This is a genomic window from Bradyrhizobium sp. CCBAU 21365, assembly GCF_015291305.1.
In the GTDB taxonomy this organism is placed as follows: Bacteria; Pseudomonadota; Alphaproteobacteria; order Rhizobiales; family Xanthobacteraceae; genus Bradyrhizobium; species Bradyrhizobium elkanii.
Genome location: NZ_CP030036.1, coordinates 2,850,369 through 2,961,158, shown reverse-complemented (window position 1 = coordinate 2,961,158; position 110,790 = coordinate 2,850,369). Strand labels below are relative to the sequence as shown.

The 110,790-nt window shown below is 62.8% G+C and carries 115 protein-coding genes, 1 tRNA gene and 1 pseudogene (2 of these 117 running past the window's edge); 50 read left to right on the top strand and 67 right to left on the bottom strand.

All coding sequences use genetic code 11. The features are described from left to right. The 3 genes in view from XI02_RS13655 to XI02_RS13645 are tightly spaced (each overlapping or abutting the next) and all read left to right on the top strand, a layout consistent with a single transcriptional unit that may run on beyond the window. Nucleotides 1-151, top strand: the 3' end of a protein-coding gene (locus XI02_RS13655) for a class I SAM-dependent DNA methyltransferase (RefSeq protein WP_172648371.1). Its footprint begins 1,304 nt before the window's first position; 151 of the gene's 1,455 nt are visible here — the last part of the coding sequence; the start codon falls outside the window, past its left edge; its stop codon occupies nucleotides 149-151. After that, nucleotides 148-1,794, top strand: a complete 1,647-nt coding sequence (locus XI02_RS13650; RefSeq protein ID WP_172648372.1) for a restriction endonuclease subunit S — start codon at nucleotides 148-150, stop codon at nucleotides 1,792-1,794. Before XI02_RS13655 ends, XI02_RS13650 begins: the two co-directional genes overlap by 4 nt. Further along, nucleotides 1,791-1,973 carry a hypothetical protein gene (locus XI02_RS13645; RefSeq protein ID WP_172648373.1) on the top strand — a complete coding sequence of 61 codons (183 nt, stop codon included), beginning with the start codon at nucleotides 1,791-1,793 and terminating at the stop codon, nucleotides 1,971-1,973. The genes XI02_RS13650 and XI02_RS13645 overlap by 4 nt, the downstream gene beginning before the upstream one ends. Nucleotides 1,974-2,810: 837 nt before the next feature. On the opposite strand, the gene XI02_RS13640 is transcribed toward XI02_RS13645, so the two are convergent. The 4 genes from XI02_RS13640 to XI02_RS13625 form a co-directional block, all read right to left on the bottom strand. Then, nucleotides 2,811-3,158 (bottom strand): ABC transporter substrate binding protein, encoded by a 348-nt coding sequence (locus XI02_RS13640; RefSeq protein ID WP_194483451.1) that lies wholly within the window; start codon nucleotides 3,156-3,158, stop codon nucleotides 2,811-2,813. Nucleotides 3,159-3,350: 192 nt separating this feature from the next. Further along, nucleotides 3,351-4,160, bottom strand: coding sequence for an IS21-like element ISBj11 family helper ATPase IstB (istB, locus tag XI02_RS13635; protein ID WP_016842034.1), 810 nt, complete (start codon nucleotides 4,158-4,160; stop codon nucleotides 3,351-3,353). Further along, entirely contained in the window at nucleotides 4,157-5,707 is a 1,551-nt protein-coding gene (gene istA / locus XI02_RS13630; protein ID WP_080586188.1) for an IS21-like element ISBj11 family transposase, read from the bottom strand. The genes istB and istA overlap by 4 nt, the downstream gene beginning before the upstream one ends. A 118-nt stretch (nucleotides 5,708-5,825) precedes the next feature. After that, a complete protein-coding gene (locus tag XI02_RS13625) occupies nucleotides 5,826-6,437 on the bottom strand; it encodes an ABC transporter substrate binding protein (RefSeq protein WP_194483450.1) in 612 nt (203 codons plus the stop codon). A 167-nt stretch (nucleotides 6,438-6,604) separates the two neighbouring features. On the opposite strand from XI02_RS13625, the gene XI02_RS13620 reads away from it, so the two are divergent. Continuing rightward, nucleotides 6,605-8,347, top strand: coding sequence for an adenylate/guanylate cyclase domain-containing protein (locus XI02_RS13620; RefSeq protein WP_311990051.1), 1,743 nt, complete (start codon nucleotides 6,605-6,607; stop codon nucleotides 8,345-8,347). A gap of 777 nt (nucleotides 8,348-9,124) precedes the next feature. Next, the gene (locus XI02_RS13615) at nucleotides 9,125-9,586 is read left to right on the top strand and encodes a hypothetical protein (protein ID WP_194483449.1); all 462 of its coding nucleotides are present in this window, start codon (nucleotides 9,125-9,127) and stop codon (nucleotides 9,584-9,586) included. Nucleotides 9,587-9,679: 93 nt separating this feature from the next. Here XI02_RS13615 and XI02_RS13610 read toward each other — a convergent pair whose 3' ends face one another. From XI02_RS13610 to XI02_RS13600, 3 genes are all read right to left on the bottom strand, one after another. After that, entirely contained in the window at nucleotides 9,680-11,248 is a 1,569-nt protein-coding gene (locus XI02_RS13610; RefSeq protein ID WP_194483448.1) for a hypothetical protein, read from the bottom strand. A gap of 429 nt (nucleotides 11,249-11,677) precedes the next feature. Beyond that, nucleotides 11,678-12,019 (bottom strand): hypothetical protein, encoded by a 342-nt coding sequence (locus tag XI02_RS13605; protein WP_194483447.1) that lies wholly within the window; start codon nucleotides 12,017-12,019, stop codon nucleotides 11,678-11,680. Nucleotides 12,020-12,080: 61 nt separating this feature from the next. Then, a complete protein-coding gene (locus XI02_RS13600; protein ID WP_194483446.1) occupies nucleotides 12,081-12,722 on the bottom strand; it encodes a DUF433 domain-containing protein in 642 nt (213 codons plus the stop codon). 710 nt (nucleotides 12,723-13,432) lie between these two features. Between XI02_RS13600 and XI02_RS13595 the strand changes: the two genes are divergently transcribed. Together XI02_RS13595 and XI02_RS13590 are read left to right on the top strand one after the other, a co-directional pair. Next, nucleotides 13,433-13,696: a hypothetical protein gene (locus tag XI02_RS13595; protein ID WP_194483445.1), complete on the top strand. Its 264-nt coding sequence runs from the start codon at nucleotides 13,433-13,435 to the stop codon at nucleotides 13,694-13,696. A gap of 831 nt (nucleotides 13,697-14,527) precedes the next feature. Next, the gene (locus XI02_RS13590; RefSeq protein WP_194483444.1) at nucleotides 14,528-14,755 is read left to right on the top strand and encodes a hypothetical protein; all 228 of its coding nucleotides are present in this window, start codon (nucleotides 14,528-14,530) and stop codon (nucleotides 14,753-14,755) included. Between the two features lie 261 nt (nucleotides 14,756-15,016). On the opposite strand, the gene XI02_RS13585 is transcribed toward XI02_RS13590, so the two are convergent. From XI02_RS13585 to XI02_RS13570, 4 genes are read right to left on the bottom strand one after another with little or no spacing between them, the layout of a single operon-like run. After that, nucleotides 15,017-15,397 (bottom strand): hypothetical protein, encoded by a 381-nt coding sequence (locus XI02_RS13585; protein ID WP_194483443.1) that lies wholly within the window; start codon nucleotides 15,395-15,397, stop codon nucleotides 15,017-15,019. Between the two features lie 18 nt (nucleotides 15,398-15,415). Further along, nucleotides 15,416-15,814, bottom strand: a complete 399-nt coding sequence (locus tag XI02_RS13580; protein ID WP_194483442.1) for a hypothetical protein — start codon at nucleotides 15,812-15,814, stop codon at nucleotides 15,416-15,418. 3 nt (nucleotides 15,815-15,817) lie between these two features. Then, complete coding sequence (locus tag XI02_RS13575; RefSeq protein ID WP_194483441.1) at nucleotides 15,818-16,180, bottom strand: hypothetical protein; 363 nt, start codon at nucleotides 16,178-16,180, stop codon at nucleotides 15,818-15,820. Continuing rightward, nucleotides 16,177-16,839: a hypothetical protein gene (locus tag XI02_RS13570; protein WP_194483440.1), complete on the bottom strand. Its 663-nt coding sequence runs from the start codon at nucleotides 16,837-16,839 to the stop codon at nucleotides 16,177-16,179. The genes XI02_RS13575 and XI02_RS13570 overlap by 4 nt, the downstream gene beginning before the upstream one ends. Before the next feature lie 300 nt (nucleotides 16,840-17,139). Here XI02_RS13570 and XI02_RS13565 point away from each other — a divergent pair, with 300 nt between their 5' ends. After that, nucleotides 17,140-17,526, top strand: a complete 387-nt coding sequence (locus XI02_RS13565; protein WP_194483439.1) for a hypothetical protein — start codon at nucleotides 17,140-17,142, stop codon at nucleotides 17,524-17,526. A 151-nt stretch (nucleotides 17,527-17,677) separates the two neighbouring features. Continuing rightward, nucleotides 17,678-19,648 (top strand): acyltransferase family protein, encoded by a 1,971-nt coding sequence (locus XI02_RS13560; protein WP_246783620.1) that lies wholly within the window; start codon nucleotides 17,678-17,680, stop codon nucleotides 19,646-19,648. Here XI02_RS13560 and XI02_RS13555 read toward each other — a convergent pair. From XI02_RS13555 to XI02_RS13475, 17 genes are all read right to left on the bottom strand, one after another. Beyond that, the gene (locus tag XI02_RS13555) at nucleotides 19,645-21,924 is read right to left on the bottom strand and encodes a hypothetical protein (protein WP_194483438.1); all 2,280 of its coding nucleotides are present in this window, start codon (nucleotides 21,922-21,924) and stop codon (nucleotides 19,645-19,647) included. The two genes, XI02_RS13560 and XI02_RS13555, sit on opposite strands and share 4 nt — an antisense overlap. Further along, complete coding sequence (locus XI02_RS13550; RefSeq protein WP_194483437.1) at nucleotides 21,921-22,856, bottom strand: hypothetical protein; 936 nt, start codon at nucleotides 22,854-22,856, stop codon at nucleotides 21,921-21,923. Before XI02_RS13550 ends, XI02_RS13555 begins: the two co-directional genes overlap by 4 nt. 220 nt (nucleotides 22,857-23,076) lie before the next feature. Next, complete coding sequence (locus tag XI02_RS13545; RefSeq protein ID WP_194483436.1) at nucleotides 23,077-25,239, bottom strand: hypothetical protein; 2,163 nt, start codon at nucleotides 25,237-25,239, stop codon at nucleotides 23,077-23,079. After that, nucleotides 25,240-27,123: a M15 family metallopeptidase gene (locus tag XI02_RS13540; protein ID WP_194483435.1), complete on the bottom strand. Its 1,884-nt coding sequence runs from the start codon at nucleotides 27,121-27,123 to the stop codon at nucleotides 25,240-25,242. It abuts the gene before it with no gap. Next, nucleotides 27,123-28,112 carry a tail fiber domain-containing protein gene (locus XI02_RS13535; protein WP_194483434.1) on the bottom strand — a complete coding sequence of 330 codons (990 nt, stop codon included), beginning with the start codon at nucleotides 28,110-28,112 and terminating at the stop codon, nucleotides 27,123-27,125. Before XI02_RS13535 ends, XI02_RS13540 begins: the two co-directional genes overlap by 1 nt. Before the next feature lies 1 nt (nucleotide 28,113). After that, entirely contained in the window at nucleotides 28,114-28,503 is a 390-nt protein-coding gene (locus XI02_RS13530) for a GNAT family N-acetyltransferase (RefSeq protein WP_194483433.1), read from the bottom strand. Between the two features lie 5 nt (nucleotides 28,504-28,508). Next, nucleotides 28,509-30,056 (bottom strand): hypothetical protein, encoded by a 1,548-nt coding sequence (locus XI02_RS13525; RefSeq protein WP_194483432.1) that lies wholly within the window; start codon nucleotides 30,054-30,056, stop codon nucleotides 28,509-28,511. After that, nucleotides 30,053-30,760 (bottom strand): hypothetical protein, encoded by a 708-nt coding sequence (locus XI02_RS13520; RefSeq protein ID WP_194483431.1) that lies wholly within the window; start codon nucleotides 30,758-30,760, stop codon nucleotides 30,053-30,055. Before XI02_RS13520 ends, XI02_RS13525 begins: the two co-directional genes overlap by 4 nt. Beyond that, a complete protein-coding gene (locus XI02_RS13515; RefSeq protein ID WP_194483430.1) occupies nucleotides 30,760-31,362 on the bottom strand; it encodes a hypothetical protein in 603 nt (200 codons plus the stop codon). The genes XI02_RS13520 and XI02_RS13515 overlap by 1 nt, the downstream gene beginning before the upstream one ends. 65 nt (nucleotides 31,363-31,427) lie before the next feature. Further along, nucleotides 31,428-32,210 (bottom strand): hypothetical protein, encoded by a 783-nt coding sequence (locus XI02_RS13510; protein WP_194483429.1) that lies wholly within the window; start codon nucleotides 32,208-32,210, stop codon nucleotides 31,428-31,430. 12 nt (nucleotides 32,211-32,222) lie between these two features. Next, nucleotides 32,223-33,227, bottom strand: a complete 1,005-nt coding sequence (locus XI02_RS13505; RefSeq protein ID WP_194483428.1) for a phage major capsid protein — start codon at nucleotides 33,225-33,227, stop codon at nucleotides 32,223-32,225. 15 nt (nucleotides 33,228-33,242) lie between these two features. After that, a complete protein-coding gene (locus tag XI02_RS13500) occupies nucleotides 33,243-34,346 on the bottom strand; it encodes a hypothetical protein (protein WP_194483427.1) in 1,104 nt (367 codons plus the stop codon). A 19-nt stretch (nucleotides 34,347-34,365) separates the two neighbouring features. Further along, entirely contained in the window at nucleotides 34,366-34,632 is a 267-nt protein-coding gene (locus XI02_RS13495) for a hypothetical protein (protein WP_194483426.1), read from the bottom strand. Between the two features lie 113 nt (nucleotides 34,633-34,745). Beyond that, nucleotides 34,746-35,438 (bottom strand): hypothetical protein, encoded by a 693-nt coding sequence (locus tag XI02_RS13490; protein ID WP_194483425.1) that lies wholly within the window; start codon nucleotides 35,436-35,438, stop codon nucleotides 34,746-34,748. 139 nt (nucleotides 35,439-35,577) lie between these two features. Further along, nucleotides 35,578-37,173: a hypothetical protein gene (locus tag XI02_RS13485; RefSeq protein ID WP_194483424.1), complete on the bottom strand. Its 1,596-nt coding sequence runs from the start codon at nucleotides 37,171-37,173 to the stop codon at nucleotides 35,578-35,580. A 9-nt stretch (nucleotides 37,174-37,182) separates the two neighbouring features. Continuing rightward, the gene (locus XI02_RS45355) at nucleotides 37,183-38,418 is read right to left on the bottom strand and encodes a hypothetical protein (protein WP_194483423.1); all 1,236 of its coding nucleotides are present in this window, start codon (nucleotides 38,416-38,418) and stop codon (nucleotides 37,183-37,185) included. 121 nt (nucleotides 38,419-38,539) lie between these two features. Beyond that, the gene (locus tag XI02_RS13475) at nucleotides 38,540-39,094 is read right to left on the bottom strand and encodes a hypothetical protein (RefSeq protein ID WP_194483422.1); all 555 of its coding nucleotides are present in this window, start codon (nucleotides 39,092-39,094) and stop codon (nucleotides 38,540-38,542) included. A gap of 133 nt (nucleotides 39,095-39,227) precedes the next feature. On the opposite strand from XI02_RS13475, the gene XI02_RS13470 reads away from it, so the two are divergent. Further along, nucleotides 39,228-39,623, top strand: a complete 396-nt coding sequence (locus tag XI02_RS13470) for a hypothetical protein (protein ID WP_194483421.1) — start codon at nucleotides 39,228-39,230, stop codon at nucleotides 39,621-39,623. 8 nt (nucleotides 39,624-39,631) lie between these two features. Here the strand turns inward: XI02_RS13470 and XI02_RS13465 are convergent, their stop codons facing one another. From XI02_RS13465 to XI02_RS13430, 8 genes are all read right to left on the bottom strand, one after another. After that, nucleotides 39,632-39,886, bottom strand: coding sequence for a hypothetical protein (locus XI02_RS13465; RefSeq protein WP_194483420.1), 255 nt, complete (start codon nucleotides 39,884-39,886; stop codon nucleotides 39,632-39,634). Then, entirely contained in the window at nucleotides 39,873-40,307 is a 435-nt protein-coding gene (locus XI02_RS13460) for a hypothetical protein (protein WP_194483419.1), read from the bottom strand. Before XI02_RS13460 ends, XI02_RS13465 begins: the two co-directional genes overlap by 14 nt. After that, a complete protein-coding gene (locus XI02_RS13455) occupies nucleotides 40,297-40,548 on the bottom strand; it encodes a hypothetical protein (protein WP_194483418.1) in 252 nt (83 codons plus the stop codon). The genes XI02_RS13460 and XI02_RS13455 overlap by 11 nt, the downstream gene beginning before the upstream one ends. Beyond that, nucleotides 40,545-41,132 (bottom strand): DUF6362 family protein, encoded by a 588-nt coding sequence (locus XI02_RS13450; RefSeq protein ID WP_210339755.1) that lies wholly within the window; start codon nucleotides 41,130-41,132, stop codon nucleotides 40,545-40,547. The genes XI02_RS13455 and XI02_RS13450 overlap by 4 nt, the downstream gene beginning before the upstream one ends. A 300-nt stretch (nucleotides 41,133-41,432) precedes the next feature. Beyond that, nucleotides 41,433-42,359, bottom strand: coding sequence for a hypothetical protein (locus tag XI02_RS13445; protein ID WP_194483416.1), 927 nt, complete (start codon nucleotides 42,357-42,359; stop codon nucleotides 41,433-41,435). After that, nucleotides 42,359-43,804, bottom strand: coding sequence for a DnaB-like helicase C-terminal domain-containing protein (locus tag XI02_RS13440; RefSeq protein ID WP_194483415.1), 1,446 nt, complete (start codon nucleotides 43,802-43,804; stop codon nucleotides 42,359-42,361). The genes XI02_RS13445 and XI02_RS13440 overlap by 1 nt, the downstream gene beginning before the upstream one ends. Continuing rightward, entirely contained in the window at nucleotides 43,804-44,007 is a 204-nt protein-coding gene (locus tag XI02_RS13435) for a hypothetical protein (RefSeq protein WP_194483414.1), read from the bottom strand. Before XI02_RS13435 ends, XI02_RS13440 begins: the two co-directional genes overlap by 1 nt. A gap of 90 nt (nucleotides 44,008-44,097) precedes the next feature. Beyond that, on the bottom strand, nucleotides 44,098-44,448 hold the full coding sequence (locus XI02_RS13430; protein WP_194483413.1) for a hypothetical protein: 351 nt from the start codon (nucleotides 44,446-44,448) through the stop codon (nucleotides 44,098-44,100). A gap of 585 nt (nucleotides 44,449-45,033) precedes the next feature. Between XI02_RS13430 and XI02_RS13425 the strand changes: the two genes are divergently transcribed. The 7 genes from XI02_RS13425 (at nucleotide 45,034) to XI02_RS13395 (ending at nucleotide 49,679) form a co-directional block, all read left to right on the top strand. Continuing rightward, complete coding sequence (locus XI02_RS13425; RefSeq protein ID WP_194483412.1) at nucleotides 45,034-45,873, top strand: helix-turn-helix transcriptional regulator; 840 nt, start codon at nucleotides 45,034-45,036, stop codon at nucleotides 45,871-45,873. Nucleotides 45,874-45,949: 76 nt separating this feature from the next. Further along, nucleotides 45,950-46,294, top strand: a complete 345-nt coding sequence (locus tag XI02_RS13420) for a hypothetical protein (protein WP_194483411.1) — start codon at nucleotides 45,950-45,952, stop codon at nucleotides 46,292-46,294. After that, nucleotides 46,291-46,512, top strand: coding sequence for a hypothetical protein (locus XI02_RS13415; RefSeq protein ID WP_194483410.1), 222 nt, complete (start codon nucleotides 46,291-46,293; stop codon nucleotides 46,510-46,512). The genes XI02_RS13420 and XI02_RS13415 overlap by 4 nt, the downstream gene beginning before the upstream one ends. A 100-nt stretch (nucleotides 46,513-46,612) precedes the next feature. Beyond that, the gene (locus XI02_RS13410) at nucleotides 46,613-47,086 is read left to right on the top strand and encodes a hypothetical protein (protein ID WP_194483409.1); all 474 of its coding nucleotides are present in this window, start codon (nucleotides 46,613-46,615) and stop codon (nucleotides 47,084-47,086) included. 13 nt (nucleotides 47,087-47,099) lie between these two features. Next, nucleotides 47,100-47,885, top strand: a complete 786-nt coding sequence (locus XI02_RS13405; RefSeq protein WP_194483408.1) for a hypothetical protein — start codon at nucleotides 47,100-47,102, stop codon at nucleotides 47,883-47,885. After that, nucleotides 47,882-48,136 (top strand): hypothetical protein, encoded by a 255-nt coding sequence (locus XI02_RS13400; RefSeq protein ID WP_194483407.1) that lies wholly within the window; start codon nucleotides 47,882-47,884, stop codon nucleotides 48,134-48,136. Before XI02_RS13405 ends, XI02_RS13400 begins: the two co-directional genes overlap by 4 nt. 238 nt (nucleotides 48,137-48,374) lie before the next feature. Continuing rightward, a complete protein-coding gene (locus XI02_RS13395) occupies nucleotides 48,375-49,679 on the top strand; it encodes a hypothetical protein (RefSeq protein WP_194483406.1) in 1,305 nt (434 codons plus the stop codon). 18 nt (nucleotides 49,680-49,697) lie between these two features. Here the strand turns inward: XI02_RS13395 and XI02_RS13390 are convergent. Then, nucleotides 49,698-49,772 (bottom strand) — tRNA-Gln (locus XI02_RS13390). Nucleotides 49,773-49,992: 220 nt separating this feature from the next. Here XI02_RS13390 and XI02_RS13385 point away from each other — a divergent pair. After that, entirely contained in the window at nucleotides 49,993-51,771 is a 1,779-nt protein-coding gene (locus XI02_RS13385) for an acyl-CoA dehydrogenase (RefSeq protein ID WP_172648375.1), read from the top strand. 269 nt (nucleotides 51,772-52,040) lie between these two features. On the opposite strand, the gene XI02_RS13380 is transcribed toward XI02_RS13385, so the two are convergent. After that, nucleotides 52,041-52,292 carry a hypothetical protein gene (locus XI02_RS13380; RefSeq protein WP_141713520.1) on the bottom strand — a complete coding sequence of 84 codons (252 nt, stop codon included), beginning with the start codon at nucleotides 52,290-52,292 and terminating at the stop codon, nucleotides 52,041-52,043. A gap of 33 nt (nucleotides 52,293-52,325) precedes the next feature. Beyond that, nucleotides 52,326-52,631, bottom strand: coding sequence for a 30S ribosomal protein S21 (gene rpsU / locus XI02_RS13375; protein ID WP_075968627.1), 306 nt, complete (start codon nucleotides 52,629-52,631; stop codon nucleotides 52,326-52,328). Here rpsU and XI02_RS13370 point away from each other — a divergent pair. Together XI02_RS13370 and XI02_RS13365 are read left to right on the top strand one after the other, a co-directional pair. Continuing rightward, nucleotides 52,626-53,075: a hypothetical protein gene (locus XI02_RS13370; RefSeq protein ID WP_157183439.1), complete on the top strand. Its 450-nt coding sequence runs from the start codon at nucleotides 52,626-52,628 to the stop codon at nucleotides 53,073-53,075. The genes rpsU and XI02_RS13370 overlap by 6 nt on opposite strands. 51 nt (nucleotides 53,076-53,126) lie before the next feature. Then, on the top strand, nucleotides 53,127-53,360 hold the full coding sequence (locus tag XI02_RS13365) for a hypothetical protein (protein ID WP_057015230.1): 234 nt from the start codon (nucleotides 53,127-53,129) through the stop codon (nucleotides 53,358-53,360). Between the two features lie 22 nt (nucleotides 53,361-53,382). On the opposite strand, the gene XI02_RS13360 is transcribed toward XI02_RS13365, so the two are convergent. Beyond that, a complete protein-coding gene (locus XI02_RS13360) occupies nucleotides 53,383-53,625 on the bottom strand; it encodes a hypothetical protein (protein ID WP_311990059.1) in 243 nt (80 codons plus the stop codon). Nucleotides 53,626-53,714: 89 nt separating this feature from the next. Between XI02_RS13360 and XI02_RS13355 the strand changes: the two genes are divergently transcribed. Further along, the gene (locus XI02_RS13355) at nucleotides 53,715-53,957 is read left to right on the top strand and encodes a hypothetical protein (protein WP_057015229.1); all 243 of its coding nucleotides are present in this window, start codon (nucleotides 53,715-53,717) and stop codon (nucleotides 53,955-53,957) included. A gap of 114 nt (nucleotides 53,958-54,071) precedes the next feature. Here the strand turns inward: XI02_RS13355 and XI02_RS13350 are convergent, their stop codons facing one another. The 3 genes from XI02_RS13350 to XI02_RS13340 all read right to left on the bottom strand — a co-directional run bounded on the left by XI02_RS13350 (nucleotide 54,072) and on the right by XI02_RS13340 (nucleotide 55,925). Further along, nucleotides 54,072-54,329, bottom strand: a complete 258-nt coding sequence (locus XI02_RS13350) for a hypothetical protein (protein WP_172648376.1) — start codon at nucleotides 54,327-54,329, stop codon at nucleotides 54,072-54,074. Between the two features lie 104 nt (nucleotides 54,330-54,433). After that, on the bottom strand, nucleotides 54,434-54,643 hold the full coding sequence (locus XI02_RS13345; protein ID WP_016844538.1) for a cold-shock protein: 210 nt from the start codon (nucleotides 54,641-54,643) through the stop codon (nucleotides 54,434-54,436). 289 nt (nucleotides 54,644-54,932) lie between these two features. Continuing rightward, complete coding sequence (locus XI02_RS13340; RefSeq protein WP_172648377.1) at nucleotides 54,933-55,925, bottom strand: LysR family transcriptional regulator; 993 nt, start codon at nucleotides 55,923-55,925, stop codon at nucleotides 54,933-54,935. A 114-nt stretch (nucleotides 55,926-56,039) separates the two neighbouring features. On the opposite strand from XI02_RS13340, the gene XI02_RS13335 reads away from it, so the two are divergent. After that, nucleotides 56,040-56,444, top strand: coding sequence for a DUF1330 domain-containing protein (locus tag XI02_RS13335; protein WP_244980730.1), 405 nt, complete (start codon nucleotides 56,040-56,042; stop codon nucleotides 56,442-56,444). A 44-nt stretch (nucleotides 56,445-56,488) separates the two neighbouring features. Here the strand turns inward: XI02_RS13335 and XI02_RS13330 are convergent, their stop codons facing one another. Both XI02_RS13330 and XI02_RS13325 read right to left on the bottom strand, forming a co-directional pair. Beyond that, complete coding sequence (locus tag XI02_RS13330) at nucleotides 56,489-57,556, bottom strand: lytic transglycosylase domain-containing protein (RefSeq protein ID WP_172648378.1); 1,068 nt, start codon at nucleotides 57,554-57,556, stop codon at nucleotides 56,489-56,491. A gap of 75 nt (nucleotides 57,557-57,631) precedes the next feature. Beyond that, nucleotides 57,632-58,324 (bottom strand): VOC family protein, encoded by a 693-nt coding sequence (locus XI02_RS13325; RefSeq protein WP_172648379.1) that lies wholly within the window; start codon nucleotides 58,322-58,324, stop codon nucleotides 57,632-57,634. Between the two features lie 144 nt (nucleotides 58,325-58,468). Here XI02_RS13325 and XI02_RS13320 point away from each other — a divergent pair, with 144 nt between their 5' ends. Together XI02_RS13320 and XI02_RS13315 are read left to right on the top strand one after the other, a co-directional pair. Continuing rightward, entirely contained in the window at nucleotides 58,469-59,032 is a 564-nt protein-coding gene (locus XI02_RS13320; RefSeq protein WP_069278642.1) for a DinB family protein, read from the top strand. A 114-nt stretch (nucleotides 59,033-59,146) separates the two neighbouring features. Further along, nucleotides 59,147-59,875 (top strand): alpha/beta fold hydrolase, encoded by a 729-nt coding sequence (locus XI02_RS13315; RefSeq protein ID WP_016844544.1) that lies wholly within the window; start codon nucleotides 59,147-59,149, stop codon nucleotides 59,873-59,875. Nucleotides 59,876-59,943: 68 nt separating this feature from the next. Here XI02_RS13315 and paoC read toward each other — a convergent pair whose 3' ends face one another. Genes paoC through paoA form a run of 3 tightly spaced genes read right to left on the bottom strand, consistent with a single transcriptional unit; the run spans nucleotide 59,944 to nucleotide 63,764 of the window. Further along, nucleotides 59,944-62,145: an aldehyde oxidoreductase molybdenum-binding subunit PaoC gene (gene paoC / locus XI02_RS13310; protein ID WP_172648380.1), complete on the bottom strand. Its 2,202-nt coding sequence runs from the start codon at nucleotides 62,143-62,145 to the stop codon at nucleotides 59,944-59,946. 30 nt (nucleotides 62,146-62,175) lie between these two features. Next, the gene (locus XI02_RS13305; RefSeq protein ID WP_172648381.1) at nucleotides 62,176-63,126 is read right to left on the bottom strand and encodes a xanthine dehydrogenase family protein subunit M; all 951 of its coding nucleotides are present in this window, start codon (nucleotides 63,124-63,126) and stop codon (nucleotides 62,176-62,178) included. Continuing rightward, the gene (gene paoA / locus XI02_RS13300) at nucleotides 63,123-63,764 is read right to left on the bottom strand and encodes an aldehyde dehydrogenase iron-sulfur subunit PaoA (RefSeq protein WP_016844561.1); all 642 of its coding nucleotides are present in this window, start codon (nucleotides 63,762-63,764) and stop codon (nucleotides 63,123-63,125) included. Before paoA ends, XI02_RS13305 begins: the two co-directional genes overlap by 4 nt. Before the next feature lie 411 nt (nucleotides 63,765-64,175). On the opposite strand from paoA, the gene XI02_RS13295 reads away from it, so the two are divergent. From XI02_RS13295 to XI02_RS45345, 10 genes are all read left to right on the top strand, one after another. Beyond that, entirely contained in the window at nucleotides 64,176-64,937 is a 762-nt protein-coding gene (locus XI02_RS13295; protein WP_069278638.1) for a crotonase/enoyl-CoA hydratase family protein, read from the top strand. 61 nt (nucleotides 64,938-64,998) lie between these two features. After that, nucleotides 64,999-66,669 (top strand): bifunctional UDP-sugar hydrolase/5'-nucleotidase, encoded by a 1,671-nt coding sequence (locus XI02_RS13290; protein ID WP_172648382.1) that lies wholly within the window; start codon nucleotides 64,999-65,001, stop codon nucleotides 66,667-66,669. A gap of 158 nt (nucleotides 66,670-66,827) precedes the next feature. Then, nucleotides 66,828-67,754 carry a histone deacetylase family protein gene (locus XI02_RS13285; protein WP_172648383.1) on the top strand — a complete coding sequence of 309 codons (927 nt, stop codon included), beginning with the start codon at nucleotides 66,828-66,830 and terminating at the stop codon, nucleotides 67,752-67,754. 128 nt (nucleotides 67,755-67,882) lie between these two features. Next, a complete protein-coding gene (locus XI02_RS13280) occupies nucleotides 67,883-68,134 on the top strand; it encodes an exodeoxyribonuclease VII small subunit (RefSeq protein ID WP_016844565.1) in 252 nt (83 codons plus the stop codon). A gap of 583 nt (nucleotides 68,135-68,717) precedes the next feature. Beyond that, nucleotides 68,718-70,646: a 1-deoxy-D-xylulose-5-phosphate synthase gene (gene dxs, locus XI02_RS13275; protein ID WP_018270362.1), complete on the top strand. Its 1,929-nt coding sequence runs from the start codon at nucleotides 68,718-68,720 to the stop codon at nucleotides 70,644-70,646. A 99-nt stretch (nucleotides 70,647-70,745) separates the two neighbouring features. Next, on the top strand, nucleotides 70,746-71,309 hold the full coding sequence (locus tag XI02_RS13270) for a nucleoside 2-deoxyribosyltransferase (protein ID WP_172648384.1): 564 nt from the start codon (nucleotides 70,746-70,748) through the stop codon (nucleotides 71,307-71,309). Further along, on the top strand, nucleotides 71,306-72,067 hold the full coding sequence (locus XI02_RS13265; RefSeq protein ID WP_018270361.1) for a TlyA family RNA methyltransferase: 762 nt from the start codon (nucleotides 71,306-71,308) through the stop codon (nucleotides 72,065-72,067). Before XI02_RS13270 ends, XI02_RS13265 begins: the two co-directional genes overlap by 4 nt. Beyond that, complete coding sequence (locus tag XI02_RS13260) at nucleotides 72,060-73,301, top strand: class I SAM-dependent RNA methyltransferase (RefSeq protein WP_172648385.1); 1,242 nt, start codon at nucleotides 72,060-72,062, stop codon at nucleotides 73,299-73,301. Before XI02_RS13265 ends, XI02_RS13260 begins: the two co-directional genes overlap by 8 nt. Before the next feature lie 54 nt (nucleotides 73,302-73,355). Beyond that, nucleotides 73,356-73,619 (top strand): nucleotidyltransferase domain-containing protein, encoded by a 264-nt coding sequence (locus XI02_RS45350; RefSeq protein WP_244980731.1) that lies wholly within the window; start codon nucleotides 73,356-73,358, stop codon nucleotides 73,617-73,619. A gap of 93 nt (nucleotides 73,620-73,712) precedes the next feature. Continuing rightward, nucleotides 73,713-74,189, top strand: a complete 477-nt coding sequence (locus XI02_RS45345; protein ID WP_244980732.1) for a hypothetical protein — start codon at nucleotides 73,713-73,715, stop codon at nucleotides 74,187-74,189. Between the two features lie 26 nt (nucleotides 74,190-74,215). On the opposite strand, the gene XI02_RS13250 is transcribed toward XI02_RS45345, so the two are convergent. Continuing rightward, complete coding sequence (locus tag XI02_RS13250) at nucleotides 74,216-75,067, bottom strand: DUF1194 domain-containing protein (RefSeq protein WP_016844572.1); 852 nt, start codon at nucleotides 75,065-75,067, stop codon at nucleotides 74,216-74,218. A 233-nt stretch (nucleotides 75,068-75,300) separates the two neighbouring features. Here XI02_RS13250 and clpS point away from each other — a divergent pair, with 233 nt between their 5' ends. Together clpS and XI02_RS13240 are read left to right on the top strand one after the other, a co-directional pair. Then, complete coding sequence (gene clpS, locus XI02_RS13245; RefSeq protein ID WP_172648386.1) at nucleotides 75,301-75,606, top strand: ATP-dependent Clp protease adapter ClpS; 306 nt, start codon at nucleotides 75,301-75,303, stop codon at nucleotides 75,604-75,606. Nucleotides 75,607-75,794: 188 nt separating this feature from the next. Further along, on the top strand, nucleotides 75,795-76,460 hold the full coding sequence (locus XI02_RS13240; protein ID WP_069278632.1) for a hypothetical protein: 666 nt from the start codon (nucleotides 75,795-75,797) through the stop codon (nucleotides 76,458-76,460). Here XI02_RS13240 and XI02_RS13235 read toward each other — a convergent pair. The 3 genes from XI02_RS13235 to XI02_RS13225 all read right to left on the bottom strand — a co-directional run bounded on the left by XI02_RS13235 (nucleotide 76,457) and on the right by XI02_RS13225 (nucleotide 79,458). Further along, the gene (locus XI02_RS13235; protein ID WP_069278631.1) at nucleotides 76,457-77,650 is read right to left on the bottom strand and encodes an adenylate/guanylate cyclase domain-containing protein; all 1,194 of its coding nucleotides are present in this window, start codon (nucleotides 77,648-77,650) and stop codon (nucleotides 76,457-76,459) included. The genes XI02_RS13240 and XI02_RS13235 overlap by 4 nt on opposite strands. A 44-nt stretch (nucleotides 77,651-77,694) precedes the next feature. Beyond that, nucleotides 77,695-78,783, bottom strand: coding sequence for a chorismate synthase (aroC, locus tag XI02_RS13230; RefSeq protein ID WP_172648387.1), 1,089 nt, complete (start codon nucleotides 78,781-78,783; stop codon nucleotides 77,695-77,697). Between the two features lie 75 nt (nucleotides 78,784-78,858). Further along, entirely contained in the window at nucleotides 78,859-79,458 is a 600-nt protein-coding gene (locus tag XI02_RS13225) for a histidine phosphatase family protein (protein WP_018270358.1), read from the bottom strand. Nucleotides 79,459-79,685: 227 nt separating this feature from the next. On the opposite strand from XI02_RS13225, the gene XI02_RS13220 reads away from it, so the two are divergent. Further along, the gene (locus XI02_RS13220) at nucleotides 79,686-80,174 is read left to right on the top strand and encodes a sigma-70 family RNA polymerase sigma factor (protein ID WP_016844579.1); all 489 of its coding nucleotides are present in this window, start codon (nucleotides 79,686-79,688) and stop codon (nucleotides 80,172-80,174) included. A 67-nt stretch (nucleotides 80,175-80,241) separates the two neighbouring features. Further along, nucleotides 80,242-81,006, top strand: coding sequence for an anti-sigma factor (locus tag XI02_RS13215; RefSeq protein WP_172648388.1), 765 nt, complete (start codon nucleotides 80,242-80,244; stop codon nucleotides 81,004-81,006). Nucleotides 81,007-81,391: 385 nt separating this feature from the next. Here the strand turns inward: XI02_RS13215 and XI02_RS13210 are convergent, their stop codons facing one another. Beyond that, the gene (locus XI02_RS13210; protein ID WP_069278629.1) at nucleotides 81,392-82,351 is read right to left on the bottom strand and encodes a DnaJ C-terminal domain-containing protein; all 960 of its coding nucleotides are present in this window, start codon (nucleotides 82,349-82,351) and stop codon (nucleotides 81,392-81,394) included. A 118-nt stretch (nucleotides 82,352-82,469) separates the two neighbouring features. Next, complete coding sequence (locus tag XI02_RS13205) at nucleotides 82,470-82,877, bottom strand: RT0821/Lpp0805 family surface protein (RefSeq protein WP_026192440.1); 408 nt, start codon at nucleotides 82,875-82,877, stop codon at nucleotides 82,470-82,472. 108 nt (nucleotides 82,878-82,985) lie between these two features. Between XI02_RS13205 and pdxH the strand changes: the two genes are divergently transcribed. Continuing rightward, entirely contained in the window at nucleotides 82,986-83,627 is a 642-nt protein-coding gene (gene pdxH / locus XI02_RS13200) for a pyridoxamine 5'-phosphate oxidase (RefSeq protein ID WP_018270355.1), read from the top strand. 156 nt (nucleotides 83,628-83,783) lie between these two features. After that, nucleotides 83,784-84,536 (top strand): SDR family NAD(P)-dependent oxidoreductase, encoded by a 753-nt coding sequence (locus tag XI02_RS13195; protein ID WP_018270354.1) that lies wholly within the window; start codon nucleotides 83,784-83,786, stop codon nucleotides 84,534-84,536. Between the two features lie 133 nt (nucleotides 84,537-84,669). Here XI02_RS13195 and XI02_RS13190 read toward each other — a convergent pair whose 3' ends face one another. Beyond that, complete coding sequence (locus XI02_RS13190) at nucleotides 84,670-84,891, bottom strand: hypothetical protein (protein ID WP_063709281.1); 222 nt, start codon at nucleotides 84,889-84,891, stop codon at nucleotides 84,670-84,672. Nucleotides 84,892-85,021: 130 nt separating this feature from the next. Beyond that, a complete protein-coding gene (locus tag XI02_RS13185; protein WP_026192439.1) occupies nucleotides 85,022-85,999 on the bottom strand; it encodes a magnesium transporter CorA family protein in 978 nt (325 codons plus the stop codon). A 337-nt stretch (nucleotides 86,000-86,336) separates the two neighbouring features. Here XI02_RS13185 and XI02_RS13180 point away from each other — a divergent pair, with 337 nt between their 5' ends. Next, nucleotides 86,337-87,014, top strand: a complete 678-nt coding sequence (locus XI02_RS13180; protein WP_018270352.1) for a L,D-transpeptidase — start codon at nucleotides 86,337-86,339, stop codon at nucleotides 87,012-87,014. Nucleotides 87,015-87,031: 17 nt separating this feature from the next. On the opposite strand, the gene XI02_RS13175 is transcribed toward XI02_RS13180, so the two are convergent. Then, entirely contained in the window at nucleotides 87,032-88,198 is a 1,167-nt protein-coding gene (locus XI02_RS13175; RefSeq protein WP_026192438.1) for an extensin family protein, read from the bottom strand. A 76-nt stretch (nucleotides 88,199-88,274) separates the two neighbouring features. On the opposite strand from XI02_RS13175, the gene XI02_RS13170 reads away from it, so the two are divergent. Both XI02_RS13170 and XI02_RS13165 read left to right on the top strand, forming a co-directional pair. Then, nucleotides 88,275-89,903: a fatty-acid--CoA ligase gene (locus XI02_RS13170; RefSeq protein ID WP_172648389.1), complete on the top strand. Its 1,629-nt coding sequence runs from the start codon at nucleotides 88,275-88,277 to the stop codon at nucleotides 89,901-89,903. Nucleotides 89,904-90,177: 274 nt separating this feature from the next. Continuing rightward, nucleotides 90,178-91,035 (top strand): DUF1499 domain-containing protein, encoded by an 858-nt coding sequence (locus tag XI02_RS13165; RefSeq protein WP_018270349.1) that lies wholly within the window; start codon nucleotides 90,178-90,180, stop codon nucleotides 91,033-91,035. Nucleotides 91,036-91,039: 4 nt separating this feature from the next. Here the strand turns inward: XI02_RS13165 and XI02_RS13160 are convergent, their stop codons facing one another. The 4 genes from XI02_RS13160 to XI02_RS13145 form a co-directional block, all read right to left on the bottom strand. Next, complete coding sequence (locus XI02_RS13160) at nucleotides 91,040-91,957, bottom strand: MBL fold metallo-hydrolase (RefSeq protein ID WP_069278626.1); 918 nt, start codon at nucleotides 91,955-91,957, stop codon at nucleotides 91,040-91,042. Nucleotides 91,958-92,098: 141 nt separating this feature from the next. After that, nucleotides 92,099-93,313, bottom strand: coding sequence for an acyl-CoA dehydrogenase (locus tag XI02_RS13155; RefSeq protein WP_024580633.1), 1,215 nt, complete (start codon nucleotides 93,311-93,313; stop codon nucleotides 92,099-92,101). Nucleotides 93,314-93,503: 190 nt separating this feature from the next. Further along, on the bottom strand, nucleotides 93,504-94,580 hold the full coding sequence (ribB, locus tag XI02_RS13150) for a 3,4-dihydroxy-2-butanone-4-phosphate synthase (RefSeq protein ID WP_016845057.1): 1,077 nt from the start codon (nucleotides 94,578-94,580) through the stop codon (nucleotides 93,504-93,506). Nucleotides 94,581-94,771: 191 nt separating this feature from the next. Continuing rightward, entirely contained in the window at nucleotides 94,772-96,505 is a 1,734-nt protein-coding gene (locus tag XI02_RS13145) for a cation:proton antiporter (protein WP_016845056.1), read from the bottom strand. A gap of 59 nt (nucleotides 96,506-96,564) precedes the next feature. On the opposite strand from XI02_RS13145, the gene XI02_RS13140 reads away from it, so the two are divergent. Further along, entirely contained in the window at nucleotides 96,565-97,107 is a 543-nt protein-coding gene (locus tag XI02_RS13140) for a DUF3124 domain-containing protein (RefSeq protein WP_370143831.1), read from the top strand. A 60-nt stretch (nucleotides 97,108-97,167) separates the two neighbouring features. Beyond that, a complete protein-coding gene (locus XI02_RS13135; RefSeq protein WP_172648390.1) occupies nucleotides 97,168-98,406 on the top strand; it encodes a PLP-dependent aminotransferase family protein in 1,239 nt (412 codons plus the stop codon). A gap of 146 nt (nucleotides 98,407-98,552) precedes the next feature. On the opposite strand, the gene XI02_RS13130 is transcribed toward XI02_RS13135, so the two are convergent. Next, nucleotides 98,553-99,833, bottom strand: coding sequence for an amidohydrolase family protein (locus XI02_RS13130; RefSeq protein WP_069278624.1), 1,281 nt, complete (start codon nucleotides 99,831-99,833; stop codon nucleotides 98,553-98,555). Nucleotides 99,834-100,023: 190 nt separating this feature from the next. Between XI02_RS13130 and XI02_RS13125 the strand changes: the two genes are divergently transcribed. After that, the gene (locus XI02_RS13125) at nucleotides 100,024-100,296 is read left to right on the top strand and encodes a hypothetical protein (RefSeq protein WP_370143832.1); all 273 of its coding nucleotides are present in this window, start codon (nucleotides 100,024-100,026) and stop codon (nucleotides 100,294-100,296) included. Between the two features lie 69 nt (nucleotides 100,297-100,365). On the opposite strand, the pseudogene XI02_RS13120 reads toward XI02_RS13125, so the two are convergent. The 4 genes and pseudogenes from XI02_RS13120 to XI02_RS13105 form a co-directional block, all read right to left on the bottom strand. Next, nucleotides 100,366-101,183, bottom strand: a pseudogene (locus XI02_RS13120) (aldo/keto reductase). 166 nt (nucleotides 101,184-101,349) lie between these two features. Next, nucleotides 101,350-102,930, bottom strand: a complete 1,581-nt coding sequence (locus XI02_RS13115; protein ID WP_172648391.1) for an alkaline phosphatase — start codon at nucleotides 102,928-102,930, stop codon at nucleotides 101,350-101,352. A gap of 317 nt (nucleotides 102,931-103,247) precedes the next feature. Beyond that, nucleotides 103,248-103,679, bottom strand: a complete 432-nt coding sequence (locus XI02_RS13110; protein WP_026192436.1) for a hypothetical protein — start codon at nucleotides 103,677-103,679, stop codon at nucleotides 103,248-103,250. Nucleotides 103,680-103,809: 130 nt separating this feature from the next. After that, nucleotides 103,810-107,283 (bottom strand): indolepyruvate ferredoxin oxidoreductase family protein, encoded by a 3,474-nt coding sequence (locus XI02_RS13105; protein WP_172648392.1) that lies wholly within the window; start codon nucleotides 107,281-107,283, stop codon nucleotides 103,810-103,812. A 216-nt stretch (nucleotides 107,284-107,499) separates the two neighbouring features. Here XI02_RS13105 and XI02_RS13100 point away from each other — a divergent pair, with 216 nt between their 5' ends. The 4 genes from XI02_RS13100 to XI02_RS13085 all read left to right on the top strand — a co-directional run bounded on the left by XI02_RS13100 (nucleotide 107,500) and on the right by XI02_RS13085 (nucleotide 110,356). Continuing rightward, nucleotides 107,500-108,450, top strand: a complete 951-nt coding sequence (locus tag XI02_RS13100; protein WP_172648393.1) for a hypothetical protein — start codon at nucleotides 107,500-107,502, stop codon at nucleotides 108,448-108,450. Between the two features lie 48 nt (nucleotides 108,451-108,498). Beyond that, entirely contained in the window at nucleotides 108,499-109,053 is a 555-nt protein-coding gene (locus XI02_RS13095; protein WP_172648394.1) for a carboxymuconolactone decarboxylase family protein, read from the top strand. A 1-nt stretch (nucleotide 109,054) separates the two neighbouring features. Further along, nucleotides 109,055-109,855: an SDR family NAD(P)-dependent oxidoreductase gene (locus XI02_RS13090; RefSeq protein WP_172648395.1), complete on the top strand. Its 801-nt coding sequence runs from the start codon at nucleotides 109,055-109,057 to the stop codon at nucleotides 109,853-109,855. A gap of 282 nt (nucleotides 109,856-110,137) precedes the next feature. Beyond that, nucleotides 110,138-110,356, top strand: a complete 219-nt coding sequence (locus XI02_RS13085) for a hypothetical protein (RefSeq protein ID WP_016845043.1) — start codon at nucleotides 110,138-110,140, stop codon at nucleotides 110,354-110,356. 36 nt (nucleotides 110,357-110,392) lie between these two features. Here XI02_RS13085 and XI02_RS13080 read toward each other — a convergent pair whose 3' ends face one another. Further along, nucleotides 110,393-110,790, bottom strand: the 3' end of a protein-coding gene (locus XI02_RS13080; RefSeq protein ID WP_172648396.1) for an efflux RND transporter permease subunit. Its footprint extends 2,785 nt past the window's final position; 398 of the gene's 3,183 nt are visible here — the last part of the coding sequence; its start codon lies off the right edge, out of view; its stop codon occupies nucleotides 110,393-110,395.

Sequence of the window (110,790 nt, the reverse complement as noted above, 5' to 3'; positions counted from 1 at the left end):
CTACAATCTCGACATCAAAAACCCGCACGCCGTGGCGGACGATCACGGCGATCCGGACACGCTGTTGGCCGACCTTGCCGCCGCCGAAGCCGCGACGCGTGCATTGCGCGACCAATTGAAGGCGACCCTCACCGAGGCGCTCGCCCGATGAACGCCGAGCGCCTGTTAGAGGCTTTCAATCGCCTTGGTGATGAGCCGGAGACGGTTCAGCAATTTCGAAAGCTCGTCGTTGGCTTTGCTGCGTCAGGCAAATTGGTTGCGCCAGACGAAGCGGCGATCGACCCCGTGAGCTTGTTCAAACAGATTGAAGCAAAGAAGGTTCTCCTCATTCAGCAAGGTGTCCTTCGGAAGTCCCCCGCATTGGCGGCCTTGTCTCACGAAGATCTGCCTCAAGGTTTCAGCAACCCGGCGAATTTCGTCCGTGTGGGCAGTATTGCTCGGATAGAAAAAGGGCTTACCGGTATTATGAAGGCCGAGGCCGGCCCCTATCCTCTCGTGGTTACGGCTGAAGACCGCGCGAGCTGCGATCATTTCGATTTTGATGGTGCGGCAGCAATCGTCCCTCTTGTTTCATCGGCCGGACATGGCAAGGCGAGCTTGCAGAGGCTCCACTATCAGGAAGGCAGGTTCGCGCTCGGTAGTATCTTGGCTGCGATTTTCCCACACGCGCCTGAACTTATCTCGGCGCGTTTCCTTTTCGAGTATCTGACTGCTTTCAAGGATGAATTGCTTGTGTCCAAGATGATCGGGACGGCAAACGTAACCCTGAGCGTTGGCAAAATTTCAGACGTCCCTGTGCCACTTGTTTCGCCATCCGTCCAACGCAAGGTCGATGAGTTTATGGGTTTGTGCGACCGGCTGGAGGCGGCGCGGGGAAACCGCGAGGCATTGCGCGACCGGCTGGCGGCGGCGAGCCTCGCCCGCCTCAACGCGCCCGATCCCGAAACCTTCCAGGCGGACGCCCGTTTCGTGTTCGACGCGCTGCCGGCCCTCACCACGCGGCCCGATCAGATCAATACCCTCCGCCACACCATCCTCAACCTCGCGGTGCACGGCAAACTCGTACCGCAGGACCCGAACGATGAACCGGCGTCTGAGTTGCTCAAGCGAATTGGGGCGGGTTCAACGAGCGCAGATCGTGAGGCGGCTTATCGCACTGCGAGCGGATGGGAATGGGCATTGATTGAGGATTGCTTTACCGTTTCTGGGGGAATGCAAAAAACGCCTGCCAGAGCCCCAAAGGCAAATGCATTCCCATATCTAGGCGTTGGCAACGTCTACCGAGGCCGCTTGGAACTTGCGAAGGTCAAGAAATTTGAACTCGCAGAAGGCGAACTCGAAAGATTTCGCCTTGAACCGGAAGACATCCTCGTCGTCGAAGGAAACGGAAGCGCGACCGAGATTGGTCGCTGCGCCGTTTGGCACGGCGAGATTGAGAATTGTGTTCACCAGAACCATCTCATTCGATGCCGACCAAAGGAATTGCAGCTAACCCCATATGCGGCGCTGTACATGAACTCCCCCGACGGCATGGCCGAGATGAAGCGCCTCGCCATAACCTCGGCAGGCTTGTTTAGCTTGAGCGTTGGGAAGATCAGGAAAATCTCCTTTCCCGTTCCACCTTTGGCTGAACAACACCGCATCGTCGCCAAGGTCGATGCGCTGATGGCGCTGTGCGACCGGCTGGAAGCGAGCCTCACCTCCACCGCCGACACGCGCCGCTGCCTGCTCGACGCGCTGCTGGCCGAAGCCCTGACGCCGGCCGAAGATCGCGAGCTGGAGGCGGCGGAATGAGCGACTACATCCATTCGCCCAACCATCCCGGCCGAGACGTCTTCACCTTCGGCTTTTCCAGCTTCACCGGCTGCGGCCCCGGGATCGGCGGCAAATCAGGCTTGAAGTCGAGCCGCTTGGGCTGGAACGGCGCCGGAGAAGTGCCCAGCGGTCGCGGCGGAGCTCGGTTGCCGGCCTGAGCACGTTCAGCTCCGCGTCGAACTACGCGTGCGGGTATTGAGCACTGGGCTACGTGATTGAATTGTAGGCGACATGCCCGAAGCGGGGCCGGCGGGGCTGCAGCCGCCAGATCTACGGCCGCAGATCAGGGCAAGCTCATGCCACCCCAGCGTGCAGTGGTTTTATTCTCCAGACTCTGGCGCCAGTCTCCAGAAAACGGGAATTTCTAGTATTTTCATGGAGACTTTTGAGGATTTCTGGACCAAAAAAATTCGATCATCGGTCTCCAGAGACTATTTGCGAGCAAAAAACCCCGCATTTTGAGGGGCTTTTCCTCAAAGAGAAGAAAATCCTCCAAATTCGACTATGGATGGCTGGAGACGAAGGGATCGAAATCACGCATTCCTGCTCGAACCGGCCTCTGCCTACGAGCACGTCAAAATGGGAACTTCCGCGAGCCCGGCCGCGAACTGCATGAGAACACTCTGCCGTCCCATCAACCAGTGCAAATCGAGATTCGTCTCCGCCAAAGGTCTCCCGAAAGCGGGAATGTCCGGGAGTGTGGCCGGAGACTTTCAAGAGATTCTCGCCAAGGTTGTCGCTTTCTGGAGTCTGCAGACTGAACAAGAGGATACGAAATACCCTACATTTGCAGCATATTCGCGCAAATCGCGCAAACTATCTTAGGTTGAGTAACTGAATGGCTGCAGACGAGAGGATCGAACTCGGGCATTCCCGCTCGAACCCTTTCAAGTGGGAATATCGCAGGCGAGTGAGTCGAGTATGGCGGCGTGTTCCCGAAGGCCCGGCAGGCGACGCACTACCAAGGCTTCGGCAGAGCCAAGGGCCGGATCTTCCTACTCAATAACACGATCGGCACTCGCCAAGAGGAACGGCGAGATCGTGATGTCCAAGGCCTTCGCCGTGCGCATGTTGATGACGAATTCGAAGGTTGTTGGCTGTTCGATCGGCAGATCGGCCGGTCGCGCGCCCTTGAAAACACGATCGGCAAAATAGGCAAGACGCCGGTAGGAATCGGCGACCTTCGGTCCATAGGTAAAAAGCGCGCCACTCTGAGCGAAAATCGGCCATCCCGATATAGCTGGGATATGCTCACTCATCGCGAAATCAATGATCGTCTGCCGGTTTTGAATCGCAAAGCCATCGGCGAGAATGGAGACCGCCTGCGGAGGATCGTCGGCCATCGCCGCCAGCGCGGCCGTGAGCCTGTCTCCCGTTTCAGTGGGGAAGTAGTCGATCCTGAGTATAGCGCGACGATCTGGGTCGGAAGAGCGCGGCGATCAGGATGGCGAGTCAGTGTCGCGGCGCGATGATGATCGCCGCGATGATTGTCGCGCGCAAGAGTTTTGTTTGCTTTGATTGTCGCGGAGCGTCAATCAAGCGAGCGTTTTTTGTGTCGCGTGCTCCGGTGGCCGCCCTGGACCACGCTTTCGCTCGAGGGCAGTCCGCCTGCGATAGCTCTCGACGTTCATCTCGACGATGGTGGCGTGGTGAACAAGGCGATCGATCGCCGCGAGGGTCATAGCTGGGTCCGGAAAGACCTTGTTCCATTCTCCAAAGGGCTGATTGGCGGTGATCAGCAAAGAGCGTCGCTCGTAGCGTGCGCTGATGAGCTCGAACAGCACACTGGTCTCGGCCTGGTCCTTGGTGACATAGGCAAGATCGTCAAGGATAACGAGATCGAAGCGATCGAGGCGGTTGATGGCACCCTCGAGGTTGAGTTCGCGGCGCGCCACCTGGAGCTTCTGCACGAGATCGGTGGTGCGGGTGAAGAGGACGCGCCATCCGTTCTCGATGAGAGCCAAGCCGATTGCTGCTGCCAAGTGACTCTTGCCGCCACCGGGCGGACCAAACAGCAGCAGATTGGCGCCCTTGTTCAACCAGCCGTCGCCGGCGGCGAGCGCGGTCATTTGCGCCTTGGAGATCATCGGTACGGCTTCGAAGTCGAAGCTGTCAAAGGTCTTTCCGGTGGGCAGCCGCGCCTCGACGAGATGGCGCTCGATGCGGCGACGGCTGCGTTCAGCGATCTCGTGCTCTGCAATGGTGGCGAGGAAGCGCGCCGCCGGCCAGCCTTCCTTATCGGACTGCTCGGCAAATTGCGGCCACAGCACCTTGATGGCGGGCAGCCGCAGCTCGTTGAGCAACAGATTGAGGCGCGCGGTGTCGACTACGTTGGTTGTGCTCATGCGGCACCTCCGATCTCGGCAGTACCGATGAGGCATTCATAGGTGGCGAGCGGTGCGAGGCGCACCACGACGTTCGGCATCTGGGCGGGATCCGGGGCGAAGTGAGTACGTAGCCGGTTGAGGTCGGGCAGCCGGCCGTCGTTCAGGTCGGCCGTGAGCTGATCGGCGAGTTCGGCCTCGCAACCGCGCTCATGGGCGAGTGCGAGGAGATCGACCATGATCCGGCAGGCCTTCTTGTCCGGTAAGCGTTTGCGCAAGACGTCGAAGGCTCGGCGGTAAGCTTCCCGGGGGAACAGCTGGTCGCGGTAGACCAGGTTGAGGAGCGCCATCGGCTTGCGCCGCAAGGAATGGATCACGTGCCGATAATCGACGACCTGATCGTGCTTGCCATTGGGATGCGGCCGCCCGCGCGGCAAGGTGAGGAGATGCGTGCCGCCGACAAACACGTCGAGGTGATCGTCATACAGGCGCACCCGCAGCCGATGGCCGATCAAGCGCGACGGCACCGTGTAGAACACCTTGCGCAAGGTGAAGCCGCCGGACGATGTCACGTGGACGATCACCTCTTCATAGTCCGACGTGCGGCGGTCCGGCAGATCCTGAAGTGCGGTACGTTCGCTGTCGATCCGCTTGGCGTTGCGGGCATTGCGGCGGCTGACGATCTCATCGATGAAGCCACGATAGGCAGCGAGATCGTCGAAGTCGGCGGTGCCACGCAGCAACAGCGCGTCGCCGACCGCCCGCTTGAGATGGCCATGCGAACTCTCGATCGCCCCGTTCTCGTGGGCGATGCCACGATTGTTGCGGGAGGGGCGCATGCCGTAATGGGCACAGAGGTCTTCGTATCGCCGCGTCAGATCGTCTTTGGCGTCGCGGTCGAGATTGCAAAAGGCGGCCGACAGGCTGTCGGTGCGATGCTCCCGTGGCGCTCCACCGAGTGACCACAAGGCATTCTGCAGGCCTTCGGCCAGAGCGATGAAGCTCTCACCGCCGAGCACGACATGGGCGTGCTCAAACCCGGAATAGGCCAGCCGGAAGTGATAGAGACGATGGTCGAGCGGCACGCCCGCGATCGTGACACCCAATTCGCCCATGTCGGTGAAGTCGGACAGGCCGCGCTGACCGGGTTCGTGGGTCTGCCGGAAGATGACCTCCTGCTCCTCGCCGTGGATCGCCCGCCAGGCCCGGATCCGGCGCTCCAGCGTGCGACGGATGCCGGCGCCGAGCTCAGGATGGCGTCGGAGCAACTCCTCGAAGATCGTGACCGGCCGCACACCGGGGGCGGCCTTCAGCATCGGCACGATCTCTGTCTCAAATACGCGGGCCAAGGGATCTGGCCGGCGACGGCCGCGAGGAGCCTTCTTCTGCGACGGAAGGCGTCGATCCTGCTCGATCCGGTAAGCGGTCGAGGTGCTGAACGACGCCTTGGCGGCGGCCACGGGCGGGCTATCGGTCTGACGGTACTTCATGTAGAGCCTCATTTGGTGATCGGTAATGTGTCGGCCTGGCACGCGAGTGATTCCTCTTGGCGGAAGAACCACTTGCATAACCAGCCGGCCGCGATCACCAGTCGGCGCGGTCCGCTGTGGATCGCGCCGACGCCGGGCTCGTAACTCCGGTCGGGCTACGCCCTCCCTGCGTCACGAGCCCGGCGTAGCCCTCTCATCATGGTCGACGCTCCACTTCCATCCTGTTCGCCGCGCGGCACCTGAGTCCGAGCTGACGTCCTGTCGCCTCGGAAAAGCCGCGCTCGAGATGAGCGCCGGGATGCTCGGGGTTGCCAATAACCGCGACGCGGCGGAGCTTCGGGATGATGTCCCGGAGCAGGTCGAGGCGTTTCCCGTTGAGTTCGACTGCCATCAGAGTGAGGCCGGATTTGTTGCCGCGAGGCTTCGCGAGACTATCCGCAAAGCCGGAAGAAACGGGATCCGCGCTGATCACGAAGACAACGGGGAGATCGAGCGGAGGAAGCTCGAAGGCCGCCGCCCCCTGAGCCACGATCAGGTCGACCGGCAGCTGCACCAGCTCGCGGACGAGGTCCGGAACACGGCCGTCGATCCCCTCGCCGTAACGGTATTCGATCGCAAGGTTTCGGCCTTCGCTATAGCCATGCTCGGTAAGACCCTTGCGGAACGCCTCGATATAGGGCGCAAGACTCGCCGCCGTTTGCGCGGTCACCCAGCCGATGCGACGGACCTTCTCGGTGGATTGCGCTGCCAGCGAGTGCGGCACGAGCGCCGCGGCGAGTGTCGAAGCAAGGAATGCGCGTCGATGCATGTCACGCCTCCCCCCAAACGGACGGGCGATACCAATCTGTCTCGGTGCGCCCTAAAAGGGTTCACCCGACCTAGGGCCAGAGGCGCCCGCTGTATTGCGTGAACCTGCCCTGGCCTCGATGGCATGATAGTATCGGGCGAAAGTGGCGCTTTCAAAAGGTACTCCACGTGCCGAAGCCGCACCGTACGCTTTTTTTCAAATATTTCTTCACGCTATTCATTGCCGTGGTTATGCCCTTGGCATTGGGAGCGATGGGGGAAACCTGGTTTGGCTATCGCGAGCAACGCGTTCATCTCACCGAACTCCTCAGGTCCGAATCCCGATCGGCTGCCGATCGGATCCATACCTTTACCGACGGCATTCGCGACCAGCTCGGATGGCTCGTGCAGTTTCCCTGGACGGTTGGCCAGGACGAGCAGCACAAGGTCGATGCGCGGCGCCTGCTGCGGCAGGTGCCGGCCATCTCCTCGGTTTCGCTGTTCGATGGAGCAGGCGTCCAGCACGCGATGGTATCCCGGCTGGCAATAAACCGCGCTGGTGAAGACACGAACGCTCCGGCCGACCCGGCCGTGGCCGAACTGCGCGAAGGCGCCTCCAAGGTATGGTATGGCCCCGTCAGATATCAGCGCGGCTCGGAGCCGCACATGACGATCGCAGTGAGCGGAAACCGGGACGCGACCGGGTTCGCAATTGCGGATGTCAACCTGAAGCTGATCTGGGAGGTGGTCACGGCCATCAAGATCGGCGAGACCGGAGAAGCGTTCGTCATTGATGACATCGGCCGGCTGGTAGCTCACCCCGACATAAGCCTTGTCCTGCGCGGTGACGCGACGGCAGACGCGTTCAATCGTCTCCGGCGCGATATTGCCAAATCCAGCGACTCGGCCACCGAAACGGAAGATATCGCGGGTCGCCCCGTCGTTGCCCTGGCGGCGGAAATCCCGAGCCTCAAGTGGACCGTGGTCGTCCAGCAACCGGCCGCGGAAGCATTTGCTTCTATCCGCGCCTCGCTGTGGCGCTCGCTGCTGCTGGTAGCGATCGGCACCTTGCTTGCCGTGGTCCTGGCCTATTGGCTCGCAGGACGAATGTCGGGCCCTATTCGGGTGCTCGAAGATGGCGCGCAGCGGGTCGGTGCAGGTCAATTCGATCACCGAGTGGCGATCTCGACGGGCGATGAGCTCGAGCGGTTGGCAACTCGCTTCAACGAGATGGCAAAGGAGCTCGGTCTCTCGAAGGAGAAATCGGATCGCATCAATCGGTTGAAGCGCTTCCTCGCCCCACAGATTGCCGAGCTGGTCGAGAGTGCCGGCGACGACGCCGTGCTCGAGGGGCAGCGGCGGGAGGTGGTCGCCGTTTTCGTCGACCTGCGTGATTTCACATCGTTTTCGAATCGCAACGAGCCCGAGGTCGTGATGAGCGTCCTCGACGAATATCACGCAGCCGTCGGAACCATCATCGTCCGATACGGGGCGACATTGACCAATTTTGCCGGCGACGGCCTGATGCTGCTGATTAACGCTCCGGTGAGTTGCCCGAATCCCGCGCTTGCGGCGCTCAACCTCACGATCGACATGCGATCGGCGGCGCAGAGCCTCGCGGCCGGCTGGCGCGAACGCAGCTACGGGATTGGCCTGGGAATTGGACTCGCCATGGGCCCGGCGACCGTCGGGCGTATTGGATACGAAGGTCAGTTTGCCTACACGGCAATCGGAAACGCCGTCAACCTGGCGGCTCGACTGTGCGCTGCCGCAATCGATGGCCAGATACTCGTCGATCAGGCTGTTGCTTCAGCGGTCGATGGACACATCTCGCTAATGGCCCTTGGGACCATCGCGATCAAGGGCTACGATCAACAAGTACCCGTTTTTGCTGTTCCCCCCGACGCTGTCGCCACATCAGCACGACCTTAAGCCGCACGCTAATTTAAACTCTTGTGCCTACCGCCTCGGTCCTCTTCTGCCACTGAAAATGCAAGATCGCCGCGCATCGCAAGCTGGATTCTCCGCCTTTGTATACGCTGCCGCTGGAAGCGGAGGTTGACCTAGCTTCTCGATCGGCACTGAGCGGTTTCCTAAGACGAGATCGCAGTCCACTATCTCTCTTCCCTCCGCTGCGACCAGGATGGTCGCGCCAGAATTCGCGACCAAAGCGTTTAGCCCGCAACCCATTCCGAAGGAGCGCCCTCGTGCGCGGATGGCCACGAAACGACGTGCCGGTTATCGAGCACTGGGCTAGGTAATTGAATAGCAGGCGACATGCCCGAAGCGGGGACCGGCGGGCTGCAGCCGCCAATCCTACGGCCGCAGATCAGTGCAAGCTCATGCCACCCCCAGCACGCAGTGGTTTTATTCTCCGGTCTCTGGCGCCAGTCTCCAGAAAACGGGAATTTTCTAGTATTTTCATGGAGACTTTTGAGGATTTCTGGACCAAAAAATTCGATCGTCGGTCTCCAGAGACTATTCGCGAGCAGAAAAAACCCGAATTTTGCAGGGCTTTTCCTCAAAGAGAATAAAATTCTCCAAAATCGACTATGGATGGCTGGGGCGGGAGGGATCGAACCTCCGAATGGCGGAATCAAAATCAGGCGGGATACCCAGAGATATCAACGACAATTCTGAATTTCGCGCAGTCTTCGCTTTCAATCAGATCAATAGGTTACAAGTCAATTCAGAATGGCGGGAGGGATGATGACGAGATTTGATGATCGGCCCAAATGGTACTGGGCCGCTGGGGGCACCAAGCCGCGCTCGAACGGTGAAACCGAAACCACCGATGCCGGCGATCGGTTCGTCGTCGCCTGCGGGCAGCGCGAGTTATGGGAACGGGTCCGAGCAGAAGTTTCCAGTACCGAGCAATGCGCTTGGAACAGCTTCGGCCCCGCAGATGGAAGAGCGACCTTGGCCGACTGTCTCTTCGTGATGGTCGAGGGCCGGGAGATGTACGGGGCCAATTTCAACAAGGTCGTGACCGAACTCGCCCAGGTCCCGGCATTCGCCAAGGCCATCGTCGCGTCCGGCGTCGACCTATGCAATTGGGTTTCAAACCCGACGCTTCACACTCCACTGCCGCGGCCGAAGTACGATCCTAAGGCAGAGGAGCGACTTCGTTCCGTGCTCGAGGCAACATTGGGCCAGACTGTAGAACAATGACCGGCCGGCTTCATCGCCGCGGCCGCTTCACAGCCATATGCATGGGCGTGTGCCTGATGGCGGCGCTGGCGATCGTCCTGCTTCGATAGCGCTTCAATTCCGCTGCCGTCGTGGCCCAATCCGACGCCCTGTGGACGCCAGCATACTTAGATCCCACCCGGCATAATTCTCGCTGGAGAGACCATCGAGCAAGGTGGCGCTACCGTCGCTAAAAAGCGGCGCATCAAGTGATCTGAGCCCAAACTTCACAGTTCCGTTTTTCCTAGCTTCGCGGTCATAAGCAGCAACAAACTCTCTGACGCGCTCCTTGATCTGATCTTGGCGCAAAGACCCCTCAAGCAGAGCCACGAAGATGTTCTGAGCGATGTCATCCCGTCCTGGCAAGTAAGTCGGAAGCATCGCTCGGATAGTTTCAAAATCGTTTGCTTCCTCACGCCTCTGGTCTGTCAGCTTTCGCGCTCTCTCCATCGACCAGCGCAGGATTTGCGATCGCGAAAGAGAACCTGCGATCATCTCGCGAACGAACCGATCGAATTCGGGATCAAATCGGCGGTGACAATACAAGCGCTCCGTGTTGCTGATCATGGGGCGCTTCTTTCCGCGCAGCGGCCGGCCGGTAATCTCGGCGAGCGACTTCTTTTGTTGAAGAGCCTGGCAGACCAAGAGGAGCTTGTCAGGCTCCATCGGCCTCGCCCCCTTGACCCTGATCCTTTCGCAAGTTCGACACTGGCGCGTCGTGTAGCCCGTGCTCCAGCGTGTGTGAACTCGGGCGTCGTGAAGCGAGTGACCATATATGCAATGTGTTCTTTCTCGTTGCGAGGCTCCTTTCCGTTTGTTAGCTGCTTGCGCATTTTGCTCGGCGAGAGCCGTTGCGCGTTCAGCCCATTCTGGATGAGCGGCGCAATATTTATTGAAGGCCTTCTTCGAACTGATGCCAGCGCAGACCTTTTTGTTTCCTTGACCGGGGCGTGCTCCGTAAAAGATCATGCGGAGCGTGCAACCCTCTTCGAGCAAGCGCAGGACTACGTCCGGCGGAAACTCCGGATATTGAATGCGCTCGGTCATCCGCAGCCGCGCAGCGTCTCGCGCGGACTCTTTTGCCGCGCGCTTTCTTTTGCTCCAGAGCTTCTTTCGCTTTCTTGCGGCATTCCGCGCAGAAAGTCGCTTGAGGCGCCCTTCTAGTTTGGGCTGCAGACGAAACGCCGCGACAAGACCGTTAAATCTGATTACGCCGCCGTCACTTTTTCTCGCGGTCGCATCAGCGAGTGTGCCCCCCTCTTCTACGACGGCGATCGCGGCCGTTACCTGTGCGGCGGTAGGATGTGCCCGCGTATTCCATCCTCTACGGCAGAGTTGACATTCGAGGTGCCGCCAGCCGCGATTAGTGATCCTGAGCTTGGTGTTCTCGGGTGTGAGCTCATGACCGCTTTTGCAGTGGGTACGTCGATCGACCTGTTTCTTCACCCCGGCTAAGATCCGCGATTTGCTATTGGCCTTAGCCAAAGCCTGCGCCTTGCTTCCCCATTCCGGGTGAAGCTGACAATGCACCTTGAAAGCCCTGGAGGAGCATATCGGTGTTTGGCCAGTCCCGCCGGTTATGCTGCGGAGCGATTCTCCAGCTTCGAGCCGGGCCATGAACGTGGCTGCTTCTGCCGGATTCATGGTGAACACCTGCCCACCCACGATGTCCCTGAAGCAACTCTTGCAAATTGCGGACAGTCGGCCGCGTGAGCTGGGGTGAAAGTCGCTTACCTGCAGAGTGAGTTCGCACCTTCGACAAACAGGCATGACGAACACTTTGATCTGGAGCGACGGGAGTGCGCGGAAGCTGCGCGCTGGGCCTCCAAAGCGCCAGAGCGTTGATTGGCCTTTCCCCTGAATGCCCGTAATTCACCGGTAGTCGGATCGATGTAGCATTGTCCCTCGACGCTCCGGCCTACCTAGACGGCACAATGCTACGGGGCGAGACCGTGTCCGAAAGCTTGTGGGAACGCATCTAACGCGTCGACACCACCCATGGCACCGGGCGGCTTTGGCTGCCTGGTGCTCTAGCTTTCAGCCAGGAAAGTCTCGGCTCAGCAGGGTCTTCTTCTATCTGTTGGACTTTATGCTGTGGGGGCCGATTTCGATCCAAAGTCGCCGTGATGCCTTTTCGTCGCTATTCTTCCATTCGTGTTCGATCAGGCTCATGGCTTGCTGAATCCTCTTGGCCGCAAGCACCTCATTGCAGCCAACCCAGATCAAGCTCAGCTTAGCGTACCTGGCACTTCCATGACTTATTCCATAGCGCTTGGGAAAGCGCTTCATGTCCGGATCGATGGCAAGCAAAATCGCTTCATTAGCAAGCGCAGTAGAGCAAACAACGTCATCATCAATACGCTCAGGCAGCGCTTCACGGTACAAAATAACGAAATGCCCGCGACTCCTAAACATATCCCCCACGGAATCGGGAACGCCCGCGTCGAAAAAGACACGGAGGACGGGCCGATCAGGATCAAGCCGCGGCGTGCTTGATTGCCGCTCTAATGTCCTGTTCGGTGAGAGTTGGATATTCCTTCTGGATGGCATTTACCGAATATCCGGCGTCCGCGAACGCCTTGACGCTGCGCACGGGGATGCGCGTTCCTGCAATGACTTCTTGATTGCTCATCACGTTACGATGACGTTCAATCTGGCCAATTTCCGTATTGGGTCTATTGCTCAGGGCGCGCACGGCTGTTGCCATATCGCCCGACACGACCTTCAGAGGAATTTCTAGAATGGCTTGCCCGGTCTCTACATCTTCTTTTCGATCAGTTTCCGGATTGAAAAAAACTATCCGTCGATTGAGAACGTACAGCGTAGTTTTCGCCCATAGATCGTCGCCAAGGTGACGCAGTTTCTCTTTCGCGGCACGAAGGCGCGGAAGCGGAACGCTCGACTCATTGCGGATTGAATTAACAACCTTAAGGCATACGATGTCGCGGAATGAGTAAATGCGACTATGAACAGCGCGACGGTCTTCGTAAGCGAGGCTTGGCCGGAAAAAGTCAGTGCGATCCCAGTAGCGCAATTGACTGATGCTGATGCCAGTCAGGCGCACCACTTGGTCTTCCGTAAAGGCCGAGACCACTACATTTGAGTCGGGGCGAGGCATACGGCATCCTAACGTTCGCTTTGATCGAGAAAAAGGGGTTATTTCAACCATGAGTGAGCCCTAACTATCCCTTTCAAGGCCTTAAGTTCTGGGCTGGTTAAACGAATTTATTCCTCAGGAAAGCCTACGGGATGCCCGACCGGAAGATCACCCTCGGCGAGATGCGGGCCTCCGGCGCCCGCGGCCTCCTGGTCTTCTGCTCGGACCATCGCTGTAGCCATAACGTTGAGCTGCCGCCAGACAAGGTCGATCAGTGGCCTGATCGCGTCCGCCTCTCCGACCTAGAACCCCACTTCACCTGTATGGCTTGCGGCAGGCGCGGTGCCGATGTACGGCCGCACTTCCCGCAGGCGAGGATGGGAGCGCGCTAAGGATCTCAAGAAGACGCTTCGGCGCCCGGTTTTATAGCCTATTCGGGCTACGTGCATCCAGTGTAAACTGCACTTTCAGCGAGAGGCGCCCCGGGGTTAAGCTACATGACAAATGTTGCACAGTCGGGGTGTGCCATGGCCGAAACATTCGTCCGCGTAGGCATCGTCCTCTTGGGGCTTTGCCCTTTCGCAATCGTCGCAATTGCTCTGCTCGTGCAAAGCTGACACGGTTTCATTCGCGAGTCGGCTGGCGTTGGACTAGCCGCATAGAGGGCCCCGGCGACTGCCTCCTGGCCCCCAAAAGTTGCCGGGGCTCTCGCCAATTCCGTAGATTGAGCGATGAAATACGTTGGCGACCGCCCTTACTCCGACCCCGAGAAAGCTGCCCGCAGGCTCATGGAGCATGCCCGCGCCTTCGAGCCGATCCAGGATGGCCGGATCTACATCGAGAAGATCAACTACCCGATGATCTACCTGGATAAGGCGACGCCGGCCGAATACTGGGCCGGCTTGCAGTACGCCAAAGATCAGGGCTGGCTCGAATACCACGAGAGCGGGACGTTCGTGAGGATGCTCCAGCCGGGCAAAGACCTGTTCGCCTGACCGAGGGCCGCAGGCCTTTCCAGTTGAGCCTATCGCCGCTGCCGCTCTGACACGATGTACCAATATCCGGTCCCAACCGCGGCGGCCGCACTGAGCACTCCGACGATTGCGACGATCCCTTCCGCCAGCTCCATACGGGCCTCATCAAACCACCAGAGCTTAGAAGACAAAATCAAGCACCAGCACCGACGCCGACGACGCTCAGAACTACGATGATGAGAATCCAATCACCTCGGCGTTCTTCCGTCATCGGTCCGCCTAGAAAAGGAACGGCCCCAGCGCCCCGGGGAGAGCACTGAGGCCGATGGTCGTCCCACTCCTCAACCCGACCGAGATCGCAACGCTGAAAATTGCTACTTGTTCCGGAAAAGAAACAGCCCCAGCGAGGGGACAAGCTGGGGCCAAGTTTGTGGCTGGGCGTCTCAGTGCCCGTAGCGGTGCGGCACCGAACAGGGCAACCAATGTCAGTGCATGCGCTTCGTTCCTATCGATAAAAAAAGGCCCCAGCATCCGGATCATGCTGGGGCCAAGCTGGATCGCCGAGCCGCTGTCCGCCAGGAAGCAGCGGTCGTCGTTCGAGGGCTGAAAAAATACGAAATGAAAATTAACTGCCCTGTTGCTCAGACTATTCAAACCGAGGCTGGTTCCGGAAATAACCCGTGTGAATCCTAGCGAGACAAATTGCCGCTTTTTCCCTCCTCTTGACGATATTGCTGAAGAGAGTTTGACTTCAGGTCTCGGCTCTCTCCAGGCCGAGAACCCCTACGTTGCAAGGCGAGGCCCCGGAGAAACCCCACACCGGGGCCTCCGCTGCCGATTCGTAATCCGGCTTTGGATACCTATCTTCCGAGTATGCCGATAACCCGAAAGCCGCTGGAAATCCCGCCCGAGGTGGCCCGCCAGTTCGCCGCCAAGATGCAAGCGTTCCACGCCGAGTACAGCCCGCTCAAGCGGGACGAGATCGCCGCTAACACCAGGCACCTGCTCCTCCAGCACATGCCCAAAGGTGCTAAGCTGCGGCTTGCGGATGTCCTCGAGTTATTCGAGCTGATGCGATGACCAAAGACGCTTTCGATCAATGGTGGGAATGGGCCCGGAAGCCGGTAGAGAGCCACTTGACGATACCGGTCGAGATCTGGCGTCCAGTCTCCAAACTCTCACCCGAGGATCGGCTTGACCGACAGAAGGTCAATGAAGCCGTGGCGGCGCACAAAGAGCCCGACGCCGGTTAGGGCGCCGGGCTAAGTCTAGGGAGAAAACAGCCTGAAGACTCAGGCCGAGCACCGCCGGGTCAGACATGCCGGCGGATTGGTTGAGCGGCTAGCTGTCGCGCCGCTGCAAAGCTCGATCGATCTTGCCTTCAAGGCGATCTCCAAGCTTTTCGATCGATTCGCGGATGCCCGCTGCGACCTCGTCGATGCGATCGCGGGAGTTCATCTCGACCTCGTGGATCTTCTGGCGCAGCGCAGCTCCCATCTCGCCGGTCTCCTGGCGTAGAACGTCGAGCCGAAGGACGCCATCGCGATCAGATTTTTGCAGGTCGCGCGTGAGGTTTTCGATGCGAGCTTCCAGCAACTCAACATCCTTTTTTGATTCTGTGGCGCTAGATTCGACGGTTGAGAATTTGCGAGAAATTCCGACAATCGCGATGATGCCGGCAATGATCGTCCCGGCAGTCAGGTAAATTCCAAATTCCTGCACTTCTCATTGTCCCCGGCACTAGCGTTTGATGATCCGTGCGATGTTTTCGAAGCCACGCTTACCGAAGTAGAAAATGACAATGGTATTGGCGACCCATCCGGCCCAGCAATTGTCCCCGATCTTGCACAGGCCATCGGTCGTGCCGAGACCTATCACTTTGTCCCAAATGAGGAGCTTCGCCACATACACTGCGACGCAGTAGCCCATGATCTTGTCTGGCTCGTACCAGTGACCAAGCTCCGCAATGCGGTATTGGGTCTGAGCCTGCATCTCAGCGGTCTGCGCCGCGATTTCGCCAGCGGCGAGGTCCGCTGCGATCTTGCTATCAACGTTACCGGCCTTCAGCTTGGCCTGATACGCATCGATCAAGCCCTTGATGACCGGGCCGCCGAGAAAGGAAAGAATAGCCATCCACATCGGTCAGGCCTTCCCAACCGACCGAAGCCGAGCCGCGATAGTAATGGCTGAGATCCCCATCAACACGTAAGCCAGGTACTGCGGATTGTCCTTCAGCACGTTCATGATCTGCGCCTTGAGATCAGGATCGCCAAGCGCCGATGCCAAGGGGTCGAGCCAGGAGAACGCCGTCGCCGCAGCGCTCAGGAACAGTCCCCACAGCACCGTCACGGATTTGCCCATGACGGCCCAGACTTTGCCCCACACTGTGTCGGCTTCATCGTAAAAGCCCTTCAGGGCCGGGATGGCGTGAAGGATTGGCCGAAGCAGTAGAACGTAGCCGCAGAGCAATCCGGGAATGATCAAAAGAAACCAAAGCCAATTCATTTGGGCTGCTCCACAGCGGGCGTGACAAGATCAGGGTGAGGCGTTTCAGGAACGGCTTCGTGCGGCTTGAATTTCCACACGAGGAAGCCGACTAGTGCGATGCAAGCGCCGATCGCGAGAGCGACAGGCAGAGAGATGCCTGACTGGTGGGCCGCCGCCACGGTCGGCGCTATCGAGGCCGCGGACACCGCCGCCTTCTTCACCGTGTTCGCTGTCGGAACACCGGAGAAGACGCGTTTCTGCGCCTCGATCCAATCAGCATCAGGCGCCGGATATTGTTTTCCCGCCTCGTGCCACGCCTGAGCCTTGAGGAACGCGATCCCCTTTGAGCTCTTCCAGAAAGCATCATCCATGATGGTGCTTTCCGTCAGGCCGGGGACGCGGGCCTTGCAGAAGTTGATGTAGGACTGCACCGAGTTGTGGCCGGACCAGATCGCGATCGCATCGGCGAATCGCTTGTTGCGGTAGTTCTTGGAGGTCCGCCATAGGTCCAACTGGGCACAGATGCCTTGGACGAAAGTAGGAAACACGGCGATGTTGTTTCCCTGCCCCTTGCCGTCATTGAGCGTGACGGCCTTCTTTGCCGCCCCCCACTTGATGGCAAGCGCACTACCCCACATTGCTCCGGGGTTTTTGTACCGGATTGACGCTGACTCCATGATTTCTCCAATGAAAAAGCCGCCTTGCGGCGGCTGGTTGCTCGATCAGGGGTTGTTCGAAGGTATTATCGGCCGGCGTTGCCCGGTAAGGTTGCAGGTGCTATAAGCGCGCGTTTTTAAAGCGGTATTGGAAGTTTGGAATCAAAAGTGGACAAGTCGAAGCACTTGCGGGCGATGTCGATTTACGCCCCGACCTACGCTCTTCTCATTCTAGTTGGTGGCGTTTTGGCAATCGCGGCGATCATTGCTGCGATCATTTACTGGCTCTAGTTCAACACAAGCATCATTGGGGGCGGGGCAATGGACTCACTTAAGTCGCTGATGCCGTTTGTATGGCTATATGTTTTAGGTTTCCTGATCACAGCCGGACATTTCTACCGCAGGCACAGACTGCAACTCGGAATACGGCAAGCCGTATGTTTGGTCTTCTGGCCAGTTTGGGGCCTGCTTGAATACAGCGTCCAGGACATCCTGGAAGCCATTTCAAATGCCACCATGGGGACAGACAATCGCGCTGCCGTTTCATTCGGAGTTGGCTTGTTCGCTGCAGGTCATTTCTTGTCGTCGAATTGGGAAACCTGCAGCAGCGGAGTAGTCTGCACCGGCGTCCTATTGAAAAGCTCTGCCATGATCTTCCCGCCCGTCGGCGCGACATATCTGACTTGGCTTGCTTGGCAGTCCACATAGGACTCCTCAGTCATGCGAGTTAGTGCCCGCCGTGGAACCGCGCGGTCATAAAGGCGGCTAGGTGTGTCTTAGTAGTCACGCTCTGCGCTTGCTCGGAGCGGTTGCGCCGAGTAAGTTTCCGGACCCAGTTAAGAACGGGCGGGCACTAATCTTGAAATACCGCGCTGACATCGATGGCTTGCGGGCCATCGCCGTGCTGTCTGTGTTGGCCTTCCATTACAATGCAGCTCTGCCGGGCGGCTTTACCGGCGTTGACGTGTTTTTCGTGATCAGCGGGTTTCTGATAACGCAACAACTCGCTGGCGAGATCGCAAGCGGCACCTTTTCTATCCTCAACTTCTACGACCGTCGCATTCGACGCATTGTGCCTGCGCTTGCCGTCGTACTGCTGACGACTCTGTGGCTGGGCAAGTTCTTGCTCTTGCCTGGCGACTACAAATCGATGGCAGCGAGCGCGGCATACGCAGCATTCGGCGCTTCGAACTTCTTCTTCCTGTCGAACACTGGCTATTTCGACCAAAGTTCCGATTTGATGCCGCTCCTGCACACCTGGTCGCTTGGTGTCGAGGAGCAATTCTATCTCGTCTGGCCGCTCCTTTTGGCGCTCATCGCGGCCGGTCGGAAGCGAATCGACCTCGTCGCCATCGTCTGCACCGCAGTTGTGATCGGCTTCGGCGCGAGCCTGCTCTGGCTCGACGCCGATCCCAAGGGCGCATTCTATCTGGTGCTGCCGCGCGCGTGGGAGCTCGCACTCGGCGCGCTGCTCGTGTTCCTGCCTCCTCTTTCGCAGCGCCTCGGTGCCGTGGCAATCGCGACCGGTCTCGCGTTGATCGGCGCCGGCTTCATCCTTGTCAGCGCGAGCGCTTTCCCAGGCACGGCCGCGATCTACCCATGCGTCGGCGCCGCGCTCGTAATCTGGCCGCGCCGGGACGAACCAAGGCTTAGCCATTGGCTCGGCAAGTTGCGTCCGATCGGGTTGATTTCCTACAGCCTGTATCTCTGGCACTGGCCGGTGTGGGTGTTGTTCCGCCACTACATCAACAACGCAGAGCCCAGCCGCCTTGAGGCAGTCGTGCTCGCCGGCATCTCGATCGCCTTGGCAGTACTGTCGTTCCGCTTCGTTGAGAAGCCTTTCCGACAACGCCGCTGGTCGCCGACGCGCACCGTGCAAACCGGCCTCGCGACCGGCGCGGCTGTCTTCTGCTTCGGCATGTATGTGCACAGTGCTGATGGGCTTCCGGAGCGTATTCCGCCGGCCGTCTATGCGATGCGCAGCCTCGACGCGATGTGGGAGTGGCCGTGCCCGGCGTTCAAGTTCCAGTCTCAGCTTAACAACACTTATTGCACCTTCGGGCAGCCTTGGGACACCGCAAAATCGAAGGCGCTGCTATGGGGTGACAGCCACGCGCAGCACTTCGCGCCGCTGGTGCAAACTGCCATTCCGGATTACGGCACGCTGCTCTTTGCCTCCTGTCCCGCAATGTTCAACAAGCATATCTATCGCAAGATTGCTGACTTGCCGAACTACCCCGAACAATGCGCCGACCAGAGACAGCGCGCGATCAACCTCCTTCACGATGATCCGTCCATCAATCTCGTCATCTTGGCGTCGTCCTGGGCATACCTGCCTGCCATCACGGAACAGGACGGCACGCTCGGCAACAAGAGCGGTATCGAACTCGATGCCGCTGGCCTCGACGACCTCATTCAACAGACTTCAATCCCCGGCCGCCGGTTCGTTCTCATCGGCATGATGCCGCAATTCTTGCGCGATCCTATCCCTTGCGCCACGCTGGGACTAAACGGCCTTTTGCGGCGTCAGTGCGGCCCGGATCAGCAGCTTGTCCACCATATGCAGACGTTCTCGATCGACACTGACAAGATGCTTCGGGACGTCGCGGCACGTCACCCTCATGTCAGTGTCGTGGTCCCGCGCGAGGCGCTGTGCGACGACAAGGGTTGCACAACGTGGCTAAACGGCGAGTTCCTTTACCGTGACGGCGGACACATCCGCCGCAACCTCGAGCCCGACACACGGCGCGCGCTTGCCGATGTGCTCGACCTGCCGCGAGCGCTCGCCGAAAGGCCTGCCCGGGCGGAAGCTTCGGCTGCGCCCGACTAGAGGTAACCCGTGGCGGACCATGCAACTACAACAGACGTTCCCGGGTTATTCACCTGAAAGCCTGATGTAGTGGCTGAAACAGCATTAACAGGGCTGGTTGTACCGCCAGCGGTACTGCTGCAAACAACAGTTGGAATAGCGCTGAAAGCAATCGGAAACGTCACCGACGTATTCGCTGCTCCTGTTGCGGTGACAAGACCCCAGCAGTGAATGCCACCGTCCGCCTGGCGACGATACGCCTGATAGCCAGCCGACCCGGGGGTCCCGGTTTCGCCGAAACTTTTGACAGCGCCGATACTGACGTTGTTTCCGAAATCAATCCTCTTAGCCGGAATAGTGCCGTAGGTTGTCGTACCCGCCATGAAAGCATTTTCATAACGGAGGTTACGAGTAACGCAATTGGCAAGCATATTCATCGTTGCCGATGCACCGTACTGGGAGAAGTTTCGGAAGGTAATATTCTCTACGGTCTCTAGAGAGAAGTCACCGCCGCTGTAGCCTGTCGCAGTAGTGAAAAGCTCCATACCGGTCGTGTTCTGAGTGCCGAGATTGACGAAGCCTGAGAACTCGATATTGCTCATGATATGGCCACGAGCAACGCCAGTATCAAAAGAACTGTTGCTCAGGTACTTCCCGGTCGCAATGAGCGGCGGATGGAACTGACTGCCGGTATCAACATCGAACCTGATCTTGATGTTGCGGATGAAGCCAGCGGCCGGTGTTGCAGACCACTGGTCGAAAGCCAGGCGAACAATGCTGCCCGTACCTGCTACGACGGTTCGGCCCGGGTTGATATAATGTAGGTCAATATCAGAAAGCGTATTGTTCTCGTTGCTCTCGGCATTGTTCGCGTACACCTTCAGGAGGCAGTCATCGAACGTGCCACCATTTTGGCTGTACAACGTGACCTGGTGTTGGCGAACGTTGTAAGGAAAGTACGAACGGCCAGAATTGATAGCCTTGTACCGCAACTCTGCCTGATCGCCGCTTCGCTGGAAACTCGCCGGATAGTAGACGTTTGTGAATTCGCCGGACATGAACATGTCCCGGCCTTTATTCGCGTTGTTACGAACGGCACTGAATCCGGAGACGCCCCCGCTTGGCATTAAGAAATCATGGACTTCAATGCCACGGCAGGCATTAACGAGGTAAATCCCTTGCGTGCCTTTAGCGCTGTCGAGAGTCGTATAGGCGGTCTGTACGATCTGAGGATTATAGATGCTGATGTTCTCGCAGTCAGTCCCGATAATCCCGTAGACAACGATAGCGTTAGACGCGAAATTAATTGGAATGCTGATCTTGCTGCCGTTGAAGTTCATCGCGAGCTTCTTAACCGCGTTGAAACTCATGATCGAAGAACCGGCCGATGGAACACTAGTCCAGACGAGGTAATTCTTGTTGTCTTCGAACTCTACTCGGCCGGTGCCGCGCCACTGAATTTCAGCAGCTAAGGCGGCTAGCGAGGCAGTATCGTCGGCAATGCCGTTACCCACCGCGCCGAACATTTTAGGAGTCAACACCTTCTCGATATTCCGATACTTGCGGCCGACCGCATTCGTGATGGTCGCTGCGCTGGTCGTGCTCGGATCATAAGCGTACGCCGCTTGGGCACTCTCATCGACCACCATGATGTGCGGCGTCGTTGATGATGCTGCGGCGGCGGAAGCTGCACTATCAAACAATGGCACGCCGCTACCGGGCGGACTGGTGAAATTGCCAGTACCGTCCAAATATAGCGCGGCGTTATTCGGATAGCCGGCGAGGCCAGTTGAAATAGGAAGTCCAGTTGCGTTCGTCAGTGTCGCCGAGGACGGCGCGCCAAGTGCACCATTTTGAAATACCAGTGCACCGTTTCCGGTTTCGTCTGTGATAGCAGACCGGAGATTTGCGCTCGACGGAGTCGCCAGGAACGCCGCGACGTTTGCTCCCAATCCGCCCAGATCGGATATCCCAAGCTGCCTTACTGTAAAAGGTCCCCCTTGGACGGCCTGCATAACGACCTGAGACGTCCCGCCAGTGCTCGAAAAGTCCGTCGTTCCTGCGGGCCAGGTGATCACGCCACTTGCGGCGGGCGGCCCATTGAGGATCAGCGCGCCGCTGATCGATCCGGCTAGCAGGAGCGTGTTTGGCAGGAACGTTTGAGCGCGAGTCCACGTCTGGGACAGCGTTGGGATCGCAGGCACATATGTGAGAGGTCCCAGAACCTGAGTGTCTCCTGACGTTGGCGTCGGAGGCGCCTGGACTGGCGGAGGTGTGCTGACGATGATGCTGGTCATAGCTTCACCATTGCGTTGACAAAAATGCTAGGCTGCATGTTGTTGTGCGCGGCACCGCCAGTGTTTGTAGAGGCTAATGCGACAGAGCCTGACGAAGAGCCTATGGATTGTATCTTTGAAACTGTGCCGCCATTCGCTGCGGGAACAGCCAATCCAACACCACCGCCAACAACGGAAATCGCTGTGGAGTCATTTGGATTGCTGGCAACCCAGTTAACACTGTTGACAGTAGCTGATCCGGAATAGCTACCACCAGATGAGATCGAAGGAAGCTCACTGGCGGAGAGAACGTGAGTTTCTTCACCGGCAAATGCCAAAGGCACCCGCGCCGTGAAGCCAGATCCACCATTTCCTGTAACGCCTATCGCGCGCCCGGCCCAAAATCCGAGATGAACACGACAGTTGGCTGCCCATGCCGTCGCTGCATTCGTCTGCGCCGCTCGCGTGGTCAGAACGCCGGAGGCTGTATAAAGGGGCGCATTTGCGTCGTTAGCGTTCGCGAAGAGCAAGTTGAATAAAGGCTGGCAGTCCGCATTCGCTCTGATGGTCGACCCAGATGAAGCGCTTCCGATCGTCCCAGCCAGACCCGAACCGTCGCCAGTGTTTACGACCAAAACCCAACCAGGGTCAGCGAAGACCTTCAACGTTAATTTGACGTCCCCCGTCGAGAAGAACGCTGCTGTGGTCGTATCGACATAGTTCTTCGTCGCACCGTCAGTCGAAACAGATGGATCAGCCATTCCTGTGATCTTCTGACCACCCATCGGAAGAGGCGCCGTCATCGCCGATCGACCGCCGCGGTCCAGGCTGTTGGTCAGCTCAGTGCCGATGTCCGTGATCAGCGCGTTGTAGGCGGTCGAGCTGATGGGCGTGGTCGGTATGGCGGCCGTGTTCGCCGGCTGCTGATAGGTGCCGTTACTTTGCCTTGGCATGGATTTCCCACGAAAAAGGCCCCGAAAACGGGGCCGGATTGGTACGGATTTTGACTTTGAGCCCGGTTGAGCTATTTTCCCGGGATGCTTCGTATCGTCATCTGTTCAGCCGTTCTTCTCGCGGTCATCGCTGCCCTGAAGTGGCTGCTGAACACGTCTATCGACAACATGGGCTTGGGCTGGGGCGCGCTGATCGGCGCTGCAATCCTCATTCCCGTGATCATCGGTGCGTACCTGTACGATCGCGCAAATACTCATTCTCAAGAAGTGCTGCCGCCAGCGCGGCGCGATTCCCAATAGCCGGCGCTGCAGCGCGGTTCGTATCCCGGCTGAGGAGCGACGTCGCCAGCGCATCCAGGTGACGATCGCGCGCGGATCCCTGAGAGGTCAGAATGCGCGCCATTTCCCCGTACTGCGCCGTCGGGTCAGCCCGCATGCCGTTGATCAGCCAGTTCGCGGCCTTCTTTGCGCCGGCCGACAGCAACCCGATCCCGGTCGTCTGCGGCGTGATCAGCTGCATCTCGCCCGGCACTTCCGGCTTCATGTTCTCGGCCGCTGCGCGCCGCTGTGCAGTCTGAGAGTTCTCGACGACCTTGTTATGGGTATCCCGGAATTTCGCGTTCCGTTCGACGGATGCCATCAGATCATCGGCAGCGTCCTGGCCGTGAACCGTTGCAATCTTCGCTGTATTCCAGCCGCCCTCACCCTGAAGCTCGCCCTTCAAGGCCTGCAGGTCGTTCGCCTTGGTCCCGAGCAGGCGATCGATGTTACCCCGCGAGCCCTTTGCGAAGGCGATCTGCTCGCCGGGCTCGAGCTGGCCAAACTCGCCAGCAAAACGCTCCGGTGATGGCGTCGTCTTTCCCGAGCCTAGATATTGCGTCCCGGCTTCAACAGCATCACCGCGGCGCGCTAGAGCCGCCGATTGCCGGTTCGCGTTCGCATAACCAGGAACCTGCTGCTCGAGCGCTTCGTTCAGCTGGCCGCGCATCATTCGGAGAGCGCCCTGCTGCCGCGAGACGGCCCCCGCCGGGATACCAAGGCCAGGCGCGTCGTACTGGATGACGTTGTCGAGCTCCTGCTTCACCTTGTGCAGGACTTCGGCGTCCTGCTGGTTGACCGGAATCTCCTCGAACCGAGGACGGCCCAGATTGTCGTATTGAGGATGACCCGCGGCATCGACCAGCGGGCGGCGTTCGGTCGTCATCATCATGCCGCGCAGGCTGGTCAGGGCCCGTCGCTCCATGCCGACAGCGCGCGGGATCATGTAGTCGAGTTGTGCCAGGATCGGCGCCGTCTGGACGTCCGGCGCAGCGTTCAACGCCGCCGGATAGTTCGCATTGTCGACTGCGGATCGGTGCGCGCGGATCGTGTTCGTGACTGTCTGCGGGTCTTCAGCCGGTCCCAGGGCCCGGTCGACGTCCCCCATGATCCGGCGGTTCGTGGCATCGTTGCGGGCATTGAGCGCACCGACACCGATCGACCGCGCCTCATCGCTGTTGAGCACCGCGCCCTGCGTCTTTCCAAGGAAGGCCGGGCCGGCATCAGCCAGCATGGCATCGGGGCCGAGCTCGTCGAGCCGAGACCGCACCGCGGCCGGTGTATCGGCGGCGAGTGCGTTCGTCAGATGCCGAGCTGCCGGACGCGACATGCCTTCGGCGCCGATCAGCGCATCCGCAATGGCATTATAACCAGCACCGATTGCCTTTCCCGTCGCGGGCAGAACGCCTCCGATGACCGAACCCACGACGGCCCCTTTACCCGCATGCAGCGCAGCATCCGAAGCATTTGTAAGATCTGGAGCATCCGAAACACCTTGCGCGGCGCCAAACGCGCCCCCGGTCCCTGCACCTAGAAGGGTCTTTGCCAAGAGGCCGCCCCCCTTCGCCGCCGCTCCGATGGCCCCCAGCGGCAACATTGCGCCGCCGACCAGGTGTGCGGCCGTGTTCGCGATCGGCGCCGCTTCCGCCAAGCGCTGATCCTCCGCGCGCTGCTTCGCGAGGTTCCCGGCGTAGTCTCCGCGCTCGCCACCGATGCCGGTCAAAGCCCCCATGCCCGCCGCGAACCGGTCCATAAATGGGATACCGTTAGCGACCGCCCTGACGCCGCTGTCGACGGCGCCGATCGCGCGCATGGTCTTTTCGCCGGCCGACAGGTTCGGCGCGGCGTCCGGCTTGCTGAGGTCAAGCGCTATCGGATTCCCGAGGCCGTCGACCGTCATCTGAGGATTACTCGGATTTGACGCTTCCGGCGTCGCCGCAGCTTTCGGCGCCTTCGGTCCACCGAACTCGCGCGCCATCACAGACGTGATCGTGGCATCGGAAGTGCCTGCAGGAAACTCGATCAGAGAGCCGTCCGGCGCCTGGATCTGGATCGCGTCAGCCATTTACTTCAGCGTCCCCGTTTCAGGATCGTACCGGCGAACCTTGCGCATGTTCTGCTCATGACGGCCGGCAAGGCCTGCGTTCGTACCCTGGTCGGCCTTCTGGAACTCAGGCAGCACGTAGCTCTGCGTCAGATCCTGACCGGTGGCAGGATCGGTGATGTGGTGGTCCTCATCGTATTTCCGGATGATCCCCTCAACCGTGCGCGGATCGACCTTCTTGCCCTGCGAGATAGCTTCGGCCGTCGCATCGCGGATGGCATTGCCGACCGCGATATTCCGCTGTTCGATCTGCGCCTGGATGCCGAGCAGGCGCTGGTTGCCCGTCACGGTCATGTCGAGACCCGGGTTCGCCTTCAAGAAGTTCGACATCTCGAAGTTCGTGACGCGGCTGCCGACCGCGTTCTTCGCCTGCGCGCCGGCCATCGAGCGGTTGAACTTGGTCAGGAACTCCTTATCCGACAGATCGTCCTCGCTGAACGGCTTGGTGATGCCGACGGCATTGAGGCCAGCGTTGATCGACTTCTGGAGCTCGAGCCGTGCTTGCGGCGCCAGGCCGCCGGTAGTGCCCCCGTTGCGCTGGATTGCGTCGATCGCGCCCTGCATCGCGGCAATATCCCGCGCCCGCGCCTGAGCATCTTCGACGCCGTTGGCAAGCCCGGCATGCGACTTGCCGAGCCCTTCGGCCAGCTGCTTGTCGTAGGTCTGGCCGCTGTTGAGATCGACGCTGTTGCTGATGTTCGTCGCCCCCGCCCGGGCTTTCGCCGTCGAGAAGGTCGCATAATCCATCGGCTTGGGGTTCTCAGGCGTCGGCTTGAAGTTGTCCGTATAGTATTTGTATTCGCTGACGCTGTTCGGCGTCTTGTCCGCGGCCGAAAGGACCGAGATCTTCCCAGTCGCGTCCTTTTGCACCAGGTTGCCGTCGTCGTCCTTGTACGGAGCGCTGAACGACGGGTCTTTCTTCAGCGCGACAGTGCGTTGCCCCGTGGTCTGGTTGACGTCCCAGACGTTGCCGGCGGCGTCGGTCATCTGCGTGTGCTGCTCGCGCGGCTTAAGGGCGGCGCTAAGCATCGCGCTTGCTACCTGCTTCTGCGCGGGCGTCGCATAGGGGTTCTGGAGGATCTGCAGCGCGGCCGCCGTGGTTCGGTTCTGGGGCATCCGCACCGGCCGGGCGCCGGCAACGGCTTCCGCGGTCGGGAGCATACCTTGCGTCGGCTGAGCCGCCGCCGGCAGCTTTGCATCGTCGGAGGCGTCCGCCAATTGCACATGCACCGGATCGTTGGCGACAGGCTGGGCGAGCCCATACTGAGGCAGCATCGCGCGCTGTCCAGGCGACATCCCGCCGATATCCGCCGCCATGCCGCGCTCGTGTAAGGAGGTGCCCGGCGCGGCCACCGGGTTGGGGTTATTCGCCCGATCGGCATAGAGCCGCGCCTGGTCGTCCCGGCTACGGACGCCGCTGGAGAGGAAAGTACCCGGGTTATCCTGGATGAAATCCTGGGTGCGGTCCGCAAGACGCTGATCCATGCCAACCGTCCCGGGGGTCGCATTGGCATCATTCGAGACCGTCGGACCGGGTGCTGCCGTCGCAATGGCCGGCATGGCAGCTGAGGAGGTTGCCTGCGCTGGGGCCCCTCCGGACGCGTTGATCAACAGGCTGGCGAGCTGGTCGCTCGCGGCTTTGCGTCCGGCGTCCTCTTCCCGGTCCATCTGCCCGGCCTGGTAGCCGCCGAGAAGACCCTGAGCGAGCCGATTGAGGCCCTGCCACGGGCTCCTGATCGGCGTGCTATCGCCGCCCGCGCGCATCAGCGCATCCGCATATGCCCGGCGCCGGTTGACATCGCCTTGCGTGCCGGTCGTATCGATCGAGTAATCACCGATAGCCATCAGGCGAGCCCCAGCGCTGCATAATTGACCATCTTGAAGCCGCTCGGATGTGTGAACACGGCATCAGGCATGACCTCCTCGACTTCGTCAGCCATCACGCCGCGCTGGCGGCCGCCGAAGATCGTGTATTCGTAGAAGGGAAGGCCGTTTTCGAGCGTGCCGATCCGGACGATGTCGCTCTTGAGGCGCCGATCCGAGAAGAACGACGCCATGCCGCCAGCTTTGCCGATGCCCTGCAGCAGACTGCCGCCAAGCGTTCCGCCGAGCCCAAACAGACCACCCATCGTGGCGTTGCTCTGGTTCAGCTGATCTTCATAATTCTTCTGCACGAGCCCGGCGATATCCGTCCCCGCCACGTTCGTCGTCGGCGTCGACACGGCCGCAGAGTTAGGCATCTGCGGCGACGTGCCGTTGACTAGCGTTGAGTAGGTCTGCAGCGGCATCTGATACTGCGTAATCGCATTGTTCACCGCCGTCTGGTAATCGGCCAGATTCGCGCTGTTGTATGCGTCGTTCTTCGCAGTGCTGAAATTGCGGAAAGCGGCGTCGTAGCCGGCCATGCCGGGCTGCAAGCCCTGGGCCGCCAATTGGGCCTCGAGCTGATCCTGGTTTTGTTTCCACTGCGGATCAAGCCGCGACTTGTTGAGCGCGTCGAGCGCCGCTGCGGTCCCGTTGTACGAAAGATCGAGCGGCTGCCCTGAAAATGCGCCCTGCCCGCCACTCAGGAGCGTGTTTGCGATCGACTGCTGCTTGCCTGCAAGGGCATTCGCGTTGTCGAACAAGGACTGTCCGGTCGGCGTCAGCGACGTGGTCGCCGTGTATTGGGGCGTGCCGTCGGCATTCGTGCCACTCACCGAATAGGTCAGCGACCCGTAAGGGTTCGACTGATTGACCATATTCAGTTCTTGCTGCGTCTTCGCAGTCTGAACGTTCGACTGCGTCTGGGCTGCAGCCGTCTGGTATGGATCCGGAGCCTTGGGAGAGTCCATTTTACAGCCTGATCAATTTTTGCTCGCTCCTGAGGAGCGACATGCAGACGGCATCACCATCCGGGAAAAACTCCCGCATGATGCCCTCCTGTTTGAAACCGAGTTTCGACAGGCTTTTGATCGCCGCTTCATTCTTCACGCTCGTGCGAGCCGTGACCCTTTTCACTCGCGCAAAGCAGTAGCGCGCGATATCCCTCACTACGAATAGCGTCCAGGCTCCGCGGCCAACTCCGGTCAGATCGATGTTGCAGCCCGGCGTGTAGCCGTTGAGGATCACCGCGCCGACATCGACGCCGTCCCGCTCGATCACCAGCCCGATCATCGGCTCAGAAAACGTGCAATTCAGGGCCGGCTCGGCGATGCGCCTCGCTCGCGCGGTATCCTGAAACACCACGATCACCCCATGGGTGCGCCGACCTCATAAAGCAGCTCGGTCGAATTCAACCGGACGTCCGGCGTGATCGAGGTCGACAGCGTCAATTGAAGCACAGGAGAGACGACCGCGCCGAATCCCTGAGCGTCTGTCCACGCCGACAGATCAACCAGCGTCGGAGGCCATACCGCGACGTCCCAGAGTGCCACGTCCCACAGCGCGCCGGTCGATGCAGGCACACTCGCCGTCGGCGCCAATGGTGCAACTGTGTCGAAATCGACCTTCACCGTGACCTTCGGAGTGACGCCATAGGATGCCTGCAGCCGCGGCCGCACCATCTTGACGTGCTTGGTGTTGGCCGGCGATTTGAGATCCGTATACGACGGGAAGATCGTCATCGTGTAGTTCTTCCCGTCGTCCTGTCCTCCCACCTCCGCCTGCATGACCCGACCATCAGACGTGCCGTAGTACAGATTGTTGTTGTAGACGGCGAAACAGTTGGCATCCCAGCCGAGATACCGTCCCCACGCGCCGGACCGGACATTGGCAATGAACTGGGTGGCATCTCCGGCGGTCGCCTTCGGAAGGTTGATGATCCCCATGCTCTGCAGCGGCCATGTCGTGATCTGCCAGCCGGATAATCCCTGTCGTGCGATCACCGCATTCTTCCATGCAGGCGCGATCGGTTTGGTCACCGCGACGTTCTGAAGCGCGATCTGATCCAGCGTCATGACCTGAGACATTGGGACGATGCCGTCTTCCGTCATGATCGCGATATCGCCGCCGGCCTTCATGATGCAGCGACGCCCAAGCGGCTTCGCGATCTTGTAGAGGCCCTTCAGCGTCCATGCCGTGTCGGCCGGATTGAGACCATCGTACATCGCCACCTCGCCTTCCGAGGTGATGAAGACGTTTGTCTCATACAGACCGCTGTTAGATGAGATCGACCAGGACGTCCCGCACAGCAGATAGCCGCCATACTTGAAGATGCCGGATAGGTCGAACTTGGTTGCGGCTCCGCCTATCGCATTTGTAGCGAGGTACCATGCTGCAAGCGACGCGGCCTGCACCCCATAAAGCGCACTCTTGAACGGCCAGACAAACGCGAGATTTCCGCCGGTCAGTCCAGTGATGGCCGGCGAGGTCTGCCAGGACGTGCCGTTGAACATAAAGGCAGGATCGACGCCGTTAACGCAGATCAGCCACGTCGCCCCGGCGTTCGTGAACTGGATATATTCCACAAGCGCTGTCGTGTTGAGCCCGACCTGTACCGGCGCGCCGACGACGCCGCCGCTCGTAATGTCATAGATGTTGCCGGAACAGGATGCAAAGAATTTGCTGCTCGTCCCGTTGACGTAAGGGATCAGGGAGGTGACGGCTGCGGATACCATCCCGGTCGCATACGCCAGCGAACCGGCGCGCATCCGGACATAGTCCTGCTGCGGAAAGGCGTTGTCGAGAATGTACGCCGTGCCTGGCGGCGCGGTCGACAGGTTGTCACCGACATACCACCCCGCAGTCGGCGCCGGCAGGAAGGCGGTCTGCGACGGAGGCGGACGCCGCTTCGTCATACCGGCCCCACGAACGTGACCGTTCCGGGCCACCATCCATCGACGTCGAGCACGGGGGCAGCGGTCGACGTGATGCGCTCGCCATCCTCACGCCCGGCAGCTCGATCGAGTGCCCGCTCATATCGACCTTGATCGGCCGAGCATTCAAGGCCCTTCGACTCCTTCCAGCGATAGATGAGGCCGCGCCGGATCACGAGCTCGTCGATCATTGAGAAATCGCTGTCGAGCAGGAATGTGGGCTGGCGCAGCGATCCGTCCGTGTTCGACACCCAGTTGGTGCTATAGTAATTGAAGGTGATGATCTCTCCCGCCCCGATCGCGGGGAAAAACTCGAGAGCCGAGCCAATGAGACGCCAGACCGGACGCACTGGTGCGACCTGGGATGACTTGAGAGCGGCAAGCTGCTCGTTCGTGATCGGCCCATACCGCGGCGACAGCGTGTTCACCGACGAATAGATCTGCTGGCCCGGCGACAGCAGTGCCCAATCTGACGGGAGATCGAACAAAGTCGTCGACCCATCGCCAGTGATTTGGCCGGCGATGTTCAGGTTACGCCAAAAGAAGCGCTCACGGAGCTCGTCGCCGATGTCCTGCGCCATCGCAACGAACTTCTGAACGTTCGGATCAACCGACGATACGGCCTGAGCAGGCGCAGGCAGACCACACAGCGGCATGGCCGTCTGCAACACGCTCAGGATCGACATCAGGCGGCTTCCTTGGTCGACGCCTTGACCTGGGCGGCCAGTTCCTCAAGACGCTTTTCGAGGCTGGCGACCTGCTCACGCAGGCGTTCATTTTCGGCTGCATATTTCGCGGCCGCGCCGCCCTTCTTGGCCGCCTCGAGCCACGCCTTGGCCTTCTCGCGCCACGCGCGGCCGTCCGCCAGCCGGTGGATGTTGGCGTCGGCCACTTCGGCCAGGTTCTCGACCGAAAAGATGCCGAGCGCCTCGAACTCAAAAATCCGGATCGCCGGGATGAGCGGCCATGCCTTTAGCGGCGTGCCGACGATATGGCGCTCCTGGCGGGTTTCCTTCCACTTCCGGTACTGTTCCGGGAACCGCTGCTTGATTTCCTCGGTCACCGGAGAGGTTGCGACGTTGAGCGTATCGCCAGCAACGTGGATGCGAACCATCTCCTGCTCCTGCATACGGAGCGCGCCGGCTTTCTCGGTGGCCGCCTCATCCTGCACGGGCAGCACAAAGAACACGGGCGTCACGCCCTTGTTCTGGTCGGCAAACTCGGCGTTTCCGCCCATGCCGATGGTCGCAAATTCAGTTCCGAACGCGCTGCCAATGTCGTCGAGCATAATTCTGGTCCTTTTGATCGGATGAGAGAAAGAGAAAGGGCGGCCCGAAGGCCGCCCCAGGGTGGTTAGTTCGTCTTATCGACGTAGGGCCACTTCAGATACGTCTCGACGTACCCGTTGGCCGTCACGGTCACGCCAGTGCCGGTTGCCGAGGCGTTGGCAGACATCGTGATCGTGTAGTTGCCCGGATTGCCGTTGATCGAAGCGATCGTCGTCGAGCCCGGAATGCCCGTGCCAGAAATCGCCTGGTTCGGGTAGATGCCGGTCAGGGTCGAGATGTTCGTCAAGGTCGGCGAACCGGTGGTGGTGTTGGCCGTGAAGGTCGGCGCCGTGTAGTTCGCGGGGAAGTACATCCCAACGATCAACTTGGTGCCAACAGTCGCCGATGCCGGGGCATTGACCTGGCCGGCCGTCGCAGTCGTTTCGGCAAGGTTGCCGGTCGCGGCGGTGGACGCGGCCTTGGTCAGGGAGACGCCGGCCCGCTGCATCCACACACCATAGGTGCCCGCGGTCGGAAGCACGACCGAGAACGGAGCCGATGCCGGATCGCCATAGCGACCGCCAAGGTACACGGTGCCAACCGAAACACCACGCGGAGAGGCCGCGGTCGCAAGCGCCGTGGCCGCAAAGGTGTTGTCCCAGTAGTAGACGTCGCCCTGGTTGATCGTGACGTTGGTCGAGCCGGTCGTCAGCAGAACGTAGACGAACTCTGCTTCTGCATCGCCGGCAACCACCTCACCAGGGCGGAAGTTCGGCAGCGGACCAGTCTTACCGGTCGTATCGATCGGGCCTTCCGGAACGTAGGTCCGGGCACCCACACCTTCATACTGAAGATATGCGATAGTCATTGGTCCGTCTCCTTACTGCCAAAGCACGCCCTGCAGCGACAGATTGTTCGCCGTCAGGTTGCCTGCCCATGCCATCAGCCGAACGATGGCGTCCTGGTTCGTCGGCGTCCGATCACCACCGATCACCACGAAGTTGCGCTTCGCAGACGGGCGGTAGAACAGGTAATCGGAGTTGATGAAGTAGCCGGTGTTCACCGGGATCTGGCCGTTCTTGCCGCCGTCGAGATAGACGTCAACTTCCTTGCCCGCGCCATAATATTTCAGCGAGGTGAAGCCGGCGCCCGCCTTCGAAGAAGGCGACGTCGTGATGCGCTGGATGGTCTGCAGCGACGTCAGATAGGCCTGGTAGTAGTTGTTATCGAACACGATCATGTCGATGCCGTCGCTGTTACGCTTCAGGCTGATCGTCATGGAGTTCATGTACGACTGGATATTGGTCGCCGTGACCACGCCGCGGGTATCGGTATTGGCGTTGATCGCCGCATTCCGCCACCACACCTGCTGCGACCGATCGATGCCGCCGACAATGCCGGAGGTCGGCGCCTTGGAGATCAACAGCGAGATCCCGTTGAGCTGCTTGCCGCCAAAGCCGGTGCCGTCGGAGTAGACCGCCGCCGACATCTGGTTCCAGAAGGTATCTTCCGCGGTGTCGACGCGAGCCTCGATCAGGTCGATCATCTGCTCGTCGCCGGCATTCTGGATCTGCTCCAGGCCGGACAGCACAACAGCGATCGACGCCTGCTTGATCGGGAAGCGCGCGCCGGTCATCGTTTCGTTCAGCGAGATGTTCAGGAACTCAGTTCCCGAATACCACATGAACGTTTGGTTCTGCGCATAGCGCAGTTCCTGGAAGATCTCGCGGCCGCCGGTGAAGGGCTTCTGCTTGCCCTTCTGCTTCAGCACCGCGAGCAGAGCGTTGTTGTTTGAGATGTTGTCGGCCAGCACGCGCGAACGGCTTTCGAGCGTGGTGGTGGTGACGTCACCCCAGTCTACCGTGGTAACGAGAGGAGATGCCATTTGAAGGATGTTCCTTTATAGGCCGCGCTGCGCGTTCACGGCAGCGACGACGGTGTCACGAACAGAGGCGCCGGCCGGGACCTGCAGGCCGGTTGGCGCCGCGAGACCAGCGGGAGGCGTGCCCCCGGTTGCTTTTGCGGCCGCGCGCGCCCTTGAAACGGCGTCGTCAGCCTTCGCGGCCGGTGCTGGCGCTGCCTGCTGCCTGATGAGCAGCGCGCGGATTTCCGGATTGGCCCAGCAAGCCTTCTCGTAGGCATCTTCCATGGACGCGGCTTGACCCGAGTTCATGAGATGACCCATCGTTTCGCGGACGTTGTGGAAATACGGGTGCTTCGGGTCTGATGCGAAGCGCTCGATTTCAGCGTTCACGCTGGCTTGCTGTTGGGCCTGGAAAGTCCTCTCCAGTCCGTCCAGTCGAGTAGTGATCGGCTTCAGATCGAACGCGGCGCCCTGTTGATGTGGCTGCTGCGTGCCCGGGATTCCGCTTTGAGACGGATCGCCGAACCGGGCGACAATTGCTTGAGCAAGCTGCAACGGATGCACATTCTGGCGCTGCGCCAGACCGGCAATCCCGCTAACAAAATCGCGCTGCAGCTCGAGCTCAATGGTGCGATAGGTCGCTACCGCCGTGGCGAGGTCTGTCCCGCCCTTCTTTGCCTCCTCGATCCACCGATCGAGCGGCTTGTACTCCTGCAGCTTTGCAAAACCGTTGTTGACCTCATCCTCGCGCTTGGCGATCGCGTCCTTCACTGGCTGCGGCAAGTCGTTGAATGCGGCTTTCGCGGTCGGAGACCAAGACGTCGGCGGCGCGGCCGTCTTGGGCGCTTGCTGATCGGCAGCCGCCGCGGGATCCTGCTGCGCGGCGGCGTTGCCCTGCTCGGCCTGCGCAGGCGCTGCTAACGCAGCCGGCTTGGCAACGAACCGTCCCTTTTCATCCCGCCCCTCGGCTGCCGGCTTCTCGGTCGCCGGAGGCTCGGCGGCCTGCTGGTGCTGCTCGCCGCTGCCGGTTTCTGGCGTCTCGCGCTGCTGCGCGACGGCAGCCTCGATCGATTCACGAACGCTGGGCGTGGAAGTTTGTTCGCTCGTGCCCGGGAGCACGTCGGTAACGTCGTCAGCCATAGATTTTGATCTCTCTGGGTTAGTCCGCGGCCTTGAACTCGGAAACCGTCATCGGGCGCGGCTTGTAGCCCTGTCTGACCTTCTGAACGGCGCCGTGAATGTCCGCCTTGGTGATCTTCGGCCGCTTGGGCCTGCTATCCTCCGCCAGCTGCATGGCTGCCGGAATTTCGTTGCCGATCTCGATCACACCGCGATCGCGGTAATGCTCCCGAAGCGCGGCTTTTGAGTCATAGAACTGGCCGTCAGCCATGCTCCGGATCGGCGCCATGGTGTCGGAGACAACCATGGGGAACGCGAGCGACGACCGCGGGCCGCTAGCACGGAAGTGCGCATGGCACCTCGCCGGCCACGGCTGGTCCAGGTCGTGAAACTCGCCACAAGCCCTACAAAGACGCTGCATCAAACCGGGTCCTGCGGCGGGTTGACCGCCTGCACCGCGGCGCGCTCCATCGCCATCTGGTGCTCAGCCGCCTTATGCTGGTGATCCATCACCTTGCCGGCCATGTCGATCTGCGCGGCGCGCTCCTTCGCCGCCGCGTCCTGCATCGATGCTGCGGCGTCGGTCCGGGCCTTCATGATTTCCGCCTGCCCCTTCGCTTGGGCCGTCTCCGACTTGATCACCTCATCGGGCGACGGCTGCGGAGGCGGCTTGGGCTGCGCGGCCTTCGCCTCGAGCTTGTCGACCGTCTCATCGAACAGCTCCTCGAGCGGACGCGCTGTGCGGAAAGCCTGCAAGCCGAACTTCAGAAGACCACCAGCGAGCGGCGCCAGATCCGGGTTGGCTTGAACTATCGGCCCCCACGCCTGCACAAATTTGGTCGTGGTCTCGATGAACTGGGTCCGGTCGTTCCGCTCCTGGCTTTCGTCACCGGTGATAGTCGAGTCCGTCTCGATATCGATCCTGAAGCGCCGAGTCATGCCGTCGCGCAGAAGCGCCATCACCGCGTCGATGGTCACCGGTTGCTGCGCGGGTGCCGGGGGTTGCGGCTGCGGCAACGGCTGCCCCTGCATCGGCGGCTGAACAGGGATCACTTGCGCACCCTTGCCTTGGCCTTGGTACGCACCTTTGGCTTGGGCTTGAATTCGCCGCACTCTCGCAGTTCCCGCTGCACCAATGGCGCGGTGCTTTTGTTCTCGGCCAGCGCAGTTGGGGGGAATCGGAAGCAAAAGCCGTACTTCTTACCTTCATGCTCGAACTCTCGGTCGTAGGACCGGCAATCGCCGCAGGTTCTCACGTTACTGCTCCCATCGATTGAGGCGCCGGTGGCGGCAGCATGGCTGGGGCTCCCGGGCCGGCAATCTGCGGTGGCTGAGGAGCCAACGCACGAGCGATCAGCGCCTGACGCTGCTGCTCCAACGCTGCCGCATCGAGTTCCGCTTGGCTCGGCAGCGGCATGTTCGCCATCTGCATGATGGTCTCCGGCGCGAAGCATGTCGAAATCACCTCTCCGACCAGCCCTGTAACGTCCCGAGCAAACCGCGCCATCTCATCCTGGCGCGTTTTGATGCGCACCGAGCCATACTGCGCCTTGATCGATTGGGCCGTGGCCGTCTCGCTGGCATCGCCGTCACCGCGCATGATGTCGGACAGGCCGTAGATCTGGTAGATGTCCTCAATCAACTGCTTCCGGAGGTCGACGCACCCCTTAAGGATGTTGGCGACCTGGTCGATCGGCAAATAGGTGATCGGCGCGCCGTTCTTGCCACCATCGACGAAGGCCGCCCACGACTTCACCGCGATCAGCTTGTTTTCAAACCCGGGCTGCATCGCGCGCTCGACCGCAGGCTGGCCCTCACCCTCAGGTCCGGCTGGGTAGAAGCCAACGAACTTCAGAGATTGCTGCAACGACGCAATCCGCGCCGTCAGCATGTCAACCTCGTCGGCCTGATCCTTGTAGAAAATGAAATCCGGCACCGGCTCAAGGCTGTCGTTCGTCAGCGTGCCATAGGCAGGCTTCGGATTCGGGAAGAAGCCGTCAAACTTGAGGTAGGGCGGACCGCGCTCGAGCACCTTGGGATAGCCCTTGGCGACCCAAAGCACCTCATTCCTGACCTTGTCCCAGATCTCCCAGATCGTCGCCTTCGACGTCGGCAGACTTGGATTGTTCTTGCCCTTGTCGGATTCGTCCGATGTCGCATCGAGCGGGATTGCCCCGCCGATTTCCTTGCCGAACCGATTGATGAGCTGATCGCGGCCGAGATAGCCGCGGAACGCCTCCCACTCGACTTCATCCCATGTCCGTGAGATCGAATGGACAAAATCACCGCGCTGGTAATACTCCAGCACAACATTCTCGGACTTCAGGATCGTTTGCGGGCTCGCATAGGCTTCCTTCGCCTGCTCGGCCAGATCGTTCGCGGGATCGATCGCCGCATCATCAGGCTGACCGGCCTCCTGCGTCACCGTGTCGAACACCGGCGAGTATTTCACTCGCGCGATACCGCGCGCATAGAGCAGGTAATCGTCGCGCACCTGCAAGAACTTCGACATGTAGTCGTTCGCCTCGAAGGTGAAGTTGATCGCGCGCTGCAGCATCTCGGTCGCCTTGCTCGCGACCGGGTCCCGGTCCTTCCATCGCTGCTGGACCGCTCCCTTCGGAGGCTTCGACATCACGGCCGGCTTCATGGTCTCCATGTTCGACCACAGCATCTGATAGCCGCGCTTCTTGACGGTCGCGGACGCCTCATAGCGATATTTGTCGCGGATCTTCCGGCAGCGTTCCTCCCAGCGCTTCATCGCCGTCGTATTCTGGGCGCGTTCGATCTCGGTCAGCCAGTGAGCGACGTCACTGTCTTTGCCGCTATCGTCCGGAGTATCGTCAGCCAAGCTGTTCACTCACAGTGTTTCCCTCGCGAAGCTGTCGCTCGGCTCTGCGTTGATCCATGCATCAATGGTCATTTCCTGCATCGGCGTGACCAACGGTGCTTCCGGCTTCTTCTCCGGCTCTCGCATCGGCGCGCGCCATGCATTCGCAAGACATCGCCAGGCATCAGCTCCATGCGATGCCCAGTTGTGATCCGGCGTCTTCTTGAAGACGCGATTGTCTTGATCCCATTCAGCCTTGTATTCGCGGAGGCAATCCAGTCCTCGCGCCGTCCTGATCTTGTCAAACCGCGCGAACGGGATCGTCCGACGACCAGCGTTAATGCCGTCCATCAGCTTTTGGTTTGGGCTCAGCTCAGGCTTCCGGCCGAGCGAAATCAGGGTCTCGATTCGTGTACGCGCACCGGGCGCACCGGCCTCACGAACCTTGGCGTCGTGCGGCACCCAGTCGGTGCCGTGATATTTCCGCTCATCGAGCCACTGGCAATAGTGGTCGAAGCCGAGGCCGTGGTTCTCGTAATAGTCGACGACATCGAGACGGTCCGGATAGACCTGGAAGCACCAGATCGCCATCGCGTCATCGACGCCGATATCCCATGCCGTGTTGACGGGCAGGTCACGGTTGACCGGGACATCGAGTATCCTTCCGCCCTGCTCCGCTTCCCTGAGCTGCTTGCCCCAGTAGGAGCCGAGAACGGCAGCCTCAAAGGAGCAGTAATACTCCTGCTCGATCAGGGCATCGCCGGCCTCGTCGCCGTAGATGCCGTGATACTCCTTGCGCTGAATCTCGACAGCATCGTGCGAGATCGCGCCAGTGTTGTCGACCGTCAGGACTTGGGCAAACCAGTCGGAGCTGCCTCGCGCCATATCCAGCATAGACTTCGCGTGATTGCGCCCGCGCGACGTCGTGATGAACAGCGCCCAACCGTTGTTCTCCACCAGGATCGGCGCGAGATACGCATACGCTGCGGGGTTCGCCAGCGCCCATTCGGAGAACGTCACGCCCGCCGGAGGAGAACCCACCGTCGAGTTGTAGCTGTCCGACCCGACGACTTGCCATGTCGCGCCGTTCTTGAACCGAATGAACATCTCCTGCTCATTCGTGGTCGCCCGCAGCTCCCGCGGAAACGCCTCGTCAATCCTCCTGATGCCTGTGTGCGGATTGACCGCATTCCAGATGGCTTTGCGCCCTTGAGCGTACTCCGGCAGCATGTGCCAGTAGGTGGCCGGCCGCTCGAAGGCCGACACGGCCGCCCAATGCAGGCAAACATCGTCCTTACCGGCCCGACGATGCCAAATCCCGATCGCGCGCCGGCACCCTGCCTCAAGAGCATTCCAGAGTGGCCGCTGGTAGTCCCGCGGCTCCCACCTATTCGGTAGGAGGATTTCCGCCATCGGAGAACTTGCGGATCACCACCGTCAGAGGCGCATCTTTGTCCCCAGCCAACTCGAGCTTGTCGCCGTAGATCTTCGGGAGCGCCTTGGACAGGAGCCACCGGCGCGCATCGAATCGAAGCCGCGAGCGCTGAACATGCTCACCGTTCAGCTTGTAGAACTTCTGGTCGCCTTCGCCTTGCTGCTCGATCCAGTCGTTCCGGCCGTCATCGGCGAGCTCGAGCACTTCATCCGCCATCGCGTGATAGCCAATTTCGCGAGCAGCCTTATACCGATCACCAAACCCTTCGCGATTATCCATCGCCCAGGTCCGCACCGTCGATTCGGACGGCAGGCTTTCGTCCCGGCAGACCGCGCGCAACGTTTGGCCGTCGGTCAGGCGCTGGAGAATGATTCCAGCGATCTCCGCCGTGTAGACGCTCGGGCGTCCGGTCTTCACTTCCTGTTCTGACATCTCGGCTCGGCTTTTGATCGCCGTTCCCTGGCTCCAAAATACAAAACCCGCCGCGGCGGTGCCGGGCGGGCGCATCTATTCACTCAAGCTGATTTGCACGCCAATATTGGCTACGCGGCTGCAAAAGTCAATGGACGCACTAGCGCTCCTTGGATAACTGTTTGGTTGATGGTATTAAAAACCACAACCCTTGGATTTTGGCCGACGAATGCGCGAGGCTATGAATACTGCTCAACGGATTGTCCGAGGCTTTAGGCGCCTGGGGATCGCGCTGTCGATACCCTTTTTTGTCTTCGCCGCGGGATTTCTCTCAATAGGCATCTATCAGGACTACCAAAGAGCAAACAATGAATGGAAGGAATTTCCAACGCAGAAGCCTAGCTCAGCAACGGAGCGCGGCCCCTGGGAGCAATACCAATCAGACAAGAAGCCAAACTATTTCGATCGGTTCGACAAAGACAATCCGTCCTCGGATCTGATCCCCGAAAAGTCACGTCTCCAGGAAATCAGCATGATCAGTGCCGGTGTAGCCGGGCTAGGCGTCGCTGCATTCCTAAGTATGTGGCTGTTGGGATGGGTGATCGCCGGGTTCACCAAAGACTAGCGGTGCGACTAAGAACGATCCTGGAGCGTGTTAAGAAATCGGAATTCGGTGCGCAGCGCCTGCTCCAGCGCTGGCATGTCCGCTCCCGGCGCAGCATGCTCGATGGCTGCAATCGCATCCAAGACCGACCGGCAGGCCTCATCAATGTATACGATATTCTGCGCCAGATCGCGTTTTCGAACGTTCCAGGAGCCGCGCACCGCGGGTTGCCCGGTCAGTTTCTCGTAAATCCTGTCTACGCGCTCTTGATCAAGCTTTGCCACTGCTACCCCCGCGCCTTGTTCTCTCTTCCAGCTGTGTCACCAGCTCAGCATGCCACAGCATAACCGCACCTGGATGAATTCGGAATGCAGCGAGTTCTACGGCCCGCTGCATCGTTGCACCAGATGCCGCGAACCAGCCGCCGTCCCGCCGCGTCGGCATCATGTCGCACTGCACGGCCTTGGAGATGTTCGTCGCGATCGCCCGGTTCGGAACCCAGAGCGCCGCGTGCATGCCCAGCTTGGCCGGCGCCGACGCCTGAAGCCGCGTGATCGTCGCGACCAGGTCGAGCGCATAGCCTACCCGGCTCATTTCCGTGCTCGGGATTCCGGCCCCGGACGTCACAACGTACACCGCGGCGAACTCGCCCTTCCGGAGCTGGTCACGGATGGGCTTGGCATAGTCGGCAAGGTCAATCGGCATGCTTCGCTCCACCAAGTACAGCATCGATCATCGCGCGGTATGCGTCGTCGTAGCCGAGGGCCAAAGGCATATTCGTGCCATCCGCTGCAAGGGCAGCAGAAATCATGACATCGGTCGGCTCTCGCATCGCCTCGATGGCGGCAACAGCAAGTTCAGGCCAAATCCGAGCGAGGGGCTGATTGATCAGTTCCGCTCGCCGCTTCTCCATCGCCGCGGCGACGCGCTCAACCATCTCACTCATCGTCGTCCCTCATATCGAGCCGCCTTGTCGCGGCCATCGCGCCACGGCCTCCCATCCTTCATCCAGCCGACGCCGCCGATCCAGACCTTGCCATGCGGGTTAACGACCGGACTAACCCCGGCCAAGGGACGCTCAACCACGAAGTTCGGCAAATGCGCCGGCTGCGGCCTCTCGTCGATCACGGGCAGATCAACCTCGGCGTCGCCGAAATGCTCCAGGATCAGCGCGACCGACCGGTCAATCCGATTGTGGATTGTCCGTTCGCTGCAATGTTCACGCTCAGCAATGCGCCAGATCGGATCATCATGCGCCCAGGCCACCAGCCGCGGCACACCACCATAGTGATGCCCGAGCCACGCCAGCCAATCGGCCACGGTCTCTGCCTGGGCAATCTCTCGAGCTGTCGGCACGATCCGAACACGGGTTTCGTTGTAGCCGTAGGCCAACGCAGCATCGGCCGTCGCCCGATTCCAGACCTGCGACACGCTCTGGAATTTGAGCTCGGCGTCGCCGAGCGCGTCGAGCACCACGATCCCACGCTTGATCGCTACCTTGAGGGCAGAATGCTGCTGTTTTGGCGTCATGGTCCGACAGGCTCCGCGGTTCCTGTTGCCAGCGATCGCGAGCTCTCGGCCGCGCGTGTACTGCGCGCAAATGCGGGGCGCGCGCGCTCAAGCACCCAGCTGACAGCGCTTTCGTCGCGGATGACGGCAGCGTCAACGACGGGATGCCGTCGTTCCGTCGACTCCGCAACAGACCGGCTGTAGCAGGCCTGAAAGGTACCCCGCCGGCTTCCTCGGATCCAAGGACCCTCCCGATGCCACGATCCAATTACCGGGTGCAGCCCGGCAATGTGGGGAGGCGCGGGCCGACTGGCGATAGCATCACCCAGCAGCTTGACGTGGTCGTTCATCGCTCTCGTTTCCCTCACTGCCAAATTGCATTCCATCGCCCGAGAGACGTTTGGCCTCATCGATCTCGAGGATACGACGAACCACATCGGTGGGAGCCCGGCAGTCCGGGAAGCCGGGCTTGGGCCCAGCATGCCGCGACCAGATCCCTGCGCTGCGGTAGGTTTGCTCGACGTGGTCCCAGAACGATTGATCTTCGGCTGCAGGTAGCTGGAGCGTTGGCGGCGTATCCGCGTAATCGGTCCAGCGTTTCTGCCGAAGCCACGTTTGGGCCTGAGCAACCTTGTCGGTTCCGGTAAGTCCCTTGCGATCGCATTCCGCGCGGTATCTGCGCGCAGCCGCGATCAGGTCAGTCGGATCCATTCCCGCAGCTATCGCTTGGTCGAAAAGCTTTTCAGCTGGCGTCCAGGGGTTCGATCCGTCGCGCTTGGGGTATTCAGCTTTGAATTTTTCAAATTCTTCGCCGCGGCGTGGTCGCGTCGCTTTAGCGACCGACCGTATATTGGTCCTAGATACTGGTACTGGTCCTAGATCAGGCGCGAGCCCTCGCGAGCCTTCGCGAGCATCCTCGGTGAACTCCGGAAGTCCCTTCTTCGATGGATGATCAATCTTCTGGTGTTTCAACCAGTTAGGAATATCGAGGTAGAGCGTGCCATCCACACGGTAACGGCGGATGTGCCCCTTCTCCTCCAATTCGTCGAGCCAGGAGTCTATGAGGTCCTTCGCGTCGTCATCGTAGGGGTAGAGAACGCTCGCGAGCATTCGCGAGGACGCGCGAGCCCGTCCAAAGTCGTCAACGACCGTGAAGAGCTGAAGGAAAAGGAGACGAGCATCGCGGCTCAGCTGGCCGATGCTCTCCGATTGGGGAAACTCAGGTTTGATTGTCCGAATGCGGGCCATCAGCGTAGCCCTCCATACGGTCCATCAAGGTCTCGAATAGCCGACGCTGCGGGGTCACAGAATACCCTGACGATGTCTGTGGGCCCGCTTCGCTGCTTCGCAACGATGATCTCAAGGCGGTTGTGGCAACTTTCAATCTTGGTCTGCCACTCCATGTGCTCGGGTGTGCCCGGCTTCGGCTCGAGCTTGGACAGGTAGTATTCCTCCCTGAAGAGGAACAGCACCGTGTCCGCGTCGGCCTCAATGTCGCCGCTCTCTCGCAGATCGGAAAGCTGCGGCCGCTTATCATCCCGCTTTTCAACTTCTCGGTTGAGCTGCGCGAGCAGGATGACAACGATGTTCAGGTCCTTGGCCAGCGACTTCAGACCACCGCAGATCTCGCCGATCTCGTAGTGACGCTGGCCGCGATATTGGGATGACGCTTTCAGGTACTTCAGATAGTCGATGACGATGAAGCCCAGCCGCCGCCCTTCCCGCTGCGCGCGTTCCACCAAGCTTCTGGTCCGCGCGCTCACCTCTCCGACCGACAGGGACGATGTATCGTCGATGTAGAGGGGCAAATCGCTTAACCTGCGCGCCGAGTCGATCACCATGTTGACGTCCGATTCGGACAGCTTTCCTTTCAGGATGTGCCCCGACGGGATTCGCTGAAGAGACGATCGGCCAAAGCTGGCATCGGCCAGAAGCCGCGCCATCGCCTGCTCGTCCGGCATCTCCATGGAGTAGAAGCCGCCGGCCATATCCGCACGCGCCGCCTGCCTAGACATGCTGCTGGCGACCAGCGTCTTGCCCATCCCTGGTCGCCCGGCCATGACGACCAGATCGCCAGGCATGAAGCCGCCATCGAGTACATGGTCAAGGTCCCTTAGCCCCGTTGCCATCAAGCCTTCAGGCTTCTGGCCGGCATACGCGCGCGCCATCTTGTCGACCACGCGCGTGCTGATCTGGTCCATCGTCTTGAAGCCGGATCGCCGCGGGTCCATCCGCGCCAGCGTGTCGTTGAGCGCCTGCATCGCGTCGCCGATGATGGTTTTCGGCATCGAACCAGGTTGCTGGGCATCAACCTTGAGTGCATCGCACAGACCGGCAACGCAGCGCTTAGCCCATGCCTCCCGGATCTGCCGCGCGAAGTCCAGGACATAACCGGGCGGGCACCACTGGTCTGTGATCAGGCTTGCGAGATACCCCGATAAGGTAAGGCTCGGCGCGACCTCGGGATTACCGAGCAGACCGATCAACGTCACATTGTTTGACGGGCTGCCGGCTGCCGCAAGCTCCCCCATCGCTTGCCAGATCGTTGAGTTCCATCGCTCGATAAACTGATCGGTGTTCACCGCGGTCGCCGCGGCTGCATATGCTGTCGAGGACAATAGGCAGCAGCCAATGAAAGCTCGCTCAATGTCTACGGCGTTTTGCTCGTTCTGGGTCAGTGCTGGTAATGTCATCAGCGGCGCCGAAGTGCATCCCCGTGAACGGCCTCTTTGGTTTTCCCGTCAGGAACGAACTCAGCGAGAAACCGCGACCAGGCGCGGCCCGCAGCCAAGGCATCCTTGATGTCGCGGCTCACCTCGAATCGTTCGCGGTGCTCGCTGTACTCGCGCAGATGACGTTCGACCCTGGTCTCTAAATGCGTGACATCTGCGCTCACGGCTGCGCCTCCGTTTCCAACGTCGGATCGATCCAGAGCGCCAATCGCTCGATCCACTTCGAGCCGGCCACGCTCAGGCGTAACAAGGCCTTAGCCGTGGACCGGCGCGCTCGCCGCTTCCAGTAAGCGCTCAAGGCGCGCAATTCTGTTCCGGAGTTCAGTGAGTTCATCCCGAGATCCGCTTTCGCTTCTCGACTTCGCCAACGCGCGCAACTGTTCGACTTCTTCCGCGCGGATACGCACGCGCCGGTCTCGATACCAAACGTCCCGGATTCGGCCCGGCGACCACCCCGTTAGCTTGCGCTGCAGGCGCCGAAACACACCCTTGACGGACTCGCCAGCCTCACCATCGCCAGCGATCTGGCGCAGCAGGCCCGCAGCCTCATCCAATGTCGTTGTTCGGCTCATCTCCGATGCCTTGTCGGATTTTTCCGATGCCATCCGTGCTTCTCCTTGTGGAGAGAGCACGGATGGCGGTTACGCCTGACGCTACTCACACTCAGCCGGCTGTCGCCGCGGCCTAGGAAACTTTGGCGACGTCCGATCACGATTGTTCAGCGCCGACCGGCGCCTGTTGAAAAGGATCCTGTGATGAAGGTTCGGCATCGACACCGACGGGAGCCGTCGCCCCCATCGCGCCAGCTTCACCTGGCTCTAGCGATCGCGCGGTATCGGGCGTGGGACGCTGATCTGATCGAGAAGCACGGTCCGCTCTACTATCGGCGCTTGGGATTTTCAGTGCATTAGCGCCTACAAGGCAGTCGATCGCCCGATTAACAGCCTGCCAGTTCCTTAAGGTCGGACTGGACTTGTCGGCGCGCCAGCGGCTCCATGTGGAGCGATCAATATCTGCCGCGGCAAACACTTGTGAAAGCGTTACGCGGGCCGCCGCTAGGCGCAGTTCCATCGCCGTGATTTGGCTCGAAATACCCATAAAGTGAATTTATGCACGATATGGGCTGACGCCACAACAAGAAAATGCATTCATGCACATTTTCGTGCATGAACTTTGCAATATGGTAGGCCATGAACTTTGACGCCGCAGCCCTAGCCTACGTCCGCTACGTTCTTGAGGACAAAAACCTCAAACCCGGAGCACTCGCCAAGAAAGCCGGCATTTCCGCTTCGACGCTGACCCGTGCGCTGAACGATCCGAAGCACAAATTCAAACTTTCGATGTCTACTCTGGAGAAAATTGCAGACTTCAGCAAAATTAATCTGGCCCCTTTCCTAGAGGCTAAAGACACAGCCGAATTGAGCCTTATCACCGCCCATAGCTCGACCCTCTACAAGCCCGGTAATCCAAAAGAGCGATCAAGGACTCACGCATTTAAGGTTACACTGATAATTGGAGATGTCGCCGTCGGCGTTTGGCGGGATGCAGGACCGGTCAATTACTTTGATTACGGGTCGCTGCATATTACGAGCACCATACACGAGCCAAATGAATGTTTCGCTTTCGTAGCGAGAGACGCGAGCGCAAATATAGTCGCCGACGAAGGCGATCTGCTTTTCTGCACAAAGCCTAACGACGCCATGGCCAATACGTTCTTGAAAGCTCCTGGCTTTGAGGATCTTTCTGGCGGCGCGGTGATAGTGGAACGCCGCTCTAAGAACGCTTTCAAGATCGAAACGACCGTGCGGCTAATCCGACGCCGGCGTGATGGCGTGCCCGGCTGGGAACTATTGAGCGCTCACGACAAGGACTACGAAACGAACACACCTAAAACCAAGCGACCGCTAATAGCTCGCGTTCTCCTGGACCACTATTTGGGAAACGACGAATATCGGGTGGTTGGTGAAGTCCAATACGTCATAAAGGATAACATGGCCGCCGTGATCAATTTTCTCCAATCTGTTAGGTGAATTATTTCACCATCCACTTGACGAATATCGTGCATTAATTCATTGTGGCTTCCGTCACCCAAGACGGGAGCCTACCTTGCTTCACCCCCCTTCAAGGCTTGAGCCGACAGACACGGCACAAACCCCCTCCCTGCGGGCAGCGGTCCCTCCTGACGATCGCCTGCCGACGTTTGGAGAGGTCACCGCCTTCGACACAGCCGAGGCAACGTCAGCCTGGGACCGCCTGACGCCGGAGCAGCAACGCAAGATCGGCGCGCTCGCCGTCGAACTCGCCATCGTCGGCGGCAGCACCAAGTTCGATCTTGGCTGGCAGCTCAAGCATCTCGACGCTGCCTACGATCGCGCCGATTCGCTGCTCCAGCACTTCTATGAGCAGACCGAACCGCTCTGGGCCGACTTCTACGGCTGGAGGGCGCAATGATCCGCTCCCAAGCGATCAAGCTCATCGGCGTCGACGACCGTTTCACCGAGACCGGCCACGTCGTGGTCGAGGTCGGTGGCGCCTATCCCGAAGTGGTGATGTTCAACGGCGACCCTTTCATCGCGACCGGTGACCGCCCGTCGATCCCGGATCCAACCATCCCGCTCCAATACCGCAAGGTCCGCCCCTTTCGCTTCGTGAGGAAGGCGCTCCCGTGAGTTCGCTCGACCACCTGCAGATTTCTCAACCGCCTGCGGATATCTCGACCGCCTGCGGATGTCCGACGCTCATCGAGACCATCACAACGGGGCTATGACAATGACCGGAGCTACCACCACTGCAGAATCCAGCCAAGCCGCGATTATCGACTTCGGCCAAATCGGCAAATCACGGCCTCCGCGGCGCAGCGTTAAGAAGCGGCCGGATCATCCCGATGCGGATCTCATCGAGAGCTGCATAGAATGCGCGATGCAGATGGCCGCCGGAAAGGCGCCGTACAAGATTGATCCAACCGATTCCGAGTTTGCCGCCTTCTGCGACGATATCTGCCGATCGCGCGCCGATCGGGCACTTTGTGCAGTCCTTGATATGAATCCGTCCACATTGGATGGACTTCGCGCGAAGGCCGGACTTGTCGAAGCCGTCGTAGACGACTGGACGGACTTTCCCGGTGGGATCCAACTCGACGAGTTGCATACCAATCTCCTGCTCTCACTCGCGAAGGACGTCATCCGCTTTCAGCGCGCTGCGATGATCGAAAAGACATCGCACCTGTCAATCGCCAGCACCTGACGGAGGTTTCGCTATGCTCGAGCAAAATGCCTCCGCACCGACCCCCGTGTTCGTGCCGCCGGTCTTCTTAAGTACTTGCACCACAGCGAAAGCGCCAAATGGTGCAGCCGCACGGCCGAAGAAATTCCCTGAGCCTTCTCACGCTCTCAAAAATCAGAGCTCGTTCAGCGACATCCTCTACGGCGACACGCGCAAACGCGCAGTGGCATTCATTCGATCGATTAGGAAAGCGAGGAACGGAGATCGTTCTGCGCCCATTCTGTTTCGAGACGTAAGACGCGCATTTCGCGACTTGGTGACCGCCAAGAAGCAACTTCGGAACAAGGAAAAGGAACTACCTCAGAACCGGCAACTCGATTACCCGACCGTTCGCTTGAGCGCAGGCGCAGAGACCAGCTTTCCCAGCGAGATTGTCCGGTTCTACGATAGGCTGATCAAGGACGCCCGAGATCGCGGCTGGATCGATATCCTTTATTTGAAGGAGCGAAAGATCCAGCAGCTGAAGTCTCTCAAGGAACTGACTGAAGCTTTGATCGAAGATCAGCGCCATTCCGGTCTCTATGATCTACGTATAGAAGTCGAAGCCCGCAGATGGGCATTCGACAAATTGATGTTCGAGGCATGCTGCACTGTCCGACTTGATTCTCGCCGCGATTGCAACGAGGCCGCCAGCTTTATTCTCTTCATGGCACGGATAGATCAGGCATCGAAATTAGCGTGCGCCTGCGCCATCAATCCCTATCAGCTCGCAGCAATCAGCAGACGTCTCGCGAGGCGGCTTGCGAGTTCGCACTCATGAATAACCCGATGTCAGCACGCCCCACCACTGACGTCGGCACGGCGGACGCGGCGGCCCTTCCCCAGGCGATGCCGCGTCCGTCTCCTGCACCTCAGGATCCAGTGAACCTGAAGCTGGATCTGCTGGTTCATTCTCTCACGGAGGCGCGGGAAGAGAGCTTCACGCACTGGCGCGCGACCCGACGCCTGATCTTGTTCGCTACGATCGTCTCGATCGTGGTGCCAGTGATTTTGGTCGGGTTGTTGCAATGAGCCGGCGCCCCGCAGCGATACCGGCCGGATCCTGGCCCCGGCGCATGCCGGTGGACTTGGCGGCTGGGTATTGCGGGGAACCGACGGCCGAGGCCTTCCTTAAGCGCGTCGGCAAGGAGTATCCTTTGCCCAGGGTGAAGGATGGACGCAGGCAGCTATGGCTGAGGGACGATCTGGACGCGGCAATTCTGCCGTCGGAAGTGCTCCCGGTAACCGACATCGCCGCGGATTTGTGAACGTGGAGCTCCCTCGCCACGTCATCCCGAAGAAATTGGCGTCCGGAAAGACGGCCTTCTACTACAACGTCCCCACGCGCTATCGGAAGATGGGCTGCCCGGTGCCGAGCGAGCCGCTGGGCACCGACTACGCCAAGGCGTGCGGCGAGGATGGTCGAGCCGCGACGCTGAACGGCCTCTTCGACGAATGGATGGATGCCCGCAAGGGACTACCAGTCTCGAGCGACGCCGCACCGCGCATCGGCACGATCGATTGGCTTTTCCGAGAATACAGACAGAGCCGCGCCTACCTCGAAAAGGTCAAGCCGCGGTCGCGCCGGAACTACGAATGGAATATGCGCGAGATCTGCGACACGCTGACGAAGCGCGCCGATCGCGTCGGCGGCCGGCCGATCAAGTCGGTGACGCCGCTGGGTGCGGACAAGCTGTACGATGCGTTCGTGAAAGGCGGGAAAGGCAACCGGCTGCGGACCGCTGAAAAGCTCGTCGTGCTCTGCCGCAAGGCATGGCGCGTCGTCCACCGGATCCACCCCGCCGAGTTTCCGTCCGACATCCCGAATCCTTGGCTGGGCGTCACGATGGCAACCAGGGTCAAGCTGGTGAAGCACGCCGTCACGCGAGAGCAGGTCTACAAGTTCGCTCATGGCTGCGTGGAGCGCGGAGAACCGGAGTGCGGCGCCGCCGCCGTAATCTGCTTCGAGTGGCTGCAGCGCCCGGAGAACGTGATCGCCGGTCATATCAAATGGACGGGCTACCGAGCCGGACCAAAACCGACGATCAGGATCGAGCACCACAAGACCGGTGCCGTGATCGATCACCCGCTAGAAGAGCGTCTTCCGTCCGGCGAGGTCGTGAAATTCTATGAGGACGCCGAACTCGTGCTGGCCAAGCTGGCGCGGCGCGGCGTGCCAATGATCTTGCGGGAGATCGTCCCCAAGCGCCGCAGCCCGGAGGAGGACGACAAGACCGCTTCAAAGCCCTACTCGTTCTCCGGCATGCAGAAGATCGTCCAGCGCATGAGGAAGGACATCGGCCTGCCGAAGGAGTTCACCCTGGACGCCTGCCGGCACGGCGGTATGACCGAGCTCGAGGAGGCGGAACTGACCGAGGGACAGGGCCGTGCGCTGTCGGCCCACCGCACCCGGGAGAGCTATGCCGGGTATGCCAAGCGGACGGAGGCCCGCATGCTGTCGGCGACGCGGAAGCGCCACGCGCACATGCTGGCGAACCAAATGGCAACAGATGTTCAGAATGCGACGGCGGACGGCGTTCAGAATACAGAACAAGAACCGTCAAAAACCGCCTGATAAATCAAAGCGATAGGATGGCTGGGGCGGGAGGGATCGAACCTCCGAATGGCGGAATCAAAATCCGCTGCCTTACCGCTTGGCTACGCCCCAACGCGCCGATCGAAGGCCACGTCGGTCTATAGGGTGAGTCCCGCCATTTCAACAGGGCGGCGGTCGAAAAGGCGCGAAAGCCGCAGGATGATGACGGTACTCTCATTATAGGGCGACGCCGCGGTGGCCGAAACAGACCGCACGATGTCCGCTCGGCCAGTTGAGGGGCCGCTTGTTTCGTGGGATGACAATTCGCAAACGCCTCGTCGGGAGTAACGCCATGACCTACCGCGCGCCGATCAACGATATCCTGCTGTCCCTCAATCACGGTGCGGGGCTCGCTGCCGCCGTGGAGGCCGGCCACTACGGCGATTTCGACGGCGACATCACCGCTGCGGTGCTGGAAGAAGCCGGCAAGTTCGCCTCCGATGTGCTGGCGCCGCTGAATCGTGTCGGCGACGAGCACGGCATCAAGCTCGACAACGGCAAGGTGACGACCGCGCCGGGCTGGCCCGACGCCTACCAGCGCTGGACCGCCGCGGGCTGGAACGCGGTGTCGGGGCCGGAAGCGTTCGGCGGCCAGGGCCTGCCGCTCGCGGTCAACGCCGCCTGCACCGAGATCTGGAGCGCGTCGAATGTCGCGTTCGGCCTCTGCCCGCTGCTGACGCTGTCGGCGATCGAGGCGCTCGATGCCCATGGCAGCGCCGAGCTGAAGAAGACCTATCTCGAGAAGCTGGTCACCGGCGAGTGGACCGGCACGATGCAGCTCACCGAGCCCAATGCCGGCTCCGACGTCGGCGCGCTGCGCACCCGCGCCGAACGCGCGGATGACGGCACCTACCGCCTCAAGGGCACCAAGATCTTCATCACCTATGGCGAGCACGACATGACCGACAACATCGTGCATTTCGTGCTTGCGCGATTGCCCGATGCGCCCTCGGGCACCAAGGGAATCTCGCTGTTTCTGGTTCCGAAATTCCTGGTCAACGTCGACGGCTCGCTCGGCGAGCGCAACGACATCCATGCCTCTGGCGTCGAGCACAAGCTCGGCATGCACGCCTCGCCGACCTGCACCATGACGATGGGCGATAAGGGTGGCGCGATCGGTTATCTGATCGGCGAGGAAAACCAGGGCATGCGCTGCATGTTCACGATGATGAACCAGGCCCGCCTCGGCGTCGGCCTCGAAGGCGTCGGCATTGCCGACCGCGCCTATCAGCAGGCGCTGGCCTATGCGCAGGAGCGTCGGCAAGGGAAAGCTATCGGCCACAAGAGCGACGGGATGGATCCGATCATCGTGCATCCCGACGTCAAGCGCATGCTGATGCAGATGCGCAGCATGACGGCGGCGGCGCGCACGATCTGCTACGCCACCGCGGTCGCGCTCGACGTTTCGGTGCGCGCCAAGGACGCCAAGGTGCGCGCCGAGGCCGCGGCCCGCGGCGCGCTGCTGACCCCGATCGCCAAGGCCTTCTCCACCGACATCGGCAACGAGGTCGCCTATCTCGGCGTGCAGGTCCATGGCGGCATGGGCTTCATCGAGGAGACCGGCGCCGCGCAGCATTACCGCGATGCCCGCATCACCTCGATCTACGAGGGGACCAACGGCATCCAGTCGATCGACCTCGTCACCCGCAAGCTCGGCGCCAATGGCGGCGCCTCGGTGTGGGCGCTGCTCGACGAGCTCGCTGCCGTCATCAAGCAGGTCGAGACCTCCAACGATCCGGCGTTCGGCACCACGGGCACCAAGCTGCGCGACGCGCTCGCCGCGCTGGAGCGCACCAGCAGATGGCTGCTCGAGCGCCTCGCCTCAGCGCCGAACGAGGCACTCGCCGGCGCAACGCCCTATCTGCGGCTGTTCGCCGCAACGCTCGGCGGCTGCATGCTTGCCGGCGAAGCGCTGGCCGCCAAGGCGAACGGCGAAGCCGAGCCGCAGCGCTACGTCGCACTGGCGCGCTTCTTCGCCGAGAACATCGCCGTGCAGGCGCCGTCGCTGGAAAAGACCGTGACCGAAAGCGCCGAGGCGGTGACCGGCGCGGATGCGGTGCTGGCGGGGTAAGATACTTTCCACCGTCATTGCGAAGTGAGAGGGCCCAAAGCGCTGTGCTCGCCAAGGGTCCTTCTCGCACGTTTGATGCACACGACGTGCCTCATCACAACTGTCGTCCCTGCGAAAGCAGGGACCCACAACCACAGCGTTCCGTTTTAAAACGAGCTGTGGCTCCAGCTTTGCAAACCAATCGGCATTTGTGGTTATGGGTCCCGGGTCGCGCTTCGCTTGCCCGGGACGACATCGAATTTTGCGTCTACCGCCGAATCATACGTCTGTCAGCGGTCCGCGCGAAACGCGCGAAACTCCTCGGGGCCGTCGAGCAAGTCACGCTTGCGAGCGGCCTGATCGAACTGGCTGGCGGCATGATCCGCCATTGCGTTAATGGTCGTTCCGGCCAGGTTTTGCGCACGTCGCCGTCGGTCGTCGTGCCGCGAACGAACATCCCGATCCACGGCTCGCCGACGACAGATCTCATCGGAGATGCGTTCCTGGAGGCATCCGTTGCCTCGATAAGTTCGCCGCGTCATCTTGCACGATCCTTCCAGCAGGATCGGTACGGGCTAGGTCTCCCGTGTGCCGCCTGCTTGCTGTGGCGATTGTGGTGATTGCCTTGGCGCCGAAGGTTTGGACGCCGGGAATTTGGGTTTCCGCGGAGGCGCCGCGATCAATCCATCCCGTATCGCTTGCTTGCGGGCAAGCTTGCGGGCTCGCCGCACGGCCTCGGATTTCTCTCGAGCCCTTTTTTCCGATGGCTTTTCGAACGATCTGCGGCGCTTCATCTCTCTAAAGACGCCTTCGCGCTGCAACCTCTTCTTTAGAACTCGAAGCGCCTGGTCGATGTTGTTGTCCCTGACAAGAACTTGCAACGGATTACCTCTCTCGCGGTACAACGCACATTGAATGAACAAGAGCCCGCTCTATCAGTGACAGAGCGGGCCGCACTGCCATTCCAGTACATCCGTGGAACGGCAGCCGACCGACAACGTCGCGGAAGCTTCAGCCGCGGTGCTACCAGCACGCGTCCTCGCTTTCATCCGACGATGTCTTTGGAAAAAGGTCCTGCGGGACCGATCTACAAGGCTCAAGGCCAGTCGATCCACCACACCTATGCACTTATCTCAGCTATGCAAGACGCGATCGCAGATCGTGAGAATTATATCCGACGGTTCAGCCACGGCGAGATCATGGCTGAACGGCGACGGCGGCTTGACCGCGAACGCGAAAAGCGGTTCCCCAAAAATCTCCATCGTTGCCGCGTAGCAAATTCGCTCCAACAGGCGCAGAGTACGGCGCTGCCGGATGACTATTGAGCGCCGGCACCTGAGAGCCTGGGCAGCTCCCGCCACAAAAGGGAGCCGAAGATGGCAACCCGCTTCTATTTCGATATCCGCAACGGCGAGCAACTCTATGCCGACAAACAGGGCATCGAGCTACGCGACGAGGAAACTGCCGCGCACGAAGCGATGCAGTCATTGCTCAGCATAGCCAAGGAGAACCTGCCTTTGGACAAACACAGGCTGCTGGCGTTTGAGGTCCGGACGGACGAAGGGCCGCTGTTTCAGGTCAGTCTCAGTCTGGGCATCACAAGGTGCTAGCTGCCGCGCTGCGCAGCCAAACTCAAGAATCCAGCCGGCAACTGCGCCAAGCGATAGCCACCTCAAGCACGGGCCCGTTGCCGTCCCGGACCTCGATGGCAATCTGATGGAAATTGTGACCGCGAAAGGAATCCCGAATGACGTCGGCCAAGGCGCGCGCAGCCTCCTCCTGAACCGCACCGAAGCTGGACATCTCCATACCCTCTTCGTCGATCGCCAGGCCGCGGCCGTCACGAAGATCGAAATAATAGCGCGTCATCGGCATGGTAATTTACCCCGGCTCTCGATTGTTCCTGCGAAAACCGCGGAATGTGGCCGATGAGGACAGAGGCACGCGAGCCGTCCGGGTGAGTCATGACCGCAAAAGCGAGAGAGTTCCTTGATTTCTGGATTGAAAACAGCGTCCACGCTGCTGAGCAGTATGGAACGCCGGGTGCCTCGCAGGACGTTGCCGAGTTGGCGCGCCGGTGCATCGAGATGGCGGGACAGCAAGGCCTGACGGAACAGGATCTGCGTGATGCGGCCGGCGATATCACTGACTACATCAGGATCAGACTGAAGGCGGCGAACAGGAAGGAAGCCGATCGTCCCAAATAGTTCGGGCCACTGCCTGGCTTCGCGGCCTGAACGTGGCGGCCGAGGCCGCGAAGCCACAGGTCCGCTTCAGCAACGCATCAGCGACGGACTCGGAGACGTGCGTGATTGCGCGGCTTAGCGCACAATGCGCTTGACCCGTTTGGTTCTTTTGGCAGCCACAGATGCCGCGCCAGCGGGTGCAGGGCCAGCCTGCGCGGCCGCCTCGGCGTCACGCGCTTCACGGAGAGCCCGCAGACGCACCATGTTCTTGCGCACGGCGATCGCGTCGCGCTCGACCTCAGCGATTGCCTGCGCGCCGGCCTCGGCGGCAAGCCGCTGGCGCTGGGCCTTGGCCAGGCGCTCGGCAGAAAGTTCTTCCGGCTTCTTGGCCATGAGCGAATGAGCCCTTTGAAAAGCAGCGAGACCCACTCAACCCATCAGAGGATCGAGCGGGCCGCGGCTGTCATCCCAGTACATCCGTGGAATGACAGATCGATTCAAGCCAGCCGAAGATCTTCGGCGCTGGTCTTGCCACGCATCTTGTCTATCTTGAGTTCGAACGACAGCTTCTGGCCCTCGGCGAGACCGCCAAGTCCGGCCCGCTCGACAGCGCTGATGTGAACGAACACGTCATTCGTGCCATCATCGGGCTGAATGAAACCGAAGCCCTTCTGGCCGTTGAACCACTTCACAGTACCTGTAGGCATTTGTCTTCTCCAAAGCGGACGCACGTGAATTCGCGCTTGGTTCCGCATCATCCTTCAACCGACGATGTTCTTTGGAAAAGGGCCGCTTTGACCATTCAACAAGGCACAACGGCAAATCGAACGCTGCAAGCATACACACTTAATCCGCTAGGACAAGCTCGGAAGCGCCGGCGATCGGGTGAGCGGAGTTGCACCGAGCTGCCGTTCCGATAAACCGAACCATGTTTCGCGTAAGGGCTTTGCGCCGTCGGGGAACTCAGTGTGATGGCGCGGGCGCAAATCGCAACATTCAACCGCCCGGACTTTTCGCCTTGCGTGGAACTCGCCTGGCGCGCGTCCGAACACTTGCTTTTGCCGCTGCCGGCTCAGTCGGGCGCGTGATCGGAAACGTCTTCCGCATATGCGCTCCCAGCATTGCACAGTAGTCGGTCGCGAAACGAGGCAACGGACGCCGCTTGTCCCATGAGATGGTCAGGGGCTCCTGCAACACACGGCGCCTGTGCGTGAGACCGACAATTCTTAGTTCGTAGCGCCAGCACTGAAGCTGGGAGGGAACGATCGCGACGCCGTGCCCCGCCTCGGCGAGTGCCAGCAAGGTGTGCGGACTGCGACTCTCGAACATGATCTTCGGTTTCAGCCCCGCCATACGACTTGTTGCATCGAAAGCACGCCGAAATCCGAACCCGCTGTCCAGCAGCAGCAACGGAAGTTCGGCGAGGTCAGCGATCTCGATCGTGCGACGAGGACCAAGCGGCATCGACGGATGGCAAGCAGCCAGTAACTGCACGGATCCAAGCGGAAGGCTGCCGAAGTGCTGTTCGTTCAGTCTGACGGCATGCAGCAGATTTTGCCCGAGATGAACTTCCCCGCGTTCGAGCATCGCCAATATCTCGCTGCCTGTCCCCTCCCTGATCCTGACCTCGACCCTAGGGTATCGCTCCGCGTACCGGTGGAGAAATTCTGACAGCACGCTCTCGATGTGTTGCGGCGAGCCAGCGATCCTCAGGACCCCGGTATCTCCTTGACGGAGCAGCTGAGCCTGCTCTTTCAGCGAATTGACGCTGTTGAGCAGCAGACGGCAGCCCGCAATCAACTGCTCGCCTTCGCCAGTCAACAGAAGCCGGCGCCCGACACGGTCGAAGAGCTGCAAGCCGAGCTCCCGTTCGAGACCGATGATTTGCCTGGACAGAGCGGGTTGGGCGACACGCAACCGCAATGCGGCCTTTGAGACCGTGCCGAGTTCGGCCACCGTCAAAAACGTGAGGGCCTGTTGAAGGTTCATGCCCGCTTATACCATTCGAGCATAAGATCTGAGAAAATATATGTATTGGACGTATTTGGAAGCCTCGCGGAAAGTCCCGTCCGGCTGCGGCTTGCGACAGTGGAGGAGGCTCCCATGAATTCTGGAGGCAGGATGGCTCTGGTCGTGTTGGGTTGTACCGCGATCGGCGCGCTTGGCAGCGAAGCACTGCACGGCGAAGCCAGGCCGCCCGCCTATCTGATCGGCCAAATCGAGGTCACCGATCCCGATGGTTATGCGAGGGACTATCTCCCGCAGGCGAAGGAGATCATCAAGGCACATGGCGGAAAGCTGATTGCGGCTGCAGGCGCTGCGGCAACCGGTTCGCAGGTCGTTGCCGTCGATGGAAATCCACCCAAGCGCGTCGTCATCTATATGTATCCGAGCATGGACGCGCTTTGGGCCTGGCGACACGATCCAGCCTACGTGCAAGTTCGGGCCGTCGGCGAGAAATACGCCAGGTACCACACATTTGCGGTCGAGGGCTCTGTCGCCAATTAGCCTGATCACGCCGTCGATCGCGGCGACCTGCAACGTCGCGCCACCTAATTCCGAAACACCAGGCAGCGCCCGCCGACTGCCTCCAATCGGGCGCACAACTGGTTAGCCCGCTCACGGGTCGTCTCGGCGACCCGGAGCAGATACCAGGTGGCCGAGCCTGGTCCGGCCATGCGCGATCTCAGAACGAGCGGTGTGCGATCGAGCACGGATGCAAATCGTTTCTGAAGTTGCTGGTAGTCGGCGAGGACCCGCGATTGCGACCGGCCGCCGGCCAATTGCAGTCCCCAGGGTCCCCACGCAGCTTGCTGTGCGATTGTCACGGACTCTCTTGGGCTCGCGGGAAGCGCCCGAACGAGCATGCCGCGCACGATGTCACCGCAAGCCATGGCCGCGTCGGTGTGGACTCGGTCCTCGAGCGAACCCTGCGCCCATTCTTCGGCAGACTTGCCCGTGATGATCCTGACATAGGCGCGTGTTTCGCCCGGCAGGTTTCCGCGTCCCGCCAACCAATCCTGAACCCGCCGTGGACCACCATTATAGGCGGCCGCTGCAAGGCCGAGATTGCCGAATTGCGCGCGCAGCTCGCGGAGCCAGCGCGCCGATTCCTGCAAGGCAGGCAATGGCTCGAACGGGTCGACCAGACCGCGCCACCGCGCCGTACCGGGCATGAACTGGGCGATCCCCTGGGCACCGGCCGAACTGACGGAATTGGGATCGAAATTGCTTTCCTGCCAGATCAGCCGGACGAAGAAATCCGGCGGCAGGCCGTTCTCCAATGCAGCCTGCTCCAACGCTTTGCAGTATTGCGGCGGCCCATCGGGCTTAGGACGCAAAGGTGTTGGCGCCGGCGATGGAGCGGATGACGATTGCTGATCGGACGCCGACCGATCGGCCTCAGCGTTGCTCACTCCGGCGTTGCTATCCGGACGAGACGTTTCCGTTTGCGATGTTTCTGTCTGCGCCGGCTCTGCGCGCTGCGCGGAGGGCGTCACCGCTGGATTGCCGAGAGGTTGGGCGCTTGCGACGGGGACGAACAGCAGCAGGCAAGCCGAGCCGACAGCCGCTGGCAAAATCGATCGATGAACCCGCCGCGGCCTGAAAATCGACTGCATAAAGCGATCATCAAATTGGATGCATTCGCGGAATCATATCATCGGCGCCGCGCGGGCGGGCAGAAAATTTGCTGCCTAGCGGTTGGACAGGCTCCCAACGATCGATGCGCGACGAGACAGTTCGATCCAGTTGCCATCGGGATCGAGGATCATGGAGATCCGTGCGACCTCGCCGAGCGTCACCGGCGCAAGGCCTTCCCGCACGCCCTTGGCGCGCAGCCCATCATGCACGGCGTCGATATCGGCGACCTGCAGCGTGATGTAGCGCCAGCCGCGCGCCTGCCGGATCGGATCGACCGTCGCGGCAGCATCTTCCTCGAGCAGGATCAGGCTGTCGCCGAGGCGGAACGCCGGACCGCCCGACCATGATTGCTCGGTGAAGCCGAGGATGTCGCCGTAGAACCTGCGATGCGCGGCGAGGTCGCGCACCGCCATCGCGACGGCGATCTGGGTGATGCCGTCATGTCCGGGCGCAACCAGGCAAACCCGGTTGCCGTCGGGATCGTGCATGTGTTGCGGCGTTTCGACTCCCGCGCGCGCAATGACCAGTTCGCGATAGCCGCTCGGCGCCGCATCCGGCAGCGGCTCGACATGATGGTTGAGCTTGATGACCGAACCTTGCGCGTCGTGCCGGTACTGCTTCTGCCCGCGGCGGATCGGCTGCACGTGATCGAAGCGAAGTCCGGCATCCTGCTGCCAGAACCGCAGCATCGGCTCGAGATCGTTGGAGGAAAGGCCGACGTCGATCACGTTCTTTGCCAGTTGCATCTGCTGCCGTCCTCGGATGAAGTGCACCACGATGGATTAGCTATGCGAGGATCAAGTCAGCAACGCAAGCACCACGATCGCTGTCGTGGATCGGCCGGCTGGCCGCCGAGCCCGGCTGAAACAGTCAATCCAGTGAGGACCGATATGCAAGCAGGCCTCGTTCAGACTTTTCGCGCCTTTGCGTACAACAATGCCTGGGCCAATCATCGCCTGCTCACGGCCTGCGCCGGTCTCAGCCAGGCGGAGTTCGCCGCCGCGCGGACCGGGTTCTTCCCGAGCCTGCAGGCGACGCTGAACCACATTCATGTCATCGACCTGTTTTATATCGACGCGCTCGAAGGCGGCTGGCTCGGCCCGAAGGCCTGGGCGAACGAGGTGCCCTACCCGTCGGTGGCGCAGCTGAAAGACGCCCAGCGCGCGATCGATCAGCGGCTGATCGTGCACTGCGATGCGCTGACGCCTGAGCGGCTCGAGGACATCGTGAAGGTCAACCGCGACACCTCGGTGCAGACCGAGCGACGCGACCGCCTCTTGATGCATCTGTTTCAGCACCAGATCCATCATCGCGGCCAGGCCCACGCGATGCTCTCGGAGACCACAGTGAAGCCGCCGCAGCTCGACGAGTTCTTCGCCGCCGGCGAAGCGCCGCTCCGGGCGGCGGAGTTCAGGGATCTCGGCTGGAGCGAAGCCACCGTGTGGGGCGGCTGAAGGCGAGGTTCCGCCCGCGATCGGGCGGTGCGGGACGGTTCCCGTTCCGGAACGAGGGCTTGAATCCGGGCGCTGCCACGCTCACCTGTCGGTGAAACATGGGGAACTCTATCAATGCCATTCGCCAATCACCGGGGCCAGCGCATCCATTACACCGTCGAGGGATCCGGGCCGCTGATCGTGCTGCAGCACGGCCTGTTGCTTGACGCCGCGAGCTGGAAGCAATGCGGCGTGGTCGACGCGCTTGCCGATCGCTTTCGTGTCGCCTGCGTCGATTCGCTCGGACATGGCCTGAGCGACAAGCCCGCCGATCCGGCACTCTATAATCAGGCGCAGCGCGCCGGCGACATCGTCGCCGTGATCGACGATCTCGGCGGCGAGCGCGCCCATGTGGTGGGACACTCGATGGGCGGGTGGGTCGCGGTCGGCGTCGCCCGGTTTTTCCCGGCACGGCTGGCGTCGTTGGCGATCGGCGGCTGGGACTTTCTCACTGGACTGCCGCGCGGCAATGCCGGCCCGCTGACCTACGGCGCCTTCATCACCTTTGCCCGTCGCACCGTGCCGGAGCTTGCCGAATGGGTGACGCCGGATCTCGAAGGCGGCGTGCGCGCCTGCTTCAATGCGCTCGGCCAGGTCGATGGCGCCAAGGACGCCGTACTGTCCTCGCGCGTGCCGGTGCTGCTGTGGAACGGGCAGGACGACGGACCGCATGCGCCGATGCAGCGCTTCGCCGCAGAGAACGGCCTCGACGCGATGTCGGTGCCCGGCGATCACCTCGGCGCGCTGTTTCAGCACGGCGCTGCGATCGGCCGGGGCATCGGCTCGTTCGTCGGGCGCGGCTAGAGCGCGATCCGGAAAGTGCGAAGCGGTTTTCTGAGCGCGATGACGATTCGACCTAATCTCGTCGCGCTTTAGACCGGCATCTCCGCGAGCAGCTTGTCGAGTGTGATCGGATAGTCGCGCACGCGAACGCCGGTCGCGTTGTGGACCGCATTGGCGATCGCGGCGGCGACCCCGCAGATGCCGAGCTCAGCGACGCCCTTGGCCTTCATCGGCGACGACATCGGGTCGGTCTCGTCGAGGAAGATCATCTCCTGATGCGGGATGTCGGCATGGACCGGCACCTCATAGGCCGCAAGGTCGTGATTGATGAACAGGCCGTGACGCTTGTCGACCACGAGGTCCTCCATCAGCGCAGCGCCGACGCCCATGGTCATCGCGCCGATCACCTGGCTGCGCGCCGCCTTCGGATTGAGGATGCGGCCCGCCGCGCAGACCGCCAGCATCCGCCGCACCCGGATCTCCGCCGTGTCGGCATCGACGCCGACCTCGACGAAATGCGCGCCGAAGGTCGACTGCTGGTAGGTTTTCGCGAGATCGCCATATTCGATGGCATCCTCCGCCACGAGGTCGCCGCCGCCGGCGGCCTGCGCCAGCGGCACGCTGCGATTGCCGGAGCGGACCACGCCGTCGGCAAACACCGACTCCTCGGAGTTGAAGCCGAGCTTCTGCGCAATGGTCTCGCGCAGCTTGGTGCAGGCGGCATAGACGCCGGCGGTCGAATTGTTGCCGCCCCACTGCCCGCCCGAGCCGCAGGACACCGGAAAGTCGGAATCGCCGAGCCGCACCGTGACCTTCTCGAGCGGCACGCCCATCATCTCGGCGGCGGTCTGCGCGATGATGGTGTAGGAGCCGGTGCCGATGTCGGTCATGTCGGTCTCGACGGTCACGATGCCGTTCTGGTCGAGACGAACGCGGGCCGCCGATTTGGTCACGAGATTGTTGCGGAACGCCGCGGCGACGCCCATCCCGACCAGCCAGCGTCCGTCGCGGACCTCGCCGGGTTTCGGGTTGCGCTTGTCCCAGCCAAACCGCGCCGCGCCATCGCTCAAGCACTGCACCAATTGCCGCTGCGAGAAGTGCCGCTCCGGATGCTCGGGGTCGACCTGGGTGTCGTTGCTGATGCGCAGCGCCACCGGGTCGATGCCGAGCTTGTCGGCGAGCTCGTCGATCGCGATCTCGAGCGCCATCATGCCGGAGGCTTCTCCGGGCGCGCGCATCGCATTGCCCTCCGGCAGATCGAGCGCCGCAAGCCGCGTCGCCGTCATCCGGCTGGCGCCGGCATAGAGCAGCCGCGTCTGGCTCACCGCCATCTCGGGCTCGCCGTCCTTGACGTTGCCGGACCAGCTTTCGTGGCCGATCGCGGTGATCTTGCCGTCGCGCTCGGCGCCGATGCGGATGCGCTGGATCGTCGCCGGACGGTGCGTCGTGTTGTTGAACATCAGCGGACGTTGCAGCGCGACCTTGACCGGACGGCCGGCCGCGCGGGCGCCGAGCGCGGCGAGCAGCACCTCGGCGCGCAGGAACAGCTTGCCGCCGAAGCCGCCGCCGATATAGGGCGACACCAGACGGACGTTCTCCTTGGGGATGCCAAGCGTCTTCGCCATGTCCTCGGCGCCCCAGGCGATCATCTGGTTGGAGGTCCAGACCGTGAGCCTGTCGCCGTCCCAGGCCGCGATCGAAGCATGTGGCTCCATCATCGCGTGACCCTGATCGGGCGTCGTGTAGGTGGAGTCGACCTGCACCGGCGCAGCAGCGAAGGCGGAGGCGAAATCGCCGACGGCGGTGTCAGCCGGGCCGCCGAATGACGGGTGCGGCGTGATGCCCTTGTCCCGCTCCGCGGCGAGATCGAACTTGCCGTCGCCCTTGACGTAGTCGATCCGGACCAGTTGCGCCGCGGCCCGCGCCTGCTCGAAGGTCCCGGCGACGACGATCGCGACAGCCTGGTGATAATGCGCGATCTCGGGCCCGCCGAGCAGCGGCGCCGCATTGCGCTCGCCCTTGCCGAGCTTGCCGGCATTGTCCGCTGTGACGACGGCGAGCACGCCGGGCGCAGCCTTTGCCGCCTCAAGATCGATCGAACCGATCCGCCCTTTGCCGATCGCCGATCCGACCACGTAGCCATAAGCCTGGTTGGTCGCAACGTCGTGGCGCTCATAGGCGTAAGGCGCGGTGCCGGTGGTCTTGAGCGGCCCCTCGATCCGGCTGGTCGGGTGGCCGATCACCTTGAGCTGGTCGATCGGATTGAAGGTGGCGGGATGTTCAAAACGCATGATGTCAGGCCCTCATCTTAAGCCTTCGTTTCAAGCCCTGGCCTCGCGCAGCACCGCCGCCAGCGTTCGCTCGGCGAGCGGCAGCTTGTACGCATTGTCCTTGGTCGGCTTCGCATCGGCAAAGAGGCGCGCGGTGACGGCCTTGGCGCCAGCAGGCAATTCCGCCTCCGCCGCCTCGACGCGCCACGGCTTGTGCGCCACGCCGCCGAGCGCGACACGGCCGGTGCCGTCGCGCTGCACGATCGCGGCAACCGAGACCAGCGCAAACGCATAAGAGGCGCGGTCGCGCACCTTGCGATAGGCCTGCGCGCCGCCGACCGGTTTCGGCAGCACCACCGCGGTGATCAGTTCGCCCCGCTCCAGGCTGGTTTCGATCTCGGGGCTGTCGCCAGGCAGACGATGCAGCTCGGCGATCAGGATGCTGCGCGTGGTGCCGTCGGGCCGCACCGTCTCCACGGTCGCGTCGAGCGCGCGCATCGCCACCGCCATGTCGCTCGGATGGGTCGCGATACAGGCATCGCTCACCCCGACCACCGCATGCTGGCGGCTGAAGCCACCGATCGCGGCGCAGCCGCTGCCGGGCTTGCGCTTGTTGCAGGGCAGATTGGTGTCGTAGAAATAAGGACAGCGCGTCCGCTGCAGCAGATTGCCCGCGGTCGTCGCCTTGTTGCGCAACTGGCCGGAAGCACCGGCGAGCAGCGCGCGCGACAGCACGCCATAGTCGCGCCGCACGCGTATATCGGCGGCGAGATCGGTGTTGCGCACCAGCGCGCCGATCCGCAGGCCGCCGTCCGCGGTCTCCTCGATGCGGTCGAGCGCCAGGTCGTTGACGTCGATCAGATGCGCCGGCGTCTCGATCTCGAGCTTCATCAGGTCGAGCAGATTGGTGCCGCCGGCGATGAACTTGGCGTTCGCGGTGCCGGCGGCCGCTGCGGCCGCCGCGCCCGGCGAGGCGGCGCGCTCATAGCTGAATGATCTCATGCGCTCCTCCCGGCGACCTCGCTGATCGCCTCGGCGATGTTGGAATAGGCGCCGCAGCGGCAGATATTGCCGCTCATGCGCTCGCGGAGCTCGGCATTGGTCAGTCGCAGCGGCGCATTCAGATCCGCCGTGACATGGCTCGGGATCCCGGCCTTGACCTCGGCAAGCACGGCGACCGCCGAGCAGATCTGGCCCGGCGTGCAATAACCGCATTGATAGCCGTCATGCTCGACGAACGCCGCCTGCAGCGGATGCAGGCCGTCCGGCGTACCGAGCCCCTCGATCGTCGTGATCTCGTCGCCCTGATGCATCACGGCGAGCGTCAGGCAGGAATTGATCCGCCGCCCGTCGACGAGCACGGTGCAGGCGCCGCATTGGCCATGATCGCAGCCCTTCTTCGTGCCGGTCAGATGCAGGTGCTCGCGCAGGGCATCGAGCAGCGTGGTCCTGGTGTCGAGCTCGAGCTGGTGGGTTTCGCCGTTCACGTCGAAGGATACTCTCGTCATCACGGGCGCTCCGGTCGGGGCAGCTTGGGCGGCCGCAGGCGGAGGCGTCGCGATCGACGACGCCGCAAGCGAGGCAGCTCCAACAATCAACAGATGGCGCCGCGATAGTTCCAAACGTCCGGAGATCTGCATGCCGCCGCTCTCCTCAAGTCAGCCGGACGCGGAACCAACGACAACGACGTGTCGAGGTCTGCTCGGCCTGTCAGCAAAGGGGGGAATGCCGCGAACGGCGGAATGTTTCTCGCGGGGAAGCTAAACTCGTCGCGAGCGCCGCGGCCGCTCCTGAACCGCTCCTGGGAGGCAGCAGCGCCATCAGGCGCGGCCGGCCTGCGCGGCAGCATCGTCGTACAGGTCCGGCCTACGACCAACGTCCCCTGCCCGGAATCGCGAAATTCCGGTTAGCTGCATTGCGCCGTTTTCATGCTCGCCCACAGGGAAAAGCGGCCCGGAACACGCTGGAGCTCTTGGGGCTTGCACCCAATCATGTAGGATGGCGGTACGACCTCCACCGGCGACGATGCCGGCCGACCCTGGGACCGCTCGATGACCGCGCATGTCATAGTAACCGACGAAGCCGCCACGCGCGTGATCCGGCTGCGCAGGCCCGAGAAGAAGAACGCGATCACCCAGGAGATGTTTCGCGCGATCAGCGACGCGATCGACAAGGCGCAGAACAATCCGAAGATCCGCTGCCTGATCATCACCGGCGGCTCCGGCGTGTTCACTGCGGGCAACGACATCGAGGACCTGCTCGCGCAGGGCACCTCGACCGGCGAGACGCCGCCGGCCTCCGACCTCGTCAAGTTCCTGTATTCGCTGGCCCACAATGTGAAGCCGATCATCGCCGCCGTCGACGGCGTCGCGATGGGCATCGGCACCACCATGTTGTTTCACTGCGACTATGTGCTCGCCAGCAAGACCGCGCTGTTCTCGACGCCGTTCTCCAATTTCGGCCTGGTGCCGGAAGGCGCCTCAAGCCTGTTGATGCCGCGCATGATGGGCCACCAGCGTGCTTTCGCGATGCTGGTGATGGGCCGCACCATGTCGGCCGACGACGCCCGCGTCGCCGGCTTCGTCAACACCGTGGTGGCGCCGGGGCATGCCGAGGTGGAGGCGCACAAGGTGGCGCGCGAGATCTGCGCGCTGCCGGCCGAGGCGGTGGCGATCTCGCGGCGCCTGATCCGGCTGCCGCCGGAGGACGTCACCCGCCGCATCGAGCAGGAGAACCATCTGTTCAGCGAACGGATGCGCTCCACGGAAGCAGTCGAGGCGTTCAAGGCATTCATGGCTCGCCCGAAGGATTGAAACGAAGCGTCGCAAAATTGTAGTGGCGCGGCGCCATGATCCCGTGCTCCATGGACAGGTCATGAGACAGCCCCGCCTTTCCCCTCTCGCCGCGGCCTGCGCGTTCGGACTGGCCGCAGCAAGCCCCTGCCTGGCGCAGGCCGCGGAGCCGGTCGACTTGCGCATTCTCGCGATCAACGATTTCCACGGCTATCTGCGGCCGCCGCCGGGCGGCATCCGCATCACCGATCCCACAGACGCGACCAAAAAGATCATGGAGCCCGCCGGCGGCGCCGAACGGATGGCCACCGTCGTCAAGCAGCTGCGCGAGGGCAACAAGAACAACATCTTCGTTGCGGCCGGCGACCTGATCGGCGCGAGCCCGTTCCTGTCGGCGATGTTTCACGACGAGCCGACCATCGAGTCGCTCTCGCTGATGGGGCTTGCGATCTCCTCGGTCGGCAATCACGAATTCGACGAGGGCAAGGACGAGTTGCTGCGGATGCAGAATGGCGGCTGCCATCCGGTCGACAAATGCCAGGGGCCGCACCCGTTCACCGGGGCCAAATTCCGCTATCTCGCCGCCTCTACGATCGACAAGGCGACCGGCAAGCCGGTGTTTCCGCCCTACGAGATCAAGCAGTTCGACGGGATTCCAGTGGCCTTCATCGGGCTGACGCTGAAGAACACCCCGAACCTGGTGTCGCCGGCCGGCGTCGCGAGCCTCGATTTCCGCGACGAGGCCGAGACCGTCAATGCGCTGGTCCCCGAGCTGAAGGCGAAGGGCGTCGAGGCGATCGTGGTGCTGATCCACGAAGGCGGCTTTCCGACCGGCGACTATAATGAATGTCCAGGGATCTCCGGGCCGATCGTCGACATCGTCAAGAAGTTCGATCGCGCGGTCGACGTCGTGGTCTCCGGCCACACCCACCAGGCCTATGTCTGCGAGATCGACGGGCGGCTCGTCACCTCCGGCGACAAATACGGCACCCTGGTCACCGCGATCGATCTTCAGCTCGATCCGAACAGCCATGACGTGATCAGCGCCAGGGCCGCCAACACCATCGTGCGGATCGCCGGCACCGCCAAGGACCCCGAGCAGAGCGCGCTGCTGGAATCCTACGACCGGCTGGCCGCACCGATCGCGAGCCGCGCGGCAGGCTCGGTCACCGAAACATTGTCGCGCACACCGAGCGAGACAGGCGAGAGCCCGCTTGGCGACATCGTCGCCGATGCACAGCTGCTTGCAACCAGCGCTGAGCCGAATGGCGGCGCGGTGATCGCCTTCACCAATCCCGGCGGCGTGCGCACCGACATCGTCAAGCGCGAGGACGGCGCGGTGACCTACGCGGATATCTTCGCCAGCCAGCCGTTCCGCAACCAGCTCGTGACGATGACGCTGACCGGCAAGCAGCTCAAGGACGCGCTGGAGCAGCAATGGGCCGATCCGAAGCGGCCGCGCGCCCTCCAGGTCTCGAAGGGGTTCTCCTATGCGTGGGATGCGAGCAAGGGCGACGGCGCGCGCATCATCGCCGCACGGATGTCGCTGGACGGCAAACCGATCGACCCGGCCGCGAGCTACCGCGTCACGGTGAACAATTATCTCGCCGAGGGCGGCGACGGCTTCACGGTGTTCAAGCAAGGAACCGCGCAGCAGTTCGGCATCTACGACGTCGATGCACTCTACGCCTACTTCAAGGCCAACAGCCCGGTGGGCCCGACGGCAGGCAAGCGGATCGAGCGGATCAATTGAGCCGCAAACTCGTCTTCGTCATGGCACGCGGCCCTTTCCGGAACGCCGCTAACGGCCTAGATTAGGGCCTGCTCTTGCATGATCTTGTTCGGAAAACCGCTGCGCACTTTTCCGGATCATGCGTCCTCGCACGCGCATCGATTGCGCCGGGAATTTGCATGACACTGCTTCTGACGCATTCCGCCTGTCTCGACCACCTGACCCCTCCCGGACATCCCGAACGCCCCGACCGGCTGCGGGCGGTCGCCGAGGTGCTCGGCGAGGATCGCTTCAAGGCGCTGGTGCGCGATTCCGCGCCGGAAGGCGACCTCGATACCGTGCTGCTCTGTCACGGCGAGCACTATGTCAGCGAACTCCGCCACATCGCGCCGACCTCGGGCATGATCTATATCGATGGCGACACCTCGATGTCGCCGGGCACCTGGGAAGCCGTGATGCGCGGCGTCGGCGGCGCGGTGGCCGCCACCGACGCGGTGATGGAGGGCAAGCATCAAAGCGCCTTCGTCGCGGTGCGCCCGCCCGGGCACCACGCCGAGAAGTCGACGCCGATGGGCTTCTGCTTCTTCGACAATGCCGCGATCGCCGCACGCCACGCGCAGCGCAAATACGGCATCAAGCGCGCCGCGATCATCGATTTCGACGTCCATCACGGCAACGGCACGCAGGATATCTTCTGGGCCGACCCGACCGTGATGTATTGCTCGACGCACCAGATGCCGCTGTTCCCCGGCACCGGGGCCGCCGGCGAGCGCGGCGAGCATGACACCGTCGTCAACGCGCCGCTGGCGCCCGGCGACGGCGGCGCCAAGTTCCGCTCGGCTTTCGAGAATCTGATCCTGCCGCAGCTCGAGAAGTTCTCTCCCGAACTCGTCGTCATCTCGGCGGGGTTCGACGCGCATCACCGCGATCCCTTGGCCTCGATCAACCTGACGGGCGAGGATTTCGGCTGGGTCACGCGCAAGCTGATGGATCTCGCCGACAGGAGCGCCGGCGGCCGCGTCGTCTCCGTCCTGGAAGGCGGCTACGACCTGCAGGGCCTGAAAGAGTCGGTGGCATCTCACGTCACCGCATTGATGGGCGGGTAAATCCCCGCCACAATACGCCCGCAAAAATTCGATTGATTCTGCGCCGGGGCGAGCATGGCCTGCGACAGGTCATGTTTGGACGACAAGATCAGGTTGCGATCTGATCCACGCAATCGGGAACGCAAAGAATGGCCGACAACACCCAAGCCGACGTGAAGAAGCTCTCCTTTGAACGCGCGATCGAGGAACTCGAAACGATCGTCAAGCGGCTCGAGGACGGCAAGGTCCCGCTTGAGGAATCGGTCGCGATCTACGAGCGCGGCGAGGCGCTGAAGCGGCGCTGCGAGGAATTGCTGCGCCAGGCCGAAGCCCGCGTCGACAAGATCACCACCGACGCCTCGGGCCAGCCGACCGGGACCGAGCCGCTCGACGTGCAGTAGAGCCCCGCTCCGATTCCATCGAAACGGAGTAGGCTCCGGGCGCCAGCCCCTACGGTCATGCGACTGAATGCCCGCCCCGGCGGGCAATTGTTGCTGTTTATTTCCAGCAATCCATCACGCCGCGGAGTGACCGCGGCGATCGGCGCGGCGCGCGAATCAGCCCGCTCCGTACCGGCCGGCTGCCGCTAAAATGGGCGTTATTGGAACCCGGCTCCGGCCCAGGCATTGAAAAGTCTAGGTTTTTCAAGACAGCGCATAGGAACCCTGCACCCCCTATCGGGTTGGCTTTGGCTACAGCTTTGGTGTAATGCTTCCAGTTCTATGGGCATTTGAAGGTGGCGGGCGGCCCGAATTTTTCGGGCGGCAAGCATCTCAAATGGTTCGACAAAACTGAACCGGGACGGGTGAAGAGCGACCAAGGTGATGCATATCACGTGGTCCAATCCGGAGTGAATCTAGGCTTACAACCAGGCACCGGCCTGCCGGGGCGGCACCCAGTGTCTGGCATTCGCTGCGCGGTGTGCGCGCCATCCCATCTCGCGTCGGGCGGTTCGTTCCGACAGGCAAAAATTGGAAATTCGCTGTGACCACATTTAGTAAGACGCCGCTTCTTGACACTATTCACACGCCGGATGACCTGCGCAAGCTGAAGGTCGAGCAGGTGCGGCAGGTTGCCGACGAGCTTCGCCAGGAAACCATCGACGCGGTGTCGGTGACCGGCGGCCATTTCGGCGCCGGCCTCGGCGTGGTCGAACTGACGACCGCCATCCACTACATCTTCGACACCCCGCGCGACCGCCTGATCTGGGACGTCGGCCACCAGGCCTATCCGCACAAGATCCTGACCGGACGCCGCGACCGCATCCGCACGCTGCGCACCGGCGGCGGCCTCTCCGGCTTCACCAAGCGCACCGAGAGCGACTACGATCCGTTCGGCGCCGCGCACTCCTCGACCTCGATTTCGGCCGGCCTCGGCATGGCCGTGGCGCGCGATCTCTCCGGCGGCAAGAACAACGTTATCGCCGTGATCGGTGACGGCGCGATGTCAGCGGGCATGGCCTATGAGGCGATGAACAACGCCGGCGCGATGAACTCGCGCCTGATCGTGATCCTCAACGACAACGACATGTCGATCGCCCCGCCGGTCGGCGCGATGAGCGCCTATCTGTCGCGCCTCTACTCCGGCAAGACCTACCGCTCGCTGCGCGAGGCCGCCAAGCAGATCAACAAGCGCCTGCCCAAGATCCTCGCCAACCGCGCCAACCGCGTCGAGGAATATTCGCGCGGCTTCATGATGGACGGCGGCACGCTGTTCGAAGAGCTCGGCTTCTACTATGTCGGCCCGATCGACGGTCACAATCTCGACCATCTGCTGCCGGTGCTGAAGAACGTCCGCGACATGGAGACCGGCCCGATCCTGGTTCACGTCGTGACCCAGAAGGGCAAGGGCTACGGTCCCGCCGAAGCCTCCGCCGACAAGTACCACGCCGTGGTCAAGTTCGACGTCGCGACCGGCACCCAGGCCAAGGCCAAGCCGAATGCGCCGGCCTACCAGAATGTGTTCGGCCAGAGCCTCGTCAAGGAAGCCGAGAAGGACGATAGGATCGTCGCCATCACCGCGGCAATGCCGTCGGGCACCGGCGTCGACATCTTCAACAAGGCGTTCCCGGACCGCACCTTCGACGTCGGCATTGCCGAACAGCACGCGGTCACCTTCGCCGCCGGCCTCGCCACCGAAGGCTACAAGCCGTTCTGCGCGATCTACTCGACCTTCCTGCAGCGCGGCTATGACCAAGTGGTCCATGACGTCGCGATCCAGAGCCTTCCGGTCCGCTTCGCGATCGACCGTGCCGGCCTGGTGGGCGCCGACGGCGCGACGCACGCGGGTTCGTTCGACAATGCTTATCTCGGCTGTCTGCCGAACATGGTGATCATGGCCGCCGCCGACGAGGCGGAACTGGTCCACATGGTGGCGACGCAGGTTGCGATCAACGATCGTCCGAGCGCGCTGCGCTATCCGCGCGGCGAAGGCCGCGGCATCGAGATGCCTGAAGTCGGCGTTGCCCTGGAAGTCGGCAAGGGCCGCATCATCCGCGAGGGCAAGAAGGTCGCGCTGCTTTCGTTCGGCACCCGTCTCGCCGAGTGCGAGAAGGCGGCCGACGAGCTCGCCGCCCACGGCCTCTCCGCCACGATCGCCGACGCGCGCTTCATGAAGCCGCTCGACGAAGAGATGATCATGAAGCTCGCCCGCGACCACGAGATCCTGATCACGATCGAGGAAGGCTCGATCGGCGGCTTCGGCTCGCATGTCATGCAGTTCCTGTCGGACAACGCCATGCTCGACAGCGGCATGCTCAAGTTCCGCTCGATGATCCTGCCCGACGTGTTCCTCGACCACGACACGCCGGCGGCGATGTATGCCCGCGCCGGTCTCGACGCCAAGAGCATCGTTGCCAAGGTGTTCGAGACCCTCGGCAAGGACTACAAGACCGAGACCGTCAAGCTCGCCTAATCGCTACGGGCGGCGCTCACTGGCGCATTTTCGGTTCTGATTGGATCAGAACCGAAGCTCCGGGTTCTCGCTCGAAAACGCACTAGCCCCGGCACGTCCATGAAGATCTATCTGGCAGGTCCTGACGTGTTCCTGCCGGATGCCGTGGAGATCGGCCGCCGTAAGGCGGAGGTTTGCGCCTATCACGGGCTGACCGGGCTGTATCCGCTCGACAGCAGCATCGATCCCACCGTCGCCGGCGCCTCGCTCGCCATCTTCAAGAGCAACGAGGCGATGATGGAGTCCGCCGACGCCATCATCGCCAACTTGACGCCGTTTCGCGGCCCCAGTGCCGACGCAGGCACGGTTTACGAACTCGGCTACATGGCGGGACGCGGCAAACTGTGCCTCGCCTATTCCAACGATCCCACGTCCTACGCCAATCGCGTGACGCGGCTCAGTCAGGTCGTGCCGGCATCCGACGGACGCCTGATCGATGCGGAGGGGCTGACGGTGGAAGAGTTTGGATTACCGGACAATCTGATGATGATGCACGCGCTCGACCTGCACGGCAGCCCGCTGGTGACCCCGCGCGAGCCGTCGGCCGACCTCTGGCACGACCTCACCTCCTTCGAGGCCTGCGTGCGGCTCGCTGCCGCGCAGCGCCGGCAGGCGGCGAAGTGACCAGAGCGGGCGACAACGACAACAACGCATCCGCCGGCAAGCGCATCGACGTGCTGCTGGTGGAACGCGGCCTGTTCGAAAGCCGGGCGCGGGCGCGCGCCGCCATCGACGCCGGCCTCGTCACCGCCGACGGCAAGCAGATCGTGAAGGCGTCCGAGATCGTCGCACCGGGCGCGGCCCTCTCGGCCGAGCCGGCGCATCCCTATGTCTCGCGCGGCGGCGTCAAGCTCGCCGGCGCGCTCGAGCACTATCCGATCGATGTCGAGGGCCATGTCTGCCTCGATGTCGGCGCCTCGACCGGCGGCTTCACCGAAGTGCTGCTCGCCAACGGCGCAAGCCTCGTGTTCGCCATCGATGTCGGCCACGGCCAGCTGCATCCCTCGCTACAGGGACATCCGAAGATCGTCTCCATGGAGGCGACCGACATCAGGAGTTTCGAGGGCAAGCGCCTGCCGGCGCGGCCCGACATTGTGGTGATCGACGTCAGCTTCATCTCGCTGAAGCTCGTGCTGCCGGTGGCGCTGTCGCTGGCGGCTGCCCCGATGCATCTTTTGGCGCTGATCAAGCCGCAATTCGAGGCGGCGCGCAAACACTCCAAGCGCGGCGTCATCCGCAACGCGATGGTGCACCAGGAAATCTGCGACGATATCGCCGCCTTTGCCGCCTCGCAGGGCTGCACCGACATTCAGGTGTTCCCGTCCTCGATCCCGGGCGGCGACGGCAATATCGAATTCTTCCTCGGCGCGCGCCGTGGCTGAACTTCTGACCATCGACCATGTCGGCCACCGTGGCGACGGCGTCGCGATCGAGGGATCGCAACCGATCTTCGTGCCTTATGCGCTGGCCGGCGAAACGGTCGAGGTCGACGACGTCCCGGGCAACCATCCCGACCGGCGGCGACTGCTGCGGGTCACGCGCCAAAGCCCCGAGCGCATCGCGCCGTTCTGTCCGCACTTCGGCGTCTGCGGCGGCTGCGCGATCCAGCACTGGAAGGACGAAGGCTACCATGCCTGGAAGCGCAACATCGTGGTCGAGACGCTGGCGCAGGCGAAGATTGCGGCGGACGTCACACCGCTGATCGATGCCCATGGCGCGGGCCGTCGCCGCATCACGCTGCACGGGCGCATGGGCACTCATGAGGTCCTCAAGGTCGGCTACGCCGCGGCAGGTTCTCACGACATCATCCCGGTCGATCGCTGCCCGATCCTCGATCCTGCGCTCGACGGTGCGCTCGAGGCAGCCTGGGCCACAGCCGAGCCACTGATCGTGATCGGCAAGCCGCTCGACATCCAGGTGACCGCAACCGTCAACGGCCTCGACATCGACGTGCGCGGCTCCGGCGCGCTGCCCACCAGCCTGATCACCACTTTGTCGCGCGTCGCGGAAAAGCACCGGCTGGCGCGGCTGACACGCCATGGCGAACTGGTGCTGCAGCGCGGCTCCCCGGAGATTGCGATCGGAAAGGCGATGGTCGTGCTGCCGCCCGGCTCGTTCCTGCAGGCGACCGTCAAGGGCGAGGAGACGCTGGCAGCGCTGGTTCGCGAGCATTGCGGACGCGCCAAGCATATCGCCGACCTGTTTTGCGGCGTCGGTCCATTCGCGCTGCGCCTCGCGGAGAAGGCGCGGATCGCGGCCTTCGACAGCGATGCCGGCGCCATCACGGCGCTGCAGAAGGCCGCGCAAACGACGCCGGGGCTGAAGCCACTCAAGGCCGAGGCGCGCGACCTGTTCCGCCGCCCCCTGATGCCGCAGGAGTTGCGCGACTATGACGCCGTCGTGTTCGATCCGCCGCGGCAGGGCGCGCAGGCGCAGGTCACCCAGCTGGCGGCGAGCAAGGTGCCGGTGATCGTCGCGGTGTCCTGCAACGCCGCAACGTTTGCGCGCGACGCGAAGATCCTGATCGACGGCGGCTACAAGATCGCAGCCGTCACGCCGGTCGACCAGTTCCGCCACACGGCGCATGCCGAGCTGGTGGCGCGGTTCGCGCGCTGACGGGACGCTGCGACTATCGCTGAGCGCGGGCAGTCCCGCTATAGTCCGCGCTCCATGTCCGACGATCCGCTGCTCGCGCGCATCATTCCCGTTCTCGCCGCCGTACCGGGCGTCGCCGCCATCGTGCTCGGCGGCTCGCGGGCGCGCGGCACGGCGCATGATGCCTCCGACACCGATATCGGCCTCTACTATCGGGATGGCGCCGCGCCGGATATCGAACGGCTGCGCGAAGCTGTAACGGGCCTGGTCGACGATCCAGCTGCTGTGCATGTCACGCCGGTCGGCGAATGGGGACCGTGGATCGTCGGCGGTGCCTGACTCACGATCGGCGGCCGCAAGGTCGACCTGCTCTACCGCAGCACCGATCAGGTCTCCGCTGTCATCGATGCCTGCCGGAACGGCGAGATCAGCATGCACTACCAGCCGGGCCATCCGCACGGCTTCTGCTCGGCGATCTGGATGGGCGAGGTCGCGCTGTGCCGTGCGCTGCACGATCCCGACGGCCTCGTCGCGGCGCTGAAGGCGAGGACCGCGCCTTACCCGCCGGCCCTGCGCGATGCGTTGGTGCGGCGCTTTCAATGGGAAGTGCTGTTCAGCATCGAGAATGCCGAGCTCGCCGTGCCGCGCGGCGACAGCACGCATATCGCCGGCTGCGCCTATCGCGCGTTGGCCTGCATCGCGCAGGTGCTGTTTGCGCTGAACGGAGCGTATCTGATCAACGAAAAGGGCACGCTGGCGCAGGCCGCGAATTTTCCGGTGACCGTCCGCAGCCTCGCTGGCCGCGCCGCGGAGGTCTGGCGGCAGATCGGCGCGGCCGAGCACGCCGCCGCGTTGCAGATGCTGCGCGTGCTGGAGAGTGACCTCCAGAAGATCTGTAGGGTGAGTTAGAACCGTCTACGAGATCGACATGATCGCTACCGCCCCCAGCGATCCTGCCAGATCTTCTCGCCGATCAGGCAATTGACCCGCGGCTCCTTATCGGCGGTCCGCATGATCGGGCGCTCCGGGGTGCGGCCGGCGACTTCGAGCAGCAGCTTGGTCCGGATCGCCTCCTTGAACTTCTCACGATCCTTGATCGTCACCACGAAGGAGCCCGGTCCGCCGATCACGCAGTCCTCGTAGTACCAGTCGAGATTTTCGATATCCATCGTCGAGTAGGACGGCTCCTTCACCATGATCGGCAGGCCGTTGATGACGATGCCCTTGTCCAGCGCCGCATCGCGCGCGGGCGTGATCGGCGTGCCGTTGTTGTTGGGCCCGTCGCCGGAAATATCGATCACGCGGCGCAGGCCGCGATGCGGATTCTCGTCGAACATCGGGATCGCGAAATAGATCGCGCCGGAGATCGAGGTGCGCGAGGCGCGGCGCACCGGCGTCTTCATGATCTCGGCGGCGACCGCATCGGCGGATTCAGGGCCGTCGATCACCCGCCAGGGGATGATGATCTTCTGATCGTTGGAGGCGGCCCATTCGAAATAGGTGATCGAGATCTTGCCGTTCGGACCTGCCTTCAGCGCCTGCAGGAAATCCTTGGAAACGATGGCCTGCGCATAGCCCTCGCGCTGGATCGCGAGCTCGTCCATGTCCATCGAATAGGAGACGTCGACCGCGATGATCAACTCGATGTCGACGCTCGGCGTGGATTCCTTTTCAGCCAGGCGATGGCCGGGCTGGGTTCCCGGGCCGGGCGCGGCAACACCGGCCACATCGCCGCTGGCCAGCATGCCCGCGACAAGCACCGCTCCGATCGAGACATACCAGCGCATTGCGGCCCTCCCGTCGTATGAGTGTCATGGTGACACGCAATTCAGGCGGCGAAAAGCGCAGATATCAGCTGTCCTTCACATTCAGGTTAGACGTCCACACTCAAGTCAGACTTCGCTTGTCTCGAATGCGGCGACACGCGCCGTGCCGTTGCCGCAACGACGCCGTGCAAATCGAACGGTTCCAAGGCGCGCCGGAAGACGGTATTCTTACGGGGCAATCGCGAGGGAGTGCGATGCCAGATACCGTCGTCAAGCCGAAAACCAGGACGAAGACCAAGGTCGAGCGGCCACGCCTGCACAAGGTGATCCTGGTCAACGACGACTACACGCCGCGCGAATTCGTCGTCACCGTGCTGAAGGGTGAATTCCGCATGACCGACGACCAGGCCTACAAGGTGATGCTGACCGCGCACCTACGCGGCGTCTGCGTCGTCGCTGTCTTCACCAGGGACGTCGCCGAGACCAAGGCGACGCGCGCCACCGACGCCGGCCGCGCAAAGGGCTATCCGCTGCTGTTCACCACCGAGCCCGAAGAATAGCGCGCCAGCGCCAGATTGCCGCAGGCCATGCCGCGAATTTTAGCGATCGCGGCGACCCCCGCTTAAGGTTCGCGTGGCACGAACGCGGCATGACCGTCGCACTGCGCCAACAGCTTTCACTCCGGAAGACCCGCCCGGAAACCTCGTTCGGGCCGTTTCGCCCTCTGCCCGCTTTGCCTTGGCTCGTCATGGCAACGGCGATACGGATCGTCGGCTTCGGCAAGCCCGGCCTGATCGTGCCTGCCCTGGTGCTGGCCGACGTCTGCGTGCTGCTCGCCTTCTTCGCCACGGCGCGGGACTCGATCCAGGCTGCCGGAGGCCAATCATCGCTCGGCGAATTGACGCTGGGCGAGCAAATCAAGCTGTCACTGTCGATCCTGTGGCGGATCGTGCTCGTGATAATCATCGCGACGCTCGCCACTGCCGCGATCGGTTTCTCGTCGTTTGCACCGCACCTGCTGTGGGGTCTCGATGGCATGGCGTTCGATCAGGGCGCCGATCTCGGGCGATTTTGGAGTGCCGCGATCGCGGCACTGGTGCTGCTGATCATCGTCAACGCGGAAAGCAATGGCGGCCGGGTCGCGCTGTTTGCCGCGGTCAAGGACCTTGGGCGGCACGCGCTCTGGCTTGGCGCCGCTGTACTCCTGCTAGGTGTGATCAACGTTGCGCTCGGCTACGGGCAGGGCCTGGTTCGCACCGCGATCTGGCACTTCTGGCAAATCTCGATGGTGGGCCAGCCGCTCAAGAACCTGATCTACGTCGTCTTCATCTTCAGCTTCGCCATGCTGCGGCTGTGGATCACGCTGTCGATCCTGACCTTCGGCCTGAAGCAGTCTTACGCCCGCGACGGCTAGCTCGCAGCCGCGACCGGCGCCTCATCGTACAGGCCGTAGACCCGTTCGGCCTTGGCAAATCCCGCGATCGGAAACTCGCCGAGATCGCTCCAGCCGCCGTCGCTGATGCCGGCGAAGCGCTCCGAGGCCACCACGGTGCGGCCGAGGCGGCCGGCGATCTTCTCCAGCCGCGCGGCGAGATTGACCGCCGGACCGATGCAGGTGAAGTCGAGCCGGTTGCCGCCGCCGATATTGCCGTAGAGCACGCGCCCGAGATGCAGCGCGAGGCCGAAACGGAAGCGTTCGACCGCATCGCCATTGGCGAATTGCAGCGCCTCGACGCCGGCGCGGGACGCGCGCGCGGCTTCCAGCACACGTGAACAGACCTGCACCTCGTCGCCCAGATATTCGTCGACCGGGAACACCGCGAGCAGGCCGTCGCCCATGAATTTGAGCACTTCGCCGCCATGGTCGCGGATCGCGGTGACCTGGCAATCGAAGTAGAGGTTGAGGATCTCCACCACCGTCTCGGCCGGCAAGCGGTCCGACAGCGCGGTGAAGCCGCGCAGGTCCGACAGCCAGATCGCGGCATCCATCGTATCGGCATGGCCGCGCCGGATCTGGCCGCCCATGATGCGCTCGCCGGCCCGGTTGCCGACATAGGTGTCGAGCAAGAGCGAGGCGGTACGGCGCAGGGTGATGATCTCGATATAGCGCGCCAATGGCACGGCGATCGACCGGATCGCGTCGAGCTGCTCGTCGGTGAAGCCGCCCGGCTGCCTGGTGGTCCAGCTCGAGGCATTGACGAAGCCGTCGGTATAGACCAGCGGCACCGCGATGTAGTCGGTGACGCCCTCGGCCTGCAGGTCCACGACGATCGGAAACCGGGCGCTTGCGGGATCGTCGAGCCGCGCGCGGACTTCAACGCCCTGCCTGAAGACGGTCGACAGCGGGCTGACGGCAAATTCCGGGGAGTCCAGGATGTTGTGATCGACGGTGCCGGTTTCGACCTCGGCGCCGGGCTTCCAGAAGAAATGGCGGCCATAGATCTCCGGATGCAGCGTGCGCACGAAGACGCCGATGCGCCACAGCGGCAATCCGGCCCGCACCAGCCGTTCGCAGCATTCCGCCATCATCTGCGGCGGGGTCGGCGCCGACCGCGCGCCGCCGATCATCCACTCGATGATGTCCCGAAGCTCCGACGCGTTCATGGCATTCCCCCAGGGCGGTCTGGCGACCGCCACTATATAAGGGATCAGCGCCCGGTCTGCCCGCGGTCGCGCAGAAAATGATCGGCCAGCACGCAGGCCATCATGGCCTCGCCGACCGGCACCGCCCGGATGCCGACGCAGGGGTCGTGGCGGCCCTTGGTGAGGATGTCGGTATCGGCACCCTTGCGGTCCACGGTCCGGCGCGTGGTCAGGATCGAGGACGTCGGCTTGACCGCAAAGCGCACCACCACCGGCTGCCCGGTCGAGATGCCGCCGAGCACGCCGCCGGCATGGTTGGACAGGAAACGCGTTCCGTTGTTGCCGGTCCGCATCTCATCGGCGTTCTCCTCGCCCGACAATTCGGCGGCGCCGAACCCGGCGCCGATCTCGACGCCCTTGACCGCGTTGATGCTCATCATCGCCGCCGCCAGATCGCTGTCGAGTTTGGCGTAGATCGGCGCGCCGAGCCCGGCCGGCACGCCCTCGGCTGTGACCTCGATGACGGCGCCGATCGAGGAGCCGCTTTTCCTGATGCCGTCGAGATAACTTTCGAAGAACGCCGCCTTGTCCTTGTCGGGACAGAAGAACGGGTTGTTGGCGATCTCGTCCCAGTCCCACTTCTCGCGGTCGATCTTGTGCGGCCCCATCTGCACCAGCGCGCCGCGCACCTTCACCTCGGGCAGGACCTTGCGCGCGATCGCACCGGCCGCGACGCGGGTCGCGGTCTCGCGCGCGGAGGAGCGTCCGCCGCCGCGATAGTCGCGCAGGCCGTATTTCGCTTCATAGGTGAAGTCGGCGTGGCCGGGGCGGAACTTGTCCTTGATCTCGGAATAATCCTTCGAACGCTGATCGGTGTTCTCGATCAAAAGCGCGATCGGCGTACCGGTCGTCACCTGCACCCCACTCTCCGGATGCGCCATGACGCCGGACAGGATCTTCACCGCATCCGGCTCCTGGCGCTGGGTGGTGAAGCGGGACTGACCGGGACGGCGGCGGTCGAGGTCGTGCTGGATCTCCTCCACGGTCAGGGGGATCAGCGGCGGGCAGCCGTCGACGACGCAGCCGATCGCGACCCCATGGCTCTCGCCGAAGGTCGTGACGCGGAACATATGGCCGAAAGTATTGAAGGACATGGCGTGTCGTAACGCGCAGGGTCGGCAGCGTCAAACGAGTTTCATGGCTCCAAAGACGCGGGTGGCCGGGCTCCCTTAACTATACTTCTGCAACCCCGCCGCGCCGAACACATAGACCGCCCCCTGCTCGATATAGAGCTCGGCGGCCGAGGCCGGGGTCTCGAAGCCGAGCGCCACCATCAGCGCCCGCGCCGTGCCACCATGGGCAACCGCGACCATGTCCGCCGTCACCGAGCGATACCAGTCGGTCATCCGCACCTGGACGTCGACATAGCTCTCGCCACCGGCCGGCGCCACCGTCCACTTCTCGGCCAAGCGGCGGGCATACAGCACGGGGTCCGCAGCCTGAGCCTGCGCCAAGGTCGAGCCCTCCCACGTCCCGTAGCCGATCTCGCGCAGCCGCGCGTCGAGGGCGTAGTTGCCGGACGGCAGGCCGAGCTCGGCGCGCACCAGCTCCATGGTGGCGCGCGCCCGGATCAGGGGGCTCGCGACGAACGGCAGCGTCGTCTTGTCACGGCCGTCGCGCGTCAGGAGATCGGCGAGGATGCGCCCGGCATGCGCGGCCTGGGCGCGGCCGCGCTCATTGAGGGCGATGTCCTGCACGCCCTGGAGCCGCCCTTCGGCGTTCCACGCGGTCTCGCCGTGGCGGATGTAATAGATCGTCGGCACCGGCATTCCCGTAACGGCTGGTCCCTGCTGAGCGAGATGTCGGCCGTCTCAAGGCTTCCACGCTTCGATTTTTTTCGGCCCGGAGGTACACCAGCACTTCGGCTGGCGACAAGCCCAAATCGGCCGCAGCTTGGGCGGTATGCGCGCGGATCGGCGCAGGCGGAATAGCCACGCCGCCAGGGTGTTATGTTGGACAAGGCGGCTATCGCCGAGACCATCGAAGACTGGGATGCATGACCGCGTTTCGTCAAAGTGTCGAAGCCATGATACCGGCGCTGCGTCGCTATGCGCGCGCGCTGGCGCGTGACACGGATATCGCCGACGATCTGGTGCAGGACACGCTGGTGCGGGCGCTGCGCTCGGAGCGGCTGTTTCTCGGCGGCGACGTCAGGAGCTGGCTCTACACGATCCTGACCAATCTGAACAAGAACCGCCGGCGTTCGCTGGCGCGGCGGCCGGCGTTCGTGCCGCTGCTCGACAACAATGCCGACGCCAGCGGCACCGAGGCCGAGGGACGCGACATCGAGCGCGCGCTGTCGACGCTGGTCGAGGAGCAACGCTCGGTGCTGCTGCTCGTCATGCTGGAGGGCATGAGCTACCGCGAGGTCGCCGACATCCAGGGCGTGCCGATCGGCACGGTGATGTCCCGCCTCGCCCGCGCCCGCGCCCATGTCCGGGCCTCGATCGAGGGCCAGCGTCCGGCGCTTCGGCGGGTGAAATGATAATGTGCGCGATGGCCGGCGTTATGCATCAACCATTTTCGAACAAGATTTGGCAGAGACGACTGATATGACCGACCCGAACATTCCCGTCACCGAAGACGAGCTGCACGCTTACGTCGACAACGAGCTGCCGGCCGAACGCCGCGGCGATGTCGAGGCGTGGCTCGCCACGCATCCCGACGACGCGGCACGGGTGCAGTCATGGCGTGCGATGGCCGAGACGCTGCATGCACGCTACGACACCGTGCTGGACGAAGCGGTGCCGAAACGGCTCGAGCTCGAGCGGCTGGTGCGTCAGCCGCGCCGCTGGGTCTATGGCGCGGTGGCAGCGACGGTCGTGGCCTTCGTCGCCGGCGGCGGCGCCGGCTGGATCGCGCGCGGCGTCTCGGCGACGCCGTCGACCTTCCAGAGCTTCACGGTCGATGCACTCGATGCGCATCGGCTTTACGTGGTCGAGGTCCGCCATCCGGTCGAGGTGCCCGGCAGCGAGCGCGACCACCTGCAGCAATGGCTGACCAAGCGCTGCGGCTGGGACGTCCGCGCACCGGAGCTCACCGGGCTGAAGCTGGTCGGCGGCCGCCTGCTGCCTGGACCGAGCGGCCCGGCATCGTTCCTGATGTATGAGAGCACGTCGGGTGAGCGTTTCACGGTCTACACCGCCAAGGTGAAGACCGAGGCGACCCAGATGCGTTACGCCGTGCAGGGCAGCGACGGCGCGCTGTTCTGGGCCGATCGAGGCGTGGCCTATGTCGTCAGCGGCGGCACCGATCGCACGCGGCTGACCCAGGTCGCGCAGGCCGTCTATGATCAGATGGAGAAGAGCGGCGGGTGATCTTCCGTAATTTTACGGGAGATTACCTCGGCGAAATTGTGCCGTTTCGAGTAAGTGAATCCAGCCTCACTCAGTGTCCCAATTCCGACATTGAAAATTTCGATTCGCGTCATGGACGCGTCTCATTGTCGTACCGGATGCTCACGCGAAGATGATCTGCGCTCGATCCGCCGATCGGCGCACGCGGCCTCGATTGGGGTTTTGTGTACCGCGCTGGTCCCCCTCTCGAGGCCGCACTCCTTTTCCGTCATCCGATCTGCACGCCGCAGACCTCGGACGGCCCGTTATCCTTTGTGACGCGCTCGCAATGCCCGCGTCTACCCCGATAGACTCCGGGGTAGTTGCAGTTTCGCGTCTTCGCGTCTTTGGGGCGCGCTCTCGGCGGTCAGCCGAGATCGCTGCGCGGATTGTAGGGATTTCGCTCCCGCCACGTCTGCATCAATGCCTCAAGCTCGGCATCGTTCCCGTCCGGAAGGATGATGCGGGTCGTGACATAGAGGTCGCCGGTCGCCCCCGCCTTCGACAGCCCCTTGCCCTTGAGGCGGAAGGTACGGCCGCTGGAGGTGTTCTTCGGGATCGACAGTTCGACCGCGCTGCCGAGCGTCGGCACGCGGACCTTGCCGCCCAGCACCGCCTCGTAGAGGGTGATGGGCAGGTCGATCCGGAGATCGTTGCCGTCGACCTTGAAGAACGGGTGCGGCGCGATCGAGATCGTGATCAGGAGATCGCCGGGCGGATGGCCTTGCGCGGTCTCCCCCTGCCCCTTCAGCCGGATCTGCTGGCCCGCAGCGACCCCGGGCGGAATCTTGACGTTGAGCTCGCGGCCGGTCGGCAGGCGGACGCGCTTGTCGCCGCCCCTGACCGATTCCTCCAGCGACACCGTCATGGCGACCGAAAGATCGAGGTCGACGCCGACCCCGCCGCCGTCAAACTCGAACGGACTGGCCCGGCCGGCACGGCCGCTGCCGCCGCGAGCGGCATTGCCGAACATACTGTTGAGGATGTCCTCGAAGCTGCCGCCGCCCATGCCGCCGCCGGGCCCAGAGCGGAAACTGTACTCGAAGCCGCCCGGACCGGCACGGCCGCCGGCACCGCCTCCACCAGGGAAGCCCTGGAAGCGCGGCTTGCCTTCGGCATCGATCTCGCCGCGGTCGAACTGCTTGCGCTTGTCCTCGTCGCCGACGATCTCGTTGGCCGTGTTGATCTCCGCAAAGCGGGCCGCCGCCTTCGGGTCGTTCTTGTTGTTATCGGGGTGATGCTTCTTGGCGAGCTTGCGATAGGCGCTCTTGATCGTCGCAGCGCTGGCGCTCCGCTGCACCCCCAAGACCTCATAGGGGTCGCGCATCCGTCACGTCTCCTTCACGGGAAAAATCAGTCCTGGCCGGGAACCCGTCCGGGCCCACTTTGCCTTCATGTGGGGGCTCAGTGGCATTTTTGCAACTAGTCCGGCTTCGCCGGAATTCTCAGGATTTTCTCCAGGGCTTCAGGCTATGGATTTCCCACCGCCCTTGTCCAGCCTTGCAGGCGGCGCCCTGCAGCCAGCTCTCGGTGGCTCCATTGACGTAGCTGGCAAGGAAATCCCGGCACGTCTTGCCGTCCTCGCCCGAATAGGCCTGGGCCAGCGGCGTCACCGAGCCGCGCGCGCCGGTTTCAGGATTTTCCCAGGGCTGGCTGGAATCCTTGTCGCCCTTGGTCAGCACGTCGGAGGCCGCATTGCGGGCGAAGGCGAGATCGCTGTCGGTCGGCATCACCGCATTGACCTGGGTCGGGCTGATCGAGCCCGTCACATCCTTGTCGTCCAGCTTGGCGAAGGCGTCGCTGCGCGACAGGCTGCAGCCGCTTGCGCCGACGCCGATCAGGATCAATGTCACCACCGCGCCTGCGGGGTGGATCGCCGATAGGCCAACGCGCCCCCATGCCCTATATAGGGCTAGTAACGCGCTTTCAGACGCGGGCGGATGCAAATCGGGACTCCTGACATGACCGACACGACCTCCATCAAACACCCGACACCGTTAACATCGGGTGATTTCACCGCGGCGGAGGAGCCGTTCGCCCTGTTCGCCGAATGGTTTGCGGAGGCGGTCAAGTCCGAGCCGAACGATCCGAACGCGATGGCGCTTGCGACCGTCGATCCCGACGGCCTGCCCGACGTGCGGATGGTGTTGATGAAGGGCTTCGATGCCGACGGCTTCGTGTTCTACAGCCACATTGCGAGCGCCAAGGGCCGCGAATTGGCCGCAAATCCTAAAGCCGCTTTACTCTTTCACTGGAAATCGCTGCGCCGCCAGGTGCGCATCCGCGGACCGGTCACTCCGGTGACCGATGCCGAGGCCGACGCCTATTTCGCCACGAGGCCGAAGCAGGCGCAGATCGGCGCCTGGGCCAGCAAGCAGTCGCAGCCGCTGGAGAGCCGCTTCGCCTTCGAGCAGGCGATCGCCAAGACCGGCGCGAAATACGTCATCGGCGAGGTGCCGCGGCCGCCGGGCTGGAGCGGCTGGCGGATCACGCCGCAGCGCTTCGAGTTCTGGCACGACCGCCCGTATCGCCTGCACGACCGCATCGAATTCCGCCGCGACGGCGCCGGCAGCGCCTGGTCGAAGGTGCGGCTCTATCCCTGAAAACTGCGACCGTCATGGCCGGGCGAAAGCGCGAAGCGTGTCTTCGTGTAAGATGACCCCGGCCATCGACGTCTTGATCCCAAGTCATCCCAAGTCGTTCGAAGGCGTGGATGCCCGGCACGCCGCCGCGCATGACGAAAACGAAAGAAACCGTCGATGCCCCACCCATCCAATGCACCGCGGCGCACGCTGCTCCTGACCGGCGCAAGCCGCGGCATCGGCCATGCCACCGCGATCCGCTTCTCGTCCGCCGGCTGGCGCGTCATCACCCTGTCGCGGCATGCGTTTCCCGAGGTCTGCCCGTGGGGCGCCGGGCCGGAAGACCACATCGAGGTTGATCTCGGCAGCCATGACGACACCGTGCGCGCGATCTCCGAGATCCGCAGGCGGCTTGAGAACGATGAACTGCACGCGCTGGTCAACAACGCCGCGATCTCGCCGAAGGCTGCCGGCGGCGGCCGGCTCGGCACCATGGACACCGACATCGAGACCTGGACCCACGTTTTCCACGTCAACTTCTTCGCGCCGATCATGATCGCGCGCGGGCTGATCGAGGAGTTGAAACACGCCAAGGGCGCGGTGGTGAACGTCACCTCGATCGCGGGCTCGCGCGTGCATCCGTTTGCCGGCGCGGCCTATGCGACGTCGAAGGCCGCGCTCGCGGCGCTGACGCGCGAGATGGCATCGGACTTCGGCCGCGTCGGCGTCCGCGTCAACGCGATCGCGCCGGGCGAGATCGATACCTCGATCCTGTCGCCGGGCACCGAGAAGATCGTCGACCAGCAGATCCCGATGCACCGCCTCGGCACGCCGGACGAAGTCGCCAAGATCATCTACGTTCTCTGCACGGAGACCAGCTCTTACGTGAACGGTGCGGAGATCCACATCAACGGTGGTCAGCACGTCTGAGCTTGGGAAGAGCCGTATTTCGGGGAAGGAAGTTTTGAGGCGATCCCGGCCGCCGCCGCGGCCGTCATTGGGATTGCTTCACTTGCAGGCGTAACAAACGCAAACGAGGCTTCTGCCTCCGAGGCTTCGGCCTCTAGTCTGCGTAGAACCGACGCGACTTCTTCTCGGGCTGCCGCAGCGCGACGTCGTTCAGCGCGCTGGAGCATTCGTCTTCGTCCTCGCCATCCAGCAACGCAGCGCCACAGTAACGGCAAAGTCTCGGCGAGATCGCCTGCACCTTGCCTGCTGCGCGGTCCTGTTGATAGCGCGCAAAGTCGATGACGTTACGCCGTGGCGTTATGATCTTCTCAACCATTGCTGTCCTCCGGCTTCGAGGCGGGCGTTATCGCAGACAAGTTTCGCCCAAACGTTCAGCGCAACGCTCAAATTTTAGGAGAGGAAATAAGGCAGAAAACGCGTCCCAAAACGCGACGTGTGGAACCGGCTTACAGCCACTTCTTCCACTTGAAGATCCAGTACGGCACAACGGCCGCAATCAGCATCATCACCAGCGCCATCGGATAGCCGTGCACCCATTCGAGTTCCGGCATGATCTTGAAATTCATGCCGTAGATCGAGGCGATCAGCGTCGGCGGCATCAAGACCACCGCCATCACCGAGAACAGCTTGATGATGTTGTTCTGTTCCAGATTGACCACGCCGAGCATGGCGTCGAGCACGAAGGTGATCTTGTTGGAGAGATAGGAGGCGTGATCGGTCAGTGAGGCCACGTCACGCTGCATGGTCTTGAGCTGCTCGCGCATGTCTTTGGACCATTTCACGCCCTCGACCACCGCGGAGAGGAAGGTGACGAGGCGGCCGATCGAGACCAGGCTTTCGCGAACCTTGGAGGTCAGGTCGCCCTTGCGGCCGATCGCGATCAGGATCTGCGAATATTGCTTGGCGTGGCCGTGGCGCTCGCTCTCCGGCTCGAAGATGTCGTGGGACACCTGGTCGATATCGGCCCCGCAGCGCTCCAGGAGATCGGCGCAACGGTCGATCACAGCGTCCAGCAGTTCCATCAGCACCTGCTCGCCGGTGATGCCGGGAGCACAGGCGCGCGCCAGCTTGTTCTCGACCAGCGCGAACGGTTTCGGCAGGTCGTAGCGTACCGTGACCAGGCGATGGCTGGTCAGGATGAAGGTGACCGCCGTGGTGCGCGGCATGTCGGTGTCGGATTGGCACATCAGCGTCGCGGTCATGTAGCGCGCGCTGTTCTCGATATAGAGGCGGCTGGAGATCTCGATCTCCTGCATGTCTTCCCGGGTCGGCACCGCGATCCCCGCGAGCTTCTCGACCGCCCGGTCCTCCTCCACCGTCGGATTCACCAGATCGACCCAGACCGCTCCCTCAGGCAGCGCGCCGAGGTCGGTCGCGGTGGCCTTCTTGAGCGAAAACTCGGACGGAACGAACACCGACAGCATCACGAACTCCACGAAACAGGGCTGGCAGGACCCGCCGACTTAGCGCGATTCTGGGGGGCGCTTCATGACCGGGGCATTAACCGGGCATCCATACTTGTGGCGGCCAGACGGCAGTGACGTGGCGCCGACTCGTCGACCGTTGCCTGTTTGCACAAAAACCAACCCGGCGCCAGAACAGTTGCGGCAAAAAAGCCACAGACGACGTCCCGCGATGCGGGAAAGACATCTAAAGTCTGGGAATAATGGCGCGTTTCAGCAATACTGCCCTCATGGAATCGTGGCGTTTGGGGCGTAATAGTGGCGCTTTCGGGCGCGGATTTTCGATTGGAATGTAATCATGTCGTCGCTCAAAGTTACCTTCGGGATTCTGGCCGCGGGCCTGATGTTGTCGGGCTGCATGCAGGCCACAACCTATGAGGCAACCAACACTGCGAACTTCAAGCCGCGTGACAAGGAACTCCTGGCCAAGACCACCTACGTCAAGACGCCGGTGGCGGAACCGTTCCGCCGCGCCATCGTCGAGTATCACCGCAAGGAAGCCCCCGGCTCGATCGTGGTCGATTCCGACAACCATTACCTCTATTACGTGCTGAACGACGGCAAGGCGATCCGCTACGGCATCACGGTCGGCGAGGAAGCCATGGCCTGGTCCGGCATCGCCAAGGTCGGCAGCATGACCGAATGGCCGGCCTGGCACCCGACCCCCGGCGAAATCTCGCGCCTCGGCGTCCCGACTTTCGTGGCCCCGGGCCCGGACAATCCGATGGGCTCGCGCGCGATGTATCTCTATTCGGGCGGCAAGGACACGCTGTTCCGCATCCACGGCACCAACCAGCCGGAATATATCGGCGCGTCGATCTCGTCAGGCTGCATCCGCATGACCAACGAGGACGTCATCGACCTCTACAACCGCGTCAAGCTCGGCACCATCGTCGTGGTGCTGGAGCCGAAGCACGGCGACTCGCCCTACAAGCCGCAGATGGCGCTGCAGGGCGGCGGCGGCACGACCTACTGATCCCATCGCAATCGCGATCAAAAGCGCCGGCTTTGCCGGCGCTTTTTTGTTGGCTGCGGCTTGGTCTCGGCGCTGCGGTCGGGCGCGGCCGCATCATGTGATCTTGCGGCATCCGGCTTGCCGTCGCTGGCCCTGCCGTGATCAGCGTTGCCTTGGTCAGCTCTGGATGCGTCCGTCTTCGACGCGTCGGATTTGGCGGCGACCTCGCGCGGCGGCGCCTGTTCGGGGCGCTCGGCCGGCAACAGCGGCGCGACCTCTGGCAGCGGGTCGTACACGTTCCACTGGCAGATCCGGTAGTTGTTGCGACGGTCGATCAGGTCGAGATGGATGTGGTCCTCGTGGTACCAGTCCGAGCCCGGCCCGAGCACAGTGGAGAAGCGGGCGCAGACCGAGTGCAGCACGGTCTCGCGCAAGGCCCGCGGCACGCTGCGGTCGGTCAGCGAGATCGACTTGCCGTTGGCGAGGCCGAGGGCGCGCACGTCGAGCGCATTGGCGCGGCCGTGCTCAGAGAGCTGCGCTCCGGCGACCCGATTGCGGCCGCGGCATTCGAACGAGTCGAAATTGTCGAGATTGCTGATCCCGCCCCCGAGGCTCTGCGCGAGCGGCGCGATATCGGTGCGGACCCAGTCGGCGACCGCAGCGGCCATCTTGCAGCGGAGGATAGCCGCGGGCTTGACCGCGACCTTGCGTTTGTCCGCCAGCACGATCGCCTCGAGCCGCACCAGATCCTCGCCGCCGCAGCCCCCGGCGCCGTGGATATCCGGAATGCTCGGTGCGATCGCGATCTCATCGGTGAGGGCCTGCCGGCAGGCCGACAGCTGCGGCTCGGCGGGCTTGGCCGCATCGGCAGGTGCGGCCGGAGACTGCGTCTCGGCCGCGGGCGGCTCGGGCTCGGTTGCCGCCGGCGCGTGAGCTGCCGCCGGTGCGTGAGTTGCCGCCGGCGCCTGCGCCGGGCGCGGCTTCGGCAGCGGCACCGCTGAGCGGCGGACGGCCTTGTGCGGCCTTTGTGGCCGGGTGCCGAACAGATCGTCCCACGGAAAGCTGGGCGCGCGGCGGGCGGCCTCGGCGGGGCCGCCTTGCATGCCAAGGCAAAGCAGCACGGCGGCGGTAACCATTGCCGCGCCCCCGCGACGAAACGCGCCAACAGGCCATTTTCGGCTTGCTTTCTCCGCGCTAAAGTTCATGTCAGTTCCATGATTTTACTGCCGGCCGTCCAAGATGCCGGCGGATCATGCGTGAGGATCGAGGAGGGATTTGCGTATGCTTGGTTTGATGCAAGATTGGCCTTTGCTGTGTCACAAGATTATTGAGCACGCCGCCAAATATCACGGCACGCAGGAAGTCGTGACGCGGTCGGTCGAAGGCCCCATTCATCGCACCACCTACGCCCAGATCCATGCCCGCGCATTGAAGGTCTCGCAGAGCCTGGAACGCGACGGCATCAACCTCGGCGACCGCGTCGCCACCATCGCCTGGAACACCTGGCGCCACCTCGAGGTCTGGTACGGCATCATGGGGATCGGCGCGATCTGCCATACGGTCAATCCGCGCCTGTTTCCGGAGCAGATCGCCTGGATCGTCAACCACGCCCAGGACCGCATCGTCATCACCGACCTCACCTTTGTTCCGGTGCTGGAGAAGATCGCAGGCCAGCTGCCGAGCGTCGAGCACTACGTGGTGCTGACCGACAAGGCGCATATGCCGCAGACCACGCTGAAGAACGCGGTCGCCTATGAGGACTGGATCGCGGCATCCGACGGCAAGTTCGAGTGGAAGACCTTCGACGAGAACACCGCGGCGGCGATGTGCTACACCTCCGGCACGACGGGCGATCCCAAGGGTGTACTTTATTCGCACCGCTCCAACGTGTTGCACGCGCTGATGGCCAACTCGAAGGACGCGCTCGGCACCTCCGCGTCGGACACAATGCTTCCGGTGGTCCCCTTGTTCCATGCCAATAGCTGGGGCATCGCCTTCTCCGCGCCGTCGATGGGCACGAAGCTCGTGATGCCGGGCCCGAAGCTCGACGGCGCCTCGGTGTACGAGTTGCTCTCGACCGAGAAGGTCACGCACACCGCCGGCGTGCCGACGGTGTGGCTGATGTTGCTGCAATACATGGCCGCCAACAACGTCAAGCTGCCGGATCTGCAGATGGTGATCTGCGGCGGGTCGGCGATGCCGCGCTCGATGATCAAGGCGTTCCTCGACATGGGCAGCCAGGTGCGCCACGCCTGGGGCATGACCGAGATGAGCCCGCTCGGCACGCTGGCGACACTGAAGCCGCCGTTCACCGAGCGCACCGGCGAGGAGCGGCTCGACATCCTGCAGACCCAAGGCTATCCGCCGTTCGGCGTCGAAATGAAGATCACCGACGATGCCGGCAAGGACCTGCCGTGGGACGGCAAGACCTTCGGCCGTCTCAAGGTCTCGGGCCCGGCGATCGCCAGGGCCTATTTCCGGGTCGACAGCAACATCCTCGACGATGCCGGCTATTTCGACACCGGCGACGTCTCGACGATGGACGAGCACGGCTACATGCGGATCACCGACCGCTCCAAGGACGTGATCAAGTCCGGCGGCGAATGGATCTCCTCGATCGATCTCGAGAACCTCGCGGTCGGCCATCCGGCGGTCGCGGAAGCCGCGGTGATCGGCGTCCATCACCCCAAATGGGATGAGCGGCCGCTGCTGATCGTGCAGCTCAAGCAGGGCCAGAGCGCCACGCGCGAGGACATCCTGAAGTTCATGGACGGCAAGATCGCCAAATGGTGGATGCCCGACGACGTCGCCTTCGTCGACGGCATCCCCCACACCGCGACCGGCAAGATCCTGAAGACGGCGCTGCGCGACCAGTTCAAGGACTACACGTTCCCGACCGCCGCGGCGTGAGCGAGCTGTCATCCTCCCCTGGAGGGGGAGGATCGGTTCGCATGAAGCGCAGCGAAATGCGAACCGAGGTGGGGTGACAGTCCCTCTTGAGACAGGTGCCCGTGCTGAGGGATCACCCCACCCCGCCGCTCATTTCATGCGCGTCGACCCTCCCCCTCCAGGGGAGGGTAATCAGCCCAAATCCCTTGAATTCGCCGCAGGTCCGTGGTCTCACACGACTGATCGCGGCGGCCGAGGTCGCCTGAGGACATCTCAACCGGCAGATTTTTCGACGATGGCGCGCAGGTTTTCCGCTCCCTACCAGCAGGAGCCGGTGTCCGGTCTCGCCACCTGGTCGCGCAACCTCGCCATCTTCTCCGTCGTCGCGGTGGTGGTCTCGATCCTGATCGTCCGCTTCGGGTTCCTGGAGGTCAAACCGGCGCTGGCGACCTTCTTCGGCGCGCTGGGCCTGGCCGGCCTGTCGATCCTGCTTGGGCTGGCCGCCTTTGCCGCGATCTGGCAGAACGGCACCCGCGGCATGGGCCGGATCCTGCTCGCGCTGCTGATCGACGCGGCGATCCTCGCCTACCCGGCCTACCTCATCTATCAGTACCGCAAGCTGCCGCGGATCTACGACGTCACCACCGACGCGATCGACCCGCCGAGGTTCGAGGCGCTGGCGCGGCTGCGCACCGGGGAAGGCACCAATCCTGCCGCCTATGCCGGCCTCTATTCGGCCGAGCGGCAGCGCGCGGCCTATCCCGATATCGAAACCGTCGAGCTCGAAACCCCGGTCGACCGCGCCTATGAGCTGACGCTGCGGCTGGTGAACCGCCGCAAATGGCTCGTCATCGACGCGCGCGCGCCGCAGCCGCCGCGCCGCATCGGCCGCATCGAGGCGGTGGCGCGCACGCCGATCATGGGTTTCCGCGAGGACGTCTCGATCCGGGTCACGCCTGACGACGAGGACTCCCGCGTCGATATCCGCTCGGCATCGCGCTATTTCGACGCCGATCTCGGCAGCAACGCCGCCCGCGTCAAGAAGCTGATCGAGGATCTCAACAGCGCCGCCGAGAACGACAATGCCAAGCCGGCGAAGAAGGCCGCTCCTGTCGCGCCAAAGGCGCCGCCGGCGAAGACCGTGAAGAAGTAGCGCCCTACGCTATCCGGTACGTCCCGCCGATCACGGGATCGCCGTCGGTCGCCACGACACCGCGCGCGACGAGGTCCTCCAGATGCGCCAGCACCGAATAGCCGGCGGCATTGGCAAGGCGCGGATCGAGCCCGATATAGATCGCCCGCACCATGGTCGGGATGTCGGCCTCGCCCTTGCCGAGGCGATGCAGGATCGATGCCTCGCGCGCCCTGCGATGCCGCGCCAGGAAACGGACGTAGCGCGGGCCTTCCGGAATCTCCGGGCCGTGGCCGGAGAAATAGAGCTGCTCGGGCCGCTGCTCGAGCCGCTCCAGCGAGGCCATGTAATCGATCATCGAACCGTCGGGCGGCGCCACGATCGAGGTCGACCAGCCCATCACATGGTCGCCGACGAAATTGATGCTGCGCTCGGCCCAGGCGAACGCCAGGTGATTGGCGGTGTGGCCGGGGGTGGCGAGCGCTTCCAGCGCAAAACCCGCGCCCTCGATGACGTCGCCGTGCTTGAGCTGCACGTCGGGCCGGAAATCGCGGTCGGCGCCGGATTCCGGATTGTGCTTCTCGCTCTCGAAGCGCGGGCGCGAGGCGCGGTGCGATCCCTCGGCATAAACAGGCGCGCCGGTCGCGGCCTTGATCCGCGGCGTGTTCGGCGAATGGTCGCGATGGGTATGGGTGACCAGGATATGCGTCACGGTCTCGCCCTTGACCGCATCGAGCAGCGCCTTGGCATGCGCCTCGTCGTCGGGACCGGGATCGATGATCGCAACCTTCCCCTCGCCGACGATGTAGCTGACCGTGCCCGTGAAGGTGAACGGGCTCGGATTGTTGCAGAGGACACGGCGAACGCCGGGGCGGACCTGTTCGACCACGCCGGGTTTCAGCGGAAAATCGCGGTTGAACGGGATGTCGTCGTTGTCGGCCATGGCTTCTGTCCGTGATGTCCGGATTCTCTTTGACCTCGTCATGCCCGGGCTTGTCCCGGGCATCCACGCCTTCCTTTGCGAGCCGCAAGACGTGGATGGCCGGGACAAGCCCGGCCATGACGGCGTTTGGGCGAACGCTCCTTACGAGAACGCCTGGATGCCGGTGATCGCACGGCCGAGGATCAGCGCATGGACGTCGTGCGTGCCCTCATAGGTGTTCACCGTCTCGAGGTTCGCGGCGTGACGCATCACGTGATACTCGATCTGGATGCCGTTGCCGCCGTGCATGTCGCGCGCCATGCGGGCAATGTCGAGCGACTTGCCGCAATTGTTGCGCTTGACGATCGAGATCATCTCGGGGGCCATCTTGCCCTCGTCCATCAGGCGGCCGACGCGCAACGAGGCCTGCAGGCCGAGTGCGATCTCGGTCTCCATGTCGGCGAGCTTCTTCTGCACCAGCTGGGTGGCGGCGAGCGGCCGATTGAACTGCTTGCGGTCGAGCGTGTATTGCCGCGCGCGGTGCATGCAGTCCTCGGCGGCGCCGAGCGCGCCCCAGGAGATGCCGTAGCGGGCGCGGTTGAGACAGCCGAACGGGCCCTTGAGCCCGGAGACGTTGGGCAGCAGCGCGCTTTCCGGCACCACCACATTGTCGAGCACGATCTCGCCGGTGATCGAGGCGCGCAGCGAGAGCTTGCCGCCGACCTTCGGCGCCGACAGGCCCTTCATGCCCTTCTCGAGGATGAAGCCGCGGATCTGGTTGTCGTGCGCAGCCGACTTGGCCCACACCACGAACACGTCGGCGATCGGCGCGTTCGAGATCCACATCTTGGCGCCGTTGAGCCTGTAGCCATCGGCCACCTTCTCGGCGCGGGTCTTCATGCCGCCGGGATCGGAACCGGCGTCCGGCTCGGTCAGGCCGAAGCAGCCGACCCATTCCCCGGTCGCGAGCTTGGGCAGATATTTCTTGCGCTGGTTTTCGTCGCCATAGGCATAGATCGGATACATCACCAGCGACGACTGCACCGAGTTCATCGAGCGATAGCCGCTATCGACGCGCTCGATCTCGCGCGCCACGAGGCCATAGGCCACGTAGCTCGCATTGGCGCAGCCATACTCCTCGGGCAGCGTCACGCCGATCAGGCCGAGCTCGCCCATTTCGTTGAAGATCTCGCGGTCGGTTTTCTCTTCCAGATAGGCCTTGGTGACCCGCGGCAGCAGCTTGTCCTGCGCATAGGCCCGCGCAGTGTCGCGGATCAGGCGCTCGTCTTCGGTGAGCTGGTCGTCGAGCAGGAACGGATCATCCCACTGGAAGCTGGCGGCAGCCGGCTTGTCCTTGGCCTGGGGGCGCACGCTCATGAAACATCCTTTCGCGTCGTCTATCGGAAATTGGCGGATAAATTAAAGCGCTATGCTGCGAAGCGCAATTGAATTGGGATCACTGTCATTCCGGGGCGCGCGCTAGCGCGAACCCGGAATCTCGAGATTCTCGGTGCGCAATCGCGCACCTGAGGGTTCGATGCTGTGCATCGCCCCGGAATGACTGACACTAGGTTTCCAGCTTCTCGTTCGACACGATCTCGATGCCGAATCCGGACAATCCCTTGTAGTCGTGCACCGACGAGGTCAGATGCCGGATCGAGGTGACGCCGAGATCGCGCAGGATCTGTGCCCCGACGCCGACCTCGCGCCACTGCCGGTGGCGATCGGCCTCCGCCGTCTTCTGCTCTCCCACCGGTTCGACCGGAACGCCGGCGGCACCGTCGCGCAGATATACCAGCACGCCGCGGCCGGCGTCCTTGAAGTGCCGTAGCACGGCTTCCATTCGCGCCGGCCCGGTGAACAGGTCTTTCACGATATTGGGCTTGTGCAGCCGCGTCAGCACGTCCCGGCCGTCGCCGATGCCGTTATAGACGAAGGCGGCATGCATGATCTCGTCGAACGGCGAGCGATAGGCGTAGCCCTGCAGCGGACCGATCGGGCTTTCGGTGGTGAAGGTCGCGACCCGCTCGATCAGCTTCTCGCGCGCCTGGCGATAGGCGATCATGTCCGCGATCGTGACATGCTTGAGCTTGTGGGCGGCAGCGAATTTCGCGACCTGCTCGCCCTTCATCACGGTTCCATCGTCGTTCATCAGCTCGCTGATGACGCCGACCGGCGGCAGGCCGGACAGCCGGCACAGATCGACCGCCGCCTCGGTGTGCCCGGAGCGCAGCAGCACGCCGCCGTCGCGCGCGATCAGCGGGAAGATGTGGCCGGGGCGCGCAAAATCAGTGGCGCCGGCGTTGGGATTGGCGAGCGCGCGGCAGCAGGAGGCGCGTTCCTCGGCCGAGATGCCAGTGCCGCCATCGGGCTTGTAGTCGATCGAGACCGTGAAGGCGGTGGTGTGATTGGACTCGTTGTGCGCCACCATCGGGTCGAGCCGCAAACGGCGGGCGTCCTCGGTGGTGATCGGCGCGCAGACGATGCCGGAGGTGTGGCGGATGATGAAGGCCATCTTCTCCGCCGTGCAGAACGACGCCGCGACGATCAGATCGCCCTCGCCTTCCCGATCGTCATCGTCGGTGACGACAACGAGTTCACCCTTCGCAAAGGCTTGCAGCACTTCCTGGATCGTATCGGCCATTGTCCTGACATCTCGCTATGTGCAGGCAGTGGATTAGCCGGGTTCCGATGTCAGCGCCAGTATCATTATGCAACCCGCCATGCATCCGGCAGGCATACCAGGGCGGTGACGGTTTCCGTAGCCCGGATGGAGCCAACGGGGCGCGCGTTCGCGCGACCCGTTGGCTCCATCCGGGCTACAAGACCGGCTTCTTACGGCAACACCTCGCGCCGGTCGCTGAGCTGGACGTCCAGCTCGGCGCGCTTGTCGTCGAGCAGGCCGGCGTCGGCCGCCTCGATCACGGAATAGAGCTCGCCGGCGTCGCTGAGCCGGGTCACCGTCACGTAGTCGGCGCCGGCGCTGTAGAGGTCGTCGACGCCGGTCAGGAGGTCCGCGGTGGCAACGATCCGCGCGGTCGGATTGAGGGCGCGGACGTGGCGCACCAGCTTCTCATTGTCGGCGCCGACCAATAGGAAATCCGGCACGCTCAGAATGATGATTTCGGCCTTGCCGATGCCGGCATGAACCAGGGTGTCGACATTGCTGATGTCGCCATAGATCACATGCATGCCGCGGTCGGACAGCGTGCGGAACACCAGCGGGTTGAAATCGATGACGCTGATCTGCTCGAGCAGCGACTGGTTCTGCCGCTCGATCTGGCTGATCAGCGCACTCGCCGCGCGGAAAAAGCCGAGGATCACGATGCGCCGGATCTCGCCATGTCCGCCCTCGTGCCCGGCCTCGCCGCGGCCCTGGCCTTCCTGGTCGAGGTCGCGCAGCCCGATCCGCTTCAACGGACCGATGAGGCCGCGCACGATCTGGTCGCTGCGCGCCATCGCGAAGGTCGAGAGCACCGCCAGCACGACGAAAGCGAACGAGGCCGCACTCGCGGTTTCGGTTCCGATGTGGTTGGCGGCGACACCGGTCTGGATCACCACCAGCGAGAATTCGGAGATCTGCGCCAGGTTGATCGCCGGCAGCAGGCTGGCGCGCAGCCCCTGCTTCATCAGATAGAGCGGCGTGAATGTCGTGATCAGGCGGCTCGCCACCGTGAAGGCCGCGATGACGAGCGCAAGCCAGATCACCGAGAGGCCCGGAATCGGGATCGTCATGCCGAGCGCGACAAAGAACAGCGTGATGAAGAAATCCCGCAGCGTCGTGACCTTGGCGGTGACGTCGAGCGCATAGGGAAAGGTCGAGATCGAAACGCCGGCGACCAGCGAACCCATCTCGCGCGACAGATGCAGCCGCTCGGCGATTTCGCCGATCAGGAAGCACCAGGCGAGCGCGCCGAGCAGCACGAGCTCGGGCCGCCGCGCGATCTGGTGGAACAGCCGCGGCAGCACGTAGCGGCTCAGCACCAGCGCGGTCGCGACCAGCACCGCGACGCGGGCAATCGACAGCAGCACGACGCTGATCTGCAGATTGTCCAGGCTCGGCTGCACCGCCAGGAACAGGATCGCGAAGATGTCCTGCAGCACCAGCACGCCGAGTGTGATGCGCCCCGGCAGCGTATCCAGCTCGCGCTTCTCGTAGAGCACCTTGACGATGATCACGGTCGAGGACAGCGCGCAGGCGACGCAGAGATAGATCGCGTCGAACTTGCCGCCGCCGACCGCAAGCCCGATAGCGGCAAAGAACGCCACGCCGATCAGGCAGCCGCCGATCAGCTCGCCGGCTCCCGCGAACAGGATGACCTTGCCGGCGCGGATGATCTTCTTGAGGTCGATTTCCAGCCCGATCATGAACAGCATGAAGATCAGGCCGAGCTCGGAGATGACGCTGATCGATTCCTGGGACTTGACCCAGCCCATGCCGAATGGACCAATGAAAAAGCCGGCGATAAGGTAGGCCAGTATCAGAGGTTGCCGGGAGAAATGGGCCAGCAGCCCTAGCCCCCAGGCAAACAGGATACAGAGCGTGATATCGGGAATCAGTTCATGCATGCGTCAAAGACTTCCTGTTGCCGCAACCTAGAGGGCCGGGCGTGAGGATCAACCGAGCAATGTGTCACATCCGCGCAGGCGGCATTTTTCTCGCAGTTTTGCTCTGCCTGCTCACCGTGCGCATGTCAGAGGCGCTAGCACAATCCTCGGCAAGTATTGAACAAAATTTCGCGAACTCGTTGACGACGGTGCCGTCGGAGGGCCTCACCGCCTCCGGTGCATTCTACGTGCCGGTGTATTCCAGCGTGTCGATGAGCCACGGCAAGCTCAGGGCCGATTTTTCGGTGACGCTCAGCGTGCACAACGCCTCCGAGACGAAGCCGCTGGTGCTGAAGCGGATCGCCTATTTCGACACATCAGGCAAGATGGTGGAGAGCTACCTCAAATCGCCGGTCGCGCTAAAACCGTTTGCGACCGTCGAGGTCGCGATCGCCACGACCGATACCCGCGGCGGCACCGGCGCAAATTTCGTGGTCGATTGGGCGGCCGCCGGCGAGATCGCGGAACCGGCGGTCGAGGCCCTGATGGTCGGCAGTGTCGGCGCAGGCCACTACGCCTTCATCAGCCAGGGCCGGCCGATCCGGCTGGTCGACAAGAACTAACCTCATGGAAGGCCGCTCGCCGCGGCCTTCTCAACGATAACAACACGGAGCGAAACGTCCATGTCCACCTCAGCCCAGTTCGACTTTGCACCGCTACTCCCGGCCGGCCGGCCTGCCCCGGCCGCACGCTGGACCGGGCTCGCGAAATACAGCTTCGTCGGCGGCAACAACGATCCCGACCAGGTCCCGGTCGACGGGCTGCTGGAGGCGGTCAACGCCGTGTTGAAGCGCGAGGGCAGGAATCTGGCAACCTACAATCTCGCGCACGGGCCGCAGGGCTATCTGCCGCTGCGCCAGTTCCTGACCGAGAAGCTGAAGCGCGACGCCGGGATTGCCTGCACGCCGGACGAGATCATGATCGTCTCCGGCTCGCTGCAGGCGCTCGATCTGGTCAATCACACCTTGCTCGCCAAGGGCGATACCGTGCTGATCGAGCAGGAAACCTATCAGGGCTCACTGAACCGGCTGACACGGCTCGGCGTCAATGCGGTCGGCATTCCCCTCGATGGCGAGGGCATCAGGATCGATGCGCTGGCTGCGGCACTCGCCGATCACAAGCGGCGCGGCATCACGCCGAAATACATCTACACCATCCCGACGGTGCAGAACCCGACCGGCTCGATCCTTCCCGAGAGCCGCCGCGCCGAGATGCTGAAGCTCTCAAGGGAATACGGCGTGCCGATCTTCGAGGACGATTGCTATGCCGATTTGATCTGGAGCGGCGAACGGCCGCCCGCGATCTACGCCATGAGCAAGCACGGCGGCGTGATCCATATCGGCTCGTTCTCGAAGTCGATCGCGCCTGCGCTGCGGGTCGGCTTCATCGTCGCGCCCTGGGAGATCATGTCGCGAATGCTGCCGCTGAAGACCGACGCCGGCTCCGGCGCACTGGAGCAGATGGTGCTCGCGGAATATTGCGCGCCGCATTTCTCGACCCACGTGCCGCGCCTGACCAAGGGCCTGCGCGCCAAGCTCGATACGCTGATGGAGGCGCTGAACGAGCAGTTCGGCACCTCGGCCGAGTTCGAGGCGCCGAAGGGCGGCATCTTCCTCTGGGTCAAGCTGCCCGACAATGTCGACACGCTGAAGCTTTATCAGGCGGCGCTTGCCGCCGGCGTCTCGATCAATCCGGGACCGGAATGGTCGACCAGCAAGGCCCATTCCGGCAGCCGGCTCCGCCTCTGCTTCGCCAGCCCCTCGCACGAGCAGATCCGCGAGGGCGTTGCCGTGCTGGCCGAGGTGTGCCGCAAGGAGTTCGGCGTTCCGGCGCGCAGCAGCAATGTGGAGAAGCGCGGCTAGCTGTTTCGCTCGCCGGAAGATGGATTGCTTCGCTTTGCTCGCAATGACGGGGTAACCCGTCTCGACGTCATTGCGAGGAGCTCGCGACAAAATTGCAAAGCAATTTTGCGCTGAAGCGACGAAGCAATCCATGTTTCCACCTGCCCTCACCTCACCGAGAATGGCGCCTGATAGGGCCGGCCGAACGGCACGCCGTTGACCACGGTCTGCACCGGCTTCAGCAGCAGATTGCCGTCGCGCTTGTTGTTGCGGGTGTCGACGAAGGAGACCGGGCCTTCGACGAGATCCATGATCACGACGTCGCCGGGCGCGCCACGCTGCAGCGTGCCGATCTTCGGGGTCCGATTGATGATCCGCGCCGGCACCGAGGTCGCCATCGCCACCACCTGATCCAGCGACGAGCCCATCGCCAGGAACTTGCTCATCACGTTCGGCAGGAACGGGATGCCGGGCGAGTTGCCCGAGAAGACGTGGATGTCGGAGGAGATCGTATCGGGGGTGCAGCCGGCGGGGATCGCGATCTCGGCCACCGTGAAATCGAAGCTGCCGCCGCCATGGCCGACGTCGAACAGCACGCCGCGCTGCTTGGCCGCGAGCGCCGCCGGCAACAGCCTGCCCTCCTGCACGATATTGGTGAAAGCGCCCGACATGTTCGGCGCGCCGGAATAGGCATGGGTCAGGATATCGCCCGGCCGCAGCAGATTGAGGATGTCGGACATCAGCTCCCTGGTCTCGACGCCGCCGATATGCACCATCATCCGCGCCGGCCAGCCGCACATCTCGCAGGCCTGGATGCCGCGCTTTAGCGGCTCGAGACCATGCTTGAAGATGACGTTTTCCGACATCCGCACCTTGACCCCGATCAGGAAGTCGGCGTTCTCGGCCAGCGCCATCGCGCAGGCTTCGACCTGGGCGTTGTCGATGTTGTAGAGCTCGGCCACCGGGAATGCGGACAGGCCGTTGTTGGCGATGTGGACGAAGGCGTAGATCCGCGCCCGCGATTGCGCGACGATGAAGCGCCGCAGCGCCGCAAGATTGTTGACGCCGGCGTCGCCCGCCGAGACCACCGTCGTGGTGCCCTGGAATTGCACCAGTTCGTCGGCGGGAATGCCGATCGCCGATCCGTACGGGTAGACGTGGCAGTGCAGATCGACCAGGCCCGGCATCACGAGCTTGCCCGAGGCGTCGATGGACCTGGTGGCGCGAGCAGCCGGAATCTCGTCTTCGATCGCCTCGATGATGCCCCAGCGGATGCCGACGTCGCGCTTGCCGCGCAGCGACTGGCTGGGATCGATGACGTCGCCGTTCTTGATCACGAGGTCGAACTCGTCGTCCGGCCCCATCGCCGCAGTGGCCGGCCCGGCGATGGCTGCGGCAGCGGCCGATCCCGTCGCTTTGAAAAAATCCCGGCGTGAAAATTCGCTCACGGCAACGTCCCCCCGAACATTGACTTTTATGACGCGATGATGCGTCGGACGCCGAGGTTAGGCAAGGCCGCCGAGAGGGGGCGGCGGCGCTCGCTGTCGGTTGTGCAGCCGACTCTCGGCGAGCGCCGAGACGGCTGTTATTTCTGAACAAGCGTTCAGAAAACTCCTCTGGTTCCTGCGGAACGTTTCAATGTTCGCACGGTTTTCTCTTCACTTATTTGAGGAGGATGAGATGAAAAAGATTGGCTTTGTTCTTGCGGCGGTTGGTGCGCTTGCGGTGGCCGTTCCGTCGATCGCGAGCGCCGAGACGGTCGTGATCGGACATGGCGGTCATCATCACTGGGACCGCGGCTGGGGCGCACGCGCTGAAATGCGCCATGACCGTGGCTGGCATCGCGGTTGGCATCATGGCTGGCATCACGGCCATGACCGGACGGTGATCATCAAACGTCATCACTACTAAAAACCGACACAACGGAAAATGGCTCCTCACGGAGCCATTTTCTTTTCTGCTTCCTCAGGGCCAGCAGCCTCAATCCCACGCCGGCGCAAACCCCGGATTGACGCAGCGCATGTCCTTGCGCAGAGCCGCAATCGCCTTGCGGTCTTCGTCGTCGAGCCTGACCTTCAGTGCGTCGAGATTGGCCTTTTGGCTTTCGGCGCGCGAGGCTTTCGGAATAGCCGCCACGCCATCCTGATCGAGCAGCCATTTCAGCGCCACCTGTGCTGCGGTCGCATCATGCTTGCTGCCGATTTTCGCCAGCGTCTCGTCGGTGGCGAAGCGGCCCTGGGCGAGCGGACAATAGGCCACCAGCGGGATCGACTTCGCGGCGAGATATTTGCGCACCGGCGTCTGGTCCAGCATCGCGTGATATTCGATCTGGTTGCAGGCGATCGGTGCCTTGATGTCCTCGACCACGGCCTTGAGCAACGCGGTGGTGAAATTGGCGACGCCGATCGCGCGGGTGCGGCCTTCCTCCTTCAGCCTCATCAGCGCCTCGAAAACGGCGGGCAGCTTCATACTCCGCGACGGCCAGTGCACCAGATAGAGATCGACGTGATCGAGCCGCAGCTTCTTCAGGCTGGCGTCGAACGCGTCCGGATCGCATCCGGCGCCAGGTTCTCGTGCCAGACCTTGGTGGTCACGTGCAGGTCCTTGCGCGCGACATTCGAGGCAGCGATCGCCGCCCCGATCGCCTCTTCATTGCCGTACATCTCGGCGGTGTCGATATGCCGATAGCCGAGCCCAAGCGCGCTCTCGACCGCCGCGCGGCAGGTATCGCCCTGCATGCGGAAGGTGCCGAGCCCGAGCTGCGGCAGGCTGATGCCCTGTGTCTGCAGATTTTCCATGGATAGCTCCTGACGCGTGGGACGCCGATGCCATCGACGACGTCACGCCAGCAAATCGTTTCGTGGGAATGAAATTGGCAGGACTGCGACATGCAGTCTGCCCGCAAACCCGCCCTTCGGGCAAGACGCCGGCAATCAAGATGTCGCGACGGGATTAGAGACGGCGCTAGATGTGTTGCGCCATGATCTGGCCGGGCCGCGCGTCCGGCCGCGGCTCGATATCGACCGACCAGAGCTCGTGGTTGTCGACGTCCTTCAGCGTCACCGTCATCACGCCGGTCTTGCCGTCGATGTCGACGCGGCCGAAGAATTGCAGCCCGAAGCACGGCGCGAGATTGTCGCCCTGCTCGACCGAGCAGCCCTTCTGGTACATCGCCTTCGGGCCGAAGGTGTTGTCGAGCTCGCCCGGCGACCAAGTGCCGGCATGCAGCGGGCCGGAGACGAACTCCCAGAACGGCTCGAACTCCTGGAACACCGCGCGGTTCGGATCATAATGATGCGCGGCGGTGTAGTGCATGTCGGCGGTGAGCCACACCGTATTGCGGACCCCGGCGCGCTTCATGAAGGACAACAGATCGGCGATCTCGTGTTCGCGCCGCGCGGGCGGGCCGTCGCCGAGCGCGACCGCATCCAGGCTGACGAGGCCGATCGGCAGGTCCGCCGCGATCACCTTCCACACAGCATCCGACGCCACCAGCTCCCGCTTCAGCCAGGCAAGCTGGCTCTGGCCGAGGATGCAGGCCTGCTCCGGATCGCCCTGCTTGTTCCAGCTGGAATCGCGGTACGAGCGCATGTCGATGATGAAGACGTCGAGCAGCGGCCCGTAGGGAATCTTGCGGTAGACGCGGCCATCGCGCTCCGGCATCAGCCGCATCGGCATGAATTCGTGGAAGGCACGCCGCGCCCGCGCCACCAGACGCGAGCTGCCCTCCGCGTCGTAACCGGTCGCATCGGCGGTGCCGAGCGGCGACCAGTCGTCGGCCACCTCGTGGTCGTCCCATTGCGCGAACATCGGCACCTCGGCGAGGAAGGCGCGGAAATTCTCGTCGAGCCAGTTGTATCTGTAGTTGCCGCGAAACTGGTCGAGGCTCTGCGCGACGGCGGATTTCTCCTCGGTGACGATGTTGCGCCAGACCTCACCGTTGGGGAGTTTCTGCTCCGACGGCACCGTGCAATCGGCATAGATGTGATCGCCGGAATGGATGAAGAAGTCCGGGCGCTCGTCCAGCATGGTGCGATAGCTGCGCAAGCCGCCGCGCGCGGGGTCGATGCCCCAGCCCTGCCCGACGACGTCGCCCGACCAGATGAACGAGACCGGACGCCGGTCGGCCGGCGCGGTGCTGAAATGGCCGACCCGGCTTTCGCCCGTTGTGCCGTCACGGTCCTCGAAGCTGACGCGATAGAACAGGTCCTGGCCCGGCGGCAGGCCGTCGAGCAGCAGCTTGGCGGTTAAGTCGCGTTCAGGCAGCGCGTCTGCGGACGCGGCGCGCAGGATGGTGGCGAAGCTTTCGACCGCCGCGCATTCGATGCGCATCCGCGCCGCGCGATCGGTGCGGGCCCAGATGACAGCGGAATCGCTTGCGACGTCGCCGGACTGGATGCCCGCGATCGCGGGCCGATCCGCGGCGCGGCTCAGATATGGTCTTGCCAGCGCGCCGAATCCCGCCAGCGCGGCGGTCGACGCCGAGCGCACCAGAAGCTGACGCCGGGTGAGGCCTCGCCGCCTCGCGGAGTTCGCTGTCGGCATCGAATAACCTTCGTCGAATCGCAACGAAGGTTTTGCCTGCGCTCCTTGACTCCAGCCTTACGGTTTCTTGACTCTCTGCCGACGGTTTTGCGACGGCGGGATGACTCGGGGGAGATGGAGATCGGAAGGGTATCGTTAGGCGTGGAGCGCTCAACGCCAAGCCCGTCATCCCGAGGAGGCCGCGAAGCGGCCGTCTCGCAGGATGCACGGCCCCGCCTGCGGCCGATTCATCCTTCGAGGCTCGCTCCGCTCGCACCTCAGGATGACGGGTTAAGGATTGACGCGCGAGTGAGAAAGCAGACGCGCGGCGGACGCTCTCACCGATGCCAGTTGCAGATGCCGCCGGTGCGGCACGGCCAGGTCTGGATCCGTGTGTCGCGGGCCTCCGCATCGAGCGGGTTCGAGTGGCGGCGCGCGAGCTTGGCGCGGGCGGGAATTTGCGCGGCCGCGCGCTTCCGCTCGTGCGGCGCGGTTACCCTGGTGGTCCGCACGGCTTTCTTTGGCGCGACTTTCGTCTCCTCGACCTGCGGCTCGACATTCGCATGCTGATCGGGACCGTGGTCGGCCTTCGCCTCGACCGGAACCGGCTCGAACTGCGCCGGCGGGCCAAGCCGCTTCGGCGACAGCACCGCCTTGGAGAGATCGAGGCTGAAGAACTCGCTGGGGCCGTACTCGTCGGCAAACGCCACGCCACCCCAGGTCAGGCACGCGGCGCAAACGATTGCAACAAAAGCGTTTTTCAGGACCATCAAACGGCCTCCTGAAATCACTCGAACAGAACACCCATCATCTAGGAGCCCCGGCCGCGCGAATCCAGCCGCTGGTTGCGGGCAGGGTTACCGGTCAACCAAGGCAGCTGTGGAAAGTTCCCCCGGTTGCCTACTCGGCCGCCTGCGCCAGCGGCTGGCCGATCGCGCGCTCCAGCCGCGCACATTCGGTGCGGTAGCGGGCGACGTTGCCCTCCTTGATGTGGCCATAGCCGCGCACGAGGTCCGCGGCCTTGGCCAGCGCCACGAGGCGCGGCAAGTCGAGCGGCTTCCTGCCGTCGAGGTGACGCAGAATCATCGCCGAATACTCGACCGGCAATGCGCGCTCCATCTTGCGCTCCGCGGTGTAGCCGAAGACGTCGAAGGCGGTGCCGCGCAGGCCCTTCAGCTTCGCGAGCACGCCGAACGCGGTGAAAATCCACGGACCGAATTCACGCTTCTGCAGCCGCCCGGTGACGGGATCGCGCTGCGCCAGCAGCGGCGGCGCCAGCAAGACCTTCAGACCGGAGTTGCCCTCGAACTGCTCCCTCAAGGCCTTGCTGAACTCGCCGTCGGAATACAGTCGCGCGACCTCGTATTCGTCCTTGTAGGCCATCAGCTTGAACAGGCCCTTTGCGAAGGCTTCGGTCAGGTCCTGCGAGCCGGGCGCCGCCGCTGTCTCGGCGGTGCGGACGCGCGCGACGTCGTCGAGATAACGCTTGGCGTAAGCCGCGTCCTGATAGTCGGTGAGGAGTTTGGCGCGGAAGGCGATCGCCTCATCGAGCGTCTTCTTGGCCGGCGCAGCACCGGCGCTCTTGAAGCGCGCGGCGCTGACCACGCGCTGCAGATCGTGCGCGGCGAGCCGGCCCCACGAGAACGCGGTCTTGTTCATCTCGATCGCGGCGCCGTTGAGCTCGATCGCCTTCAGGATCGCTTCCAGCGACAGCGGGATCGCGCCGCGCTGAAAGGCAAAGCCGAGCATGAAGGCGTTGGTGGCGATGCTGTCGCCCATCAGCGCGGTGGCAAGCCCCGTCGCATCGAGGATGTCGAGATCATCAGGTCTTACCGCGCCGTTCAGCGCATCGCGCATCGAGCTGGCTTCAAAGTCGATATCGGGATCGATCACGAAGCTCGCGGTTGGCAAGAGATCGGCGTTGACGACGGCGCGGGTGACGCCGCGCTCGGCGCGGCTCAACGCCGGCACGCTGGTGGCGACGACGAGGTCGCAGCCAAGGATCAGATTGGCGTTGCCCGGCGCGATGCGCACCGTGGTCAGCATGTCGGAGGCGGGCGCGAGCCGGACATGGCTCATGACCGCGCCGTTCTTCTGCGACAGGCCGGTGAAGTCGAGCGTCGAGCAGGCGAGCCCCTCGACATGCGCGGCCATGCCGAGCAGGGCGCCGATGGTGATGACGCCGGTGCCGCCGATGCCGGTGATCAGGATGTTGTAGGGGTTCGTCAGCGCGCTCGCAGGCGGCGTCGGCAAATCGGCGAACAACGCCTTGGGATCGGCGGCGGTGCGGTCGGCCTTGCGCAGCTTGGGATCCTGCACCATCACGAAGCTCGGGCAGAAGCCCTCGATGCAGGAGAAATCCTTGTTGCAATTCGACTGGTCGATGCGGCGCTTGCGGCCGAGCTCGGTCTCCAGCGGCTGCACCGAGACGCAGTTCGACGCCACCGAGCAGTCGCCGCAACCCTCGCAGACGCGCTCGTTGATGAAGACGCGCTTGGCCGGATCGGGGAACAGCCCGCGCTTGCGGCGGCGGCGCTTCTCGGCGGCGCAGGTCTGGTCGTAGATCAGGACGGTGAGGCCCTCGATCTCGCGCAGGGTGCGCTGCACGGCGTCGAGCTCGCGGCGATGATGAATGGTCGCGCCGGGCGGGAAATAATTGGCGGGATATTTGTCGGGATCGTCGGAGACGATCGCAAGCTTCCTGGTGCCTTCGGCGGCGACCTGATGCGCGATCTGCGACACCGTAAAGCCGCCCTCGGCCGGCTGCCCGCCGGTCATCGCCACGGCATCGTTGTAGAGGATCTTGTAGGTGATGTTGACGCCGGCCGCGGCCGCCGCGCGCAGCGCCAGCAAGCCGGAATGGGTGTAGGTGCCGTCCCCGAGATTCTGGAACACGTGCTGTTCGCTGGTGAACGGCGCCTGCCCGATCCAGCTCACGCCCTCCGCACCCATATGCGAGATGGTCTGGGTGTTGCGGTTCGGTACCGACAGCGCCATGCCGTGGCAGCCGATGCCGGCCATGGCGCGGCTGCCCTCGGGGATTTTGGTCGACGAGTTGTGCGGGCAGCCCGAGCAGAAATACGGCGTGCGTTGCAGCTTCGCGGTGCCCACGCCCTCGGCCGGGCGATCGAACGCCTCGAGTTTTGCCAAACGCTGCTCCAGCAGCGGGCTGCGGTGACCGAGCCGGCGCAGCCGCGCCACCACGGCGGCGGCGACCATGGTCGGCGTCAGCTCGCCCTCGCTCGGCAGCAGCGGCGCGCCGCTCTCGTCGCGCTTGCCGACCACCGACGGACGCTTCGCGGCGTCCATGTTGTAGAGGATTCGGACCAGCTGGTCCTCGATGAAGCCGCGCTTCTCCTCGACGACAAGCACATCCTGCAGGCCCTCGGCGAAGGCGCGCGCGCCGCGCGCTTCGAGCGGCCAGGTCAGCGCCACCTTGTAGATGCGCAGGCCGAGCGCCTGCGCATCGGCATCGGTGATGCCGAGATCGGCGAGCGCCTGGCGCAAATCGAGATAGGCCTTGCCGGTCGCCATGATGCCGAGCCGCGCCGGCTTGGAATCCAGCACGATGCGGTCGAAGCGGTTGACGCGGGCGAAGGCCGCGACGGCCTCCATCTTGGGCCCGTGCAGCCGGCGCTCCGCCTCCAGCGGCGGATCCGGCCAGCGGATCGAGAGCCCGCCCAGTGGCATCTCGAAATCGTCGGGCATGATGATCTTGATGCGATCGGGATCGCTGACGATCGAGGCCGAGCTTTCCACCGTCTCCGAGATCGCCTTGAAGCCGACCCAGCAGCCGGAATAGCGCGACAGCGCGAAGCCGAGGATGCCGAGGTCGAGATAGTCCTGCAGCGTCGCCGGATTGACCACCGGCATCAGCGCCGAGGCAAATACCTGCTCGCTCTGATGCGCCAGGGTGGAGGATTGGCAGCCATGGTCGTCACCGGCCAGCGCAATCACGCCGCCGTTCGGCGAGGTGCCGGCGGAATTGGCGTGCTTGAGCGCGTCGAGCGAGCGGTCGACGCCGGGGCCCTTGCCGTACCAGATGCCGAACACGCCATCGACCTTGGCGCCGGGAAACATGCCGACTTGCTGGCTGCCCCAGACCGCGGTCGCCGCCAGATCCTCGTTGAGGCCGGGAACGAAGGCGATGTCATGCTCCTTCAGGAAGGATTTCGCCCGCCACAGCGCGTGGTCGTACATGCCGAGCGGCGAGCCGCGGTAACCGGAGATGAAACCGGCGGTGTTCAGCCCGTGCGCGCGGTCGCGTTCGCGCTGCAACATGGGCAATCGGACCAGCGCCTGGGTACCGGAGAGGAAGATTCGTTTCGTATCCAACCGGTACTTGTCGTCCAGTCCAACTTCCATCAACGCCATCAGTTTCCCCGTCAGTCAGCCGCGCCGGTCCGGACCGGTCTGATTATCTTCCGAAATGATCATGCATCAGCATGCACTGATTTTGTTATGCATGAACAGCCCCGTTCCATGGCCGCAGCACATATCTCATGTTGCGCATGCGAGGCCTTGTTGCTGCTGCAAGGCTTGCCGAACCCCGGCATCTTTGAAACGGTGGCGCGCAAAGGGAGACCAAGGATGATTACAGTCGAATCCGCGTTCACGACGGAAATCGTGGAGAACGGCGATCTGCTGGTGGGTCCCTGGCGCAGCCCGAAGCAGATGCTGCAGGCCCAGACCTACGATTCCCACGCCTCGATTCACGACGATGCAACCGCACAGAAGCTCGGCTTCCGCGGCGGCACGATCGAGGGACCAACCCATTTCAGCCAGTTCGCGCCGCTGTGCGAGCGGATCTGGGGCCGCGCCTGGTTCATGACCGGGTGCCTCTCGGCGCATTACCGCAACCCGGTGTTCGAGGGCGAGGAGGTGCAGGCCCAGATCGAGAAGCCGAAGCCGGGCCAGACCGTTTGCACGATCGGGATGGTCAAGCGCGACGGCACCGAGATCCTGCGCGGCACCGCCTCGATCGACGGCGACGGCAGCGAGACGGCGCTCAGCCACCGGCTCGGCGAATTGAAGCCGCTGACCGATCCCGTGATCCTCGCCGACATCAAGGTCGGCATGAAGACGCCGCGGCAGGCGATCAAGATGGATTTCGACCAGCACATGGGCGACCTCTATCCGTTCTCGCTGGCCGACAAGCTCAAGGTGATCACCGAGCCTTCGGACTATTATTCGCTGGAGCACAATCCCTGGGGCCGCGCCATCATCCCGATGGAGATGCTGAGCGTGCTGTTCCAGTACCGCGCGCGCGAAGATCGCCTGCCGGTCCGCGGCCCCGCGGTCGGGCTGTTCGCCGACCAGGAGATCCGTCTTTTGCGCGGGCCGCTATTCCCCGGGGAGACCTATTGGGTCGAGCGCGAGGTCGTGGCGCTCTCGGGCAGCAAGCGCACCGAGAGCATGTGGGTGCGCTCGACCGTGTTCGATGCCGACAACGCCGTGGTTGCGACCATGCTGCTCAACGGCGCCAGCATGAAGGACTCCTACGCCAACTACGCCAGCGAGCACAAAGCCCTCTACGGCTGAAACAACTGCCGCCTCATCCGCAAGCCGCCGAAAAAAAGGACAACAACAATGGCCCGCCTGCCCTATCTCGAAGCAGATCAGGTCGCTCCCGAATATCGCGACATGCTCAAGCGCAACACCAATCTGCACAAGCTGCTGGTGAACTCGCCGGACATGGCGTGCGCCTTCAACGGCGTCGGCGGCTACATCCGCTTCAAGAGCAAGCTCGATCCGCGCTTACGCGAACTCGCGATCCTGCAGGTCGGCTGGCTCGAGCAGTCGGAATACGAGTTCACCCACCATGTGAAGATCGGCAAGGAGTTCGGCGTCACCGACGAGGACATCCGGGGCTTGATCGCGGAGACTGATGGTAGACCCTCGGAGCTCGAGCCGCTGGCGAAGGCGATCCTGAAGGGCGCCCGTGAGATGGTGCGCGAGCTCGCGATGTCGGATGCGACCTTCGCCGAGATCAGGCAACATCTCTCCGACGAGCACATGACTGACCTCGTGCTGACGATCGCGTTCTACTGCGCCGTGGTGCGGGTGCTCGCCACCATGCAGATCGACAATGAGCCTTACTACAAGGAGGTACTGCAGCAGTACCCGCTACAGGGAGTGAAGTGAGATGCGCCTGCAAGACCGCGTCGCCATCGTCGTAGGTGCCGGCCAAAGCCCCGGCGAGGGCATCGGCAACGGCCGCGCCGCCGCGCTGACCTTCGCGCGCGAAGGCGCCAGGGTGCTGTGCGTCGATCACAATCTGGCATCGGCGCAGGAAACCGTCGACCTGATCGCAGCCAAGGGCGGCACCTCAGTCGCCTTCAAAGCCGACGTCACCAGGAACGCCGACATCAAGGCGATGGTGGCGGACGCACATGGCCGCTGGGGCAGCGTCGATATCCTGCACAACAATGTCGGCGTCAGCCTCTCCGGCGGCGATGCCGAATTGCTTGATATCACCGAGGAGGCGTTCGACCGCTGCGTGGCGATCAATCTGAAGAGCTGCATCCTCGCCGCCAAGCATGTGATCCCGATCATGCGCACGCAGCAGCGCGGCTCGATCATCAACATCTCGTCGATGGCCGCGATCACGACCTATCCCTACGTCGCCTACAAGGCGACCAAGTCGGCGATGATCGCCTTCACCGAACAGCTCGCCTACCAGAATGCGCAATATGGCATTCGCGCAAACGTGATCCTGCCGGGATTGATGAACACGCCGATGGCGGTGGACACGCGCGCCCGCGAATTCAAGAAGAGCCGCGCCGAAGTCGAGGCCGAGCGCGATAGCAAGGTGCCGCTGCGTCACAAGATGGGCACCGGCTGGGACGTCGCCAATGCCGCGCTGTTTCTCGCCTCCGATGAGGCCAATTTCATCACAGGTGTGACGTTGCCGGTCGATGGCGGCGCAAGTGTGCGTCGCGGTTAACCGCGACGACTAACCCGATTAATCCAGGTGATCAACCCGGCTAATCGAAGCGATTAACCCGGTTAATCGAGTTGATTAACCTCTGTGACGATGTGCGGTTAATCACTGTGACGACATCACGCGTCAATGCGCCGCAATGATTCGAAAAAATTGAAGTATTCCAATGACACGGCGATGTGACGACGCGTCCACATAAATCGAAATCCTGACTCGTTGTGGTCGCACGAAATTCATCTGCGCTCTGTATCTCGCACGCCAAGAACTCCTGGAGTGCCTGGACCGATGAGCGAAGAATTCGAACTCAGACCCGATCAGTGGGATGCGCTGAAAGCGTTGCGGGCTCCCGCAGCAAACCCTTCACGGCTGAACCGGTTTGCCGTCGAAAGCCTGGTCACGCTCGGCTATGTTGCGGTGCGAGGAGACTCGTTTGAGCTGACGCCCGCGGGCCGCAAGGTGCTGGTCCGCGGTTCGTCACTGCTGCTGCTCGATATCGCAGCCTGATCCTTCGAAGCTGACATCAAGCTTACACACGCGGCATCATGCCGCGTGTGCTTTTCCGGGGATGGTCGTCTCGCCGTGCTGCGTCAGCGGCTTCATCCCGGTGAGGCTGCGCAGCAGCACATAGAACACCGGCGTCAGGAACAGGCCGAACACCGTGACGCCGATCATGCCGGAGAACACCGCGACACCCATTGCCCGCCGCATCTCCGAGCCCGCACCGGTCGACAGCACCAGCGGCAGCACGCCCATGATGAACGCCATCGAGGTCATCAGGATCGGCCGCAACCGCAGCCGGCTCGCCTCGATCGCGGCACGGATCGGTGAGCGCCCGGCGAATTCGAGCTCGCGGGCGAATTCGACGATCAGGATGGCGTTCTTGGCCGACAATCCGACCAGCACGATCAGGCCGATCTGGGTGAAGACGTTGTTGTCGC

What these genes read in the sequence shown, in the direction of transcription:
- XI02_RS13520 (WP_194483431.1), bottom strand. Translation starts at nt 30,760, where the DNA reads ATGTCGATCCTGAGCGTGTTGCAGACGGCCATGCCGCTGTGTGGTCTG.
- XI02_RS13325 (WP_172648379.1), bottom strand. Translation starts at nt 58,324, where the DNA reads ATGCAACTGGCAAAGAACGTGATCGACGTCGGCCTTTCCTCCAACGAT.
- clpS (WP_172648386.1), top strand. Translation starts at nt 75,301, where the DNA reads ATGCCAGATACCGTCGTCAAGCCGAAAACCAGGACGAAGACCAAGGTC.
- XI02_RS13625 (WP_194483450.1), bottom strand. Translation starts at nt 6,437, where the DNA reads ATGCATCGACGCGCATTCCTTGCTTCGACACTCGCCGCGGCGCTCGTG.
- XI02_RS13615 (WP_194483449.1), top strand. Translation starts at nt 9,125, where the DNA reads ATGACGAGATTTGATGATCGGCCCAAATGGTACTGGGCCGCTGGGGGC.
- XI02_RS13570 (WP_194483440.1), bottom strand. Translation starts at nt 16,839, where the DNA reads ATGGAGTCAGCGTCAATCCGGTACAAAAACCCCGGAGCAATGTGGGGT.
- XI02_RS13195 (WP_018270354.1), top strand. Translation starts at nt 83,784, where the DNA reads ATGCCCCACCCATCCAATGCACCGCGGCGCACGCTGCTCCTGACCGGC.
- XI02_RS13360 (WP_311990059.1), bottom strand. Translation starts at nt 53,625, where the DNA reads ATGCCGATGACGCGCTATTATTTCGATCTTCGTGACGGCCGCGGCCTG.
- XI02_RS13500 (WP_194483427.1), bottom strand. Translation starts at nt 34,346, where the DNA reads ATGGCTGACGACGTTACCGACGTGCTCCCGGGCACGAGCGAACAAACT.
- XI02_RS13380 (WP_141713520.1), bottom strand. Translation starts at nt 52,292, where the DNA reads ATGACGCGGCGAACTTATCGAGGCAACGGATGCCTCCAGGAACGCATC.
- XI02_RS13225 (WP_018270358.1), bottom strand. Translation starts at nt 79,458, where the DNA reads ATGCCGGTGCCGACGATCTATTACATCCGCCACGGCGAGACCGCGTGG.
- XI02_RS13415 (WP_194483410.1), top strand. Translation starts at nt 46,291, where the DNA reads ATGATCCGCTCCCAAGCGATCAAGCTCATCGGCGTCGACGACCGTTTC.
- pdxH (WP_018270355.1), top strand. Translation starts at nt 82,986, where the DNA reads ATGACCGACACGACCTCCATCAAACACCCGACACCGTTAACATCGGGT.
- XI02_RS13350 (WP_172648376.1), bottom strand. Translation starts at nt 54,329, where the DNA reads ATGGCCAAGAAGCCGGAAGAACTTTCTGCCGAGCGCCTGGCCAAGGCC.
- XI02_RS13235 (WP_069278631.1), bottom strand. Translation starts at nt 77,650, where the DNA reads ATGAACGCGTCGGAGCTTCGGGACATCATCGAGTGGATGATCGGCGGC.
- XI02_RS13540 (WP_194483435.1), bottom strand. Translation starts at nt 27,123, where the DNA reads ATGGCTATCGGTGATTACTCGATCGATACGACCGGCACGCAAGGCGAT.
- XI02_RS13425 (WP_194483412.1), top strand. Translation starts at nt 45,034, where the DNA reads ATGAACTTTGACGCCGCAGCCCTAGCCTACGTCCGCTACGTTCTTGAG.
- XI02_RS13100 (WP_172648393.1), top strand. Translation starts at nt 107,500, where the DNA reads ATGATTACAGTCGAATCCGCGTTCACGACGGAAATCGTGGAGAACGGC.
- XI02_RS13190 (WP_063709281.1), bottom strand. Translation starts at nt 84,891, where the DNA reads ATGGTTGAGAAGATCATAACGCCACGGCGTAACGTCATCGACTTTGCG.
- XI02_RS13545 (WP_194483436.1), bottom strand. Translation starts at nt 25,239, where the DNA reads ATGGCTGACGCGATCCAGATCCAGGCGCCGGACGGCTCTCTGATCGAG.
- XI02_RS13565 (WP_194483439.1), top strand. Translation starts at nt 17,140, where the DNA reads ATGGACTCACTTAAGTCGCTGATGCCGTTTGTATGGCTATATGTTTTA.
- XI02_RS13185 (WP_026192439.1), bottom strand. Translation starts at nt 85,999, where the DNA reads ATGCTGTCGGTGTTCGTTCCGTCCGAGTTTTCGCTCAAGAAGGCCACC.
- XI02_RS13610 (WP_194483448.1), bottom strand. Translation starts at nt 11,248, where the DNA reads ATGAATCCGGCAGAAGCAGCCACGTTCATGGCCCGGCTCGAAGCTGGA.
- XI02_RS13525 (WP_194483432.1), bottom strand. Translation starts at nt 30,056, where the DNA reads ATGACGAAGCGGCGTCCGCCTCCGTCGCAGACCGCCTTCCTGCCGGCG.
- XI02_RS13290 (WP_172648382.1), top strand. Translation starts at nt 64,999, where the DNA reads ATGAGACAGCCCCGCCTTTCCCCTCTCGCCGCGGCCTGCGCGTTCGGA.
- XI02_RS13285 (WP_172648383.1), top strand. Translation starts at nt 66,828, where the DNA reads ATGACACTGCTTCTGACGCATTCCGCCTGTCTCGACCACCTGACCCCT.
- XI02_RS13475 (WP_194483422.1), bottom strand. Translation starts at nt 39,094, where the DNA reads ATGCGCCCGCCCGGCACCGCCGCGGCGGGTTTTGTATTTTGGAGCCAG.
- XI02_RS13160 (WP_069278626.1), bottom strand. Translation starts at nt 91,957, where the DNA reads ATGGCCGACAACGACGACATCCCGTTCAACCGCGATTTTCCGCTGAAA.
- XI02_RS13400 (WP_194483407.1), top strand. Translation starts at nt 47,882, where the DNA reads ATGAATAACCCGATGTCAGCACGCCCCACCACTGACGTCGGCACGGCG.
- paoA (WP_016844561.1), bottom strand. Translation starts at nt 63,764, where the DNA reads ATGCAGATCTCCGGACGTTTGGAACTATCGCGGCGCCATCTGTTGATT.
- XI02_RS13385 (WP_172648375.1), top strand. Translation starts at nt 49,993, where the DNA reads ATGACCTACCGCGCGCCGATCAACGATATCCTGCTGTCCCTCAATCAC.
- XI02_RS13445 (WP_194483416.1), bottom strand. Translation starts at nt 42,359, where the DNA reads ATGGCCCGCATTCGGACAATCAAACCTGAGTTTCCCCAATCGGAGAGC.
- XI02_RS13140 (WP_370143831.1), top strand. Translation starts at nt 96,565, where the DNA reads ATGTGTCACATCCGCGCAGGCGGCATTTTTCTCGCAGTTTTGCTCTGC.
- XI02_RS45350 (WP_244980731.1), top strand. Translation starts at nt 73,356, where the DNA reads ATGTCCGACGATCCGCTGCTCGCGCGCATCATTCCCGTTCTCGCCGCC.
- XI02_RS13170 (WP_172648389.1), top strand. Translation starts at nt 88,275, where the DNA reads ATGCTTGGTTTGATGCAAGATTGGCCTTTGCTGTGTCACAAGATTATT.
- XI02_RS13355 (WP_057015229.1), top strand. Translation starts at nt 53,715, where the DNA reads ATGACCGCAAAAGCGAGAGAGTTCCTTGATTTCTGGATTGAAAACAGC.
- XI02_RS13335 (WP_244980730.1), top strand. Translation starts at nt 56,040, where the DNA reads ATGAATTCTGGAGGCAGGATGGCTCTGGTCGTGTTGGGTTGTACCGCG.
- XI02_RS13090 (WP_172648395.1), top strand. Translation starts at nt 109,055, where the DNA reads ATGCGCCTGCAAGACCGCGTCGCCATCGTCGTAGGTGCCGGCCAAAGC.
- XI02_RS13495 (WP_194483426.1), bottom strand. Translation starts at nt 34,632, where the DNA reads ATGGTTGTCTCCGACACCATGGCGCCGATCCGGAGCATGGCTGACGGC.
- XI02_RS13640 (WP_194483451.1), bottom strand. Translation starts at nt 3,158, where the DNA reads ATGGCCGACGATCCTCCGCAGGCGGTCTCCATTCTCGCCGATGGCTTT.
- XI02_RS13650 (WP_172648372.1), top strand. Translation starts at nt 148, where the DNA reads ATGAACGCCGAGCGCCTGTTAGAGGCTTTCAATCGCCTTGGTGATGAG.
- XI02_RS13580 (WP_194483442.1), bottom strand. Translation starts at nt 15,814, where the DNA reads ATGTGGATGGCTATTCTTTCCTTTCTCGGCGGCCCGGTCATCAAGGGC.
- istA (WP_080586188.1), bottom strand. Translation starts at nt 5,707, where the DNA reads ATGCAAGTGGTTCTTCCGCCAAGAGGAATCACTCGCGTGCCAGGCCGA.
- XI02_RS13505 (WP_194483428.1), bottom strand. Translation starts at nt 33,227, where the DNA reads ATGGCATCTCCTCTCGTTACCACGGTAGACTGGGGTGACGTCACCACC.
- istB (WP_016842034.1), bottom strand. Translation starts at nt 4,160, where the DNA reads ATGAGCACAACCAACGTAGTCGACACCGCGCGCCTCAATCTGTTGCTC.
- XI02_RS13180 (WP_018270352.1), top strand. Translation starts at nt 86,337, where the DNA reads ATGTCGTCGCTCAAAGTTACCTTCGGGATTCTGGCCGCGGGCCTGATG.
- XI02_RS13125 (WP_370143832.1), top strand. Translation starts at nt 100,024, where the DNA reads ATGTTCGCACGGTTTTCTCTTCACTTATTTGAGGAGGATGAGATGAAA.
- XI02_RS13455 (WP_194483418.1), bottom strand. Translation starts at nt 40,548, where the DNA reads ATGAGTGAGATGGTTGAGCGCGTCGCCGCGGCGATGGAGAAGCGGCGA.
- XI02_RS13085 (WP_016845043.1), top strand. Translation starts at nt 110,138, where the DNA reads ATGAGCGAAGAATTCGAACTCAGACCCGATCAGTGGGATGCGCTGAAA.
- paoC (WP_172648380.1), bottom strand. Translation starts at nt 62,145, where the DNA reads ATGCGTTTTGAACATCCCGCCACCTTCAATCCGATCGACCAGCTCAAG.
- XI02_RS13135 (WP_172648390.1), top strand. Translation starts at nt 97,168, where the DNA reads ATGTCCACCTCAGCCCAGTTCGACTTTGCACCGCTACTCCCGGCCGGC.
- XI02_RS13345 (WP_016844538.1), bottom strand. Translation starts at nt 54,643, where the DNA reads ATGCCTACAGGTACTGTGAAGTGGTTCAACGGCCAGAAGGGCTTCGGT.
- XI02_RS13410 (WP_194483409.1), top strand. Translation starts at nt 46,613, where the DNA reads ATGACCGGAGCTACCACCACTGCAGAATCCAGCCAAGCCGCGATTATC.
- XI02_RS45345 (WP_244980732.1), top strand. Translation starts at nt 73,713, where the DNA reads ATGCACTACCAGCCGGGCCATCCGCACGGCTTCTGCTCGGCGATCTGG.
- XI02_RS13240 (WP_069278632.1), top strand. Translation starts at nt 75,795, where the DNA reads ATGGCAACGGCGATACGGATCGTCGGCTTCGGCAAGCCCGGCCTGATC.
- XI02_RS13305 (WP_172648381.1), bottom strand. Translation starts at nt 63,126, where the DNA reads ATGAGATCATTCAGCTATGAGCGCGCCGCCTCGCCGGGCGCGGCGGCC.
- XI02_RS13320 (WP_069278642.1), top strand. Translation starts at nt 58,469, where the DNA reads ATGCAAGCAGGCCTCGTTCAGACTTTTCGCGCCTTTGCGTACAACAAT.
- aroC (WP_172648387.1), bottom strand. Translation starts at nt 78,783, where the DNA reads ATGTCCTTCAATACTTTCGGCCATATGTTCCGCGTCACGACCTTCGGC.
- XI02_RS13315 (WP_016844544.1), top strand. Translation starts at nt 59,147, where the DNA reads ATGCCATTCGCCAATCACCGGGGCCAGCGCATCCATTACACCGTCGAG.
- XI02_RS13110 (WP_026192436.1), bottom strand. Translation starts at nt 103,679, where the DNA reads ATGGTCCTGAAAAACGCTTTTGTTGCAATCGTTTGCGCCGCGTGCCTG.
- XI02_RS13575 (WP_194483441.1), bottom strand. Translation starts at nt 16,180, where the DNA reads ATGAATTGGCTTTGGTTTCTTTTGATCATTCCCGGATTGCTCTGCGGC.
- XI02_RS13165 (WP_018270349.1), top strand. Translation starts at nt 90,178, where the DNA reads ATGGCGCGCAGGTTTTCCGCTCCCTACCAGCAGGAGCCGGTGTCCGGT.
- XI02_RS13460 (WP_194483419.1), bottom strand. Translation starts at nt 40,307, where the DNA reads ATGCCGATTGACCTTGCCGACTATGCCAAGCCCATCCGTGACCAGCTC.
- XI02_RS13600 (WP_194483446.1), bottom strand. Translation starts at nt 12,722, where the DNA reads ATGCCTCGCCCCGACTCAAATGTAGTGGTCTCGGCCTTTACGGAAGAC.
- XI02_RS13645 (WP_172648373.1), top strand. Translation starts at nt 1,791, where the DNA reads ATGAGCGACTACATCCATTCGCCCAACCATCCCGGCCGAGACGTCTTC.
- XI02_RS13340 (WP_172648377.1), bottom strand. Translation starts at nt 55,925, where the DNA reads ATGAACCTTCAACAGGCCCTCACGTTTTTGACGGTGGCCGAACTCGGC.
- XI02_RS13365 (WP_057015230.1), top strand. Translation starts at nt 53,127, where the DNA reads ATGGCAACCCGCTTCTATTTCGATATCCGCAACGGCGAGCAACTCTAT.
- XI02_RS13405 (WP_194483408.1), top strand. Translation starts at nt 47,100, where the DNA reads ATGCTCGAGCAAAATGCCTCCGCACCGACCCCCGTGTTCGTGCCGCCG.
- XI02_RS13270 (WP_172648384.1), top strand. Translation starts at nt 70,746, where the DNA reads ATGAAGATCTATCTGGCAGGTCCTGACGTGTTCCTGCCGGATGCCGTG.
- XI02_RS13515 (WP_194483430.1), bottom strand. Translation starts at nt 31,362, where the DNA reads ATGCTCGACGACATTGGCAGCGCGTTCGGAACTGAATTTGCGACCATC.
- XI02_RS13105 (WP_172648392.1), bottom strand. Translation starts at nt 107,283, where the DNA reads ATGGCGTTGATGGAAGTTGGACTGGACGACAAGTACCGGTTGGATACG.
- ribB (WP_016845057.1), bottom strand. Translation starts at nt 94,580, where the DNA reads ATGGCCGATACGATCCAGGAAGTGCTGCAAGCCTTTGCGAAGGGTGAA.
- XI02_RS13280 (WP_016844565.1), top strand. Translation starts at nt 67,883, where the DNA reads ATGGCCGACAACACCCAAGCCGACGTGAAGAAGCTCTCCTTTGAACGC.
- XI02_RS13155 (WP_024580633.1), bottom strand. Translation starts at nt 93,313, where the DNA reads ATGAGCGTGCGCCCCCAGGCCAAGGACAAGCCGGCTGCCGCCAGCTTC.
- XI02_RS13430 (WP_194483413.1), bottom strand. Translation starts at nt 44,448, where the DNA reads ATGGCATCGGAAAAATCCGACAAGGCATCGGAGATGAGCCGAACAACG.
- XI02_RS13175 (WP_026192438.1), bottom strand. Translation starts at nt 88,198, where the DNA reads ATGAACTTTAGCGCGGAGAAAGCAAGCCGAAAATGGCCTGTTGGCGCG.
- XI02_RS13550 (WP_194483437.1), bottom strand. Translation starts at nt 22,856, where the DNA reads ATGCCAAGGCAAAGTAACGGCACCTATCAGCAGCCGGCGAACACGGCC.
- XI02_RS13510 (WP_194483429.1), bottom strand. Translation starts at nt 32,210, where the DNA reads ATGACTATCGCATATCTTCAGTATGAAGGTGTGGGTGCCCGGACCTAC.
- XI02_RS13470 (WP_194483421.1), top strand. Translation starts at nt 39,228, where the DNA reads ATGCGCGAGGCTATGAATACTGCTCAACGGATTGTCCGAGGCTTTAGG.
- XI02_RS13450 (WP_210339755.1), bottom strand. Translation starts at nt 41,132, where the DNA reads ATGACGCCAAAACAGCAGCATTCTGCCCTCAAGGTAGCGATCAAGCGT.
- XI02_RS13330 (WP_172648378.1), bottom strand. Translation starts at nt 57,556, where the DNA reads ATGCAGTCGATTTTCAGGCCGCGGCGGGTTCATCGATCGATTTTGCCA.
- XI02_RS13220 (WP_016844579.1), top strand. Translation starts at nt 79,686, where the DNA reads ATGACCGCGTTTCGTCAAAGTGTCGAAGCCATGATACCGGCGCTGCGT.
- XI02_RS13215 (WP_172648388.1), top strand. Translation starts at nt 80,242, where the DNA reads ATGACCGACCCGAACATTCCCGTCACCGAAGACGAGCTGCACGCTTAC.
- XI02_RS13555 (WP_194483438.1), bottom strand. Translation starts at nt 21,924, where the DNA reads ATGACCAGCATCATCGTCAGCACACCTCCGCCAGTCCAGGCGCCTCCG.
- XI02_RS13095 (WP_172648394.1), top strand. Translation starts at nt 108,499, where the DNA reads ATGGCCCGCCTGCCCTATCTCGAAGCAGATCAGGTCGCTCCCGAATAT.
- XI02_RS13115 (WP_172648391.1), bottom strand. Translation starts at nt 102,930, where the DNA reads ATGCCGACAGCGAACTCCGCGAGGCGGCGAGGCCTCACCCGGCGTCAG.
- XI02_RS13605 (WP_194483447.1), bottom strand. Translation starts at nt 12,019, where the DNA reads ATGTTTAGGAGTCGCGGGCATTTCGTTATTTTGTACCGTGAAGCGCTG.
- XI02_RS13250 (WP_016844572.1), bottom strand. Translation starts at nt 75,067, where the DNA reads ATGCGCTGGTATGTCTCGATCGGAGCGGTGCTTGTCGCGGGCATGCTG.
- XI02_RS13440 (WP_194483415.1), bottom strand. Translation starts at nt 43,804, where the DNA reads ATGACATTACCAGCACTGACCCAGAACGAGCAAAACGCCGTAGACATT.
- XI02_RS13295 (WP_069278638.1), top strand. Translation starts at nt 64,176, where the DNA reads ATGACCGCGCATGTCATAGTAACCGACGAAGCCGCCACGCGCGTGATC.
- XI02_RS13210 (WP_069278629.1), bottom strand. Translation starts at nt 82,351, where the DNA reads ATGCGCGACCCCTATGAGGTCTTGGGGGTGCAGCGGAGCGCCAGCGCT.
- XI02_RS13145 (WP_016845056.1), bottom strand. Translation starts at nt 96,505, where the DNA reads ATGCATGAACTGATTCCCGATATCACGCTCTGTATCCTGTTTGCCTGG.
- XI02_RS13535 (WP_194483434.1), bottom strand. Translation starts at nt 28,112, where the DNA reads ATGGACTCTCCCAAGGCTCCGGATCCATACCAGACGGCTGCAGCCCAG.
- XI02_RS13595 (WP_194483445.1), top strand. Translation starts at nt 13,433, where the DNA reads ATGAAATACGTTGGCGACCGCCCTTACTCCGACCCCGAGAAAGCTGCC.